Origin of the sequence: Streptomyces sp. NBC_00009, assembly GCF_045040855.1 — a bacterium.
Taxonomy (GTDB): Bacteria; Actinomycetota; Actinomycetes; order Streptomycetales; family Streptomycetaceae; genus Streptomyces; species Streptomyces aureus.
In genome coordinates this window covers 4,915,899-5,027,589 of record NZ_CP108312.1, presented here as the reverse complement: position 1 = coordinate 5,027,589, position 111,691 = coordinate 4,915,899, and the positions used below count along the sequence as shown (strand labels likewise).

Below are 111,691 nucleotides of genomic sequence, written 5' to 3'. Positions count from 1 at the left end.
CGCCGCGATCGCGACGCTGCGCGCGCCGACCTCGCCCACGGCGTGGGCGAACGCGAACGACGTACTGGAGGCGGGCAGGCCCGCGGCCCTGGCCAGGTCCCGCACCTGTTCGTGCGCGCCCTCCCAGCCCCGGACGAAGCTGCCGCTGGTGCACGCCCAGACGACCGCCTCGGCGCCGGACAGGCGCAGCTCCTCGACACCGGCGGCGAGCCGCTGCGGGGAGCCCATCTCGATCAGCGCGTCGACGCGGTGCGCGTCCTCACCGATGTCGGTGTGGACGACCGACAGCCTCACATCGCTGTCGATCAGCACTTCGATACGCGGATAGTCGTCCTCGGCCGAGTGTCCCGGGTAGAGAAATCCGACTGCGGTCATGCCCACCCTTCCTGTTCTTCCGGCAGCTCATGGGCCGGTTCCTGCGGCAGCTGCGGCAGCTCGGGGGCCGGCCAGTGGCGCGCCGACTCGTCGAGCAGCGCCTGATACGGCCCCACGGCACGGGTACCCAGCCTGCGCAGCGCTGCCCACACCGTGACCTGATTGGCTGAGATCACCGGGATCCGCAGCTCGGCCTCCAGCTGCGGGATGACGTCGTACGTCGGCAGGTTCGTGCAGCTGATGAACAGCGCGTCGGCGTCCAGGCGGGCGGCGCCCCTGGCCATGTCGGCCACGTCCCGGTAAGGAACCTTCCAGATGTGCCGGGTCAGACCGAGGAAGGCACGGCCCGTGACCGTGATGCCGGCCTCGGCCAGATACTCCTCCAGCGACTCGGTCACCGACCGCGTGTACGGGGTGACCAGGGCGATACGGCGGGCGCCCAGCTCGGCGAGCGCCTCGAGGAGCGCGCCCGACGTGGTGACGGAGGGGCGTTCGCCCGACCGGAACATGGCCTCGCACATGGCGCGTTCGCCCGCGATGCCGCCGACGAAGCTGCCCGACGTACAGGCGTACGCGAGGACCTCGGGTTCGGCGGCGCTCAGCGCGCGCACCGCCTCGCCGAGCGTCTCGTGCTCACTGACCAGACGGGCCAGGTCGAGGCTGACCTCGACGGGCACGTAAGGGGTACGGGTGAGGTGCAGTGACACCTCGTCCGGAACCCAGCGCCACAGTTCGCGGTCGAGGGCGAAGTCGAAGGGGGCGACGACACCGACACCGCGTTGCGGGTGCGGTCCGCCGAGGAAGGAGACGTCCATGACAGGCCCCAAGTCTCTTGAGACGTTCGAGACGATGCAGCGGAGAGCCGGCCGGCGGGCCGGGACGTCGGGACAGGGCGTGGGCAACGTAAAAGTGCCTCTGTTGACGAAGGTAGGTTCGGGTGCCAGCGTGGTCAATCCGCACTTTTTCCTACCAATGAAGCGGACCATCGTTGCGAAACGGTTTCTGCCGATGACCGGCCCGGTGACCGGCTCGACGACCAGCCCGATTCCCGGCCCGATGACCCTCAGTGCGCGGCCCGACGACCGGAGCGAACGTGTCTGAAGTGACCCTGCTGGTGCTCGACGACGACCCCCCGCCGCGCCTGGGCCGGCTCATGGGACGGGTGCGCGTCGTGCACGCCGACGAGTCGACGCTCGCCGCTCAACTCCCCTCGGCCGACGTGCTGCTGGTCTGGGACTTCCTGTCCGACGCGGTGCGCCGCGCCTGGCCGGGCGAGGGCCCGCGGCCGCGCTGGGTGCACACCGCGAGCGCGGGTGTCGACCGGCTGATGTGCCCGGAACTCGCCGCGTCGGACACGGTCGTGACGAACGCGCGCGGCGTCTTCGACCAGCCGATCGCCGAGTACGTCGGCGCGCTCGTCCTCGCCATGGCGAAGGACCTGCCGCGCACGCTCGCCCTCCAGGGCGAGCGCGAATGGCGCCACCGCGAGACGCAGCGCGTCGCGGGTACCCGGGCGTGCGTGGTGGGTTCCGGGCCGATCGGCCGGGCGATCGTCGCGACGCTGAAGGCGCTCGGGATCACGACGGCGCTCGTCGGGCGCACCGCGCGGGCCGGCGTGCACGGGCCGGCGGATCTCGGCCGGCTGATGGCCCGCGCGGACTGGGTGGTGTGCGCGGCGCCGCTGACCGACGACACGCGTGGCATGTTCGACGCGCGGCTCTTCGGGATGATGCAGCCGTCCGCCCGCTTCATCAACGTGGGCCGAGGGCAGCTCGTCGTCGAGGACGATCTCGCGGACGCGCTGGCCAAGCGCTGGATCGCGGGCGCCGCGCTCGACGTGTTCGAGCACGAGCCGCTGCCGCCCGGCAGCGCCCTGTGGACCGCGCCCGGCCTGATCGTCTCCCCGCACATGAGCGGCGACACGGTCGGCTGGCGGGACGAACTGTCGCGCCAGTTCGTGGAGTTCTACGAGAAATGGGCGTCCGGGGAGCAGCTTCCGAACGTGGTCGACAAGAAACGTGGGTATGTCCCCGGACACTGACCGATCTGTTGGATCACGTCCTGGATCGGCACTCCCGGATCGATCTGAGGAGAGCGGATGACCGAGCTCACCGAGCTGACCGCGGAAGCGCTCGTCGACGGCTATCGCAAGGGCGGGTTCAGTCCCGTCGATGCCACGCGGGCCGTCCTGCGCCGCATCGAGGAGGTGGATCCCGCGGTCAACGCCTTCGTGCGGCTCGACGCGGAGACCGCCCTCGCGCAGGCGGAGGCGAGCGCGGAGCGCTGGCGCAGAGGTGAGCCACAGGGCCTGGTGGACGGGGTCCCGGTGTCGGTGAAGGACATCCTGCTGATGCGCGGCGGGCCGACGCTGCGCGGCTCGCGCACGGTGCGGGCCGAGGGCGCGTGGGAGGAGGACGCGCCGTCCGTGGCGCGGCTGCGCGAGCACGGCGCGGTGTTCGTGGGCCGCACGACGACGCCGGAGTTCGGCTGGAAGGGCGTCACGGACTCGCCGCTGTCGGGCGTGACCCGCAATCCGTACGACGTCTCGCGCACCTCGGGCGGATCGAGCGGCGGCAGCGCGGCGGCGGTGGCGCTCGGGGCGGGCCCGCTGTCGCTGGGCACCGACGGCGGCGGATCGGTGCGGATCCCGGCGGCGTTCTGCGGGATCTTCGGTCTGAAGCCGACGTACGGGCGGGTGCCGCTCTATCCCGCGTCCGCGTTCGGGACGCTCTCGCACGTGGGGCCGATGACGCGGGACGCGGCCGACGCGGCGCTGATGATGGACGTGATCACGGGCGCCGACTGGCGTGACTGGTCGCAGCTCGGCCCGGTCGGGGGCGGCTTCCGCGACGGGCTGCGGGGCGGGGTGCGGGGTCTGCGGGTCGCGTTCTCGCCGTCGTTCGGCGGGCAGGTCGCGGTGCGGCCCGCGGTCGCGGCGGCGGTCCGCAAGGCGGTGGAGGGGCTCGCGGGGCTCGGGGCGTACGTCGAGGAGGCCGATCCGGACGTCACGGACCCGGTCGAGGCGTTCCACACACTGTGGTTCAGCGGGGCGGCGCGGGTGACACAGAACCTGTCGCCCGCACAGCGCGCGCTGCTCGACCCGGGCCTGCGCGAGATCTGTGCGCAGGGGTCCGGGGTCAGCGCGCTCACGTACCTCGCTGCGGTCGACGTGCGGGCCGAACTCGGGCGGCGGATGGGCCGGTTCCACTCGTCGTACGACCTGCTGGTGACGCCGACGCTGCCGCTGACGGCGTTCGAGGCGGGCGCCGAGGTGCCCAAGGGGTCGGGGCTGCGGCGCTGGACGGGGTGGACACCGTTCACGTACCCGTTCAACCTGACACAGCAGCCGGCGGCGACCGTCCCGGTGGGGGTGGACGCGGACGGGCTGCCGGTGGGCCTTCAGATCGTCGGCGCGCGGCACGCGGACGCGCTGGTCCTGCGTGCCGCGCACACCTTGTACGAGGCGGGGATCGCCGGGATTCCGGCGCCTACGCTCGCCTGAACGCGAGCGTCTCGCCCAGCGCGCCGCCGCGCCACAGGTCCTGGCAGGCCTCGGCCATCCGGTCGAGGCCTTCCACGACCTGGCCCCAGACGATGCCGGGGACCCAGCCGACGTCGCCGTTGATCAGCAGGTTGTTGCGCTCGTAGAAGAGGGCGAGGTCGACGACGGCCGCGCCGGGCCTCAGCTCGGCACCGGATTCGTAGCCGTATGCCTGGGTCCCCAGTTCCGTACCGGAAAAGGAGAAATAGCAGAGGTCCCCCGGAATGGGGGTGATGGTCGGATTCTCCAGGGGTGGCTCCCGGTCCGCGAATGCCGGGAAAAGGGCGTAGATCTCGTTGCGCGCGTATTTCGCGTGGTAGACGTCGGAGCCCAGTGGAAGCGCGTCCCACACCGCCGCGCAGGTCAGCGGAGCGCGGTCGTCGAGCAGCTTTGCCGTGCACTGAACTCCCCGCTTGGCGAGGGAGACTTCGATGTATCGGTCGGCCATGCCCTCCATGTTCAGCCCCATGCTCCCCCCTGGGTCAAGGGCGCCCCGCTCGCATCCGGGGCTTGAATTGATACGCATAGGTCGTGTCGAGTCGGGTAGCCGCGCGCCCATGGCTCCACCTATTTGGAATGTCACAGAAGGAACACGAAGCCTAGAAGGCAACAGAAAGGGCATACGCCGACGATCTCTGCTCATCGGCGCCACCGCTCTCGGCGCGGCCGGCGCCGTCGGGGCCGCGGGTTGCAGCCGCGTACCGGACGGCGACACCCTCGCGCGGCTCCAGGGCCAGGGCACGGTGCGTCTCGGGATCGCGGGCGAGGTGCCCTACGGCTACATCGACGACAGCGGAAAGTTCACGGGTGAGGCCGTCGAACTCGCCAAGGTCATCTTCAAACGGCTCGGTGTCGGCCATGTGCAGCCCGTCGCCACCGACTTCAGCTCCCTGATACCCGGCCTGCAGACCCAGCAGTTCGACGTGGTGTCGGCCGGGATGTACATCAACAAGGAGCGCTGCCAGCAGGTCATCTTCTCGGACCCCGAGTACCAGATGCTGGACTCCTTCATCGTCCGCAAGGGCAATCCGAAGGACCTGCACGACTACGCGGACTGCGTGAAGGCGAAGGCGAAGTTCGGCACGGGCACCGGCTACGCGGAGATCGCCTACGCGGTCGAGGCGGGCTACAAGGAGAGCGACATCGTCATCCTCCAGGACCAGGTCGCAGGCCTGAACGCCGTGGAGGCGGGACGCATCGACGTGTTCGCCGGCACCGCCCTCACCACGCGTGAGGTGACGAAGAAGAGCCGCAGGGCCGAGCACACCGAGCCGTTCGCTCCCCTGGTCGGAGGCAAGAAGCACGTCGACGGCGGCGGATTCACGTTCCGCTCGAACGACACCAAGATGCGCGACGCCTTCAACAAGGAGATCCACAAGATGAAGGCGAGCGGCGAACTCTTCCGCATCCTGCGGCCGTTCGGCTTCACCCAGGCCGAGATGACGAAGCTGACCGCAGAGGAGCTGTGCAAATGACAGCGGGACTGTGGGAACACTGGGTCCTTCCCGGCATCTGGATCACGATCCAGCTGACCGTGTACAGCGCGGCCCTCGCGACCGTCGTCGCCTTCGGTGTGGGCATGGCCCGCACCCACCGGCTGAAGATCGTGCGCTTCCTCGCCGGCTTCTACACCGAGGTCTTCCGCGGCACGTCGGCGCTGATCCTAATGTTCTGGATCTTCTTCGTGCTGCCGCAGCTCGCCGGCTGGTCGCTGGTCCCGATGTGGGCCGCGGTCCTGGCGCTCGGCCTGTCCTACGGCGCGTACGGCGCTGAGGTGGTGCGCGGCGCACTCAACGCCGTGGCGCCCGCCCAGCGCGAAGCGGGGGTCGCGCTGAGCTTCACCCCCTGGCAGCGGATGCGGCTGATCCTGCTGCCGCAGGCCGTGCCGGAGATGATCCCGCCGTTCTCGAACCTGCTGGTCGAGCTCCTCAAGGGCACCGCCCTGGTCTCGCTGCTCGGCATCGGTGACGTGTCGTTCGCCGCGTACCTGGTACGCCTCGCCACCCAGGAGAGCGCCCAGATCTACGCGATCACCCTGGTCATCTACTTCGTGATCGCCTTCCTGCTCACGCGCGGGATGCGCGCGCTCGAGCGCAAGACCAAGGCCGGCATAGGCCGGCGCCCCGACCCGGGAACCGGCATCATGCGCAAGCTCAACATCCGTCAGACGACGGAGACCGCTCCCGTTCCCACCAGCGCGGGAGGTGGCGGCGCGTGATCACCACCGCATCCGACACCTGGGACTGGTCGGCCGTCGCCGACTTCATGCCGCACTTCTGGGACGGCGTGCTCGTCACGCTCCAGGCCCTCGTCCTCGGCTCGCTGATCTCCTTCAGCCTCGGCCTGGTCTGGGCCATCGCCTTCCGCGCCCCGACGCGCTTCGTACGCTGGCCGGTGGGCATCGTCACCGAGTTCATCCGCAACACCCCGCTGCTCGTGCAGCTCTTCTTCCTCTACTTCGTGCTGCCGGAGTGGGGCATCCAGTTCTCCGCCCTGACCACCGGCATCGTCGCCATCGGCCTGCACTACTCGACGTACACCGCGCAGGTCTACCGCGCGGGCATCGAGGCCGTGCCCGCCGGCCAGTGGGAGGCGGCACGGGCGCTGAGCCTGCCGTACCGCAGGACGTGGACGGCGGTGATCCTGCCGCAGGCGATCCGCCGCGTGATCCCGGCGCTCGGCAACTACGTGATCGCGATGCTGAAGGACACCCCGCTGCTCGCCGGGATCGGCGTGCTCGAACTGCTTCAGCGGTCCCGCCTGGAAGCGGCCCAGACCTTCCAGTACACGGAGGCCCTGACCGTCGTGGGGGTCGCCTTCATCGCCATCGCCTACCCCTCCTCCCTCCTCCTCCGAGCCCTGGAGCGACGTCTTGTCCGCTGACGCGAACCTCCCCAAAGACCAGCCGAACCCCAAGGTGGACGGCAGCGAGCTGATCCGCTTCGACAAGGTCGTCAAGCGCTTCGGCGGCAACACCGTCCTCGACGAGCTCGACTTCTCCGTCGACTCCGGCAAGCACGTCACGCTGATCGGCCCGTCGGGCTCCGGCAAGACGACGATCCTTCGGCTCCTGATGACCCTGATCAAGCCCGACGAGGGCACGATCAAGGTCAACGGCGACTACCTCACGCACGAGGAGAGGGCCGGCAAGCTCGTCCCGGCCGGCGAGAAGCACATCCGCGAGGTCCGCAAGAACATCGGGATGGTCTTCCAGCAGTTCAACCTCTTCCCGAACATGAAGGTCCTGCGCAACATCATGGAGGCACCGGTCACCGTGCTCGGCCTCTCCAAGGACGAGGCGGAGCAGCGCGCCCGCGAGCTGCTCGACATGGTCGGTCTCGGCGACCGCTGCGACGCGTACCCGACGCAGCTCTCCGGCGGCCAGCAGCAGCGCGTCGCCATTGCCCGCGCCCTCGCGATGCGCCCGCAGGTGCTGCTCCTCGACGAGGTCACCTCCGCGCTCGACCCGGAGCTCGTCGCCGGCGTCCTGGACGTGCTGCGCGACATCGCGCACACCACGGACATCACGATGCTCTGTGTGACCCACGAGATGAATTTCGCCCGCGACATCTCGGACCAGGTCCTGATGTTCGACGCGGGCCGGGTCATCGAGTCCGGGGCGCCGGAGAAGATCTTCAGCGATCCGGAGCACGAGCGGACGCGGGAATTTCTCAGCGCAGTTCTGTGAGCACGATCGGTGAGGGCCGGTAAGTAGCGAGGTCCCGAACCTGGGGCATGACTTTGGCATATGCCAGGGTGGCGCGTTCCTGATGACAGGCCCGGAGCGCGCCACCAAAGTCGCCAACAGGCGCCCCACAAAGGCCTCTTGGCGGCTATCGTGGACCGAGGCCAGCTGTCCGGAACCGGTCCTTGCAGGGGGATGCCGTGGCGCTGAAGCACGAGCCGATCGCGCAGCACCACTCGGTGCAGCACGCCCTTCGTGTGCTCGAAACCGTCGCACGACGCGGCGTCGGCGTCACCGCTGCCGAGCTCGGCAGCGAGACAGAGCTGTCCCCCGCCCGGCTCGCCCCACTGCTGCGCATGCTGCGCCGCGAGGGGTACGTGGAGCAGACTTCCGACGGCGCGTATGTCACGGGCGAGACGCTGACCAGCCTCGGCTCGGCGCAGGGCCGCGAGGACGCGCTCACCACGAGCCTCCAGCGCACCCTCGACCGACTGCGCGAGACGGTGGGCGCGGCGGTCTATCTCAGCCGGTACGTCGACGGCGAGATCCGCATCACTCAGTTCGCCCAGGGCCCCACGACCCCCGCGGTCAACGAGTGGGTGGACTTCCGCTCCGCGGCGCACGCCAGCGCGATCGGCAAGAGCCTCCTCGGCCAGCTCGACCTCAACGGGCGGCGCGACCACCTCTCCCGCCACAAGATGGCCCGCCTCACCTCGCGCACGATCACGAACGAGCGCGTCCTGCTCTCCAAGCTCGACGCCCAGCCCGCGACGGTGCCGGTCCTCGACCTCCAGGAGTACGCGGTGGGCACGGTGTGCGCCGCCGTCCCGATCACGGCAGGCTCCTCGGTGGGCGCGCTGGCCCTGTCCCTCCCGATCGAGCACGCCCACCGCCTGCACCACGCGGCGGACACCCTGAACCGCGGGGCGGCCCCGGTACTGCTCTCCCTGGCGATCTAGGCACCCGTCCCCGGGGTGTGCAGAGCACCCCTCAGAACCAGGTATTATTTTCGAGTCAGCAGGCGCCGCTAGCTCAGTTGGTTAGAGCAGCTGACTCTTAATCAGCGGGTCCGGGGTTCGAGTCCCTGGCGGCGCACAGACAGGCAAAGGCCCTCCACACGCGTGGGGGGCCTTCGCTATTAGCAGACCCGCCCCGACCCAGCCAGGGCGGCTGGAGGTCCGGGGGTTACCCCCCGGGAAGACACAGCATCAGCGGGTCCGGGGTTCGAGTCCCTGGCGGCGCACAGACAGGCAAAGGCCCTCCACACGCGTGGGGGGCCTTCGCTATTAGCAGGCCCGCCCCGACCCAGCCAGGGCGGCTGGGGGTCCGGGGGTTATCCCCCGGGAAGACACAGCATCAGCGGGTCCGGGGTTCGAGTCCCTGGCGGCGCACAGACAAGAGAGGCCCTCCGCGGAAGCGGGGGGCCTTTTGCGTGTGGTCCTGCGTGCGTGGCCTCAGGCCCGTAGGTACGCCAGCACCGCCAGCACCCTTCGGTGGGTGTCCGAGTCGTCGGCCGGTGGCAGGTCCAGTTTTCCCAGGATGTTGCCGATGTGCTTGCCGACTGCGGCCTCGCTCACCACCAGGTCCCGGGCGATCGCGCCGTTCGACCTGCCCTCGGCGACCAGGGCGAGTACCTCGCGCTCGCGCGGGGTGAGGCGCTCCAGAGGGTCGCGGCGGCGGCGCAGCAGCTGGCGTACCACTTCGGGGTCGACGACCGTGCCGCCGGAGGCAACCCGTTCCACCGCCTCGACGAACTGCTCGACCTGCCCGACGCGGTCCTTGAGCAGATAGCCGACGCCGGTGCCGTCGCCCGTGTCGAGGAGCTCGGCCGCGTACGAGCGCTGCACGTACTGGCTGAGGACCAGGACCGGCAGGCCGGGGCGGTCCGCGCGCAGGGCGAGCGCGGCGCGCAGGCCCTCGTCGTGGAAGCCGGGCGGCATCCGTACGTCGGTGAGGACGAGGTCCGGCGTGTGCTCGGCGACGGCGGCGCGCAGCGCGTCCGCGTCGCCGACCGCGGCGACCACCTCGTGCCCGAACCGGGCGAGCAGGCCCACGAGGCCCTCGCGCAGCAGCACGGCGTCCTCGGCGAGGACCACTCTCAGAGCGCTGGGCACGGGATCTCCAGGGACAGTGCGGTCGGCCCGCCGGCCGGGCTGATGATCGTCAGTGTGCCATCGAGAACGGCGAGCCGGTCGGCGAGTCCGGTGAGCCCGCTGCCGCGCGCGGGGTCGGCGCCGCCGCCCCCGTCGTCGTGCACGTCGATGACGAGGCGGCCGCGCTCGTGGCGTGCGGTGAGCCGGGCGCGGGTGGCGCCGCTGTGCTTGGCGGTGTTGGCGAGGGCCTCGCACACGGCGAAGTAGGCGGCGGACTCGACGGGTCCGGGCAGCCGGGGCAGGTCGATACGGGTGTCTACGGGGACGGCCGAGCGGTCGGCGGCGTCGTCGAGGGCGGCCGCGAGCCCGTAGTCGGCGAGGACCTGGGGGTGGATTCCGTGGATCAACTCCCGTAGCTCCACGAGGACTTGGCAGGCCTCGTCGTGCGCGGTGGCGATGCGTTCGGCGAGCGGCCCCGTCGCGGGGGCGTCGAGGCGGGCGAGTCCGAGGCTCATCGTGAGGGCGACCAGGCGCTGTTGGGCGCCGTCGTGCAGGTCGCGCTCGATGCGGCGCCGCTCGGCCTCGAACGCGGCGACCAGGCGCGCCCGCGACCTGGTGACCTCCGCGAGCCGCACCTCCTCCTCCGTCTCGCGGGGCGCGAGCAGCAGCCGGGCGAGCGCGCCCCGGGCTGCGGCGTAGGCGCCGAGCGGGTAGAGGAGCACCGCGAGCAGGGCGAGCCCGGCGACGGTGCACAGGGCGGCCTGCCCGGACGAGTCGATGAGCCAGAGCTTCACGACCCGGGTGTCGTGCCCGGCGCTCGCGAGCTGGAGCGGCGCCGCCGCCACCGCCACCGCGAGGCCGATCGTGCAGGCCAGGACCAGCAGGTCGAGCGGCCACAGGACGAGCGCGAGGAGCGCGGCATAGGCGAGTTCGCGCCAGGTCGCCTGTTCACCGAGGCGCAGCCGTAGCCAGGCCGTGGCGCCGGGCTCGGCCGGTGTGCGGTGCGGGCTGGGCGCCGCCTGCCCGGTCACGGGCCGCAGCCGGCGTCGCTCCAGCGCCCCGACCGGGACCCCGGCGAGCGCGAGCAGGGCGAGCAGCGGCAGCCCCACGAGGACGAGGGAGAGCACGGCGCCCGCGACGCCGAGCGTCACGAAGGTGACCAGGAGCGGCGCTCCGACGAGCACCCCTCCCGCGAGATACCCGGCGGCGCGCCACGGGGCGCTGCCGCGCAGGTAGGAGGGGCTGAGCAGGGAGGCGGCGAGGGAGGTCATCGGGCGGGGCCGGCGGCTGGAGAGCGCCCGGCGGCAGCCGGGGACGGCCCCGTAACCGGAGTCGGCCCCGTAACCGGAGACGGCCCCGTAACCGGAGACGGCCCCGCCGACTCCCCCGCGTCGAACCTCTGCCGGGCCTCCTCGACCAGGGGCAGGTGCCCGGACGACCACTCGGCGAGCGTCGCGAACAGCGGGGCGAGGCTGCGGCCCAGGTCGCTGATCTCGTACTCGACCCGGGGCGGCACCTCCGGGTAGTACGTGCGCACGACGAGTCCGTCGCGCTCCATCTGCCGCAGGCGCTGTGTGAGCACCTTCGGCGTGATGGTGCCGATGGTGCGCTGGAGCTGCACGAAGCGCTGGGTGCCGTACTCGTTGAGCGCCCACAGGATCGGCGTGGTCCAGCGGCTGAAGACGATGTCGAGGACCGGCGAGATCGGGCAGGCCTGCTCGGGCCCGCCGCCCTGCCACCGCGTACTGCCGCTCATACAGCCCTCCCGGGAAGTCACTTTCCTCTAGGTACCTACTTTACTCAGGATGCTAGCTTTCGAGAACCGAGCGGGGCATCAAGGTCCCAGCAGGACAAGGGAGTTGAAGATGATCGTTGTCACGGGTGCCACCGGGAACGTCGGCCGTCCGCTCGTCACCGCCCTGACCGCCGCGGGCGAGCAGGTCACCGCCGTATCGCGCCGCCCCGCGCCCGACCTGCCCGTTCGCCACGTCCAGGCGGACGTCGGCGACGCGGAGAGTCTGCGGCCCGCGCTGGAGGGGGCCGACGCGCTGTTCCTGCTGATCGGCGCGGAGCTGCATCAGGCCGGGGAACCGCCGGCCGCCGTGCTCGACGCGGCAAAGGCGGCGGGCGTACGCCGGGTGGTCCTGCTCTCCTCGCAGGGGGCGGTGACGCGGCCCGACGCCGTCTCGCACGCCAGGCTGCACGCGTTCGAGGAGGCCGTACGCCAGTCGGGCCTGGACTGGACGCTGCTGCGCCCCGGCGGGTTCGCCTCGAACGCCTTCGCCTGGGCCGACTCCGTACGCGCCCACCGCACCGTCGCCGCCCCGTTCGCCGATGTGGCGCTGCCGGTGATCGACCCGGCGGACATCGCCGCGGCGGCAGCCGTCGCGCTGCGCGAGGACGGTCACGCGGGCCGGGCCTACGAGCTGACGGGACCGGTGGGCGTCTCACCGCGTGAGCAGGCCGCGGCGCTCGGCGAGGCGATCGGCGCCGAGGTGCGGTTCACCGAACTGAGCCGCGCAGAGGCCCGCGCCTTCATGACGCGGTTCATGCCGGAGCCGGTCGTGGACGGCACGCTCGACATCCTCGGTTCGCCGCACCCCGCCGAGCAGCGGGTGAGCCCGGACGTGCGGACCCTGCTCGGCCGCGAACCCGGCACGTTCGCCCAGTGGGCGGCCCGCAACGCGGCGGCCTTCGCCTGACCGGCCCCACGAGCGCGCCCGGCTCACCGGTCCAGCAGTTCCGACCGCCCGTGCGCCGCGTACTCCGCCGTGAGCGCCACGACGTCGGTATCGGTGAGGCGCCGGTACCCGCTCTCCCCCGGTGGCCGCCACCACACGGGGTCCGCACACCGGAACCCCTCGCGGCGCAGCCCCACCCGGTGCACCTTGTTCGTCGCAGTGACGGGCATCCGCTCCACGATCCGGACGAAGCGCGGCGCCATCTTCGTCCCCAGGTCGGCCTGGGACAGCAGGAATTCGGCGAAGGCGAGCGGGTCGAAGGGGCCGGCCGTGCCCGTCTCACGCAGGGCGAGCGTCGCCATCACCTGGTCGCCGGCCACCGGGTCCGGCACCCCGTACACGGCGACGGCGGCGGCGTGTTCGTACCGGGCGAGGATGTTCTCGATCATCGCGGGTGCCAGGTTCTCGCTGTCGACCCGCAGCCGGTCGTCGGTGCGGCCCGCGAAGTACAGGAACCCCTCGCGGTCGCGGTAGAAGAGATCCCCCGTCCAGTACCAGCCGTCCCGCACCCGCTGTCCGTATGCGTCCTCGTTGCGCCAGTACCCCTCGAAGGGTGTACGGCCGCGGTTGACCAACTCCCCTATCGCGACCGCCCCGTTGAGGAGCCGTCCGTCCGCGTCGAAGTCCGCGGGCGGGCACTCCCGCCGGGTGGCCGCGTCGACGACGGCCAGGTCGTCCCCCGGCGTCGCCCGGCCTATCGCCCCGGCCGGCGTCCCCGCCGAGCGCTGGATGGCGGCGCCGCCCTCGGAGGACCCGTACCCCTCGACGAGCCGCACCCCGAACCGCTCGGCGAACCGCGCCGCGTCCACCGCCCCCGCCTCCGTGCCGAAGCCGACCCGCAGCGGGTTGTCCCGGTCGTCGGGCCGCTCGTCGGTGGCCAGGATGTACTGCACGGCCCGCCCGACATACGTGAAGTACGTGGCTCCGTACGCCCGTACGTCGTCCAGGAAGCACGAGGCCGAGAACCGGCGTCGCAGCGCCACGCCCGCGCCCGCCGCGACGGCCGGCGCCCAGTCGGCGATCACCGCGTTGCCGTGGAAGAGCGGCATGCAGATGTAGTGGACGTCGTCGCGGCGCACCCCGAACTGGCCGACGAGGGACTGTCCGGCGGCCGCAAGGCGCCCCTGTGAGCAGATCGCGGCCTTGGGCGCACCCGTGGAGCCGGAGGTGAAGTACAGCAGCATGCGGGTTTCGGGGGTGGCGCGGGTGGGATCGGGCTTGGCGCCCTCGTACGGCGCGAGCAGTTCGGCGTACGCGTCGGAGTCCGTCACCAGGATGCGTACGCCCGGGAGTTGGAGCCCGTCGAGCAGCGGCAGATGAGACCGCTCAGTGACGAGGACGCGACAGTCGGTGTGGAGGATGTCGCGGGCGAGTTCGGGGCCGCGCCGGGTCGGGTTGACGCCGGCGACGGCGGCGCCCGCGAGGGCCGCGGCGCTCAGCCAGAGCGGGAACTCCGGGGTGTTGTCGAGGAGTACGCCGAGGTGCGGATCGGCTCCCCGGGGCAGCAGGTCGGCGAGGAGCGCGGCCCGGGCGGCGGCGCCCGCGGCGACCTCGTGATGGCTGAGGACCTGGTCCTCGCACCACAGTCCGGGGCGGTGGTCGCCCCATCGCTCCTGTACGAGTTCCGCGACGGTACGCCTCATGGGACCCATGACCGCGCACCATAATTGACGTACCGTCAGAAGTGGAGACCCCGGCGGGAGATGTTGTTGAACACCTGAAAGCCTCGGGTCAGAAGGGCATCTCGGCGGCGGCGACAACGAAGAATACGCAGAAGGCGACGACGAGGCCGAGGAAGCCCAGCAGGAACACCATGCCCGCCGCCGCCCGCACCGGGGCCGGGGCGTGCGCCGTGGCACGGTCGGGGCGGTCGGCGGTGTAGTACACCATCACGACATCGCCCTGCACGGTGGTCGCGGGCCCGTTGGCCTCCTCGAACCTGACGGGGCGTCCGTCACCGGCCGTGAACTCGTAGACGTGGTGCTGTGTGGTGCTCCGGTGGCCGTCGCTGTCACGCCTCGTCGAGGTGAACGCGCGCAGACAGCGGGCCTCTGCGGTCAGACCGCTCGCCCAGGCCCTTCTTACCTGCATCGAGCGGCGGGTCAGCGTCACCGCCATGAAGAGCGCCACCGACGCGATGAACACCGGCACGATCAAGAACAACACCTGCATGGCCATCCCCCGATACCACGTTCCGTGCACGCCGCACCGGTCGGAACGGCGTGCACGGAACGTACCCGCGCGAAGGCCCCGGGAGCCTCAAGCCATGCTCAGAACTGAACGTCCGAGCACGCGTAGAACGCGTTCGCCGTGTCCGCGATCGTCCACACCGCGAGGATCACGTGGTGGCCGCTCTTGCCGGAGGGCAGGGTGCCGGTGTGCGAGAGGGTGGCCGGGGGCTGGCCGCTGAACGGCACGGTGAGGAACGGCGCGGTGTCCAGGTCGGCCCTGGTCAGCGGCTTGCTGTCGTCCCAGCCGTTCTTGGTGATGTAGTAGCGGAAGTCCGTGGTGGAGTGCCGCGCGGTGAACTGCCAGCGGAAGGTCTGGCTCGCACCCGCGGTGACCTTGGTCGTCGGCCAGGCGGTGCCGTTGGGAGCCTTGGCGCCGTTGAGCGCGCCGAACTCGCCGTGGTTGGCGGAACAGATCGTCCCGTCGGCGGGACCGGCGGCCGGGAAGCCCTTGGGGCCCTCGACGCTCTGCGGTTCCCACTGGATGTTGCCGCATCCGGTGACGGTGCCATTGGCGCAGAGTTTCTGCCGGCTGATGGGGAGGTCGGTGTAGCCGTGGCTGCTCGCGCCGCCCGACGAGAGCACGAAGGCCCCCGCCGTGGTGAGGCCGAGCAGGGCCGCGTACATCTTCTTTCGCATGCTGCCGCTCCTGGAGAACGTGGGGGAGTTCCGGTGAGCCGTGCGCACAGCGTTGAATCAGGTCTAGACCAGGCCCAGATTATTGCCAGGAGTTGACTGTGTCCATATCAAAAGACATGTCCATACCAATAGTGGAGAGGATCCGGTCGCATCTCCCCCGGGAGGTCTCGACCAGCTCGCCGTTGGGCGCGTCATTTCCGGCCACCCAGACGCGGGCCCCCGCCGCGTCCCGACCGCCCGCCAACTGCCGTGCCACCAGCCGGACTTGACGCACCTCCACCGGAGCCTCGACATACCAGCACCGCGCCATCAGCTCCCGCGCCTCCCGCCAGCCCGGCAGGTCACACGCCAGGTAGTTCCCCTCGGTCACGACGAGCCGGGCCGCGGGCGGCACCAGATGCCGGGCGGCGACGGGCTCGTGCAACGTGCGGTCGTAATCGGGCACGTAGATGTCCGCGGCGGTGTCGTCGAGGACCCGGCGCAGCAGCGCCACGTACCCCCGCACGTCGAAGCTCGGCTCGGAGCCCTTGCGCGCGGTCAGCCCGAGGCGCTCCAACTGGGCGTTGGCCAGATGGAATCCGTCGAGCGGCAGATACGCGGCCTGCTCGCCGATCCGCTCGACCAGGGCCCGCGCGAGCGTGGACTTCCCGGCGCCGGGCGGGCCCGCGATACCCAGCAGGACACGCGGGCCCGACGCGGTGAGCTTCCAGGCTTCGGCCGTCAGTCTCGAGATCCCCATGGGCGGGGACTCTACGACGCGTCGCCGCCCCGGCCGGTGTAGAACGCCACCGTCAGATCCTTGACCAGCGCCTTGCGTTCGTAGTCGTCCAGCTCGACCAGGCCGCGCGTCGTCAGCCGCATCATCGTGTCCTCGACCGAGTCGACCACCGATGTCAGGACGCTGTCCCGGTGCTGCGCGTCGAGGGCCGCGATCCGGCGTCGCTGCATCGCGGCGGCGACCTCGGGCGCGTACTCGATCCTGGTCGGCTGCGCCGAGAACACCTCGATGCCGACGGGCGCCGCGTCGGCGGCGAGCTGCCGGGTGAGCGCGTCGCCGACGGCCTCCGCGTCGCGCAGGGTCGGGGCGTCCTGGTGGAAGGCGTCGGCGGGCAGCTGGGAGAGCACCCGAGCCATCGCCGCCTCCACACACTGGCGCAGATACTGCTGGTGGTCCTCCACGGCGAGCGCGGCGCGCGCGGTGTCCTTGATGCGCCACACGACGAGGATGACGACACGCAGGGCGACCCCGTTCGCGTCGACCGCGGGCATCGCCTCGCTGCGCCAGTGCCGCAGGCGTACGTCGGTACGGCGGCGCAGGAGCAGGGGGTTCACCCACATCAGGCCGGTACGGCGGACGGTTCCGCGGTAGCGGCCGAATTGCGTGAGCACCCACGCCTTGCCGGTCCGGCCGCGCGCGAGACCGCCGAACCCGAACAGGGCGAGCGTGCCCGAACCCGCGACGGCCGCCCACTGGACAAACCCGAGCTGCGCGCCCGCCGGGACGGGCAGCGCCGTGATGTGCGGCAGCACCCCGCCCCACCACAGCGACGCGGCGCCGCCCGCCGCGCCCGCGAGACCGCCGAGCACACCGACCGCGCCGGGCAGCGTGCGCCCGGGGCACTCGACGAGGTCCGGGTCGACGACCGGCGCCGGGCGCGAGGGCGGTCGCAGCGGCATACGGCGCGGGACGCGCGGCTGCTCCCCGCTGCTCCGCCGGCGCCCGACGACGGCCGGCCGCAGCCGCACCGAGACGGGGTCGGGCCCGTCCCGGGAAAGCAGATGGACCGGGATCTCCGTGGTGGCCCCACCGCGGATCAGCCGGGCGCCCCACCCGCCGGACGTCTCGGTTCCCGGCTCGGCGAAGCCCGCGGCGCGGACGCCCGCGGACACCCCGTGACCGCCACGCGCACCGCCACCGTCGGCCTCCGCGGGCAGCTCGGGCCCCTCCGGCCACTCCGTCGTCGTACTCATCCTTGCCTCCGTGCTGGATCCGTACATCCGCGATGGCCTCCGGCCCGGCAGAGCCGGAGGGGTCGGGGTGTGCGGCGAGGCGAGTCGCCACGCACCCCGGGGCCGCGTGCGGCCGGCGGGACCTCACGCCCCGCCGGCGGCCGGCCGGTGGGCGTTCACGAGAAGAGCCGTCGCCAGGTCTCGGGCCCCGGGTAGCCGTCGGCCGCGCCGCCGCGCCAGCCCTGGGACCGCTGGAACGCCTCGACGCCCCGCCGGTCGGCCTCGCCCCAGCGGGCGCCCGGGTCCTTGGTGTAGTTCTTGCCGAACCCCTTCTTCACCAGCTGCCTGCCGAGCTGGGTGACGTACGCGTTGTTCGCGCCCGGCCGGAACATGCCCCGCCCGGGATAGGGCGGCACCTTGGTAGCGGCGGAGCCGGGGCCGGACGCGCCGCCGGCGAGGGGCGGAATGTTCTTGCCCTTGCCGCCGACCAGATAGGCCCAGGTCGTGGGCCCGGGCAGGCCGTCGGCGTTCGTGCCCGTCCAGCCCTGCGCACGCTGGAACGCCTGTGTGGCGAGCCGGTCGGCCTCACCCCAGCGCGGCCCGGGTCCGGTCGTGTAGAACCGCCCGCCGCCCCGGTCGACGAGCAGCTTCCCGAGCCGTGTGACGTTCGCGTTGTCCGTCCCGGTACCGAACGACTTGGCGCCCGGGAACTGCGTCGACGCCGAACCGCCGACCGCCGCCTTCTCCTCCAGCTTCAGCCCCTTGTAGCGATAGGGCACATAGTGGGACGAGTTGCTCCAGTAGGCGTAGGGCGTGGACTGCTTGCGGGCGCTGGGCGGCGTCTGCTCGTACGCGATGTAGTAGGTGTGCGTGTAGTCGGTCCAGCCACCGAAGAGGACGACGTGCGAGCCCTTCTGAGGGTCCGACAGATTGTGGAAGAGCAGCATGTCGCCGGGCTGGAGCTGCTCGCGCGTGATGCGCGTCCCGTACTTGGCGAGACTCCCGGTCCATTCGTTGCTGCCGAGGTTCCACGCCATGGAGACGAAGCCGGAGCAGTCCTGCCGGTACCCGTCGCTCCAGAACTTCACCATGCTGTACGGCACCTTGGCGGCGAGCCAGAGCTTGGCCCGGTTGACGACCGCCGCGCGGGTCGTGGCCGGCAGTCCGGTCACGTGCCCCGAGGGCAAGGCCGGGCTGCCCGCCGGTCCGTGCAGCGGGCCCGACCCGCCCTGCGGGGTCGGCGGCTCGTCCGAGGACGGCAGCCCCGGCCTGGCCGGTCCGTGGTCGGACGCGACGGCGGGGACCGTGTGCGCGCCACCGATGACCGTGCCGGCCGCGGCCGCGAGGACGAGGGCGCGCCGGGCGCCGTGGGCGGCGGGGTGGCCGCCGAGACTGATCGTCAGCGACGACGGGGAGCTCCGGGCGGCACTCCGCCAGTGAAGACACCCCGGGCAGTCGCAGTCGCTCGCAGGATCGAATTCCTCGAACACCGGAGCCTTCATGCGATTCCCCTCACACTCCAGAATGAAATGTCCAACAATCTGCACAAACGGAAGCCTCTCAACTCTCCGGCGATATCGCATGTTGACGGTCCGAATGATGGATTTACCGGATAAATAGGGTGATACGGACAGGCGTGGTGGTCCGGAGCACTCCCGGGATTCGGGTAGAGTTCTCCAGGTCAGCAGGCGCCGCTAGCTCAGTTGGTTAGAGCAGCTGACTCTTAATCAGCGGGTCCGGGGTTCGAGTCCCTGGCGGCGCACAGACAGGCAAAGGCCCTCCACGCGAGTGGGGGGCCTTCGCTATTGACAGGCCCGCCCCGACGCAGCGAGGGCGGCTGGGGGTCCGGGGGTTACCCCCCGGGAAGACACAGCATCAGCGGGTCCGGGGTTCGAGTCCCTGGCGGCGCACAGACAGGCAAAGGCCCTCCACACGCGTGGGGGGCCTTCGCTATTGACAGGCCCACCCCGACCCAGCGAGGGCGGCTGGGGGTCCGGGGGTTACCCCCCGGGAAGACACAGCATCAGCGGGTCCGGGGTTCGAGTCCCTGGCGGCGCACAGACAGGCAAAGGCCCTCCACGCGAGTGGGGGGCCTTCGCTATTGACAGGCCCGCCCCGACGCAGCGAGGGCGGCTGGGGGTCCGGGGGTTATCCCCCGGGAAGACACAGCATCAGCGGGTCCGGGGTTCGAGTCCCTGGCGGCGCACAGACAGGCAAAGGCCCTCCACACGCGTGGGGGGCCTTCGCTATTGACAGGCCCACCCCGACCCAGCCAGGGCGGCTGGGGGTCCGGGGGTTACCCCCCGGGAAGACACAGCATCAGCGGGTCCGGGGTTCGAGTCCCTGGCGGCGCACAGACAAGAGAGGCCCTCCGCGTAAGCGGGGGGCCTTTCTGCTGCTCGGGGGGCTACGGCTGCTGCTCCTGCAGATAACGTGGGCCCATGGCGCGCGACCTCCAGGAGCGGATCAAAAAGCTCATCATCGACCGGCGGCTTCCCTCCGGTGCCTCCCTGCCCACCGAGCCCGAGTTGATGGAGCTCCTCGGCGTCAGCCGGAACTCCGTGCGCGAGGCGCTCAAGGCCCTCCAGGCCATGGGCATCGTGGAGATCCGGCACGGCTTCGGCACCTACGTCGGACCGATGTCCATGGCCCCCATGATCGAGGGGCTCACCTTCCGCACCGTCGCCGGGCACTACCGCGGCGAGGACAGCCTGCTCCAGCTCCTCGAACTGCGCGAGGCCGTCGAGACCGGCCTCATCGCGCGCCTCGCCGGCCGCGTCCCCGAGGCCGACCTGGCCGAACTGGACGCCCTCGTCGACCGCATGGACGCCGAGGCGGCCACCGACGGCGCCGTGAGCCCGGGCACCGACCGCGCCTTCCACGCGACGCTCTACCGCGGCCTCGGGAACCCGCTGCTCGGCGAGGTCATGGAGGCGTTCTGGGACGCCTTCCACCGGGTGCGCACCGACCTCGTCGCCATCCCGCACGACCCGAAGGTCACCGGACTCCAGCACCGCGAGATCGTCGACGCGGTGCGCTCCGGCGACCCACTGCGTGCGGAGCGCGCCATAAGGGAGCACTTCGGCGACATCCGCACCCGGCTGAGCAACCCGACGGGCACCCCGTGAGCAACGTCTGAGCACTCCGGCGCGCGCCCGATAAGCAACGTCTGCGCCCCCGGCGTGCGCCTCGTGAACGACGCCTGAGCACCCCGTCCGCCCCAACAGGCGCGTCAATTCACACGTATGACCGGTAAACAGCTTGTTTCGCTTCGTATCGCCCTTGCGATCATGATGAGGTGCGTAGAACCCTGTCCTGGAGCCATTGGCTCCGATGAGGCAGGCGGTACACGGCAGTTGGGGGCCGGCAGTCGGCCGGCGCCGGTTGCGCTCGACGTGCTTACGACTGGGGCGGGGGGCCCCGTTCATGAAGCGATGCCGAGGGGGGCATCATGCAACCGGAAGGCCGTCGTCTCAGTCTTAGACGGGGGACCGTGGCCTGCCACTGACACGTCCGGCCAGGTCAAGGGGGACCGAACCGGACGGATGACCGACGACCACGCAGTGACTTGCGTGCGGGGGGAATGACTCATGACGTCGACGCCGACAGGCGCCCGGCAGAACTTCGATCCGTCCCAGACCACCCAGCTACGCGTGCCGCCGCATCGGACCGGCGGCTTCCGGCGCATCAAGAAGGCCCTGCCGCGCTACGACTACGAGCACTACAGCCGGCTCGCGGGGCCGCTGACCCAGCCCGAACCCGGCAAGCCGTACAAGGTGCAGTACCGCTCGCTGCTCTCGCAGGAGCCGCACCGGCTGCGGGCCGCGCTGATGCTGGGCGCCGCGCCGCTCCTCTCTCTCGTACTGCTCTTCTGGCTGCTCCAGCCCGAGCACTGGACGGAGCGGGACTACCCGGCGTACGACTTCCTGCCCGCGCTCGACGTCGTGATGCTGGTGTCGATCGGCCTGATCGAGTTCTTCCGCTGCATGAACGTGCTGTCGAACGCGCACGCCACGCTCGTCGCCCGCGACCCGATCCCGGTGGTGCCCGAGACCGGCACGAGAGTCGCGTTCCTGACCTCGTTCGTGCCCGGCAAGGAGCCGATCGAGATGGTGACGAAGACCCTGGAGGCGGCCGTGAAGCTGCGCCACCGGGGGCTGTTGCACATCTGGCTCCTCGACGAGGGCGACGACCCCGAGGTGAAGGCGGTCTGCGAGCGCCTCGGCGTGCACCACTTCTCCCGCAAGGGCGTCGCGAGGTGGAACCAGGCCAAGGGCCCGCACCGCGCCAAGACCAAGCACGGCAACTACAACGCCTGGCTGGACGCGCACGGCGACGACTACGACTACTTCGCCTCCGTCGACACCGACCATGTGCCGCTGCCCAACTACCTGGAGCGGATGCTCGGCTTCTTCCGCGACGAGAACGTCGGCTTCGTCATCGGCCCGCAGGTCTACGGCAACTACGACTCCTTCGTCACGAAGGCCGCCGAATCCCAGCAGTTCCTCTTCCACGCGCTGATCCAGCGCGCGGGGAACGCCTACGGCGCCCCGATGTTCGTCGGCACCTCCAACGCCGTACGCATCAGGACCCTCAAGCAGATCGGCGGTCTGTACGACTCGATCACCGAGGACATGGCGACGGGCTTCGAGATCCACCGCGCCAAGAACCCGGCCACGGGCGAGAAGTGGAAGTCGGTCTACACGCCCGACGTGCTCGCCGTCGGTGAGGGCCCGAACGCCTGGACCGACTTCTTCACGCAGCAGCTGCGCTGGTCCCGAGGCACGTACGAGACGATCCTCAAGCAGTTCTGGAAGGCGCCGTTCTCGCTGCCGCCGGGCCGCTTCTTCAACTACACGATGATGGTCATCTTCTACCCGATGTCCGCCATGAACTGGATTCTGGCGGCGCTGAGTTGCGCCCTGTTCCTCGGTCTCGGCGCGTCCGGCGTGAACATCGACCCGACCATCTGGCTGATGCTGTACGGCAACGCGTCCGCGCTGCAGATCGGCCTCTACATCTGGAACCGCCGCCACAACGTGTCGCCGCACGAGCCCGAGGGCTCCGGCGGTATCGCGGGCATGGTGATGTCGGCACTGTCCGCGCCGATCTACGCACGCTCCCTGCTGGACGCCGTGCTGCGGCGCAAGAGCAAGTTCGTCGTGACCCCCAAGGGTGAGTCGGCCAGCCCCGACACGCTGTTTGGCACGTTCCGCATCCACCTGTTCTTCATCCTGGTCTTCGCGGCGTCCATGACCGCGTCCTTCGTGTACGGGCACGCGCACCCGGCGATGCTCACCTGGGCCTCGTTCGCGCTGCTCATCACGGCCTCGCCGATCTTCGTGTGGCGGTGGACGATGCGGCAGGACAGGAAGAAGCCGAAGCCGCCGGTGACCGCTCCCCCCGACCAGGCGGAGCACCCGGCGACCACGGCGCAGCACGCCCAGGAGAAGCCCACCTGGGCCGCGCCCGACCAGACCATGCAGATCGCCCTTGGGGGACGTAAGAAATGAAAGACGGTGCCAGCCGCCGCCGTGCCCGACGCATAGCCATCGGCTCGGTGGTGGTGCTAGCGCTTGCCGGGATGAACGGTCCGTGGCTCTACCGGTTCGGGTCGGCGAAGTACCACGAGTACAAGATCAACAGACCCGAGTACAAGGCCGAGAACGGCAGGTGGGACATCGTCGAGTTCCCCAAGGAGTACCGGCAGAACACGATCCACGCCGCCCTGCTGCACACGGGCAAGATCCTGCTCGTGGCCGGGTCCGGGAACAACCAGGACAACTTCGACGCGAAGAAGTTCGACACCCGGCTGTGGGACCCGGTGAAGGGGACGATCAAGAAGATCCCCACGCCCAGCGACCTGTTCTGCACGGGCCACACGCAGCTGGCCAACGGCAATCTGCTCATCGCCGGCGGCACCAAGAGCTACGAGAAGCTCAAGGGCGACGTCACCAAGGCCGGCGGCCTGATGATCGTCCACAACGAGGACCCGGACGAGCCGAAGACGATCCCCAAGGGGTCCAGGTTCACCGGCAAGGAGAACGGCAAGACCTTCGTCACCAGCGAGAACATCACCATCGAGCGGGCGAAGAAGGTCTTCGACCCCAAGACGGGCAAGTTCCTGCGCAACGACCCGGGCATCCGCCGGGTCTACGTCGAGGCGCAGAAGAGCGGCACGAAGTACGAGACGGGCACGCAGGACAACTACCGCGTGCAGGGCCTCAAGGGCGCCGACGCGCGCAACGTCTACGGCATCGCGCAGAAGCTCGCCCTGGACAAGAAGGACTTCCAGGGGATCAGGGACAGCTACGAGTTCGACCCGGTCGCCGAGAAGTACATCAAGGTCGACCCGATGAACGAGGCCCGCTGGTACCCGACGCTGACCACGCTCTCGGACGGCAGGGTCCTCTCGGTCTCCGGGCTCGACGACATCGGCCAGCTCGTCCCGGGCAAGAACGAGACGTACGACCCGAAAACCAAGAAGTGGACGTACACCAAGGGGATCCGCCAGTTCCCGACGTACCCGGCCCTCTTCCAGATGGAGGACGGGAAGATCTTCTACTCGGGTGCCAACGCGGGTTACGGGCCCGACAACGTCGGCCGCACGCCCGGCATCTGGGACCTCGCGACCAACAAGTTCCGGAAGATTCCCGGGCTGAGCGACCCGAAGCTGATGGAGACCGCCGGCACGGTGGAGCTGCCGCCCGCGCAGGACCAGCGCTACATGGTGGTCGGCGGCGGCGGGGTCGGCGAGTCCAAGGAGTCGAGCCGCAGGACGCGGATCGTCGACCTGAAGGCGAAGGACCCGAAGTTCGTCGACGGTCCCGAGCTGGAGAAGGGCACGCGCTACCCGCAGTCCTCCACGCTCCCCGACGACACGGTCCTGGTGTCCGGCGGCTCCGAGGACTACCGCGGCCGCGGCGACTCGAACATCCACCAGGCGCGGCTGTACGACGTGAAGACCAACACGTTCAAGCGCGTCGCCGACCCGCTCGTCGGCCGCAACTACCACTCGGGCTCGATCCTGCTGCCCGACGGCCGCGTGATGTTCTTCGGCTCGGACTCGCTCTACGCCGACAAGGCGAACACCAAGCCCGGCGTCTTCGAGCAGCGCATCGAGATCTACACGCCGCCGTATCTGTACCAGGACTCGCGGCCCACGCTCAGCGGCGGCACGAAGACCGTCGCGCGCGGCGGCACGGCGACGTACGAGTCGGACCACGCGACGGCGATCAGGACGGCCCGGCTGATCAGGCCGAGCGCGTCCACGCACGTCACGGACGTCGACCAGACGTCGATCGCCCTCGACCTGAAGAAGTCGAAGGACAGCGTCACGGTGACCATCCCGAACAACCGCAGCCTGGTCGAGTCGGGCTGGTACATGCTGTTCGTGACGGACGATCAGGGCACGCCCAGCAAGGCACAGTGGGTGCACGTGCCGTAAAAGCACCGGACGGGCTGGCATATCCAGCCCGTCCGGCGTTTGAGGACATCTTTTAGCCTGTCGCCCGCGCCAGCTTCAACGCATACTCCGGCCACCACTTCCCGGCCGGGGGACCCCCCTTGCAGTCGCCGTCCGACTCGCCGGGCCGCTTGACCCACAGGTACGCCTTGACCAGGGGGTCGCCCGTCTTGGTGCCGGGCTCCTCGCCCAGCGCCCGCCCGGGCGGGTTGCACCAGCGCTGGTCGGGGTCGCCGCCCGTGTAGGGCCCGTTCCCGTTGCGGCTGGTGTCGATGACGAACGGCTTGTTGCCGACCTTCGCCGAGAGCTCCTTGCCGTACTTCACGGAGTCCGCGGTGGTGTAGAAGTTCGACACGTTGACCGAGAAGCCGTCGGCCTGGTCGATGCCGGACCACTGGAGCGGCTGGAAGATCTGGTCGGGCTTGCCCCAGCCGGCGTTGCCCGCGTCGAGGTAAACGGTCGTGTTCTTCAGCGACTTGAGCTTGCCGACGGCGCCCTTGAGAAGGTCGTAACGCTCCTCGTGGAACTCCTCCGGCGTGCAGTTGTCCACCATGTGCTGCACGGCGTCCGGCTCCAGGATCACCGTCGCGTGCCGGTCGCCGATGCCCTGGGCGACGCTGTCGATGAACGCCCGGTACTGGTTCCCGTCGGCCGCGCCGCCCTTGGAGAACTGGCCGCAGTCGCGGTGCGGGATGTTGTAGAGCACGAGCAGGGCGTCCCGGTCGGCCTTGTCGGCCGCCTCGGTGTAGCCCCGGGCCTGGTCCTCCGCGTTCTCCGGGAGGATCCACTCGCCGCTCGGCTGCTCGGCTATCTTCCGGATCTGCTCGGCGTCGTCCTTCTTGCCGGCCTTCTCGTAGGCGGCGACCTGCTTGGCGGCGCTGCCGTCCGGGTTGACCCAGTACGGGTCGGACCCCTTCGGCTGCTGTTTCACGGGTGACGGTGAGCCGTTCTTGTCCTTGCCGTCCCCGGAGGAACATCCGGACACCAGCAGCGCCGCCCCCACGGCCGCCGCTCCCGCCCTCACCCCCCAGGCGCCGACACCGCGTACGCGGCCTGCGTCCTTGCGGTACATCCACTCCCCCTTGGGTGCCCTGTACGACTCTCAATCCTGGCATACGGGCCGCCGCGACCACGAGGGCGGACAGGGTTCGTCAAATACCTGTTACAGCACCCGCGTTCGGTGTTCACGGGGGCTGCGAGCACATCCGGACTTGGCGTCGAACAGCCTCTAGGCCGCGTCGCCCATCCGCTCTAGAGTCGTCGTGAGCGGCCCGAGCCCCGGCCTGCACCACCTCTCCGGGAGGGCAGGTCTCTGCCGACCTCCCGCGCCGACGCCGGGTTACTCCCGCAGCCCGAGCGCGCGCGGTCGAGGACCAGCCCGGCCGGCGTCTCCCCGGGGGGAGCGGCCGCCGGCCGGGCCGGGTTGTCAGCGCGCGGGCGCGTCGGTCACGCCGGTGAGGTACGCGGACACGACGACGTTGGCGGTGTAGGTGTGCGACGCCCGGTCGAAGGAGCCGCCGCAGGTGATCAGCCGCAGCTCGGCCCGGTCGGACTTCCGCTGGCCGTACGCCTTTTGCGCGTCGAACCGGTCGCGGCTGAAGACCTGCACGTCGTCGACGGTGAACTCGGCGACGGAGCCGTCGTCCCGCGCGACCCGCACCTTGTCGCCCGGCTTGGCCGAGCTGAGGCGGTAGAACACGGCGGGCCTGGTGTCCGTGTCGACGTGCCCGACGAGCAGGGCCGTGCCGCGCTCGCCCGGCTTCACGCCGCCGCCGTACCAGCCGACGACGCCTGCCTGCGAGAACGGCGGCGGGTCGATCGCGCCGCTCCCGTCGAGGCCGCGGGCCGTCACCGGCGCCTCGATCTTCAGTGCGGAGACATCCATGTGCTGCGGCTCCGCACCGGCCATCGGCTTGTGCGCGGGCGGCAGTTCGATGCCGAGCGGCCGTCCGACGGCGGCCGCGTCGCCCGTCGTGGGCGCGGACAGGCCGTGGATATCGGTGACTCCTCGGCCCCACAGCCACAGGCCGAGCAGCAGTACGGCCCAGGCCACTCCGGTCACGAGCCGCCCGTTGCCGTGCGGTCGTTCGCCGTCAGCCATGATCGGCCCCCGCTCAGTCGGAGCGGCGCCGGCGGACGCTGCGCAGGGCCACGGCGACGGCCGCGACCGCCGCGAGCACCAGGCCGAGCACCGCGTGCCGGGTGCCGGGGCCCTCCTCGCGCAGACCGTCGGTGATCTCGGTGGTGCGGGCCGCGGTGAGCTGCGCGGTACCGCCGCCGCCCGCGTGCACGGGTGCGGTGGGGACCGGCGCGGGCCGGCCCTGCTGGAGGACCTGGACGCTGCCCTTGACCCTGCTGCTGTCGCCGTCGCAGGTCACCCTGATCTCGTAGATCCCGGGTGTCGCGGACGAGCGGATGCGGGCCTGGCTGGTCAGCGTGGGCCGGTCCGCGGACGGGGCGAGATCGCCGGGCGTCTCGAAGGCGTCCGAGTAGACCTTGCCCCTGGATTCCTTGCAACCGGAGACCCTGAGGTCTACCTGGGTCCCGGGGGCGGGGGTGAACGGGGTGACGGTGACGGAACCGGTGGATCCGTCGGATTCCCCGCCCTCCGCGTGGGCGGCGGCTACGGGCAGTGTCACCAGAACGGCGGCCGCCCCTATGGCACGGAGAGCGAACATCTCTCTACGCATTGTGAACCTCCTGTATTGGAAGGGTCACGCGCGCAGGCCAGATCCGCATCCCGGGGGCGCCGGAAAAGGCCGCCCCCGGGAGCGGGATCAGACGAGTTCGACCAGGTCAGCGATGGAATTGACGACCTCGGAAGGCCGGAAGGGATAGCGGTCGACGTCGGCCCTGCCGGTGAGCCCCGTCAGGACGAGGAAGGTCTTCATCCCGGCTTCGAGGCCCGCGAGGACGTCGGTGTCCATGCGGTCGCCGATCATGGCGCTGCTCTCCGAGTGCGCCCCGATCGCGTTCAGGCCGGTGCGCATCATCAGCGGGTTCGGCTTGCCCGCGAAGTAGGGCTGCTTGCCGGTCGCCTTGGTGATCAGCGCGGCGACGGCGCCGGTGGCGGGCAGCGGGCCCTCGGTGGAGGGGCCGGTCTCGTCCGGGTTGGTGCAGATGCCGTGTCCCCCCGGGGGGACAACCCCCAGACCCCCGGCCGAGAAGACGGCACTAAGGGAATCGGTTACAGCAGCGTGCTGTACATCTTGCGGAATCCCCGCCTCTGTGGATACCGCTCCTACATTCCGCAGGAAGTCCGGGAACGATCGGGCCGAGTGGACCCCGTCGAGTATCTGGTGGAGCGCACGGACGGCAAGCCCGTCACCGGGGCTTGGGGCACCATCCTCAGCGCCGAGGAGTGGTGTGAACTCGTCGAAGAGCTGGACTCGCGCAAGCAGAGCGGCACCGGGCGGAAGAAGGGAACCACAGTCACCAAACGGCTGCTGACTGGCATCGCCCGCTGCGCCAAGTGCGGGGCCGCCCTTTCTTCCGGCGTCTACCAGAAGGGCACCGTAAGCCACGAGAAGTACGGCTACCACTACTACTGCCGTGCCGCCGACGGAGGTTGCGGGAGTCTGTCCCGTAGCGGGCCCCCTGTCGAGGACCATGTGGAGAATCAGCTCCTTGACCGGCTCCGACAGCAGCTGATCGAAGCGGGGTCGTCAGCCACGGAAGTCCCCGAGCTGACAGCGGCACGGCAGACTCTTCGGCAGATCGAAGCGGACAAGGCCGAGGCCCGGCAACTCCGAGCCGACGATCTGCTGTCCTTGGCCGAATTCGCGCGGGAGATCAGACGGCTTGAGGAGAAAGAGCAGGCTGTCAGGGAAGAGGCCGCCGTCCTGTCCACAGCGCCGAGGCCCTCGAAGTCCACTCTCGCCCGCGTCATCCGGGAATGGGAGTCCTGCACCACAGACATGAAACGACGGGAGATGGAGCGCGCGATCGACACGGTGATCAGCAAACCCGCAGGCAAGGGAGGGGCGCAACGAGGTGCGTTTCGCCCTGATCTGATCGAGATCGTGTGGAAGTGCTGACCGGGGCATCGTGAGCAGGGGAATCGGTTGACGGGCCGTCGCCCGGCTGCATGCATAACATGGCCATCCCGCAGGTCGACAGGGTAGGAGTCCGCACCCATGACAGAGCTCAAGCCCATCGAGTCGTGGCTGACCGACATGGACGGGGTCCTCATGCACGAGGGCGTCCCGATCCCCGGGGCGGACGCCTTCATCAAGAAGCTGCGTGACTCCGGCAAGCCCTTCCTCGTCCTCACCAACAACTCCATCTATACGGCCCGCGACCTGCATGCGCGACTCAATCGCATCGGCCTCGAAGTGCCGATAGAGAACATCTGGACCTCGGCCCTGGCAACCGCCAGATTCGTCGACAGTCAGCGGCCGAACGGCACGGCCTACGTGATCGGTGAGGCCGGCCTCACCACCGCTCTACACGAAGCGGGTTACATCCTCACTGACGCGGACCCCGATTTTGTGATCTTGGGGGAAACCCGCACTTACTCCTTCGAGGCTCTCACCAAGGCGATTCGCCTCATCAATAACGGTGCCCGTTTCATTGCCACCAACCCGGACAACACCGGCCCGTCCACGGAGGGTGTGCTCCCCGCCACGGGGTCGGTGGCCGCACTGATCACCAAGGCGACCGGCAAGGAGCCGTATTTCGTCGGCAAGCCCAATCCGCTGATGATGCGCACGGGGCTCAACGCCATCGGTGCGCACTCGGAGTCCAGCGCGATGATCGGCGACCGTATGGACACCGACGTGCTGGCCGGACTCGAAGCCGGAATGACGACCTACCTCGTTCTGACCGGACTCACGAGCAAGGCCGATCTCGACCGCTTCCCCTTCCGGCCGACCAAGGTGGTCGAGTCGATCGCGGACCTCGTCGACCTCGTCTGACGAGTGCCCCGGCCACCCGGAGCGACCGGGTGGCCGGGCGCGACGGTGAAGGGTCAGCTGCCGGTCGCCGACTTCCAGTCCTCCACGTACGTCTGGAGGTTCTTGTCGATGTCGTTCCAGTCGGGCTCGAAGATCTCGACGCCGTCCATCACCTTGGTGAGGGCGATGGCGTTCTCGTCGGTCGCCTTGACGTCCTTGCGCGCGGAGAAGCCGCCGCCGACGGAGCTGACCTGCTGCTGCGCCTTGGTGGACAGCATGAAGTCGAGGAGCTTCTTGCCGTTCTCGCTGTGCGGGGCGTTCTTCACGAGGCCGCCGGCGTAGGGCAGGGCGAACGAGGTGGGCTTGCCGCCGGCCTTCTTCGGGAACCAGATGCCGAGGTTCGGCATGGTCTTGGACTGCGCGAAGCTCATCTGCACATCGCCGTTGGCGACGAGGAGTTCACCCTTGTCGACCTTGGGGGCGAGCTTGCCGGTGGAGGCGGACGGGCCGACGTTGTTGGCCTGGAGCTTCTTCAGGTAGTCCATGGCGGGCTTCTTGCCGCCGAAGTCGTGCATGGCCTTGACGACCACGGCGGTGCCGTCGCCGGCGACGCCGGGCGTGGAGTACTGGAGCTTGTTCTTGTACTTGCCGTCGAGCAGCTCGTCCCACGTGGTGGGCGCCGTCTTCAGGTCCTTCTTGTTGTAGACGAAGCCGAAGTAGTTGTTGACGACGGAGGTCCAGGTGCCGTCGGCGGCCTTGTCGGCCCCGTCGACCTGGTCGGCGCCCTGGGGCGTGTACTTCTGCAGGAGGCCCTTGCCGTCGGCCTGCTGGATGAACGGCGGGAGCGTCACGATGACGTCGGCCTGGGTGTTCGACTTCTCGCGGGCGGCGCGCTGCACCATCTCGCCGGAGCCGCCCTCGACGTACTCGACCTTGATGCCGGTCTTCTTCGTGAAGTCCTTGAAGACCTGGTCGTACCAGCCGTCGCCGTTCTCGCCCTTGAGGCCGTCCGCGCTGTACACGGTGACGGTCTTGTCGTCGGAGGCGGCGGAGTTGCCGCCGCAGGCGGAGAGGGTGGCGGCGAGGGCGATGCTTCCGGTGACGGCGGCGATCGGCTTGAGCATGTTTCTGCGCATGGCGAGGTGAACTCCTTGCAGCGATGTGGGAATCGAGAGTCAGCGGTACGAGGCTTTGGTGCGGATCCGCGAGACGAGCAGCAGGACGAGCAGCGTCGTCGCCATGAGGATCACGGAGATCGCCGAGCCGGTGAACAGGGAGCCGCGGTCGGTGACCGCGTAGATCTGCACGGGCAGCGGCATCCAGTCCGGCGGGTAGAGCATCATCGTGGCGCTCAGCTCGCCCATGGACAGGGCGAAGCAGAGTCCGGCGGCCGCGTTCAGGGACGGCAGCAGGAGGGGCAGCTTCACCTTCCACAGGACGTACGAGGGACGGGCGCCGAGCGACGCGGCGGCCTGTTCGTACGCGGGGTCGAGTCGTACGATCGCCGCCGAAACCGACTGATAGGCGAACGCGGTGACAAGAATCGTGTGCGCCAGGATGACGATCCACCGGGTGCCGTTGAGCAGCATCGGCGGCTTGGAGAACGCGACGAGTACGGCGAGGCCGACCACGACGGACGGCACGGCGACCGGCAGCATGAACAGGGCGTCGAGCACCCTGCGGCCGCCCTTCCTGAGCGCGGCGGCCGCGAGCGCGGCCCAGGTGCCGACGAGGAGGGCGAGAAGGCTGGCGCTGACGGCGGTGACCAGGCTGGTGGTGAGCGCCTGGAGGGACGCGCCGCTGGTGGCGGCCTCGTAGTGGCCGCCGGTGAATCCGGTCGGGAAGGCGCTCGACCAGCTCGTGGCGAACGACGCGGCGACGATGACGAGCAGCGGCAGCGCGAACAGAGGCAGGAAGAGGGCGAAGAACAGGACCCAGGTGGCCCACTTGCCCTTACGGCTATGCACCAGCACGGCGGCTCACCACCCGGTAGAGGCCGTAGAGGCCCACGGAGATCAGGACGTTGACGACGGCGACCACGCACGCGCCCGGGTAGTCGGACTCAAGGATCGCCTTGCTGTACACGAGCATCGGGAGCGTGGTGACGCCCTTGGCGCCGGTGAAGAGCACGATCCCGAACTCGTTGAGGCACATGACGAGGACGAGGCTGCCGCCGGCGGCGAGCGCGGGCAGCGCCTCGGGCAGGATGACCTGCCGCACGATGCGGGCGGGCCTCGCGCCCAGGGAGGACGCCACCTCCAGCTGCGCGGTCTCGATCTGCGAGAACGCGGCGAGCAGGGGCCGCATCACGAACGGTGTGAAGTACGTGATCTCGGCGAGGAGCACGCCCCACGGGGTGGTCAGGAACTGGAAGGGCCCGGAGGCGGCGCCCGTGACGTCCGTCCACAGTCCGTTGGCCATGCCCACGGATCCGTAGACGAAGAGCAGCGCGAGGGTGATCAGGAAGGACGGGAAGGAGAGGAACACGTCGATGAACTTGGCGACGGCCTTCCCGCCGGGGAACGGGACGAACGCGATGACGAGCGCGAGCGCGAACCCGAGCACGAGGCATCCGGCGGTCGCTCCCAGCGCCAGCCACACCGTCGTCCCGAGCGCCTCCCGGAACGCGGACGAGGCGAAGACGTCGGCGTACGGCTTGAGCGAGGTGCCGCCGGTGTCGGGCTGCACGGACTGCTGCACCACGAGGGCGAGCGGGTAGAGGAAGACGAGGGCGAGCACGGCGACGGGCGGCAGCGCCCACACCCACTTCGGTATCCCCTTACGGGGCTTCGCCGCCTTGCTCACCGGCGTGCTCAGCGTGGCGCTAGCCATCCTTGCTCACCCCGGCCGACAGCAGCACCGCGTCCTCGGGTGCGAAGTGCACGGTGACCTCGTCGCCGAGCGCGGGCGGGGTGCGCAGTTCGCGCAGGTCGGCCTTGAGCCGGTGCCCGTCCACGTCGACGTACAGGCGGTGGGTGGAGCCGCGCCACTGGACCTCGGACACGGAGCCGGTGAGGGCGTTGGGCCCGTCGCCGAGTCCGACGAGGTGGGGGCGCACGCACAGGGTGGCGGACACCCCGGAGGCGACGTCGCCGGTGGGCACCTTCAGCCGGGCGCCGGCGAAGGACACCGACCCCGAACCCACCTGTACGGGAAGGAGATTGGCGTTGCCGACGAAGGAGGCGGTGAACTCGGTGCGGGGCCTGCGGTACAGCTCCTGCGGGGTCCCGCAGTCCTGGAGCCGCGCCTTGTCCATGACCGCGATCCGGTCGGCGAGGGTGAGCGCCTCGACCTGGTCGTGGGTGACGTAGAGAATCGACACGTCGGGCAACTCGCGGTGCAGACGGGCGAGTTCGGCCAGCATGCCGGAGCGCAGCTGCGCGTCGAGCGCGGACAGCGGCTCGTCGAGGAGCAGGACGCCCGGGCGGATGGCGAGGGCGCGCGCGATGGCGACGCGCTGCTGCTGTCCGCCGGACAGCTCGCGCGGGTAGCGCTTCGCGTAGGACGCCATGCCGGTCATTTCCAGGGCCTCGGTGACCCGGGCGGGGATCTCGGCCTTGGCGACCTTCTGCGCCTTCAGGCCGAAGGCGACGTTGTCCTCCACGCGCAGGTGCGGGAACAGGGCGTACTGCTGGACGACCATGCCGATGCCGCGCCGGTGGGGCGGCAGGTCCGTGACGTCGCGGTCGCCGATCAGGACACGGCCCGACGCGGGCCGCACGAATCCGGCGACGGCGCGCAGGGCCGTCGTCTTGCCGGACCCGGACGGGCCGAGCAGCGCCATGACCTCTCCGGGCTCGACCGTCAGGTCGAGGGACTGGAGGACGGTGTTCGCGCCGTAGGCGACGGACACCTTGTCGAAGCGGATGCCGCTCGCCATCAGCTCTCAGCTCCCGAGCGCACGCGGGGTATGGGGTCGGTCTTCTCTCTCACGGCGGCCACGCTCCTCGGGATGGATGACCCGTACCGGTCCGCACGGCAACGGGACGGTGAACGGCCACCCAAGGTTGGCCTAGACCCGTTACATTTTCGTTATCATCGTGAGTCAACTGCCGCCCCCCGGCGGTCAGTTGCCCAAACGCGTGGTGAACGAGAACCGGTCCCCGCGGTAAAGCGTGCGCACCCGTTCCGTGGGCCGGCCGCCGGTGTCGTACGAGACACGGTGAATGAGGAGCATCGGCAGGGCGGGCGGCGTGCCGATCAGAAGGGCCTCGCGCGGGGTGGCCAGCACGGTCTCGATGCGCTCGTCGGCGGACCCGAACTCGATCCCGAGCCGCTCGTGCACATACGAGTAGAAGGACGAGTCCGGGTCGAAGTCGACGTCCAGGCGCGGCATCCGCGCCACGGCGACATAGGTGCTCTCCAGGCCGACGCGCTCGTCGTCGGCGAGCAGCACGCGCTCCATGTGCCACACCGGCTCGCCCCGCTCGACCGCGATCTCGCCGGCGAGGGCGGGCGGGCACGGGAAGCGGTCGAGGCCGATGAGCGTACGTCCCGGGCGGCGGCCCTGGCGGCGCACGCCCTCGGTGTAACTGGCCATCGACAGCGGCTGCTCCAGCTTGGGCCCGGCCACGACCGTCGCCCGGCCCCGGCGGCGCAGGCGCCCTTCGAGCAGCAGCTCGCGCAGCGCCTGGCGCACGGTCTCGCGCGCCACTTCGAAGCGCAGCGCCAGATCCCGTTCGGTGGGCAGCGGCTCGCCCTCGCCCAGCTCGTCGAGGAGCGCGGAGACATGGGCCTTGACCGCGTAGTACTTCGGGATGCGGCCGTGCTCGGGGATGCCGGCGCGCACGGGTGCGCCAGGTGCCTGGTCGTTCGGGTAATCCACCCAGGGATGTTCCCAGACGTTTGTTAACGGGGTGTCGGGGGCGGGCCGGGAGTGCGGTGCGCGCGGCGGGCGGGGTGGCCGGAATCCGCCCCTCGCCCACGGTCGCCCCTCACCCGCGGTCGCTCCTCACCCGCGGTCGCTCTTCACCCGCGGTCGGTGCGCAGCCGCCGGGAGCCCGCCACGAGGGCCGCGCCGACGACGAGCAGGGCGCCGGACGCGAGGCCGAGTCCGCGCAAGGAGCGCGGTCCGGTCCGTGCGAGTTCGCCGGGCATGAGGAGACCACCGCTGTGGTCGCCCTCGGTGCCGGTGCCTGTACCGGGGTCTGCACCGGGGTCCGCACCGGGGTCTGTGCCGGTGCCGGTGCCCGTGCCGGTATCGGTGGTGGGGGTGGGGGTGGGAATGGGGGCGGTAGTGGTGCGGCCGGGCCCGTCGGTGGGCCGGCCGCTCGCGGTGCCGCTGTCGCGGCCGGGCTCCAGGAGGCCGTCATCCGCTGCGCCGGGTTCGTCGCGCTGCTCGCCGGGGGGCCGTCCGGACTGCTCGCCGCCCCTGTCCTTCTCCTCGTCGGTCAGCGTGAACCGGTAGTCGCGGGACTGCCCCACCCAGTCGCCGTCGTCGTCCCGGCGCTGCACGACGGCCGCGTTGGCGACGACGCTGTTCGGCACGGCGTCGGAGGTGAAGGTGAGCCGGGCCTGGACGGTGACGGTCTTGCCCGGGCCCACCCGGAAGCCGGGGAAGCCGTCGTCGAAGACGCCGATGTTCTCGTCCTGGTCGGTCCGCTCGAACCGGACGGGGTGGCGTCGCTTGCCGTCGGAGAACTCCAGCTGGATCTGCCGCGTCGCCAGCGTCCGCTTCTTGTCGATGAGGACGAGGACGGGGTGGATGTCGGCGCACTCCGCGTCGGTCCTGTTGGTGAGGTCGATGAACCAGGTCCGGAAGCCGCCGCCGGGGTGGTACGTCGTGGGGCCGCCGTGGATCCGGGTGCTGATCGGGAAGTCGGCGGGGTGCGGGGTGGCGCAGGTGGGCTCGCGCGCGGCGGACCCGGCCCTGCCCGCGTCGTCGGCCGCGAGGGCGGGGCCGCCGGTCACCACGGAGGTCAGGGCCACGGCAGTGACGGCGAGCGGGATACGCGGTCGCATGGGGAGCCTTTGTGATCGCGGGGCGGGAAGGGTACTGCCGCCGCGACCATGTCACGCGCGCCGCGCCCCGTACCGGACCGGCAGAGCCCCGTACGGCCCGATGCACGAGCGATTCCGCTCGATCAGCTCAGATTTCTGTCATTCCGGTTGGCCGGGAAGCGACCGTGCGCCCGGCCGAACAGGGGTGCGAGGACCAGTTGCGCCGCACCCTCGACCACCACACTCTCCGCCCCTGGCGCGCGCAGCACCGGGACCTCCACCGTGCCGCCGCGCCGCGCCCGCTCCCCGAGGACCGCCCGCACCCCTTCGACGAAGCGCTCCTCGGCGGCCGCGACCGTGCGTCCGCCGAGCAGGACGAGGTCGATGTCGAGGAGGCCGACCGTGTTCGCCGCGCCCTCGCCGAGCACGCGCGCGGCCTCGTCGAAGGAACCGGCGGCGACCGCCGCGAGGCACAGCGCCTCGATGCAGCCGCGGTTGCCGCAGCCGCAGAGCGGGCCGTCCAGCTGGATCACCTGGTGGCCGAATTCGCCCGCTCCGGTGTGCGGCCCGCGGTAGGGCGCGCCGCCCAGGACGAGTCCGGCGCCGAGCCCCGTACCGAGGTGGAGATACGCGAACGAGTCGCCGCACCCGGCGAGCGCGAGGCCGAGCGCGGCCGCGTTGGTGTCCTTGTCCACGACCACGGGGAGCCCGAGCCGCGCCGCGAGCGCGTCCCGCAGCGGGAACCCGTCCCACTCGGGAAACCCGGTGACGCGGTGCAGCACTCCGGAGGAGTGGTCGAGGGGACCGGGCAGGGCGACGCCCACACCGAGGACGCGGGGGCCAGGGAGTTCCGGATGTGCGGGGTCCTGCGCGTCGAGGTGGCCCGGGTCTCCGGCGTCCGTGTCCCCGGCATCCACATCCCCAGCAGCCGCCTCCCCGGCGCCCGCTCCCGCATCCGTGAGCAGCGCCTCCACCTCGCTCGCCGCCGCCTCCACCACCGCGTCGCCGCCCGCGCCGAAGGCCAGCGGGGAGCGGCGTTCGGCGACGACCGCGCCCGCGAGGTCGACCAGGACCGCCGTCAGTTCGTCGCGGTCCAGGTGCAGCCCGACCGCGTACCCCGCGTCCGGCACGAGGCGCAGGACGGTGCGCGGCTTGCCGCCCGTCGAGGCGCGCCGGCCGGTGTCCGTGACCAGGCCCTGCTCCCGGAGCCGCGCCGTGATCTTGCTGACGCCCTGCGGGGTGAGCCCGGTGCGCTCGGCCAGTTCGAGCCTGCTGATGCCCTCGTCACCCGCCGTGCGCAGCAGATCGAGTACGAGTGCGGCGTTATGGCCTCGCAGCACCGCCAGATTGACCCCGGAGTAAGCCCTGTTCACTCCCCCATTGTCCCCTCCGCTTGCACTTTGGCAACACCGTTGCTTAAGTGGATGCATGACTGAAGGCATGACATCAGGTACGGCTGGGACCACCGGCTCCCCCCTCCGCGTCGGTCTCGTCGGCTACGGCCTGGCGGGCTCCGTCTTCCACGCCCCGCTGGTCGCCGCGACCGACGGCCTCGTGCTCGACACGGTCGTCACCTCGAACCCGGAGCGCCAGGCGCAGGCCCGCGCCTCCTTCGGTGACGGCATCCGCTGCGCGGCCACCCCCGACGAGCTGTGGGCGCGGGCCGACGAGCTCGACCTGATCGTCATCGCCTCCCCGAACAAGACGCACGTACCGATCGCGACGGCCGCCCTCAAGGCGGGCCTCCCGGTCGTCGTCGACAAGCCGATCGCCGGCACCGCGGCCGAGGCGCGCGAGCTGGCGGCGCTTGCCGAGGAGCGCGGCCTGCTGCTCTCGGTCTTCCAGAACCGCCGCTGGGACAACGACTTCCTCACGCTGCGGAGCCTGATCGCGGACGGCGAGCTCGGCGACGTCTGGCGCTTCGAGTCGCGCTTCGAGCGCTGGCGGCCGCAGCCCAAGGGCGGCTGGCGCGAGTCCGGCGATCCGGAAGAGATCGGAGGTCTCCTCTACGACCTCGGCAGCCACGTCGTCGACCAGGCCCTCGTGCTGTTCGGCCCGGCCGTCTCGGTCTACGCGGAGTCCGACGTGCGGCGCGCGGGCGCGGCCGCCGACGACGACACGTTCATCGCGATCACGCACGCGAACGGCGTCCGCTCCCACCTGTACGTCTCCGCGACCGCGGCCCAGCTCGGCCCGCGCTTCCGCGTCCTCGGCTCGCAGGCCGGCTATGTGAAGCACGGCCTCGACCCGCAGGAGGCGGTGCTGCGCGAGGGCACGATCCCGGCGGCCGGCGAACCCTGGGGCGTGGAGCCCGAGTCGATGTGGGGCCGGATCGGCTCCGGCGAGTCCCCGCTGACCGGCGGCGGACGCCCCGTCGAGACGCTCCCCGGCGCCTACCCCGCGTACTACGCGGCCATCGCCGCCGCCCTGCGCGGCACCGGCGAGAACCCTGTCACCGCCGAGCAGGCCGCGGCCGCGCTCGACGTCCTGGAGGCGGCCCGCCGCTCGGCCCGTGACGGTGTGACGGTGACCCTGTGAGCGCGCCGACGGTCGAGGAGATCGAGGAGCAGGAACGCCGCCTGATCCTGCCGAAGTTCACTTACGAGGACGCCTGGGAGCTGGGCTCGCTGCTCGTCGAGCTGGCCAGGGAGCGCAAGGCGCCGGTGGCGATCGACATCACACGCGGCGGCCAGCAGCTGTTCCACGCGGCGCTCCCGGGCTCGACCCCGGACAACGACGCGTGGATCGCCCGCAAGCGCCGCGTCGTGGAGCGCTACGCCTGCTCGTCGCTGCTGGTCGGATCCCGTTTCCGGGCGAAGGGCACGACGTTCGAGGACTCGTCCAGGCTCGACCCGGACACGTACGCGGCACACGGCGGAGCGTTCCCGCTGGCCGTCGAGGGCGCGGGAGTCATCGGAGCGGTGGTGGTCTCCGGCCTCCCCCAGCTGGAGGACCACGCACTGGTGGTAAAGGCCCTGGACCTCTTCATCACGGGCTAGGCACGCGCCCCCATAAGGGGCGCGGGGAACTGCGCGACCAGCCCCAACGGACCGTCAGCCGACAACCGGCAACCGGCAACCGGCAACCGGCAACCGGCAACCGGCAACCGGCAACCGGCAACCGACGGCCAACGACCCCCGCAGTTCCCCCGCCCCCACGCGGAGCGCTACGCGTCCTTGAGTTCCTGGCGCTGGCGCCCCAGACCCTCGATCTCCAGCTCCACCACGTCCCCGGCCCGCAGATACGGCTTCGGCTCGGGCTGCCCCATCGCCACACCCGCCGGCGTCCCCGTGTTGATCACGTCGCCCGGGTACAGGGTCATGAACTGGCTGACGTACCGGACCACCTCGGCGACCGGGAAGATCTGGTCTGCCGTCGAGCCGTTCTGCTTCAGCTCGCCGTTCACCCACAGTTTCAGGCCGAGCGCCTGCGGGTCCGCGACCTCGTCCGCCGTCACGAGCCAGGGGCCGAGCGGGTTGAACGTCTCGCAGTTCTTGCCCTTGTCCCAGGTGCCGCCGCGCTCGATCTGGAACTCGCGCTCGGACACGTCGTGCGCCACCGCGTATCCGGCGACGTGCGCGAGGGCCTCCTCGTGCGACTCCAGGTAGCGCGCCGTACGCCCGATGACGATCGCCAGCTCGACCTCCCAGTCCGTCTTCACGGACTTGCGCGGTACGAGCACGGTGTCGTCGGGGCCGACGACCGTGTCCGCCGCCTTGAAGAAGACGACGGGCTCCGACGGCGGCTCGGCGCCGGTCTCGGCGGCGTGGTCGTGGTAGTTCAGGCCGATGCACACGACCTTCCCGATCCGCGCGACCGGCGGGCCGACCCGCAGGCCGTCCGCGTCGAGCACGGGCAGCTCGCCGGACTCGGCGGCAGCCCGTACGCGCCCCAGCGCCGCGTCGTCGGCGAGCAGCTCCCCGTCGATGTCGGGGACGACTCCGCCCAGGTCACGCAGGACACCTTCGGCATCGAGCAGGGCCGGGCGCTCCGCCCCAGCGGTACCGACTCGCAGCAGCTTCATGGTTGAGACTCCCTTGATCGAGGAGGGACCTCGCGACGGGTGCAGCCATCGGAGGACTGGTCGATCGTCCAAGGTCCTCGTCCAGTCCGCAATACCTCGTTCACGGACTGGACCTTTACACGGCAGTAGCAAGCGCCGCGGCGGAGGGCATGTCGCGGTAGAGGACGGCCCGCTCGACGGCGCTCCACGTCGTGCTCGTCACCACGTACAGGGCGGCCGCGAGCGGCACGAAGCCCACCGTGAACAGCGTCATGAACGACATCAGCGGCATGATCTTCGTCATCGAGGCCATCGCGCCCGCGCCCGGCGCCTGCGGCCCGTCCGCGGCGGCCGGCAGCATCGGCTGGGCGGCCATCTGACGCTTCGTACGGGCGTAGTTGAAGCTCGCCACCGCCGCGACGATCGCGAACAGGACCAGATAGACGACGCCCTGCGCGCCGAAGAGCCCGCCGTCCGCGAGCGCGTCCTTGAAGCGCCCGCCCAGCGGCGCCGCGCCGAGGGTGTGGCCGAGCAGGGCGTTGGGCTCGCCGCCGATGCTGCCGTTCGAGAACAGGTGGTAGAGCAGGAAGAAGGCGGGCAGCTGGAGGAGGCTCGGCAGGCAGCCGGACAGCGGCGAGACCTTCTCCTCCTTGTGCAGCTCCATGATCGCCTTCTGGAGCTTCTCGGGGCTCTTCTTGTGCTTCTTGCGCAGCTCGGCGATGCGCGGCTGGAGCTTGGCGCGCTGGCGCTGCCCGCGGGCCGAGGCACGGGACAGGGGGTGCACGAGAAGGCGTACGAACGCGGTGAACAGGACGATCGCCGCCGCGGTCGCCGAGGCGTGGAAGACCGGGTCGAGCAGGTCGGCGATGTGCTCGACCAGGCTGGCGAAGACAGACATGAACGTCGACATGGGTGAGCCCTCCGGGGGTCCCGTCGTGCCGGAATCGGAAGACCGCCGGGAAGGGCGGCCGATCGGCGTGACGGCCCGTAGGGGGACTGCGGTCCTTGTCGGGACTGCGGGTGGAGCGGGTTCCCTACGCGGCCGTCAGGAGGAAACGGCCGGGTGCTCGGGGGCGGCTGCGCCCGCGGGCGTCGGGATCGCGCTGCGGCAGGAACGCGGTGCGTTGCTCACGGTCGCGCATCGCGGTGCGGACCCGGGTGCGGGGCACGGCGGGGGCGCAGCGCGCGGCGAGGAGGGAGCAGACGGCGAGTGCGGAGCCCGCGGCGGCGGTCGCGGCGAACGCGACGGCGGCGGTGAGGCTGCCGGTGTCGACGAGGACGGTCTCGACGAGGAGGAACAGGAGCAGGGCGGCGGGCCGCAGGGCCGTGGCCCAGGTGCGGGTCATGTCCGGCGTCCCTCCTTCCCGCTGTTCGGTCCGTGCCCACGTGTTGTGGCGTTCTGCCCGTTATACAGGATCGGCCACGATCGGCTGAAGCAGCCGTCGGGGCGAGAGAAGCGCGCGGCTGACCGGATCGACGGGTTCCGGGTCGAGCCCGGGGCCCGGAAGCATCTCGACCTCGTCGACGGGGACGAGGATCCGGCAGGTGGGGCAGTCCCCCACGGGGCCAAGGCCCGTGCCGCACGTGACGTGCCGGAAGACACGCAGGGGCGCCCCGTCGGAGAGGTGCTCGAGCCCCCAGGCGCCGAGCGAGCGCACCGTGGGCCACAGTTGCTTGCCTCGCTCGGTGACGACGTACTCCTCGCGCGGCGGGGACTCCTGATAGCGGCGCTTCTCGAGGATCCCGGCGGCGGTCAGTGCCTGGAGGCGCGAGGCCAGGACGGCGCGCGGGATGCCGAGGTGGACGAGGAAGTCGTTGTAGCGCCGCACGCCGAAGAGCGCGTCGCGGACGACGAGGAGCGTCCAGCGCTCCCCGACCACCTCGAGCGCGCGGGCGATGGAGCACTCCTGCGTCGCGTAGTCCTTGCCGAGAGCCATGGCTCCACTGTAGCCACATTTCCCCCTCTAGGTTCAATGACCGAACCAACGATGCTACGGTCGATGCATCGAGTGAGTTCGTTGAATGAACTTGAGCTGCCCGAGCTGATCCTGCGCTGATGCGAGCTGAACCGCGCTGAACCGCGCTGAATCCGAGCCTGAAGGGGCACTCCCATGCCACGGCCCGTACGACCTCCGTCCCCCGCCGCCACCCTCGCCGTCACCAGTGCCGCCACCGCCGTCGCTTTGATGACGTACACCGCCCCGATGGTCACGCTCCCCGCCACGGCCGCCGACCTGCACACCCCGCTCTCCGGCCAGGCCTGGCTGCTCAACGGCACCCCGCTCGGCCTCGCCGCGCTCCTCCTGGTCGCGGGCAGCCTCGCGGACGACTACGGGCGCCGCCGCGCCTTCCTGGCCGGCACGGCCGCGCTCGGCGTCACCACGGCGCTGGGCGCACTCGCCACCGACACCTGGCTGTTCACGCTGGCCCGCGTCGCGCAGGGCGCGGCGAGCGCGGCGATCCTCGCGAGCAGCCTCGGCCTCCTGGTCCACGCGTTCCCACCGGGCGCGGGGCGGGTGCGGGCCACCGGGGTCTGGGGCGCGTTCGTCAGCGGCGGCATCGCGGTGGGCCCGCTGCTCACGGGCGGCATCGCGACGATGAGCTGGCGCTGGTCCTACGCGGCGCTCGCGCTCGCCGCCCTGCTGGTCGCCGCGTTCGCGCCACGCGCACTCACGGAGTCCCGGGCCGAGGCGCGCGGCCGCCCCGACCTGGCGGGCGCCCTGACGCTCGGTCTCGCCCTGGTAGCGCTGCTCGCCGGGCTCACCCTGGGCCGCGACGGCTGGCTGCGCGCGCCGGTCTGGGCACTCCTCGCGGCGGCGGTCGTCCTCATCGCGTCGTTCGTGTGGGTCGAGCGGCGCGACGGGGCGGCCGACGGCCACCGCGTGACGCCCATGCTCGACCTCGGCCTCCTTCGCCGCCCTCTCTTCCTCGCATCCTCCGCCGGCGCCCTGTTCACGGGCCTGTCCGTGATCGCGCTCTTCAGCTACCTGCCGACGCTGCTCCAGCACACAATGGGCCTGTCCCCGATAGGCACGGCCTGGCTGTTCCTGGCCTGGTCGGGGACGTCGTTCCTCGTGGCGCTCCAGGCCAGGCGCCTGGCCGGACGGGTTTCACCGCGCCACCAGCTCGCCGTGGGCTTCGCCCTGCACGCCGCCGCGGTCCTCACGATGCTGGGCGCCTTCGGATCCGGCTCGTGGACCCGCCTCCTGCCGGGCCTGCTCATCTCCGGCATCGGCGGCGGGCTCCTGAACGCGGCGCTCCCGCTCCTCGCTGTGGAGTCGGTGCCCGCGCAGCGCGCCGCGATGGGCTCCGGGGCCAACAACACGGCGCGCTACATCGGTTCGGCAGCAGGCGTCTCCCTGATGATCGCCCTCTCCACGGCGACCGGCACGACGCCCGGCGCGCTCACGCACGGCGCCGACGTAGCGCTGGCCGTGTCCGCGGGCCTCGCTGTCGTCGCGGCGCTAACGCTGCTCACCCTGCGGGAGCGGCGGCCCGCCCAGGACCAGGCCCAGGCCCAGGCCCCAGCCCCCGCCCCCCAGGTACCGGCCCGGGCGGATCGCTGATCGGTCCCGGGCCGGCACCGCGCTCCGCCGTCCGGCCGCCCGTCGTCGGGTCGGCAGATCCCGTAACCGGTCCGCCAGATCCTGCCGCCGAGGCCACCGACATCCGTCACCGAGGCCGCATCGACCGCAGCTTCCCCCACACCGCGAGCCGGTACTTGGACGTGTACTCGGGCGTGCAGGTGGTGAGCGTGATGTAGTACCCCGGCTCGCTGTACCCGGCGCCCCGCACAACCGCGCTGCGCGGCACCCCCGCGATGACGCCGCCGTCGCGCGCGGAGGTCTGCGCGAGGGTCTTGTCGACGACGTACGTGTACACGGCGCCGCGGGTACGGACCTGGACCTCGTCGCCCTTGCGCAGCCGGTTGATGTACCGGAAGGGCTCCCCATGGGTGTTGCGGTGCCCGGCGAGCGCGAAGTTCCCGGGCCGGCCGGGCTGGGCGGTGGCGGGGTAGTGGCCGACGTAGCCCTTGTTGAGGACGTTCTGCTTCCCGACGCCCTCGGCGACGGGGACGGTGAGGCCGAGGCGGGGGATGGTGAGGACGGCGTAGGCCTGGTCCCAGCGGGGCGTTTCCCGGGAGGCGGAGGTGGAGTCGGCGGATGTCCGGCCCCCGGACCCGCTCCCGGCCCCCTCGCCGCCCGACGAGCCGCCCGGGGGGTCGTCACCGGCCGGATCCGAGGCGCTGTCCTCGCCCCCGTCACCCCGCCCGTCCGAGGGGGTGGCCGCCCACTCGTGCTCCAGCGCCCGCACCTTGCGCTCGGCACCGGCTCTGGCCTCGCGATTCGTCCACCACAACTGATGGACGACGAGAAGGAGAAGGACGACCCCGAGGGTGACGGTGACCTCGGCGCCGGTCCACAGGGTGCGGCGCAGGGCCGAGGGACGGGGCCCCTGCGGGGGGCCCGGGGTCGAGGGGCGGCGCCTCTGCGGGCGGCCCAGGATCGAGAGCCGTCGCCCGGGCGCACGGCGTCCAGCGTGCGGCCCCTGCCGCACGACGACCGGGCGACGCTCCGGATCCCGTTCCCGATGCAGGTCCCGATCCCGGTCGCGATCCCGTCGCCACTCCCGCTGCTTCCGCTCGCGCACGGCCGCAAGATAGGCCCTGCCTCCGTAACTCACCAGGGAAGTCACCGGTGAAAGGACCGGCGCCCTAAGCTCGCCCCTCATGGGTCCCCTCTGGCTACTGGCACTGATCCCCTTCATCGCCGGCCTCGTCCTGGCCACCTCGCAGGTGCTGCAACTCGTCACCGAGACGCTCCGCCGCAGCACCGGCACGGTGGTCGACGCGACGGTGACGGGCCATGTCGCGTCGAACGAGGCGTCGTACGCGGTGCTGCACCCGGTGGTCAGCTGGACGGCGGCCGACGGCACGGCGCACGAACAGGCGCTGCCCGACGAGGTGGGCGCCCACGCACTCCAGGAGGGCGCCCGCGTGCGCGTGCGCTTCGACCCGGCGCACCCCGGTCTCGCGGCCCTGGACACCGACGGCCGCTACCGCTCGTGCGTGGCCTGGCTGTGGGCGGGGACGGTCCTGTGGGCGGGCACGCTGGCCGTGGTGGTCGGGCGCATGGCGTACGTATTGAACGAGAGCAACGGCTACGCGAGCCTGTGGTGACCTGGCGCCGGTGACGGTGGTCGGCAGTACGGTGTCACTCATGCGCCCCGACACGCCTGCTACGCCCGCCGAGCCTGTAGACCCTGTCAACCACATCGCCGAAGCCGAGCGCCTGGAGCGCATCGCCGGCCTGTACCCGGAGGACGCGGAGCAGCTGCTCCTCCAGGCCGCGGCGCACTACGAACTGGCGGACGTCCGCCAACGCGCGGCCTCGCTGTACGACGGCCTCATCGCCGGACCGCCGTCCGAGCTGGACCACCCGCATCTGGTGAAGGCCCTGATGGCCGCGAACCTGTGGGAGTACGGCCACGAGGCCGAGGCCCGCGCGATCATCACGGGCATCCGGACCGCGGCCCCCAAGGACCCGGCCGCGTACGTGATCGTGGCGGAGGCCCTGGAGTCGCACGACGAGCTGGAAGCGGCGCACGAGTCCTTCACGGAGGCCCTGACGCTGCTCCTGCCTACGGCGGAGCGCACGAACCCGCCGTACGAGACGCACCCGCTGCTCCTGGGCCGCCACCGCGTACGCCGCCTGATCGGCGCGGAGCACGACGAGTGGGACGCGCTCGCGGACCTCGTCCACAAGGCGGCGGTGTCCCTGGACGAACTCCACGACCCGAACCGGACGTGGGCGCTCGGCTCGAACAACCCGGCGGAGCTGAAGGCCGAAATCCTGCGCCTGCGCGCGGAGTTGGGCTCGTACAGGCAGGCACTGTCCCGCCCGTTCCCCGTGGCGGTACTGCACTGGACGGCGTCGGAACTCTCGGAACTGGTAGCGGCCTACCCGTCCCTGACCGCCGAATACCCCTCCCACGAGGAGCACTTGGCGACCATAGAGTCCTCCCTCCGCGAACTCGCGGCCTCGGGCACCCCGAACCTGGGCATCGTCACGGGCACGGTCCCGTCGTACGAGGCCTTCGCGGCGTCGGAGTCCTCGTCCCCGACAGACGCGTCGCTGCTGCCGCAGTACGCCACGACGCTGGCGGCCCGAGGCCGCGCGATCCCGTGGCCGCCGGAGCGGGGGGCTGAGTGCTGGTGCGGGTCGGGGCGGGTTTATGGGGAGTGTCATGGGGCGGAGGAGAGCTGACCTGACCGCGGGCTGGGGGAAGTTGGGCGGTCCGGGCATGCGCGAAGGCAGGCGGAAGGGCGGGAACTGGACCTCCGCCGGGGGGATTCCGCCAGCCTTCGGACTCTCGCCACGCTATGTCCGACCTTTGCAGTACCGTCACACTTACCGATTCAACTGTCGGGCCGCTCCGTCCCCCCACGCAGGCCCCGACCTGTGTGCGCGAGGATGAACATGCCCTACGAATCCGGTGCTGCGTGGCAGTACGACGTACCCACGACGGGCAGCACACACCTGCCGCCGGACTCCGGTTACGGCAAGGCCCTGTCCAATCAGGGTTACGGCTTCGAGGTCGCCGTCGCCGACCTGATCGACAACTCAATCGACGCGAAGGCCGACCAGATCGTCGTGCACTTCCTGCGCGACGCCGACCGCATCCTGACGCTCCTCATCATCGACAACGGCCGGGGCATGGACGACGACGCCCTCGACGGAGCGATGACCGTGGGCCGTCGGCGCGAGTACGGCGAGGACGCCCTCGGCATGTACGGCACGGGGCTGAAGGCGGCGTCCCTGTCCCACGCGTCCTCGCTCACCGTGGTCAGCCGCACCCGGCGCAGCCGCGCCGCCGGCCGCCGGCTCACCGCCGAGGGGGTCGAGGACGGCTTCCGCTGCGACACCGTCGACCCGCGTTACGCACAGGACCTCGTCGACCGCTACGACGGAATCATCGAGTGGCAGGGCACGGTGGTGCGCTGGGACCAGGTGCGCGCGTTCGAGACGGTCGCGCGCGGCCAGAGCGACCAGTTCCTCTCGAAGGCGATATCCCGTCTGGAGACCCATCTCGGCCTGTACCTGCACCGGTTCCTCCAGCGCGGCCTGAAGCTGGACATCGCGGTGTGGGACGTGGGCAGCGCAGGGAACGGCCTCGGCGAGGAGGTCGACCACATCGCGGTGGAGGCCCTGGATCCGTTCGGCTACAAGGTGCCGGGGCGCAAAGGCTATCCGCGGAAGTTCTCGGCCCCGGTGGAGGGGGTCGGCGAGGTCGGACTCACCACGCACATCTGGCCGGCGAAGTCGAAGCAGGCGGGGTTCCGCCAGATCGGGGCGCTCGCCGAGCGGCAGGGCTTCTACTTCTACCGCAACGACCGCCTCGTACAGGCGGGCGGCTGGAACGGCCTGCGCAACCCGGAGAGTCACCTCGTTCTGGCGCGGGTGGCGGTCGACCTGCCCGCCGGTACCAACAACGTGTTCAGCCTCGATGTGAAGAAGGAAGGCGTCACCGTGACGCCCGCGTTCACGCTGGGTGTGGAGAAGGCGCTCGACCCGGCCGGGACCACGTTCCCCACGTACCAGGCCGACGCGGAGGCCGCCTACCGGGACGGCGCCAAGCGGTCCGAGATCGTACGCAAGCCCGTGACGCCGCCGGGCAAGGGTCTCGACCCCAGGGTCAAGCGGGTCGTGAGGGAGGAACTCCCGGAGAAGCCGGGCGAGGACCCCATCGAGTTCACCTGGCGCCCGCTCCCCGACGACCGCTTCTTCGAGCTGGACCGGGAGACGAACGTCATCGTCCTGAACCAGACGTTCCGCGACGACTTCAACGACGGCCGCCGCGGCGGCTCGAATGACGCCCCGGTCACCAAGACCCTTCTGTACCTGCTCCTGGAGGACTGCTTCGGCCTCGGCCGCTGGGAGAAGACGCGGCAGGACCGGATCGACTACTGGAACACGATCCTGCTGGCGTCGGTGGGCGCGCAGCGGGAGAGGCGGGTGCGGGGCACGTCCTGAGCCCTGCACCCCACCTCCTTGCCCGACACCGCCCTCCGCAGACAGACAGAAGGACCGGCCCTCAATGAGCGACGACGACGCGAACATCCTCCTGGAGATCCACACCTCCGCCCTGGCCGGAATGGTCAACAGCCCCCGCCACTTCGCCCGTTGGGCCGCGCTCGCCGCCGACGAGGACCATCCCGACGCGGACTTGACCGAGGAGACGTTCCGCGCGCGTCTCGTCGGCGGGGACGAGGCGCTGCTCGCGCTGTGGAGCCGCCACCTCAACGACTGGGACTTCGCCGAGTCCCCGCTCTGGTCCCCGGAGACCGCGCCGCGCACACCCGCGCGCCGTGCGGCGGTGTACGAGCGGCTGCGCCTCGGCGAGGACCTGCGCAAGGTCCTGGACGAGGCCGTGCGCGTCTCGGTGATCGCCGGACCCACTGTGATCACGCGGGAGTTCACGCCCTGGTACACGCAGGAGCGCGCGGCGGCCCGCACCTTCTACTGGCGGGCGTACGAGCACAAACTGCGCGACAAGGGCTGGTCGGACGCGGCGATCGCGAGCCTGGACGGGGCGAGCCGCGCGGTCGTCGAGCGCCTGTCGAACCCGGAGCAGCCGGCCGCCCGCCAGGCGAAGGGCCTGGTCGTCGGCTACGTACAGTCCGGGAAGACCGCGAACTTCACGGGTGTGGCGGCGAAGGCGATCGACGCGGGCTACCGCCTGGTCATCGTCCTCGGCGGCACGCTCAACATGCTGCGCGCCCAGACGCAGCGCCGCATCGACATGGAGCTGATCGGCCAGGAGAACATCCTGGGCGGCGCGGACCCGTCGGACGTCGACTCGTTGGTCGGCATCGACTACGTGGGCGACGACGCCGAGTGGGACGACTTCGTGAGCCACGGGGGCCGCCCGTCGACGCGCGGCTCCTTCGACATCGACCGGCTCACCACGCGCGACAAGGACTACAAGAGCCTCGCGACGGGGATCCGCGCTCTCGAGTACGACAAGCGCGAGCGGACGCTCCCGCTCCACGACCCGTCGAACCTGCACCACGCGGCGGCCCGCGTGATGGTCGTGAAGAAGAACAAGGCGGTCCTGACCAAGCTGGTCAAGGACCTCAAGCAGATCCACGGCATCCTCGGCGAACTCCCCGCGCTGATCATCGACGACGAGTCGGACCAGGCGTCGGTGAACACGTCCAACCCCAAGAAGTGGGAACAGGGCCGCACCGAACGTACGGCGATCAACAGCCTCATATCCCAGCTGCTCACGCTCCTCCCGCGCGCCCAGTACGTCGGCTACACGGCCACGCCCTTCGCCAACGTCTTCGTGGACCCCAGCGACGGCGAGGACATCTTCCCCAGCGACTTCCTGATCTCGCTCCCGCGCCCCACCGGCTACATGGGCGTACAGGACTTCCACGACCTGGACTCACCCGTGGAGGACGGAGAGCGCACGGTCGCCAACTCCCAGGAGAAGGCGCATGTCCGGGGCATCTACGACTCCACGGGCGACCGCTTGCAGGAGGCGATGGACGCGTTCGTGCTGTCCGGAGCGCTGAAGCTGTACCGCCTGGCCGCGGGCGTCCCGGAGAAGAACTTCCGTCACCACACGATGCTCGTCCACGAGTCGGTGAAGATGGACGACCACGCGAAGCTGGCGCTGCGCATCAACACCATGTGGCACGAGGCCCCGCAGACGTCCGCGCCCGGCCACGCCCGCCTCGCGGCACTGTGGGAGTCGGACTTCGCCCCGGTGAGCGAGGCCCGCGCCGACGGACTCCCCTGCCCGGCCTCGTACGACGAGCTGCGCCAACACGTGAGCCGCGCCCGCCAGTTGATCGGCTCCACCGGCACCCCGGTGATCGTGGTCAACGGCGACTCGGACCGCTACTTCGACCAGCTGGACCTGGACTTCGACAGCTCGAACGTCTGGAAGATCCTCGTCGGCGGCACGAAGCTGTCCCGCGGCTTCACGGTCGAGGGCCTGACGATCACGTACTACCGCCGCACGACGCAGCAGGCGGACACCCTGATGCAGATGGGCCGCTGGTTCGGCTTCCGCCCGGGCTACCGCGACCTGGTGCGGCTGTACATCGGCCGGGAGGAAACATACGGACGGGACCGGACGGCGGACCTGTACGAGGCATTCGAGGCGGTGTGCCGCGACGAGGAACTCTTCCGCGAACAGCTCGCCCGCTACGCGGAACTGGTGGACGGCCGCCCGCAGTTGACCCCGTCCCAGGTCCCACCCCTGGTCTCCCAACACCTCCCGTGGCTGAAGCCGGCTGCCGCCAACAAGATGTTCAACGCGGAGCTGGTGGAGGTGCGGTCGCCGGGGGTGTGGGTGGAGCCGACGGCGTATCCGACAGAATCGGCAGATCTGGGCCACAACGCGAATCAGTGGATGTCGGTGCTGAACGGACTCACCGAGCCGCCCGTCACACTCGGCTCCCACCTGGGGGAGCAGTACGAGGCTCTCGTCTCCACGATCGGGCACAGCGACCTGCTCAAGTTGCTGTGCGAACTGCGCTGGTCGGAGCCCTCACAGTTCTCGCCGCACCTGGAGTCGCTCGTCGAGGCCGGTGGCCTCAATCCGCCAATCGACGACTGGGTCGTGATCGCGCCCCAGCAGACCTCGGGCCGGCGCACCGAGGCCAGGATCCTCGGCTCACGGCCCCTCTCCCTCGCCCGACGCGTTCGGCGGCGCGGGCGCCTGTTCGGCGCGATCAGTGAACCGAAGCACCGCAACGCAGCCCTGCGCATCGCCGGAGCGCCCACGGCCCTGGCGGGCAACGAGCTGGTCGAGTCGCTGGTGCGTCCGCGACGCGGAGCAGTCATGCTGTACCCGGTCGTCGAGGAGGTGCCCACGCTCGGTACGGACGGATCGATCGACCCGCGCCACCTGGTCATGGCCTTTAACCTGGTTCCACCGGCGGGTTCGGGACAGCCGGGCCAGAGCCGGCTGCGTTTCCGTGCCAGGGACTCGGGCAAGAGCGAATTCGCGATCATCGATCGCCAGGACATCCGGCCGTAAGAGGCGACGCGCATCATGATTACCGCCAAACCTTCCTCGCCCGGCGTCTCCGCGAGAATGAGCCGCCAGGCGAGCAAGGACACCGCCCCCGAGGTCGCGGTCCGCCGCCTCCTCCACGCCTCGGGCCTGCGGTACCGCCTCAACGTGCGCGTTCCGGACATGCCCAGACGGACGATCGACATCGCCTTCCCGGGGGCAAAGGTCGCGGTCTTCATGGACGGCTGCTTCTGGCACGGCTGCCCTGAACACGCAACGCAGCCGAAGGCGAACGCGGAGTGGTGGCGCACGAAGCTCGACCGGAATATGGGCCGGGACATCGAGACGACCAGTCATCTGACGGCGGCGGGGTGGACCGTCCTGCGGTTCTGGGAGCACGAGAGTCCAGATGTCGTGGCCGGCGAGGTGAGAAACGTCGTCGATCGGAAACGATCCGGGGTACAGAAACAACAGCGAGAAAGTGGGGGCGAATGAGCGGGTTACGGTCCGTCGATGTATGCGCGGGCGCGGGCGGGCTCGCGGTGGGGCTGGAGCAAGCGGGCTTCGAACCGGTGCTACTCCTGGACGACAACCCGGTGGCATGCGAAACCCTGCGGATGAACCGGCCGAGATGGAAGGTTCTCCAGGAGAACCTTCTGGACTTCGATCCGGCCGAGCACCAGGAGACGTACGACGTCGACCTGCTGTCGGCGGGACCGCCCCGGGTGAAGTCCAACGCCACCGTCGCCCGGACGGAGACCCACGAGGAACAGCGGCTCCTTGAAGCGGCCGTATTGCTGACCCACGCGATCCAGCCGCGGGCTCTGCTGATCGAGAACGTACCCGGCCTGGTGGACGCACCCGAGTTCGTGACGGTTCGCGATTTCATCCACAAGGAACTCGAACACCTCGGATACCGGTTTGAGTGGTTCGTCCTGAATGCAGCCGACTTCGGCGTGCCACAGGATCGCAAGCAGGGGGTTCTCGTCGCCCTCAAGAAGAGGTATTTCGACGCCTTCCGTAAGCCGACGCCGACCGTTCAGGAACATGTTCCCGTAGGCAGGGCGCTGCGCAGATCCATGGCCGCCAGGGGCTGGCGGGACGCCGACCGATGGGCGGCCCAGGCGCTCTGCGTGGCGCCGACCCTCGTGGGCGGCTCCGACAATCGGGGAGGCGCAGACCTCGGGCCGACAGGGACGAAGAAGGCGTGGGCCCGTATCGGCGTCAACGGCGGCACCGTGGCCGACGAGGTCCCGGAGGCGGACTTCGTGTGGGACCCGGGCCTCGGAACCCCCGGCCTGGTCAAGATCACGGACGCGCAGGCGGCCCTCCTCCAGGCCTTCCCCGAGGATTGGCGGTTCGCCGGCCGGAAGACGGCCCGCTACCGGCAGATCGGCCACGCGTCTCCACCACCTGTCGGGGAGGCGCTCGGGCACGCCGTCAGACGCGCCCTCGGTGCCTGACCCGACGGGCTGATCATGGAGCGTTGGCGCCTCGGATGCACGGGACAGAAGATCTTCAACGCCGGCTACACTCAAACCCCATGACCCTCGCACCTCAACCAGCACTCCTACCTGCGGATGTTCACATCGTGGACCTCTTCGCGGGACCCGGTGGTCTCGATATCGCGGCCACGATCATGGGAGTGGAGGACTGCATCGGGGTCGAGTGGGACGACGCGACACGTGAAACGCGAGCGGCGGCCGGTCTGCTGACCACCGAGGAGAAGGACGTCGCCAAGCTGAGCGCGTGTGATCCCGCGGTCGTGGAGGCGAACGTGCTCACCGGCGGCCCGCCGTGCCAGACGTTCTCGGTCGCGGGGAACCGTGAGGGACACAAGGCGCTGGAGGACGTACAGCGCCTTGCAACACTCCTGGTGAGCCCCACGGACGCGGCGGGATTCGAGGCCGTCTGGAAAAGGGTCAAGGCCGAGACCGATGCCATGTCGGACGAACGAACCGGTCTCGTGCTCCAACCGCTGCGCTGGATCATGGAAGCCAAGCTCAAGCGCGGAAGGCCGTACGACGTCGTCGTCCTCGAGCAGGTGCCGACCGTCCTGCCGGTGTGGAAGCACTACGCCAAGATCCTCAAGACCGTCGGTTACGCCGCTGATGCCCACGTCCTGCACGCCGAGGAATTCGGTGTGCCGCAGACCCGTCGGCGTGCGGTGCTGATCGCCCGGTACGCCCCGGGGAACGAGCAGATGAAGGTCCCCTTCCCCGGTCGCACTCATCAGCGGTACCGCCCGGGAGCCGAACGGCTCCCGGAGGGGACCGAGTCGGGGCCGGAGCAGCAGCAGGAGTTGTTCACCGACTCCGACAGCGACGAGAAGGTCGAACCCGGGGTCGAGCCGTGGACGTCGATGCGTGACGTCCTCGACAAGCGGCCCGAGAACTTCGTGGTGGTCTCCAATTACGGCTCGGGCGGCGACCCCAAGAAGCGTGGCCGTCGTACGTCCGCGGACCCGTCCGCCACGGTGACCGGCAAGATCAGACGCAACCGTGTCTTTCTCCTGAAGGAGACGGAGTCCGGCGAGATGGAGGTCGGCGAGGAACTGGAGCGACTGACCTTCGAGGAGGCCGGCCTCCTTCAGTCCTTCCCCGCCGCGTACCCCTGGCGCTCGACCGACGTCGCCCAGCAGATCGGCAACGCGATTCCGCCGCGTCTGTCCCTTCACATCCTCAGTACGGCATTGGGGCTTGGACAGCCGGACGACGCTCTGTTCCCCGCCTTGCGGGGGTGGCGGCCGCCGGCGTCGTCGGCCACGGAGATCACCGCCGAGGACTCCTGAGACGTACGACAGTCGCTCAAGCCGCGCTGTCGTCCGCCGTCGCCTCTTCCTTCCCGCGTACGGGCGCGTCCGCGAAGAGCCCCTCGAAGTAGGTGACGAGGGCCTCCACGGAAGGCTCCGGGGCAACCTCCTCCTCCGGCCCCTCAGGGAGCACGTGCCGGGACACCGCCCGCGCTGATTCCGCGGCCGCGACCCAGTCACGAAGAGGCTCGCCGTCCCGTTCCGCGTCCGGCGCGACGACGTCGTACATGAGCGTGGCCGCCGACGCGTTGATCGCGGCGGCCAGGCCATTCACCTCACGGCCGGTCCGCACGGTCCCTTTCTCCATGAGGCGCACGACGGCCTGAGCCGTGGGCCTGTGGTCGATGACATCGAGTCGCAGCGCGGTGTTGAGCATGTCCTGGTTCGCACAGGCGACCTCGGCGGGTCGGTAGTCGGGGCCGTTGCGGAAGAGTTCGGCCGCCCACCAAAGGCGGGCGAAGGCCTGCTTGTGGTGCGGGCCCTGGAACCTGCTCCTGGCCACGCTCGGCGCGCTGCCGTCCTTCTTCGGACCCGAGATGTGCCGCCAGACGACATAGTCCGGCCCCACCCCCAGGGCCAGGTAGGTCCACAGCCGGGCATCAGCCGCTTCCCTCCTGGTCAGCCGCAGCGTGGCGTGCAGTCGCGGAGCCAGCCAGGCGTCCGCCGCGGTGGGCTTGTCGTCCCCGAACTTGTACATCGCGTCGACGAGCAGGTCCCGTACGGGGTGGAGCCGGCTGCGCGCCTCGTCGCCCGGAATCGGTTCCGTCACCTTGTTCAGCGCGACGGCAGGCACGTCCTCACGACCCGCGAGCAGCCCCTCGCTGATGTACTCGGCGGCCTGCATGTCGGAGATCAGGGCGAGCCGCTCCGGGAAGTGCTCAGGCTTGGCGGTCACGCGTCGGTCTCCTGGTCGAGTCGTGCGATGGCCCGGACGACATCGTCCAGTGTCTTGGACACCTCGGCGCGGCGGGCGGCCGCATAGTGGATACGGGGCTGGAGCCCGGCCCACCCACCACTGCCGGTACGGCGGCGGTGGACGTCGCGCAACGCGTCCTCGGCGGAACGGCCGGGCACGATGTCCGGGAGCATCTCCCGAAGCACCTCGCCCCGCCAGTCCGGCGGGAGGAGCGGGGTACCGTCGTCCTCCATCTCCAGGTCCCCGATGGCTGTGTGGAAGACGGCCGTCCACACGTCGGTGCACAACTGGGCGAGCAGCATGTCCCCGACGAGGCTCTCGACCCTCGACCCCGTGCCTTCCACGAGCGCGGTGAGGCCTTCGAAGTCGGAGTTGAGACGGACAGTGGGCATCCGGCCCGAGGTGTCCACGATCCAGGGCGTGTCCCGGAAGGAGCGCAACCACTCCGCCCCTCGGGCGAAACTAACTGTGGTGACATCGAGTTGACGGTCCCTCAATGGCACGTCGGCCGTGACATCGACCAGCCAGTCCCGTTCGGTGGAAGTGATGATCCGGCCGGCTTCCCCACCGACGGTGGCCACGACGTGCACGGCCAGCGTGGCCCGGTCCAAGTGGTCGGCCCTGAGGAGAGTGATCGCCCCTGACCAGTCACGGCTTTCCCTCGCACCTCGTTCCAGGACGGCGACGGTCCGTGCGTTCGTGGCCTTCTCCGTCAGTACGGCGACGACCGAGACGTCGGACCAGTGGCCCTTCGTCTCCAACTCCCGGGCCGGAACGGTCGCCGACACCGCCAGTCGGGCCGTCTCCCAGTCGTCGCGCTCGGCCCGCCCAAGGGCCACGACCTGCTCGACGACGGAATATCCCTTGGTGTCCAGGTCCTCGCGCGTGTCGCCGGGGCCGCGCAACCGGACGGCGGTGACTCGCGCGGTGACCGCACCAGAGAGTCTGGGGTACGGGAAGGCCTTCACGCGGTGTCTCCTTTACCGGTGTGGAGTTCGACCACAAGCCCGGTCAGTGCGGCCCTCACCGGATGTGTGGACACGTCGGTGACCCCCCGGAAGGAGGCGCGACGGGCTCCTGGGGTGAAGTGCAGGACTCCGTCCACCAGTTCGCAGTTGCTCAGGGCGACAAGCTCCGCCCAACGCACGACGGGGCGGGGGCCCGACCGCACCTCCAGCTTCGCAACGGGGCTCATGCGCCAGCTCTCATCCCCGGTCGGCACCTTCACCTCGGCGGTGACCTGCCACGCACCCGCAGCGTCGATCACGGCGTCCAGATCGTCGAGCTTCGGGGGTTCCGTCGTCGCCTTCCCCTTGGCCGCAGCCTTGCCGGTGACCGTGAGGCGCTTCCCCACCCGACCAGCCCCGCCGCCCTTCTTCTCCTTGGGGATCGCCACCAGTTCCTTGACGGCTTTGTTCGTCTCGGTGGTCAGGGCGCCGATGCGCCGATGCGCCGAAGGCGAGTACCGCATGCGCAGTTCCTCGTTCTGGCCCCACTTGTTGTGCTCCGGCGGCTCGGCGGTCCGCAGGAACTCCTCGGCCTCGCCCGCGAACGGAGCCTCCTCGCCTGCCGCACGACCGGCAAGAAGCACCGCCTGGAACGGGTTGGTCCCCACCGGGAGTTCAGGCACCCGGCTGGTCTTGACGGTCATGCGATTGCCACGCATCGCCGTTACCTGGTTCAACTTGCCGTCGGCATCCGTCGCGTCCGTCACGAGCAGCACCGCCCGGTGCTCACCGGCCGAGCCGGGTCGGCCGTCCCGCTCCGGCACCTTCAGGGGGACCGTGGTCATGGCCACCTGCCCGGCCTCGGTGAGCCGGTCCACCGTGTTCCCGCTGAGGAACGCCTGCAGGGCACGCGCACGGGCGGGTTGGTGCACGAGCGGGTCCACGCGCTCCTCCCGGAGGTACTCGTCCCCATTGCGCAGGGTCCGCACCGACGCCTCAAGGAGGGGCTGGCGCTCTCCACCCGCTGTCATCGCGGCCCAGAAGTTTCGGCCGAGCGCGCGGACCAGTCTGTGGTGCATGCGCTCGAGGCTGTCCTCGTCATCACCTGTGTCGCCGTCATAGGCCTGCCCCGCTCCGACGAGGCTTGCCACATCGTGCGCCCCGACGATGAGGAACGACGTGCCGGGGTCGTCGCTCTCCCGAGTGAGGTGCAGGCTCTCCACCGTCTCCTCCTCGGCCCACCAGGAGCGGACGACATGCACGTTGTCCGCCTCCGCATCGGGGCGACCGAGCCAGGCCGGGCCGGCGTACGGCTTGTTGTCGACCTCGCGCCACGGCAGGTCGAGTCGTCCGATCAACCGCCGTTCCGTGCGCCCTTCATGGGGCTCGGAGAGCGTGGAATTCATGAGGACCAGGCCGAGTCGGCTGGTCGCCCAGAGCGTGGCCTTGCCCAGGCCGTACGAGCCTCCGGCGGCAGAGTCGGACTTGCGACTGTCGAGTTGGCGACGGACCACGGCGGCGAAGCGACCGTCGTCGTAGTCGTCGCCCGTCAGCCCGTTGGCGTTGTAGTCGTCGACGCGGAGCAGTACCAACCGGTCCCGCTCGTACATCTCCTTGATCCCGGCGTTGATGACACGGCCGACCTTCTGATCCTGCGCGGCAGCGGCCTCGTAGTGCGGGAAGAGATCGTCCCAGCGAAGTGCCGTGCGGAATCGGGCCAGCGTCTCCCCGGTCAACTCGTGCAGGGTGTAACGGACTCGTACCGGCCGGTCGTTCTCCTTGCGGCGCTCGTCGAGGCTGTTCTGGGTCGCCTCACGGGCCAGAACCTCCAGGTCGGCCTCGAACGCGAAGGCCGCGGCGTTGCCGAACTCCCGTCCACCGTCGGCGTGTCCGGGGCGGTGGTACCAGGTGACCGGAAGGCCGGCCAAGGTGTCCGTGGTGCGCGTGTGCACCGTGCCGGCATCCATCCCGAGCACTTCGGCGATCTTGTTCACCGTCTCGGTCCGGGGCTCCGCCCTGCCGGTGATCCACGCGGAGACGGCGGCGCGGGTCACTCCCACCGCGTCGGCGAGCTCCGTCTGCTTCATTCTCGCCAGTTGGAGTTGGCGGGACAGCCAGGGCCCGAAGTCCTCTCCGACCTCCACGCTTCACACCCTCCTGGGTCGACGCACACGTTGAGGTGTTCACGCTACAGCACTGGATTGACACGGATGCGGAGTGTCAAATTTTGCTTGACACGCCAGGCGGGCAGCCGGGATCACCAGCTCCTGAAGTCAGGAAAATGCATCCCAGAAGTTCCCCTTATGTCCCCAATTGGGCCTCACGCCCTCGAAAGTGGGAGGCAGCGTTCCGCTTTTTCTCCTTGCGCCCTTCGGGTGGGGCGCGCTAACGTCCTCCGCCAGAAGCGGTGACCGCTCTGAATAAACGCTTCTTCTCTTTTGTTTCAGTGCCGTTCGAGGGATTCCCACGGATCCTTCGTTGCTGCATTCAGAAAACACTTCCCCCGCCTTCGCGTGTCTTCTGCCGTCCTTGTACGAGCAATTCTCCTCACCGCGAAAGGCGTTCCGTGCCCACGACTTTCGGGCTCACCTCCACCTGACGTAACGCACCGGGATTTCCCTGAGAAATCCGGAACCGGGCTCGACGACGCCGCGTCCGTCTGATCGACAGTCACCTCCGAACGGCATCCCGTCAGATCTCCCAACTCCCCACCCTGCCAACCTCCTTACAGGTCACGTGACACCGTTCACGCGGCTTGCACCCGCCACTCCCCCTCTCCCGTGCCCGCCGCTCCAGGAACGGAACTCTGCTCATGGCCAACACCGAATCAGATGTCATCAGAACCGTTGTCGAGCAGTCCGCTCGCGTCCTGGAGACGTATCGGGTCGACCCCGGCCTCATTCCGGAGCACGCGAACGGAGAAAGGCGGATCACTCAGGGCGGTTACGGTGATCGCCAGCTCTTCGAACTGGTCCAGAATGCGGCCGACGAAATTGCGAACGACCCCGGCGGGAAGATCCATGTCGTCCTCACCGAGAAGTATCTCTACTGCGCGAATCAGGGAGACCCGGTCACCCCCGAAGGCGCCGAGACCATCCTTCGGATGAGCATGTCGCGAAAGCGCGGCGGGCAGATCGGCCGGTTCGGTGTCGGCGTGAAGTCCGTGCTCGTCGTGTCCGACGCCCCGGAATTCTTCAGCCGTACTGGCTGCTTCGGTTTCGACCGGGAGTGGGCGTACGAGCAGATCAGCCAGGTGCCCGGGGTCGAGCGTCTCGGCGAGGGGTTCGAGGCACCGGTCCTGCGCATGGCGAGGCAGCTCGACGAAGCAACGGAACGCCGAAACGACGACGTGCTCCACGAGTTGATGGGGTGGGCGACCACGGTCGTCCGGCTCCCGCTGCTCGTCGGAGCGGCCGAGAAGCTGGCACGCGACATGCACGCGGTGTCGGCGGGACGCAAGGAAGGGGCAACTCCCGCACGGGACAGCTTCCCGGCCGGATTCCAGCTGTTCTCCCCGCATGTCGGCGAGGTGACTCTGGAGGACCGCCGTACCCGTCCGGTGGTGCGTCGTGTACTCAGCACCGAACAGGACGGCCACACCCGCACGGTCCACGAGGCGCGGACCGGCAGCACGGCCGCGACCCACCGGTGGAACGTGTTCACGCACGTGCACCACCCCACGGAGCGGGCGCGTCTCAGCGCCGGCGAGATGCACGACCGGATCGCGATCGACGTCTCGTGGGCGGTCCCCGCGTTCACCAAGGACGAGACCACCGGCCTGCTGACCGCCCCTCGCGGACGCGGACGCGGCACGTTCTGGTCCTTCTTCCCCACCAAGTACGACATCACGTTGAGCGGATACCTCAACGGCGCCTGGAAGACGAACGAAGACAGGCAGAACCTCCTGGACTCCTCGCCGTTCAACGAGGAGTTGATCCAGGTCGGGGCGCGCCTGGTGGTCGACTCGCTGCCGAAGCTGGCTCCGGCCGAGGACCCGGCCGCCTACCTCCCCCTGCTGCCCGGCCGAGCCCGTGAGTCGGAGACCGTGAGCTGGGCCGACCGATACCTGACCCGGCACATCTGGGCGGCGACGGCGCAGCGGCCGTCCCTGCCGGACCAGGACGGCGTGTTGCGGATCCCCCGGGACCTCCACTTCCCTCCGGACCTCGGCCGGGCCACCCCCACCGACCAGGTTCGCTGGTTGGGCATGTGGAACGACTACCCCGGACGCCCGGCGAATTGGCTGCACCCGTCGGCGGAGGCCGACAATCTCCGCGCGGGCAAGGTCAAGCACATCCTGGAGGCTTCCGAGCAGGGGCGGTCCACGGTCAAGGAGTGGCTGGAGGCCCTCGTCTCGGACGGGACGGCTGCGGCTTCGGCAGCGGCGATCCGCATTCTTGCCGACATGATCGGCAAGGGGTCCTCGTACGCGATGGAGGCCCGCCACGCGCGCGTCGTGCTCACCGAGGAGCACGGCATGGTCGCCCCCGTCGCGGGCAGGGTGTTCCGTCGGTCGGTCCAGGACGGCCTGAAGGACGACCTTGTGTACGTCGACCCCGAACTGTCCGACGACGACTCGCTGTTGATGGCGCTCAACGCTGTCGGAATCCAGGAGGCGGACGCCCGCGGTCGCTTCGTCGGCGTCCTCGACCAGGGATTCGAGAACTACTCGCCCGAGGACTGGACCCGGTTCTGGGAACTGTTCCACAGTGCCGGCGGCAGCCATGTGTCCGGCGAGGTGAGTGCCCGGGTCGCCACCCCGTTGACCACGCTCCAGGTGCGTGTGGCCGGCGGGACCTTCCGCCCCATGCGGGACTGCATGCTGCCGGGCCCTGTGGTGAACGCCGACTCAGATCCCGCCCTCGCGGTGGACATGGTGTTCCACTCGGACGACGCCGGCTTCTTCCGCGAAGTGGGCCTGCGCGACCGACCGACGGGCGGATACCGCCCGGAGGGCGAGGACTGGTACGAGCGGGCGTACCGCGAGTGGATCTTCGACCAGGCTCTGCGGCAGTGGGACAAGCAGGGCAGCCGGCCGCTGGCCAATCGGATGAAGCTCGAAGGGGCCGCCATGGGCGGGCCCCTTCACCTCCTTCCCCGCATGTCAGAAGTGGCGAAGGCCGCCTTCGTGAAGGCCCTCTCCGACGACGCGGTGATCGACCAGTGGACGCGCCAGTTCGGCGCGCAGGTCAGCACACGGCGGGCCATCCCCTCGCCGCTGCGCTGGATGGTCCGCCACCACGGGCGGGTCATGACCTCCCAGGGCGTCAAGCCGCTCACGGACGCCGTGGGACCGCAGCTCGATGCCTATCGGGACCTGCTGCCGGTCGCGGCCGTCAGCTCCGAGAAGGCCCGCAAGCTAGGGCTTCCCACCACGCTGGAAAAGGTGCCGGACAGGCACTGGGAACAGCTCCTGGAGAAGCTGCGCGAGAGCGAGGACGACGCCTTCGTCGGCAACATGTACGTGATGCTGACCCGCCTGGAGGTCGCCTTTCCCGAGGACTCCCTCACCCGTTGCCGGGTCGGCACGGAGTGGAGCACCCGCGAGGACGGCGAGATCGCCGTGGCCGCGTCGGCGGAGGAGTACAAGGCTCTGCGCGCCGAACAGGTCCCCGCCCTGCTCACCGCCTCTCCAGCGGACGCCGATCTTCTGGTCAAGCAGTGGGGAATGCTCCCGTTCGCCGACGTCATCAGCAAGGAGACCCGGCACGTCGCGGCCGGTGAACCGATCCCTCTCCGGGACGCCTATCCCACGCTCCGGCAGCGGGTCGGCAGGGCGGCCAACGATCATTCCATGTTGCGCTGCTCCGAGCTGGAGGAGGTCGTCCGAACCCCCAACGGCATGCGACCCACCCCGCTGAAGAGCGCCCTGCACGGCACCGTGGTGCTGGTCCTCGAACCGGCCTCGGATCTGGAGGCCCTGATCGCCGTGGACCGTGAACTGCGTCTGAATCTGCGCGAGACGGGTTGCCGTCAGGTGCTTGAGGCGCAGGAGATGCAGGAGCAGAACCGGAAGGTGCAGGAGACCCTGCAGGCGGTGCGCGACGCCGAGAACGTGGTGACCAAGCTGGAGTTGCTCATCGGTGCCGACGCTCTGCGCGCCGGTCTGCCCACCGGCCTGCTGGATAGTGAGCGGGCGGGCCTGGGTGGGGCCGAGCCGTCCGGGACCCGCATCGCACAGCTGGCGTTCAACGCTCACGGGGACGGAATTCTCCAGGTGCACGTCAGGGACCTTCAGGCGAACTACCCGACCGGCGCTCCGTCCTCGTTCACCGGCAGCTCCCGGGCACTCGCGTTCGTCTCCGACCTTGACTTCCCGGACTCGTTCGCCGGGGTCAAGGCGCCCACCCTGGAGCCCCGGATCGAGGTGTCCGGGCCCACCCAGTTCCCCCGACTCCACGACTATCAGGAGCGGTTGGCGGCCAACGTGTTCAGCATGCTGGACCGGCTCGCCCCGCAACGCGGGATGCTCTCCCTTCCCACCGGCGCGGGCAAGACGCGCGTCACGGCCGAAGCGGTGATCCGCTGGGCCAAGCAGGTGGATGGGCTGTCCGGTCCGATCCTGTGGATCGCGCAGAGCGAGGAGCTGTGCGAACAGGCCGTGCAGAGCTGGAAGTTCGTCTGGGAGAAGGTCGGCGCGGAGACGCCGCTCGTGATCAGCCGGCTGTGGTCCACCAACGAGGCCGGGCCGATCGCGGACAGGCCGCATCTAGTGGTGGCCACCGACGCCAAGCTGAGGGTCTGCCTCGGCTCTGACGCCTACGCCTGGCTGCACCGGGCCGCACTCGTGATCGTCGACGAGGCCCACACTGCCATCTCCCCCCAGTACACGGAGATCCTCTCCCACCTGGGTCTGACCCCGTCCCGAACGGACCGGCACTTGCTCGGCCTGACCGCGACGCCGTTCCGCAACACCAATGTCGAGGAGACTCAGCGCCTCGTCCGCCGATTCGGCAGTACGCGGCTGGACGACGGCGTCTTCGATACGGGAGACCCGTACGCCGAACTTCAGGAACTCGGCATGCTGGCCCGCGTGGAAACCCGCGAACTCGCGGGCGGAACGATCCGGTTGAAGCCGGAGGAGCAGAAGTACGCCGAGCAGTTGAGCATGCTGTCCAAGGCTGTCGAGCAGGAGCTCGCGGAGGACCACGACCGCAACGACCGGATCATCACCGAGATCGAGACCATGCCGGCCGACTGGCCCGTACTGGTCTTCGCCACCTCGGTCAGCCATGCCAAGTTCCTGGCGGCCAAGCTCAACGACCGGGGCATCACCGCCGCGGCCGTCGACTCGGCGACATCGACGTCCGACCGCCGTCGCCGGATCGACGCGTTCCGCAGCGGTCGCACTCGGGTCCTCACCAACTACGGCGTCCTGACCCAGGGGTTCGACGCGCCCGCCACAAGGGCGGTCGTCGTTGCCCGCCCCACCTACAGCCCCAACGTGTACCAGCAGATGATCGGTCGCGGGTTGCGCGGTCCGCGCAACGGCGGCAAGGAAACGTGTCTGATCCTCAACGTCCGCGACAACATTACCAACTACGGAAAGGCCTTGGCCTTCACGCAGTTCGAGCACCTGTGGAGCAAGAAGTGATAGACGCGTACGCCGGCAGCCCGCAGCTCACCGATGCGCAGCGGGCCGTCGTCGAACAGCCCTGGGACGCGCGCGTCCTGGTCACGGCCGGGGCCGGATCGGGTAAGACGCACACGTTGGTGCGCAGGCTCGACGCGTTGGTCGGTCACCAGGAGGATGCCTTGGAGGCGGGCGAGATCCTTGTGCTCAGCTTCTCCCGGGCCGCCGTGCGTGAGCTGCGCCACCGCATCGCTACCCATGGGGAACGCGCGAGGCGTGTGCGGGTCCAGACGTTCGACTCGTGGGCGTACTCCCTCCTGGTCCACTCCTACCCGGACGAGGATTGGAGTCGCATCGGCTTCGACGAGCGGATCAGGGCGGCGACCGAGGCCATCGGCAAGGGAGCGGTCGAGGTCGGGGAGGCCGGTCCGCCCGCCCATGTGGTGATCGACGAGGTCCAGGACCTCGTCGGCGACCGCCGGGACATGGTCGAGACGTTGCTGGACCAGTTCCAGGACTCTTGCGGGTTCACCGTGGTCGGTGACTCCGCACAGTCGATCTACGGCTTCCAGATCGAGGACCCGGACGCCCGGGCCGCCGAGGTCGACTACTTCTTGACCTGGTTGCGCACTTCGTACTCCGACGATCTGGTCGAGCTCCACCTGACCGAGAACTTCCGTGCGGAGACCGAGGAGGCGCGGACCGCTCTGTCGCTCGGTCCGGAGATCCAGCGGCTCGGCCCCGACCCGGCAGGGAAGGACGGCGAACGCCTCTACCGTCGGCTGTGCGGACAGCTGTCGGTCCTCCCCGACCTGGGCACGCTGGAGGATCCGTCCACCGTGGCGTCGCTTCGCGACTTCCCCGACAGTTGCGCGATACTCACCCGGAACAACAGCCAGGCGCTGGTGGTTTCCGAACTGCTCACCGCCCAGGGCATCGATCACTGTCTCAAGCGATCCCTCCGAGATCGCCCCGTGCCGTACTGGATCGCCGAACTGTTGCGACGCGCCGGCGCGCCCACCCTGGCCGAGGCACGCTTCCTGGAGATCCTCGCCGCGATTCCGCTGCCGGATAACACCGACCCGGCGCAGCTGTGGCGCTCCCTGCGTGGTGTGGCGCGGGGGCCCCGCGGGTTTCTGGACCTGGGCAAGGTCCGCCGCGCGGTCGCGGAGGGGCGCTTCCCCGATGAACTCGTGGTCCCGGAGTCGGCGCGGCTGGTCGTATCGACGGTGCACCGGGCCAAGGGGCTGGAGTACGACCGGGTCATCCTGCTCGCGCCGCCCACGCCGGCGGAGCTGCGCAAGCGGCACACCACGGTGGACCCGGCAGCGGAGGCACGTGCCCTGTATGTCGCGATGACCAGGCCTCGCGTGGACCTGTGCCACGTGAAGGCCCCGAACACGTCTCATCTCCGTCGAGAATGCCGGACCGGCCGTCATTACATCGGCGGTTGGCAGTCGTACCGGAGATTCGGAATCGCGGCGGCCGATCGTGACGTCTGCCATGAGGTGCCGCCGGGCACGGACGTGCCCGACACCACGGCCCTCGCGGTGCAGGAGTACCTACTCACGCACGTGCACCCCGGCGACCCGGTCACCTTGCGGCTGCGGCACGAACTGCCCATGGGCGTGGACCAGAGCCCGCCGTACGCGCTGCACCACGCCGGTCGCGAGATCGGGGAGGTCTCGGAGCAGTTCCGCAGGGATCTGTTCACGGTCGAGAAGGTCTCCGCGAACTGGGAGATCACGTGGCCCTTCGAGATCACCGGGCTCCGGGTAGACACCCTCGAAACGGTGGCGGGCAGTGCCGCCGTCGGCGCCCGCGCCGGACTGGGCGACCACGGCGCATGGGTGGTTCCAAGGATCACGGGACTCGGCCGTTATCGGCGTACATCGGGCTCACAGCAGGAGGTTCAGGCATGACACATGAGGCGAACGGACCGCACGACGCCCACTATCGGGCCCGCGAGGACCTGGTCGAGCGACTGCGCAGGGACCTGCTCGGGCCGGCCGACGACGCCACCGGCGAGGACCGCGAGGAGATCCTGACCCAGGACGCGCCGATCACCGTCTATCCCATGGGGGTGCTGTTCCCGCGGCCCGCCGACGCCGAAGCGCGGGCCGCCCGCCAGGAGGACGTGAAGGAACAGGACGGTTCCGACGCGGCGCCGGTCCTGAGCCGTGACAGCGTCGAGGAGTCGTCGCCTGCCGCGGAGCCCCCGTCGGGCGACGACCGCAGGCCCTCCAGTATGGGATTGACCTTCGCCGTCGATCCGACGGCGGCCGAGACGATCGTGGTCGCTGTACGAGCCGCCGCGTACGACCCGATCGGCGCCGACGGGCGCAGGGTCGCGCCTAAGCGGGCCGAAGCCCGTACCACCGCGGACCAGCGCGAGCACTGGCGTCGCCGGGTGCTCGACCTGCCGGACTTCTCGGTGGACATCACCCGGCCCGGGCGCTTCCATCCGCAGAAACCACTCGGCGGCGGTGTAGATCTGGAGGTCTTCGTCCGCAGGCCGAGCGCCGCCAACGGAACGGTCACCGTCACCGCGACGCTGATCAACGAGAACAAAGTGGGCGAGCGGGAACTCCAGGACGCCTTCGCCCTGTTCCAGCCCCGTCTGACCGTCACCGCGGCCAACGGTACGTCCGCGTTCGTCGAGCGTCCGGCCGCTCTCACCGCTGTCGACCAGGAGCTCGGCACCAGTCGACTGCTTCACCGGCACGCCCCGACGTTCGCGGTCGGCCACGGCTGCTCGGCCGACTGGGACTGGGCTCCGCCCCCGGTCGGTGTCACCGACATAGAGCGGGCCGCGATCACCGAAGTGCGCACCGAGTTCCTCCCCACGCACGAGGTGCTCCTCACCGACTCCAATCCGGAGATCGACGCCTCGGCACTCACCATGCACGGCCTGGCCACCCTCCCGGACTCCGAAGTCCTCGCCGCGCTGGAGGGGTTGGCGAACGGCTACGAGGAGTGGATCGCGCGGAAGGACGCCGAGGCCGCGCAACTCGCCGGCTCGCCGTACGAGGACGCCGCTCGTGAACAGATCCGCGCCTGCCGCCAGGCGCTGTGCCGAATCCGCCAGGGTGTCCGGCTCCTTCGGGACAAGCCCGACGTGATGGAGGCATTTCGGCTGGCCAACCGCGCCATGGCCGACCAGCGGGCACGCAGCGCCTGGGTGAAGGACGGCCGCGTCGGCGAACCCGAGGTCGCATCCGGCCGTTGGCGCCCGTTCCAGATTGCCTTCATCCTCCTGTGCCTCACCGGGATCGACGATCCAGACCACGACGACCGTCGCATCTCCGACCTCCTCTGGTTCCCCACAGGCGGTGGCAAGACCGAGGCCTATCTGGGGCTGATCGCCTTCACGACCTTCCTGCGTCGCATCCGCGGGCAGGAGCGCGGCGGTGGCGTGACCGTGCTCATGCGTTACACCCTGCGCCTGCTCACGCTCCAGCAGTTCGAGCGCGCCACGATCCTCATCTGCGCGATGGAGCTGATGCGCCGCCGCGATCCCGACCTCCTGGGACGCGAGGAGATCTCGATCGGGATGTGGGTGGGCCGCTCCGCGACGCCCAACAAGCTGAAGGTAGCCGCGGAAAAGCTGAAGGATCTGCGCGGGGGTGCGAGCCTCCAGAAGGAGAATCCGGCCCAGCTCCACTACTGCCCGTGGTGCGGCACGGCCATGGACGCGAACGACTACGAGGTGGACGAGGACGCCAGACGCCTCTACGTCCGCTGCCCCGGCGACCACTGCGACTTCACCGCCGGGCTTCCGGTGCACCTCGTGGACGAGGCGGTGTACGACGCCCGGCCGACGCTGGTCATCGCCACCGTCGACAAGTTCGCCTCGATGCCGTGGCGGGAGAGCACCGCGGCGCTGTTCAACCGTGACCGCTCCGACGGCACACCGCCGCCCGAACTGATCGTCCAGGACGAGCTGCACCTCATCTCCGGTCCCTTGGGCACGCTCACGGGCCTGTACGAGACGGCCGTGGACGCACTCGCCGACCAGCCCAAGGTGATCGCCTCGACCGCGACCATCCGACGCGCCGCCGACCAGGGCAAGGCCCTCTTCGACCGTGAGGTTCAGCAGTTCCCGCCGGCCGGGCTCGACTCGCGGGACTCCTGGTTCGCGGTGGAGACGCCGCGAGCGGTCAAGGCCAGCCGGCGTTACGTCGGGTTGCTCACGCCCGGCACCAGCCAGTCGACTCTGCTGATCCGCACTTACGCGACCCTTCTGCACCAGGCGATGCGTACCGACACCTCCGAGAAGGTGCGAGACGCCTACTGGACCCTGGTCGGTTACTTCAACAGCCTGCGTCTGTTGGCAGCCGCCGAACTCCAGGTGCACGACGATGTGGTGTCGTACCTGGAGCTTCTGGCCGAGCGGGACGGCACCTCGCCGCGTTCGACGGACGGCTACTCGGAGCTGACGAGCCGTATCGATGCGAGCGCCATCCCTGCACGTCTCAAGCAGATCGAGAAGCGGCTTCCGGACAAGGACACCGTGGACGTCCTGCTCGCGACGAACATGATCTCGGTCGGGGTCGACGTGGACCGGCTCGGTCTCATGGCCGTCATGGGCCAGCCGCAGACGACCGCCGAGTACATCCAGGCAACCAGCCGGGTGGGCCGTGCCCACCCGGGTCTGGTGACCGTCATGCTCAACTCGGCGCGATCCCGGGACCGTTCGCACTACGAGAACTTCCTGCACTTCCACTCGGCGTTGTACCGCGAGGTCGAGTCGACGTCGGTCACCCCGTTCTCGTCCCGCGCCCGCGAACGCGGACTGCACGCCGTCGTGGTAGCGCTCACCCGGATCCTGATCCCGGTCGCGCGGCCGAACGACGCGGCCGGTCGTATCCACGACTACCTCGACCAGATCCAGGACGTGATCAAGCCTGTCCTGATGGCCCGCGTCCACGGCATCGACAAGGACGAGTACCAGGCCACCTCGGACGCCTTCGACGAGTTCGTGAAGTGGTGGGTGGACGAGGCCGGATACCACGGCGGCCTGCTGTACGAACCCGTGCGCGGCAAGAAGAGCCCGTCCCTGCTGAAGGCGTACGACGACGAGTCGGAGGACGCCGAGGCCTGGTCGACCTTGTGGAGTCTGCGCGACGTCGACGCCGAGTCCGCCCTGTTCATGGAGGCTTCCCGATGACCCCGCCCCCCGCACGCCATCGCCGCGGCGCCGACGCCACTCCGCGACACAACCTCCCGCGACGCGGGGCCGTGCGCCGCGCGCAGATGATCACTACGTACGGTGTCGGCTCCCTGATCGCCGTCGACAACGAGTCGTTCATCGTCTCCGGGATCGACGGCGCGGACGCCTCCTGGAGCCGGGACGAGGCGCCGACCATCCACGAACACCGACTGGCGCGGGTCCTCTCCAACGAGCTCGGCTTTCGGGTCGCCCACTTCCGGCTACCTCCGGCCTCGACCGACGACAGCCGGGACGGGATCCGCGTGCGGCGCTTCCCGCTGTGGCACTCGTGCCCGGGCTGTGGCTCGCTCCAGCATGTGAAGGGCTTCAACCCTCCGCCGGGCAGGAACATCTGCACCGACTGCGAGGAGGATCTCGTCCCGTCCCGCTTCGTCGTGGCCTGCGAGCACGGGCACATCGACGACTTCCCGTACTGGCAGTGGACTCACCGGGGCAACCGCGCCGAGGGAGAGTCCGGCCTCTGCGGAGGCGAGCTGCGCCTGCGCACCTCCGGCCGCTCCGCCTCGCTCCGGTCCATCCTGATCTCCTGCACCTGTGGTGTGCCCGAGGTCTCGATGGAAGGAGCGTTCCGTCGCTTCGCGCTCATCGATCTCAAGGTCAGCTGCTCCGGCAGGCGGCCCTGGCTCAAGGACGCGCCCGCCGAGTCCTGCTCGCAGCCGCCGCGCACCCTGCAGCGTGGTTCGTCCGTGGTGTGGCAGCCGGTGCTCAAGTCGGCCCTGTCCATCCCTCCGTGGAGCGACGGCCTCGCGGACCGACTCGCCGACCGTTGGGACGACCTGCGTAAGTTCGCCGGCGAGCCGATCTCCCTGGAGGCGTATCTCAAGGGCGCGTTCCCGAACGAGACGATTCCCGTCGAAGCGGTCCTCGCGCTCCTCGATGCCGAGGCCCAGGAGGACCCGGAGCCGGACGCGCCCGCGCCCACCGGGCGGGACCACCGCTACCTCGCCCTGCGGAAGCAGGAGTACCAGCACCTGTGCGCGGGGAACGCGGAACTCGATCAGGATCGCCGTCAGCAGTTCATGTGCGAGCCCCCGGTATCCGATGCCGCCCCGCTCGCGCCTACCGGCATAGTCGCCCCCATGCTCGTCAAGCGCCTCCGTGAGGTGCGTGCGCTGAAGGCCTTCTCCCGGGTCACGGCCCCCGACTCCAATGTCGAGGTCCACGAGGCGCCCCTCTCGCTCAAGCCCACCAACTGGCTCCCCGCCATGGAGGTCCGGGGCGAGGGGGTCTTCCTCCGCCTGGACGAGCAGCGCCTCGACGACTGGACCGAATCCGTCGCCGTGGCCGCCCGCGTCGAGCGCATGCGCACCAGCCACGAACGGCTCCTGAGGGAGAGGGCCTCGGATCCGTTGAAGGTCCCTGATTCTCCCGCCGCCCCACGCATGGTCCTGCTCCACACCCTGGCCCACGCGCTGATCAACGAGTGGAGCCTGGACGCCGGGTATCCGGCCGCTTCCCTCCGGGAGCGCCTGTACGCCGACGACACGATGGCCGGAGTACTGATCTACACCGCCACGAGCGACTCGGCGGGAAGCCTCGGCGGCGTGGTCGCCCAGGGCGAACCCGACCGCCTGGCTCAGGCCCTGCGCTCGGCGGTACGCCGCGCCGAGTGGTGCTCAGCCGATCCGTTGTGCGTCGAATCGGAAGGCTCCGGCGCGGGCAGCACCAACCTGGCCGCATGTCACGCCTGCGTGATGCTTCCGGAGACCAGCTGCGAGCACAACAACTGCTTGCTCGACCGCGCGCTCCTGGTGGGCACCCCGGACGACCCCTCCATAGGGTTCTTCTCGGGTCTCCTCCAGAGCTGAGGCAACCACGGGCACCCCCACACATCAGGCAGAGTTCAAGGCAGCCGCCTGAGGCACCGCCTCGGGCGGCCGGCCGCGTCAGCCACCCGACCCACCGAGCAGCTTTGAACTACCCGCCACAGACCTCGCACCACACGGTCTTACCAACACTCCGCCCCTCAACTCCCCGGTCCGACGCGACCTCCTGCACGATGAGCAGCCCCCGGCCGAACCGCTCGCTCTCGCTCGCCGACCGTGGCTCCGACGACAGCTCTCCCCTGGGGTCGGAGATCGAAATCTTCAACGCGCTGTTAGCAACAGTCAGTTCCACTTGAAAGAGGGGCCCCGGAGACAGCCGCGCAGCAGTGAATTCATCGCCGACTCCGACACCAGAAGCGCAACCGCACCTGCCTGCTGTGCCGTCACTCCTCGACCAGTCCAGCCATCACGTCCGAGCTGGCGCGAGAGGTCAGGAGTGGAGGGTTCCGGCCTTGACCGCTGTGATGAACGAGGACCAGCCAGCCAAAGGGAAGACCAGTGCGGGCCCATTGGGGGTCTTGGAGTCGCGGACGGGGATGCCTGCGGGGTGGTTGTCCAGGACTTCCAGGCAGCTGCCGCCCTGGTCGTTGCTGTAGGACGACTTCCGCCAGCCCTTCAGTGACGCCGCGTGCGGGATGCTTCGGTCAGTCATGGCGTTCGTAGTCCCTTGCTGTTGCCCTGAGTAGAGCCAATGATTCCTTGAGTGGCAGCGCGTTGCCCAGGGCGAAATCGTAGCGATGTTGCAGCTCCTGAACCACGGATGGGCTGTCGTGGATCTTCCCCATGTGCAGCCCCTCGCCGTACGCCGTGGGTGGCTGGTCCTCGAACCACATCAGCGTGAGCATGTTGTTCAGCAGGGGATGGATGCCCAACGTGAAAGGCAGTACGTGCAGTTGGATCCGGCCGACCTCGATGAGGCTCGTGAGGTGGCCGATCTGCTCCGCCATGACATGCGGGCCGCCGATCTGGCGGCGCAGTACGGCTTCATCCAGTAATGCCCACACTACGGGCGCCACTGGATCCGCAAGGATCTTTGCGCGCTCGAGGCGTGTGACAAGGCGCCTGTCACGCTCCTCTTGCCCCACAGGAGGGAACGACGTGCCCAGAACCGCACGTGCGTACCTTTCCGTTTGGAGGATGCCCGGAATGAAGGACAACGCGAACTCGCGGATTATGGTGGCCTGCTGTTCGAGCTGGAGGGCCGTCTCGAAGTACTCTGCGACCGCCGCGTCTTCCGCCGGCAGGAAGCTGCTGAGCACATCCCCAGTGCCCAACGCTTTGTCCAGCCGCCGCGCGTCCTCCTTTGACGGAAGACGACGCCCTGCCTCGATGTGCGCGATGTGCGAACGCGTCATGATCGCCCGGTCAGCCAGCTCCTGTTGCGTCAGGCCTGCCGCCTCGCGCTGAGCCCTGAACCAATCCCCATAGGTGCTACTCATCGTCAACTCCCGTGTGACAGAGGTCCAGTCACCACAAACCCCCTGGTGAGCGTAACCCTCGCCGTACCACTCTGTAAGTGGATCGCTACACAGCGACGTCCATGCAGGTCGTCCTGCCCTCAGGCACGGAAGACCCCCGCGACCGTCCTCGAAACGGCCCGGGGGCATGGCCACCAACTTCAGAGGAATTGATGACGTGTTGAACCCTATCGCCCGCCTCATCGAGCCGCTGCTGCGGCTTGCATGGCCCGCCTCCGGGCGGCATCGGCAGCACACGGGGGCGCCGCTAGACCCCGTACCCGCAGTCCCCGACCCGCCTCGCCGCCCCTCCCCGCACACGGCGCCCCTCCGTGGTGAAGACTCCCGGCTCGTCCGGCCATATCTCCTCGCCCATGAGCAACGCGAGCAGGCGAAGCGGCAGCGCGCCCGTCGCCGCGCCCTCTGGCTCGCCGTGCATGGCGTGGACATCGGCCCGCGCCTCATCCACGGCGTCGAGGTGGTCGCGTGATCCCCCAGAGCCACGACGCCACATCCGTCGGCCGGCCCAGGCTCCTACCCTGGCCCAACCTCGACGGGAATCCCTGCTACCTCCTCAGCGACGGCACCGGCAGCAGCCATCTCTCCCGCGTGGCCGACAACGTCGAGTCCGTTCAGCTCGACATGGCCGAAGAACTCCTCGACCACGCCGCCGACCTCCTTGGCGACAGCGAAGACGAAGGCGAAGGCGAAGGTGACGACAGGACCACCGCGCACCAACTCCGCTTCCTGGCCGCTCGATTGGCCGAGGCGCTGCACGACGTGCACCGCATCGCCCGTAGCAGAGGCGCCCGCCTCCCCGTGCCTGATGGCGATGACGACGAGCCGGCCGACGCCGAGTTACAGACGAGCGCGGGTCAGTAAAAGATCGCCGATAACGCCCGGTTCCCGCGCACCGGCCGTCAGGGCTGGTCGTACCAAGTGAACGAGGCGATGCGCCAGCCCTCCGGCATGCGGACGAACTGGATGGACTTCGTGCCGCCGCCCTCGAACGGTTCGCCGTTCATGACGCCTGACTTGCGGTACTCGCCGAAGCGCGCTGCGATGTCGCCCGCGATCTCCGTCCGTTCGGTCGTCTCCCACTCGGAGAACTCGACCAGCCGGCCGTCCGACAGAAGCTTCCGGCGCGGCTCGATGAACTCGTCCACCGTGTAGGCCATGGTCGCCGGGCCGGTGCTCACGATCAGCGCGCCCGGGATCGTGAGGCGGCGGATGCGGTCGACGTCCGCCTCACTGCCGCCCCTGTTGTCGAACGCGCCGAAGAATTCCGCCGTGATCGCGTCTATCTCGGTCTTGGTGGTGTTGGTGGTGTTGGTGGTGTTGGTGGTGTTGGGCATGGCCGGGAACGTAGCACCCCAGCCTTCGGCCGCGAATCGTCTTATTGGGCGGCTTTCAATTCCCTTACGCCGAGCAGGTCTTGGGCGCCTGTACCCGCGTCCCGTGACCCACTGTTTGCCGACCTCCTACTCGCCGCCCTGCCCCCGCCCCTCCCCGTAATCCGCCACGAAGCCTCCCCCGCCCACCTGCTCCGCCACCCGTGCCAGCCAGCCCGACGGGGAGTACGGGGTCTCAGGGTCGACCTCCATGCCCAGTTCCGTCAGCGCCAGCGCGTAGTCCGACTCGTCCAGGGGCAGGGCCAGCAGTTCGTGGAGTTCGCCCGCCAGGCGGGCCTTGAGGTGGGGGTCTGTGGTGGTGATGTAGTCCGTGGTCGCCGCGTCATGGTCTGCGAACTCGTCCGGCATGTCCTGGGAGAACCAGCCACCCAGGAACTGCGCCGCCTCCGGGAAGCGGGCGCGCCACTCCCAGTGGGTCAAGGGGGCTGAAGGGGGTGGGACTTCGCCTTCTTCGATGCTCTGCTTGATGTGGTCGGCGAGGATGGCCAGCCAGCCCTGGATGTCGCCCTCGGGCAGGCCGACGTCCGAGACCGAGTAGAACTCGCCCAGGCGCAGGCGCACTCGGCCCGGAGGGTTGCGGGAGTACTCGCGCAGCTGCGTTTCGGCGGTCGCCAGCGCCCAGGGGCGCGTGTGCCAGGTGTGGCGCAGGTAGGCGGTGAGGGCGGTGCTCGGCTTGTCCTCGGTGTCATCGGCGGGCTGGCCGTCGTAGGCGCGCATCACCTGATCCAACTCGCCGTAACGTCGGTCGTGTTCGAGGGGTTTCATGGGCACGGCTGCGGCGTCCTCTACGGGGTGATACGGATACGGCTGGCTACAGGTAGACCGGGAACGTGGCGTGCACGACGAAGCCGTGCGGGCTCGCGTCGTCCCGCTTGAGGATGACGCGCGCGGCCCGTACGTCGACGGGGTCGCGGCCCGCCAGCATCATCGCCTGGAGCAGGACCCGGCCGACCGGGTCCGGGCGGGACGGCCACGCGGCCTCGATGGCGAGGCGGGAGCGGGTCGACTGCGCGAGCCAGCGGTGGATGAGCTGCTCGTTGGCGGTGACCACCTGCTGGGTGGCCCACTGCGCGGTCTCGCGGTCGGGGTAGGTGGCGGAGCGGGTCGGGTGTGCGGTCATGAGTGCTCTCGCTGCATGTGCTCGTTGACGGTGGCGATGAGTTCCCGGAGCCGGTCGCGGGTGGCCCAGTACAGGCGCGACTTGAGCCCGTCCGGGCCCGGGAAGAGGACCAGCGCCCGCTGCGCCTCGGTGGTGTAGGACGCGGCACGCTCAGCGCAATAGGGGTGTTCGTTCGTCACCGCTGACCGGACCGTGTCCGCGAATTCCTGATCCCCTTCGTCCATGAGGATCGCGTCGAATCCGAAGAGGTAGGGGAAGGTCAGCTGGAATTCCCAGCCCGCCATCGGGAGTTCGCCGTACTCGGGTGAGGGCTCGCGGTCGAGGATTCGTACGATCTCGGCGAGCATGCGCAGATACTCCGCCGGGTCCACGTCGCCGGCCGCTCGCTCCGCCTTTTCCCGGAACTCCGGCGGGAAGGGGGCGAGCCCTTCACCACGTTCCACGAAATCCGCGGTGAATTCAAGAACTCCGGAAGCCGTGTAGACGGAACAGTTCCAGTTCGCGATCCAGTTGCCGCGGACGGTGCGGATGTAGCGCCGGATCTCGTCGTCCAGCGACAGCTCGCCCTTGGACTCCTGCGCCTTGACGGCGAGGTCGAGGAGTCGCTGCGCCGGGCCGTCCGAGAACAGTGAGGCAGGGAAGGACTGCACGTTGACCACCTCTCCTTAGGGTCCCTTGTGCGGCATGGCAGTGAGCACGATGAACGGCGGGTGAAGGCCTTCCTTGTAGATCAGGCGGACCTGTACCCAGCTCTTGTCGTCGGCTTTGGCACTCATGCCGTCAGTATCATAGTCGTCACGCGAGACGCTGCGGCCCGTGGACTGACCCGCGAATTCCTTGTAGATCGGAGGCTGGATCTCCGATTTGTTCGGGTCGTAGTTCGGGTTGTTCTGGATCTTTTTCTCGACGCTCTCGATCCATTTGTCGATGCGGTCGGCGTTGTTGATGTCCTCGATGGCCGCGGTGGTGAATTTCTGGGCGGACGCGAGGTCCTTGAACGTCGAAGCGGCGGGTGCACCGGCCTGATCGCGGAGCCGCATTCTCAGCTGATCGTCGGTGAGGCCGACGTGCTTGTCGATGGGATGGCTTCCGTAGAGGCCTTCCTGATTCGCCAGGTCCAGCGGATAGAACATGTTGTCCGGGTCCTGCCCCGGAACGGTGAAGTGGTGCTCTTTTTTGTAGTCGTTCAGCGAGCGCGCGCCGAAGGCCTCCGCGCGGGCCTCCTCCGCCGCGTACGTCGGAGCGGCCCGGTGCGCCTCGTCCAACGCCTCCATGAGCGCGTCGAGTCGGGGCCAGAGCGCGTTCACGCGGCGGTTGTACTCCTCCACGACACGGTTGAGCGCGGCCGTGTCGATGTTGAGGGTGATCTCGACGCTCAGTTCCGCGCCGCCCTTGGCGAGGCCCTTGAGGAAACGGCCTACGCCCTTCGCGCCCTCTTTGAGGTCCTTGAGGTCGACGCCGTCACTGAGGTCGATGTCGCCGACGGCCTTCTTGACCGCGTCCAGGTAGATGTCCCAGACCTCGCCGTTCACGTACACCGCCGCCTCGGCGAACTCGCGCAGCAAGTCGCTGATCTTCATCGCGGTGTCGAAGAGGACAGTCATGACCGGGTGGCTCGGCTTCTGGTTGGCCGCCGAGTCGTGCTTCCACTCGTAGTTCGCCGTCTGCTTGCCCCAGGCCGTACTGCCCCACAGGGAGCTGCAGAACTGGCGCATGGCGTCGTGCCATTCGCTGTTGCTCTGCTGGGTGATGCCGTACATCTGGCCCGTCAGATTGCCCTCGGCCCAGGACAGCGCCTTCGTCATGTCCGCCCAGGACTGCGACAGCGAGTTGAGGTAGTGCTGCTGCGGATACGGGTAGACCTCGGCGACCTTGCCCCAGCGGAAGGCGTGTTCGAGCAGCGGGCGGATGAGGTGCCAGACGACGTCGGGAATGCACTCCAGGAGCGAGCGGATGAAGTCGTCTCCGCCGTCGTCGTCGCCCCACTTCAGGTCGGGGACCGAGCCGTAGTCCGGGGCCTTGTCGATGACGACGGGCGGGGGCTGCGTCTGGGGCTTCGTCTTGCCCGAGGCGTCGTTGGCGGCCTCCGCCTTGGAGTAGTTGTTCGCGGTGGTGGCGAAGCCGACGGCGGCGCCTCCGATACTGACGACGGCCTTGGCCCACACCTCGAGGTAGCGGTTGCCGGCCTTGAGGTAGGAGGCAGCAAAGGCCTGCGGGGCCGTGCCGTAACCGCCCGCGTCGGGGTACTCCTTGAGCTCCTTGATCAGGTTCTTGGCGGCCTTGTCGAACGGCGTCTGCTCGCCCGCGAACCCGCCCGCGACCTGATGCAGGGTGGAGGGCTTGACGTCGATGGTGCCGCTGCTCGGCGCCGGCGTCCCCATCAGGCCGCGCCCCAGCCGCGCAGGACCGCCCGGTGCGCCGCCGCGTAGTTGATGTGGCCCGTCGTCACGATCTCGTGCAGCCACTTCTGGGCCGCCTGGAGGTCCTGCGCCGAGTGGTCCCACTCGTCGAGCTTGTCGACGAACATCTCCCGGGCCTCGCCCTGCCAGGACAGGACGACCGGCTCGACGCGGTCGTAGAGGTCGTCGATCCGGCCGTTGAGCTGCTTGAGGATGTCCTCGAGCTCCACCGCGAGATGGTGGAGGGTGGTGAAGGTGACCGATATGTGGTCGTCGGCGTCGCTGGGCGGCACGGATCCCCCTTGTCGCTGTGCGCGTCTGCGGCTACGAGTCATGGCTACGGCTACATCTGCGTACGGGCCTGCGGTCGACGGCTGCGTACGGATGCGGCGGCGAATGGTGAAGGTGAGCCGGTGAGGTGAGCGGGTGGACCGGCCGGATCAGAAGCTGTCCAGGCCGCTGCGCGGCCGTGACGGCGGCGCGGGCGCCTCGACGTTCGGCGTGGACAGCTTGTCCGCCTCGCCCGCCACGTCGACGTTGACCTGGATCCGGCGGAACTGGTCGAGCTTGTCCAGTTCGAGCTGCGTGAAGCCGTCGCGGCTCATGCGGACCGCCTGCTCCAGGACCTTCATCACCTCGCGGATCCGTACGGCGTCCTCGGCCGCCGCCCGGTGAAAGCCCCGGTACGCCGTCGACGCCGAGCCGCTCCAGCCCGCCTCGATGCTGTCGACGATCGTGTCCATGCGCTTCACCTGCTTGTCCAGGTGGTCCTGCATGCCGTCCAGGTCGTCCGCGAGCTTGGTCAGCTTCTCGGGTGGAACCCGTAGATCTTTTGGATCGCCCATCACACCGCTCCCCCGGTCACATGTGGCGCTCAACCCCCGTTGATCGCACAGGAATTCTAGAGCACCGCGGGCCATATACGACGGCACCCTGGATCCCCGTACGCAGGGAACCGCACCTGCCCGCAGGTGCCGCAATCCCGCGCGTTAGCCTCGAATCGGTCCACGTCCACCCCGGGCCGCACATGACGGAGAAGCGAGGCAGTGATGGCGAAGGTACCGGCGGCCGCAGTGGCCGCGAGCGGGATTGTCGGCGGGTACGCCGTGGCGCGGTTCACCAAGAAGCGGCAGCTCGGCGGCGTGGTGCTGGCCGCCGCCGGCGTCGCGGCCGGGGCTCAGTGGCGGCAGGCCGCCGGGGGCAGGGTCGCCGCCGTGCTCGGTGGTGCCTACGTCGCCGCGTTCGCCGGGTCGCACCCGCTCGCCAAGAAGCTCGGCGCCTGGCCCGCCGTGTTCACGGTCGCCGGGGGCGTCGCCGCCGCGTCCTGGGCGCTCGCCGACCGCCGCGCCGCGTAAGCCGTAGCCGTACCGGAGCTACTTACGGGGGCTACGCGCCCCGGTGCCCCAGTACGTTCACCACTCGCCCCTCCGGGTCCCGTACGAAGAAGCGGCGTACGCCCCACTCCTCCTCGCGGAGGTCGTGGACGATCTCGGCGCCGGATGCGCGTACCTGCGCGTAGACCGCGTCCACGTCCTCGACCTCCACGCTGAGGTCCGGGACCACGGGCGCGGTCGCTTCGTGGGTGAGGAAGCTGACCTGGGCGGTCGGGTTGGAGGGGGACGCGAGGGTCATCACCCACCCTTGGTTCATGACCTCCTCGAAGCCGAGCAGGCCGTAGAAGTCGCGGTTCTCGGCCATCGACTCCTGTGACGGCGTCGTGAGGTTCGGGACGATCCTGCGGATGGTCATCGGGGCTCCCGTGCGGTGGAGTGGGGTCCGGGCGGCGCGCAGGAGTCACCTCCCCCTGAACGTCGACCTGTACGCCCCCGGCGGCACCCCGAGGCCCGCCTGGAAGTGCGCTCTGAGCGACGCACCCGTGCCGAAGCCCGCCTCCGTCGCGATGCGGTCGACCGTGTGGTCCGTCTGTTCCAGGAGTTCGCGCGCGCGGTCCACACGGCGCTGGGTCAGCCACTGGATGGGGGTGAGGCCCGTCTCCTCCCGGAAGCGGCGGCTGTACGTGCGCACGGACATGGCGTCGTGCGCGGCCAGTTCGGCGAGGGTGAGGGGCTCGGCGAGGCGGGTAAGGGCCCACGCGCGCGACGCGGACGTGGACGTCAACCCCTCTGATTCCACGGGGCGTTGGATGTACTGCGCCTGGCCGCCCTCCCGGTGCGGGGGCACCACCGTGCGGCGCGCCACCTCCGCCGCGACGGCCGCGCCGTGGTCGCGGCGGATCATGTGGAGGCACAGGTCGATTCCCGCCGCCTCGCCCGCGGACGTGAGGATCCGGCCCTCGTCGACGTACAGGACGCCGGGGTCCACCGTCACGGACGGGAACGTGCGCGCGAAGAGATCGGCCGACATCCAGTGCGTCGTCGCGCGCCGGCCGTCCAGGAGCCCCGCCGCCGCGAGCACGAACGAGCCCGTGCAGATGGAGGCGATCCGGCGCGGGGCTGATGCGTCCTCCGGCCCGCGCAGGGCCGCCGCCGCGCGCAGGGCCGCCGCCAGCTCCTCGGGCAGGCCGCCCGGCCGCAGGCCCTCGTCCGTCTCGTGCGACGCCGGTACGAGGACCGTGTCCGCGGCCGCCACCGTCGCCAGGCCGTGCTCCGCGTAGATCGGGAAGTCCGCGTCCGTACGGATCCTGCCGGGGCGCGGGGCGCAGGTGAGGACGTCGTAGAGCGGCTCGCCCGCCGCGGACCTCGCCGTGCCGAACAACTGGTGGACCAGGCCGAGTTCCATGGGCAGGACGCCGTCGCGGACGAGGACGGCGACGGTCCGGCGACCGCCGTCCGCCGGGGTCGCGGGCCTTACGGGAGTCATGGCCAGATTCTTTCACCTCGTGGCCATCTGGCCAGTCGTGGCGGCGGGTGCCTCCGTCACAGGGTGAAGTCATGAAGAACTCCCGCCCCCGGCCGCACCCCCGGAAACCCGGGTCCCCCTGGACCGTCGCCGCCGGAGCCGCGCTCGCCATCGTCACGGCCGGAGCGTTCAGCACGCTCGCCGGTCTGCTCGTCGGGCCGCTCCACGAGGATCTCGGCTGGTCACGGGCGTCCGTCGGGCTCGGCTCGCTCGTGAACATGGTCGTTTACGGGGCGACCGCCCCCTTCGCCGCGGCGCTCATGGACCGGTTCGGGATGCGGCGCGTCGCCGTCGGCGCCCTGTGTCTCGTCGGGGCCGGGGCCGGGCTCGCGACGACCATGACCACGCCCTGGCAGTTCGTCCTGTACTGGGGCGTGCTGGTGGGCCTGGGGACGGGGGCGACGGCCACGACGTTCGCCGCGACCGTCACCGAGCGGTGGTTCGTCGCGCGGCGCGGGCTCGTCACCGGGCTGCTCACGGCGGCGAGCGTGGTGGGGCAGTTCGTGTTCCTGCCCGTGCTGTCGTGGGTGATCGACGCGTACTCGTGGCGGGCCGCCGCCGCGGCTCTCGCGCTCGCCGCGGCCGGCGCGCTGCCCGTGGTGTGGGCCGCGGTGCGCGATCCGCGGAAGGCCCCGGGCCGAACCGAAGACACCGCTCGCCCCGCCGGCCGTACCGAGGACGCCGCGCGGCGCGCCCTGCGCACCCTCGCCCGAGCCGCCCGCACCGGCCCGTTCTGGCTGCTTGCCGGGACCTTCGCCGTCTGCGGCGCCTCGACGAACGGGGTGATGTGGACGCACTTCGCGCCCGCCGCCCACGACCACGGGATGCCCGTGACCGTCGCCGCGTCGCTGCTCTCCCTCATCGGGATCTTCAATGTCGCGGGGACGGTGGCGTCCGGATGGCTGACGGACCGCGCCGATCCGCGCCGCCTGCTCGCCGTGTACTACGCCCTGCGCGGCCTCACCCTCCTCGCGCTGCCGCTACTCCTGACGTCGGCCGTGGACGCGCCGCTCGTCGCGTTCACCGTCGTCTTCGGGCTGCTCGACGTGGCGACCGTGCCGCCGACGATCGCGCTGTGCCGCGCCCACTACGGGGCAGACGCGCCGGTCGTGTTCGGCTGGGTGAGCGCCGCGCACCAGGTCGGGGCCGGGGCCGTGGCGTTCGCGGGCGGGATGGCGCGGGACGCCTTCGGCTCGTACGACCCGGTGTGGGTGGGCGCGGGCGCGCTGTGCGCGGGGGCGGCGCTGCTCGCGCTGACCGTACGGCGGGCGCAGGGGCCGCGCGTCATGCCCCCAGCACCCGCGACACCGCGTAGATCGCGAGCCCTGCCAGCGAGCCCACCACCGTGCCGTTGATCCGGATGAACTGCAGGTCACGGCCGATGTGCGCCTCGATCTTCTTCGAGGTGTGCTCGGCGTCCCAGCCCGCCACGGTGTCCGTGATCAGGGAGGTGATCTCCGTGCGGTACGTCGTCACGACGTACGTGGCCGCGCCCTCGACCCAGCCGTCGACCTTGTCCTGGAGGCGCGCGTCGGTCGCCATCCGGGCGCCGAGGGAGAGCAGCGAGGCCCGTACGCGCAGCCGCAGCTCGCTGCGCTCGTCCTCCGCCGCCGCGACGATCATGGCGCGGACCGCGGACCAGGCGGAGGCGATCAGGTCCTGGACCTCGGGACGGGCGATGACCTCGGACTTCAGGCGCTCGACGCGCGCCCGCGTGTCCGTGTCGGACTGGAGGTCGGAGGCGAAGTCGCCGAGGAAGCGGTCGAGGGCGCCGCGGGCCGGGTGCTCGGGCATGTCGCGCATCTCGGTGACGAAGCGCAGGAGCTCCTTGTAGACGCGGTCGCCGATCTTCTTGTCGACGAACCGCGGGGTCCAACCGGGGGCGCCGCCCTGCACCGCGTCCATCACGGAGTCCCCGTGCCGCACCAGCCAGTCGTGGGCCCGTGCGCAGACGAGGTCCACGGCCCGCTTGTGGCCGCCGTCGGCGACGACCCTCTCCAGCAACTTGCCTATGCCGGGCGCTACCTCCTGGGCGTCGGCGCGGCGCGTGATGGCCTCGCCGACGACGGCCTGGACGTCCGAGTCGCGCAGCACGGTGAGGGCTCCGCGCAGGGCGGTGGCGAGCTCGGCCGTCACCCGGTCGGCGTGCTCCGGTTGGGCCAGCCAGGTGCCGAGCCGGCCGCCGATGCCGACGGCGCGCAGCCGCTGCCGTACGACGTCGGAGGAGAGGAAGTTCTCCCCGACGAACTCGCCGAGCGAGACGCCCAGCTGGTCCTTCTTGGTCGGGATGATCGCCGTGTGCGGGATGGGCAGGCCGAGGGGGCGGCGGAAGAGCGCGGTGACCGCGAACCAGTCGGCGAGGGCGCCGACCATGCCCGCTTCGGCGGCGGCTGCCACGTAGCCCGCCCAGGCGCCGGCGCCGGAGTTCTGCCCCCACTTGGCGAGTACGTAGATGACGGCGACGAGCAGGAGCAGGCCGGTGGCGGTGGTCTTCATCCGCCGTACGCCGCGCTGCTTCTCCACGTCGGCGGGGCTGAAGGAGCCGGGGCCCGCGCCGAACGGGGCCGGTCGCGTCCTGAATGAGGAGCCGCCCGCACGGGCATGCTCACCCATGCCCGCTTCGCCCGTTTCCTCCGTGTCGCGCGCGGCCGCCGCGCGCTTCGCGTCCTCCACTTCGTCCACTCAGCTCACTCCGCCCGTCGCAGTCCGCTCACCCGGCAGTCCCCCGTGTCATCCCTCTCACACATTGTCCCTACCTGACCGACTCCCGGAACGGACGACAAGTTCCCGGCGTCTCAAAAGGCGGAGGGGGGCAGTGTCGGCTTCCTCCCGGCCCATGACGCATCATGGGAACATCACATCGGAGCCTCGGGGCTCCCGCTGCCCGAGGAGACACCCCCGCATGACCAAGCGACACGGTTATGCCCTGCTGGCCGCGGTCGCGGCCCTGATCGTCGTGATTTCGGCCGCCATATACCTGGGCGTCTCCGGTGCCTACGACGGCTCGAACAGCACGGTCAGCGCCGGCCCCCGGCACCCGCAGAACTCGGCGGCCCCCGCCTCCACCGGCACCTGGTCGGGCAGTTGGTCGGCCTCCCCCGCGGGCGGCGAGCCCGGCACCGAGACCGACGGCCTCGCGGGCCGCTCCGTGCGCAACGTCGTGCACACCAGCATCGGCGGCACCAGCGCCCGCATCACGTTCTCCAACCTCTACGGGCAGCAGCCGCTCAGCATCACGCACGCCTCGGTCGCCGTCGCCGCCGCGCCCAACAGCCCGGCCGCCGCGGCCGGCACGCTGCGCCGCCTCACCTTCGCCGGCAACACCTCGGTCGTCATCCCGGCCGGCTCCCAGGCCATGAGCGACGCCGTGCGGCTGCACGTCCCGCACGACGCGGACATGCTCGTCACGAGCTACTCGCCCACCCCGTCGGGCCCGGTCACCTACCACCCACAGGCCCGTCAGATGTCGTACGTCGCCCAGGGCGACCGCGCGGAGGACGCGACCGGCGCCGCGTACACGGAGCAGACCCCGTACTGGCGCTACGTCACCGCGCTCGACGTGCTCAGCAACGAGTCGGACGGCACCGTCGTCGTGATCGGCGACTCCCTGACCGACGGCGTCACCTCGACGGTGGGCGCCAACCACCGCTGGACGGACATCCTCGCCGCCCGGCTGCGCGACGAGAACGGCGCGGCCCGCTACGGCGTCGTCAACCAGGGCATCAGCGGCAACCGCATCCTGTCCGACGGCCTCGGCCGCCCCGCGAACAACCCGAGCGGCCTCTCGCGCTTCGACCGGGACGTCCTCGACCGGTCCGGCGTCAAGGCCGTCGTCATCGCGCTCGGCGTCAACGACATCCTCCGCAACCCGCACCAGAACGACCCCGACAAGATCGTCGAGGGGCTGCGGGAGCTGACCCGGCAGGCGCACACGCGCGGCCTGCGCGTGGTCGGCGCGACGCTCATGCCGTTCCAGGGCCACCGCGGCTACGAGCCCCGCCTCGACGGCGTGCGCCAGGCCGTGAACACCCAGATCCGCTCCGGCAAGGTCTTCGACGAGTTCGTCGACTTCGACAAGGCGCTGCGCGACCCGTACAACCCGCGCAAGCTCCTGCCCGCGTACGACTCCGGTGACCACCTGCACCCGAGCGACTCCGGCTTCCGCAGGATGGCGGACACGTTCAACCTGACGACGCTGAAGGGGTCGACGCCGGCCGAGCTGTAGCGCCCGGCACGGCTGCACCACCGCTCACGGCGCGGGTGCGCTACCGCTCGCGCCTCTCGCGGCGCTCCTCCGCCCGCTCCCACTGGCGCTGGCGCCGCTCCTCGTGGCGCTCGTGCCGCAGCTGATGGCGTTCGGCGTGCCGCTCGCGGTGCCCCTCCAGCGCCTCAAGGTGCGCGGCCATGCGGTCCAGCTTGTCCTTGCGGCGCTCCTCCTTGAAGCGAAGACGGTCCTCGCGCCTCGCCTTGCGGTCCACGCCGACGCCGCCCATCAGGGCGAACCCCCGTACGACGACCCGCGGGGAGCCCGGCGTGCCCTCGCCCGACGCCCGGTCGTCGACGCCGCCCATGATGCCGAAGCCCTTGACGGTGACATCCAGCTCCGGCGGCACCTTGATCTGGACCCCGCCCATGATCGTGAAGCAGTTGATGACCACGTCACGGGACGCGAACCGCGCCTCCCGCAGGTCGATCTCGCCGCCGCCGAACATCGTGAACGCGGTGAACCTCTCGCCCACCGTCCAGCGCCCCTTGCGGCCGAACCCGCCGAAGAGCGCGAGCGCCCACGTGGACGTGGCCTCCCCGCCGATCCGTGCCCGCCAGTCGACCGCGCCCTCGGGCTGCGGCTCCTTCACGAAGCTCACCGGGGTCCCCGGCACCGCCGCGCCCGCCCCCGGCAGATCACGCGTGATCGGCGCCAACTCACCGTACGTACGCGCCGCGTACACGGCCTCGAGCCGCTCGTCGAACTCCTCCATGTCCAGGCGTCCCTCGGCGAGGGCGTCCCGCAGGACCTCCGCGACCCGGTCCCGGTCGGCGTCGGAGGCCCGCAGCTCGGGCAGGTCGTTCGGCTCGGGGCGCTCAGGGCGTTCGTCCGTCATGGGGTCAGCCTACGAGGGCGCGGCCGTTCCTCCCAGGGATGGTTCCTCCCTGGCGTACATCCGGGCGATCACGGACTCGATGTCCGGCTCCCGCACCGACAGATCCGCCAGCGGATACTCCGCCGCGATCTGCGCGACCAGCGGCGCCGCCGACTGCGCGGCCGGGAACGCCAGCCACTGGCGCGGCCCGTCCACCTTCACCACCCGGGCGAACTGCACGTCCAGCGGCGGAAGTTCACGCTCCAGGTCGACGACGAGGGTCCGCTCACTCTCCCCCACCTGGTGCAGGCCGTCGAGCTGACCGTCGTACATGAGGCGACCGTGGTCGATGACCATGACGCGCTTGCAGAGCTGTTCGATGTCGGTCAGGTCGTGCGTGGTCAGCAGCACCGTTGTGCCCCGTTCCTCGTTCAACTCCCGCAGGAATCCCCGCACTTTGACCTTGGAGACGACGTCGAGCCCGATGGTCGGCTCGTCGAGGTAGAGCACCTCGGGGTCGTGCAGCAGGGCCGCCGCGATGTCGCCGCGCATGCGCTGCCCGAGGGAGAGCTGCCGCACCGGCGTGTCCAACAGGCCGCCCAGTTCCAGGAGTTCGACACACCGGTCGAGGTTCTCCCGGTAGCGGGCGTCCGGGATGCGGTACATGCGGTGCATCAGCCGGTACGAGTCGATCAGCGGCAGGTCCCACCACAGCGTCGTGCGCTGCCCGAACACCACGCCGATCCGCCGCGCGAGCCGCGTCCGCTCCCGGGACGGCTCGATACCCGCGACGCGCAGCCTGCCCGCGCTGGGCGTGAGGATGCCGGTGAGCATCTTGATCGTGGTGGACTTGCCCGCGCCGTTCGGCCCGATGTAGCCGACCATCTCGCCGCGCGGCACGCTGAAGGTGAGCGAGTCGACGGCCCGCACCTGACGGCGCTCGCGCCGCAGCAGCCCCGTCTTCCTGCGCACGTCGAAGACCTTCTCCACGCCGTCGACCTCGATGAAGTCCTCAGCCATACGTCTTCAGCTCCCGGTGCTGCGGTACGAACGGACACCCGCGCGCCAGGCCAGACCCGCGAGCGCGCAGCTCCCGGCGGCCACCAGCGGCGGCGTGAAGGCGAGCCACCAGGGCAGGCCGACGGGGTAGGGGCGGCCGAGCACGTACAGCGCGGGCAGCCAGTTGACGAAGGCCAGCGGCACGACGAACGTCACGCCGATCACGAAGTCCCTGGCGAACACCGTCGGCGGGTACTGGAGCAGCGTCAGCCCGCCGAACGTGAACGCGCTCTGCGCCTCCGCCGCGTCCTGCGCCCAGAACTGGAACGCCGCCCCGGCCACGTACACCGCGCCGAAGATCGCCGCGCCGCTCAGCAGCATCACGGGCAGCAGAAGCAGCTTGGCGAGCGTCCAGTCGAGGTCCAGGCGCGTCAGCGACCAGCCGAGGACCAGGGCGCCCTGGAGGAAACGGCCGAGGCGGCGCAGGCCGAAGCGGTCCGCGGCGACCTGCACGAGCACCGGGGCGGGGCGCACCAGGAACGCGTCGAGGGAGCCGTCGCGCACCCGCAGCCCGAGATCGTCGACGCTGCCGAGCAGGAGAGCGGTGATCCCGAAGGAGACGGAAGCGGTCCCGTACAGGAAGGCGGTCTCCGCGAAGCTGTAGCCGCCGATCGAGGTCGCCTGCGAGAACATCATCCAGATCACGACGAAATCGAGGGCCGTGACAAGGAAGTTGGTGAGAACCGCGGCCGCGAACGACGTGCGGTAGACCAGGGTGGAGCGGATCCACATCGCGGCGATCAGGCCGTAGACCCGTACGCTCCCGCCGACGTCAGCCACCTTGGAGCACCGCCTTGCGCGTCGCGGAGGACTGGAGGAGGCGGCCCGCGGCGAGCAGGACGACCGCCCAGCCGGCCTGGAAGGCGTACGCCATGAGGACTTCGGCCGCGCCGGAGCGGGCGCCGAGGAGGATGTCCGCGGGCATCTGGAGGAGCGACGCCCACGGCAGCACCCGCGCGATGTCGCCGAGCGCGCCGGGCATCGCGTTCAGCGGCAGCAGCAGCCCCGTGAAGAACATCCCCACCAGACCCCCGAACTGCAGGACCCCCGACCCGTCGAGCAGCCAGAACGCGCTCAGCGCCAGCACATAGCGGATCGCGAAGCTCACCACCACCGCCAGCACCACCGCCACCAGGAACTCCAGCCACACCACCGGATCGCCCGGCAGCGCGAGCGGAAAGGCGAGCGCGCCCACCGTCAGCGGCACCAGACCCCGGCTGAACAACTGGAACCCGGCCCGCCCCAAGTCGCCGGCCAGATACCACAGTTGGAGGTCCACGGGCCGGTACAGATCCACAGCGATGTCGCCGTTACGGATCCGCGCCACCATGTCGACGGCGAAACCCGCGTTGAATATCGACAGGGCCTGCGCGAGCGCCTGCCCGATCCACACATACGTCAGCGCCTGCGTCTGGTCGTACCCGCCGAGCCCCGGCCGCTCGTCCCACAGCGCGATGTACGTGTACGCCACGATGAACCCGAAGACGGTGTTCGTGAACACGCCCGCAGCGGTGGCCGAACGGTACGTCGCGAAGCGCCGGAACCCCCCGGCGGCGACGGCCGCGTACAGACGGCAGGACCCCACGAACACTTCCCCGCGCTCCCGTCTTCCGTTCCGTCTTCCGTTCCGGACCAAAGCGCAGGAGCCTAGCGGGAGCAGGGTGTACCGTGCCACGCATTTTCGGCTCCCCCGGCGCGTGCCACGCCCCGGCCGCACCACCCATCGATGCCAGAGTGTCCGGCAGGAAGTAAAGAGCCGTACGAGGCGTACGTGACGTACGGAGGGAAACAGGAGTTCCACAGGGCATGAGCGACGAGCCGCAGCAGCCGAAGGCCGCAGAGTCCGGGAAGGCCGGGAAGCCGGCGAAACGCAAACGCCCCCGGCGCACGGGCTGGCGCCGCCTGATCCCCACCTGGCGCATGGTCCTCGGCACGATCTTCGGCTTCCTGCTTCTGTGCATCGGCCTGTTCACCCTCGGCTACGTCCTCGTCAAGATCCCGCCCGCCAACGCCACCGCCACCGCGCAGAGCAACGTCTACCTGTACGCCGACGGCAGCCAGCTCGCCCGCGACGGTGAGATCAACCGCGAGAACGTCTCCCTCTCCCAGATCCCCAGGAACGTCCAGCACGCCGTACTCGCCGCCGAGGACCGCGACTTCTACAACGAGTCCGCCATCGACCCCAAGGCGATGGTCCGCGCCGCCTGGAACACCGTCACCGGCAAGGGCAAACAGTCCGGCTCGACGATCACCCAGCAGTACGTGAAGAACTACTACCTGGGCCAGGAACAGACCATCACCCGCAAGGTGAAGGAGTTCTTCATCTCGATCAAGCTGGACCGCGAGGAGAGCAAGGACCACATCCTCGAGGGCTACCTCAACACCAGCTACTTCGGCCGCAACGCCTACGGCATCCAGGCCGCCGCCCAGGCCTACTACGGCGTGGACGTCGAGGACCTCACCACCGCGCAGGGCGCCTACCTCGCTGCCCTCCTCAACGCCCCCAGCGCGTACGACGTCATCGCCCACCCCGAGAACAAGGCGCAGGCCGTCGCCCGCTGGAACTACGTCCTCGACGGCATGGTCAAGGAACGCTGGCTCAGCGCCGCCGAACGCACGAAGACGACGTTCCCCATGCCCGACGACGCCAAGGGCCCCGCCGGGATGTCCGGCCAGCGCGGCTACCTCGTCCAGGCCGTCAAGGACTACCTCACGGACAACGACATCATCGACGAGGACACCCTGGCCGTCGGCGGCTACCGCATCACCACCACACTCCAGAAGAAGAAACAGGACGCCTTCGTCAAAGCCGTCGACGACCGGCTGATGTCCAAACTCGACAAGGAGAACCGCGCGGCCGACCGCAACGTCCGCGCCGGCGGCGCCGCCATCGACCCCGCGACCGGCAAGGTCCTCGCGATGTACGGCGGCATCGACTACACGAAGCAGTACGTCAACAACGCCACGCGCCGCGACTACCAAGTCGGCTCCACGTTCAAGCCGTTCGTCCTCACCTCGGCCGTGGAGAACGCCTCCACCACCCAGGACGGCCGCACCATCACCCCGAACACCGTCTACGACGGCACCAACGCACGCCCCGTACAGGGCTGGAGCGGCGGCTACTACGCCCCCGAGAACGAGGACAAGGTCGACTACGGCCCCATCACCGTCCGCACCGCCACCGACAAGTCCGTCAACGCGGTCTACGCGCAGATGGCCGTCGATGTCGGCTCCGACAAGGTCAAGCAGACCGCAATCGCCCTCGGCCTCCCCAAGAACACCCCCGACCTGACCGAGTCCCCCTCGATCGCGCTCGGCCCGGCCACGGCCAGCGTCCTCGACATGACCGAGGCGTACGCGACCCTCGCCAATCACGGCAGGCGCGCCACGTACACGATCGTCGCCGAAGTCACCAAGGACGGCGAGAGCGTCGACCTGCCCGAGCAGACCACCAGGCGCGCCGTCACCCGCGAGTCCGCCGACACGACCACGTCCGTCCTGCAGAGCGTCGTCGAGGGCGGCACCGGCACCGCCGCCCTCGCCGCGGACCGGCCCGCCGCCGGCAAGACCGGCACCGCAGAGGAGGACACGGCGGCCTGGTTCGCGGGCTACACCCCCGACCTCGCCACCGTCGTCGCCGTCATGGGCCAGAACCCCGACACCGGCGCCCACACCCCGCTCTACGGGGCGCTGGGTCTGCCGCGCGTCAACGGCGGCGGCTTCCCGGCGCAGATCTGGGCCCAGTTCACCAAGGCCGCGCTCATGGGCAGCTCCGCCAAGGACTTCGACCTGGACCTGGAGTCCGGCGCCGAACAGCCCGAGATCCCCTCGGCCGCACCCGACGAACCGTCCACCGAACCGACCACCGGCGAGCCCTCCAGCGAGCCCCCGTCCGAACCGGCGTCGTCCGGCCCCCCGACCGCACCGTCCACACCGGCGGAGCCCACCTTCGCGACTCCGTCGGAGGAACCGAACCCACCGTCAGGACCGGTGAACGAACTGTTCGGCGACTCGGACTCCACCCGCGACTCCGACTACCACTACGACTACGACGAGTGACAGTGCCCCTCAGCGGCCCGACGCCTAGTGACCCGATGTCGCCTTGAGACCCACGATCGCGACGATCAGCAGCACGATGAAGAAGATCCGCGCGGCCGTCGCCGGCTCCCCGAGCGCCAGCATGCCGACGACGGCCGCACCGGCCGCACCGATGCCCACCCATACGCCGTAAGCCGTACCGATCGGCAGGGTCTTGGCGGCGTAGGAGAGCATCACCATGCTGGCGACGATGCCCGCGCCGGTGAACACGCTCGGCCACAGCCGGGTGAACCCGTCCGTGAACTTCATGCCGATCGACCAGCCGACCTCGAGAAATCCGGCGATCACGATAAGAACCCAGGCCATGACAGGCACCTCCGTCAGTTGGATCAACAGGGGTGCGTCGTCTTTGCGATACCCGGTACGGCGCGTCTCGTCGGGGTCCCCCAAAGGTAGCAAAGAGCGTGCAAAAGGGCTGGTGACAACGGTCACCAGCCCTTGAGCGACGCAATGAGTACGAGCCGCGCGGGTCTAGAGGTACAGGCCCGTCGAATCCTGGGAACCCTCGAACCGGTCGGCGGCCACCGCGTGCAGATCGCGCTCACGCATCAGCACGTACGCGACACCCCGCACCTCGACCTCGGCCAGGTCCTCCGGGTCGTACAGCACCCGGTCGCCCGGCTCCACCGTCCGCACGTTCTGCCCGACGGCCACCACGACGGCCCAGGCCAGACGCCGCCCGACCGCCGCGGTCGCCGGAATCAGGATCCCGCCGCCGCTGCGCCGCTCGCCCTCGGCGGTGTCCTGCCGTACGAGCACACGGTCGTGCAGCATGCGGATGGGCAACTTGTCGTGCTGGGTGCTGTGCTTCTCGCTGTTGGCGCTCACGCCCCGAACCTACCTGCCGCGGCCGCGCCCGTACGCAGGAAGGGTCAGCGCTTGCGGCGCCGCGCGGTCACGGCGAGCAGCCCCACGAGACCGGCCACGGCGAGAGCCACGGGCACGATGCGCTCCACACGCGGCGCACCCTCCTCGGAGACGAACTGCGCCTTCACGTCCGACACCAGCCGGTTCGCGCCCACATAGGCCCGCCCGACGGAGTGGTCGACACTCGACACGAACTTGGCCTTCGCGTCACCGACGATCGTCTTCGGGTGCACCCGCACCCCGATCTCGTCGAGAGTCTCGGCCAGCGCCTCGCGACGGCGCTTTATGTCCGCCTCGATCTGCGCCGGGGTCCGCGCATCCGACGTTCTCGACGTGTCCGACACCGCGCTGCCTCCGTGGTCGCTGTTATGGCACTGGTCGTGGACAGTCTGTCAGCTCGGCGGCCACCGCACCCCACGGCACCCCCATTACGCTCGGGTCCCGTACCCGTATCCCGTACGAGGAGTCCCACCATGAGCGAGCGACTGACGACCGGCGACACCGCCCCCGCCTTCACGCTGCCCGACGCGGACGGCAACGAGGTCTCCCTCGCCGACCACAAGGGCCGCAAGACCATCGTCTACTTCTACCCGGCCGCCCTCACCCCCGGCTGCACCAAGCAGGCCTGCGACTTCACGGACAACCTCGACGTCCTCGCGGGCGCGGGCTACGACGTGATCGGCATTTCCCCGGACAAGCCGGAGAAGCTCGCGAAGTTCCGCGAGAAGGAAAACCTCAAGGTCACGCTCCTCGGCGACCCCTCGAAGGAGACCCTCGTGGCCTACGGCGCGTACGGCGAGAAGAAGCTCTACGGCAAAACGGTGACGGGCGTGATCCGCTCCACGATCGTCGTGGACGAGGACGGCAAGGTCGAGCGCGCCCTCTACAACGTGAAGGCCACCGGCCACGTAGCGAAGATCATCAAGGACCTCGGAATCTGACCCGCCGACCGCGGAACCGGTGGAGTCCCAGGCCCGCGCACCGAAGTTCTGACCCCCAGCTCCCCGAACGGCCCGCCCGCCGCCTTGCCGGCACGGAGCGGGCCGTTCCGCATTTCGTGCGTGCCGATCCGATTTCGGTTCGTTAGCCCGTACTAGAGCGCGAACTGATGACTCCGCAGGGAGCTGCTCCGCGCGGGCGGGACGATCTGCGCCCCCTGTGCCCGAACTGTCATGCATTGACTAGAACTTGATGCCGACGCAACACGCGCGCTCCCGCGCCGAGCAGCGCCGCCGTACACTGACGGGGCGGATCTCGCCGGGAAGGCGAGATGTCCGTTATGTTGCGGTCGTGGTGGAATCTGGCAGTCACGTCGGGTTTAGGTCCCGGTGGGAGAAATCCCGTGAGGGTTCGAATCCCTCCGACCGCACACAAAAGGGCGCTCCCCGGTGGGGAGCGCCCTTCGTTCGCTGTCAGCCGGGCTCAGCCCAGCAGCTCCTTCACCACCGGCACCAGTGCCCGAAACGCCTCCCCTCGATGCGAGATCGCGTTCTTCTCGTCCGGGGTCAGCTCGGCACAGGTCCGCGTCTCCCCCTCCGGCTGCAGGATCGGGTCGTAGCCGAAGCCGTTCGTGCCCGCGGGGGCGTGGCGCAGGGTGCCACGCAATTGGCCCTCGACCACGCGCTCCGTACCGTCCGGCAGGGCCAGTGCCGCGGCGCAGGCGAAGTGGGCCCCCCGGTGGACGTCGTCGTCGATGTCGCCGAGCTGGGCGAGGAGGAGGTCGAGGTTGGCCTTGTCCTCGCCGTGGCGGCCGGCCCAGCGGGCGGAGAAGATGCCGGGCGCTCCGCCGAGTACGTCGACGCACAGGCCCGAGTCGTCGGCGACGGCGGGCAGGCCGGTGGCCTTGGCGAGGGCGTGGGCCTTGAGGAGGGCGTTCTCGGCGAAGGTGACGCCGGTCTCCCTGACGTCGGGGATGTCGGGGTAGGCGTCCGCGCCGACGAGGTCGTGGGGCAGGCCTGCGTCGGCGAGGATCGCCCTGAGCTCGGTGATCTTGCCGGCGTTGCGGGTGGCGAGGATGAGGCGGGTCATGGAGACCAGTATCGCGGCCGGCGCTGGCGCACTACGGCGGGTGCTACGGCGTGCAGACCTTGGTCAGTTCGCCGGCGGCGTCGGTGACCGGGGTGATGTCCGGGGTCTCGTCGCCGTTCTTGATGGCCGTACGGACGTTGCCCACGGCCTTGTTGAGGTCGTCGACGGCCTTGGAGACGTCGGCGTTGTCCGTCTTGTCGCCGATCTTGTCGAGGTTCTTGTCGATGGAGTTCAGCGCTTCGTCGGCCTGGCCGGGGTCGTTCGCGGCGTTCTCGACGGCCTGCTGGAGGTCGGTGACGCTGTCGGCGATGGAGTCGGCGGTCTGGACGCAGTCGAGCGCCTTGTCGACCGCGCTGCAGCCGGTGGCGGCCGGTACGGCGATGAGTGCCGCGGTGGCGGCTATGACGGCGATGCGGCGACGGTTGCGTGGGCGCGCGGCCATGGAACGGTCCTCCCCTGTGTGCGGAACGGGCATACGGCGAGATGCCGTACACCCGTCCGTAGTGACGCGGTTGGCGTCTTTCGGGTTGCCACCCTACTTGGCGTGCTCTTTACCTTTCGAGGGTGGCCTCGAGTGCCGCGCGCTGGGCGGTGGCGAGGTCGGCGCAGCCCGAAACGGCAAGGTCGAGAAGGGAGTTGAGTTCGTCGCGGGCGAACGGCTCGGCCTCGGCGGTGCCCTGGACCTCGACGAAGCGGCCGTCGCCGGTGCAGACGACGTTCATGTCGGTGTCGGCGCGTACGTCTTCCTCGTAGCAGAGGTCGAGGAGGGGGATGCCGCCGACGATGCCGACGGAGACGGCGGAGACGGTGCCGGTGAGGGGCTGGCGGCCGGCCTTGATGAGCTTCTTGCCCTGGGCCCAGGTGATGGCGTCGGCGAGGGCGACGTAGGCGCCGGTGATGGCGGCGGTGCGGGTGCCGCCGTCGGCCTGGAGGACGTCGCAGTCGAGGACGATGGTGTTCTCGCCGAGGGCCTTGTAGTCGATGACGGCGCGCAGCGAGCGGCCGATGAGGCGGCTGATTTCGTGGGTGCGGCCGCCGATCTTGCCGCGGACGGATTCGCGGTCGCCGCGGGTGTTGGTGGCGCGCGGGAGCATCGAGTACTCGGCGGTGACCCAGCCTTCGCCGCTGCCCTTGCGCCAGCGGGGGACGCCCTCGGTGACGGAGGCGGTGCAGAAGACCTTGGTGTCGCCGAAGGAGATGAGGACGGAGCCTTCTGCGTGCTTGCTCCACCCTCGTTCGATGGTGATGGGGCGGAGCTGTTCGGGGGTGCGGCCGTCGATGCGAGACATGGGGGGAGCCTAGCGAAAACGTCGAAGGCCCCGTTCCGGGTGTCCGGTGAGGGGCCTTCTTCGTGCGTGCCCGATCCAGCCGGGAGACTCTAGGCGGGTTGCCGGGCGCTCACATCATGTCTTCGATCTCGCCGGCGATCGGGTCGGCGTCGGTGCCGATGACGACCTGGATGGCGGTGCCCATCTTGACGACGCCGTGGGCGCCGGCGGCCTTCAGGGCGGCCTCGTCGACCTTGCTGGGGTCGATGACCTCGGTGCGCAGGCGGGTGATGCAGCCCTCGACCTCTTCGATGTTGTCGAGCCCGCCGAGCCCGGCGACGATCTTCTCAGCCTTGGTGGCCATGTGGTTCTCCCTGACTTCTCTCTTGGCCCGCCATGGGCCCGCTTTGTCACGGTAACCCACGGTTGGCCCATCTTCACGAGCGGTCATGCAACCCGTGACGAATGATGACGATCACGGCGTCATGCCCTCACAGGACGGCGCCGACCGACCCGTCCCTCAACTGGTCTACACCAGTTTCCCACGACCGCCAAACGTACCGCCCCTGCGCCTTGTTCCGGGAGGACGCCCATGAGCGCCGACAGCGCGGCCGTCTACAAACCCAGCCCTTGGAACAACCTCTTCCAGGGTCTGCAGAAGATGGGTCGCAGTCTCCAACTCCCCATCGCCGTACTGCCGGCGGCCGGCATCCTCAACCGGCTCGGCCAGCCGGACGTCTTCGGTGACCAGGGTCTGGGGTGGACCGATGTCTCCAAGGTGATGGTCGGCGCCGGTTCCGCCCTGCTGGACGGCGCGCTCGGCCTCCCCCTTCTCTTCTGTGTCGGTGTGGCCATCGGCATGGCCAAGAAGGCGGACGGCTCGACGGCGCTCGCGGCGGTCGTCGGCTTCCTCGTCTACTACAACGTGCTGCACCAGTTCCCCGTGGACTGCGGGCCCGGCTCGAAGGCGGTCGTCACTGGTTGCGCGGGGCCGGACGGCACGGTCGTGGCGTTCGGCTACCAGAACCCGGGTGTCTTCGGCGGCATCGTCATGGGTCTGCTCGCCGCGTTCTTCTGGCAGCGCTTCCACCGCACGAAGCTGGTCGACTGGCTCGGCTTCTTCAACGGCCGCCGCCTCGTCCCGATCATCATGGCCTTCGTCGCCATCGCCGTCGCCGCGATCTGCCTGTGGATCTGGCCGCCGATCGGTGACGCCCTGGAGAGCTTCAGCGACTGGCTCGTGGGCCTGGACTGGATCGGCTCCGGCATCTTCGGCATGGCCAACCGCGCACTGCTGGTGGTCGGCCTGCACCAGTTCCTGAACGTGCCCATCTGGTTCCAGTTCGGCACGTACACGAAGCCGGACGGCACGCAGGTCCACGGCGACATCAACATGTTCCTGGCGGGTGACCCGAACGCGGGCCAGTTCACCTCGGGCTTCTTCCCGATCATGATGTTCGCGCTGCCGGCCGCGTGCCTGGCGATCACCCACTGCGCGCGCCCGGAGCGCCGTAAGGTGGTCGGCGGTCTGATGCTCTCGGTCGCCCTGACCTCGACCATCACCGGCATCACCGAGCCGATCGAGTACTCGTTCCTCTTCGTGGCTCCGGCGCTCTACGTGATCCACGTGTTCCTCACCGGCGTATCGATGGCGGTGACGTGGGCGCTCGGTGTGCACGACGGCTTCAGCTTCTCGGCGGGTCTGATCGACTACGTCATCAACTGGAGCCTGGCGACCAAGCCTTGGCTGATCGTCCCGATCGGACTGGCCTTCGCGGCGGTCTACTACGCGATCTTCAGATTCGCGATCACCAAGTTCGACCTGAAGACACCCGGGCGCGAGCCCGAGGACCAGGTCGAGGACGTCACGAAGGCCTGACCCCGCCCCCTCCGAGCCTCAAGCCCCAACAGCCCCCGGACCTCCTGGTCCGGGGGTTTTGTTCCGCGCTGTCGCATATGACTGAGCGCACAAGGATCCCGGGAAGGAGCGGGTTCCTTATACGACCTTCACCGTGCTACAACAGGTCTACACCACTGAGTGGTGTAGACCACGCGGCCGCAGAGCCGGGTTTCCGAGACGCCGCCGTCCCCACCTGTCCCCCGGGCGGCGCCTTGCCTACTGGAGGAAGTTGTGACCACGGCCAGTGCCGCCCCCGCGGCCGCCAAGAAGAAGGGCGCGGGCGCGATGGCTGTCATGCAGCGCATCGGCCGCAGCCTCATGCTGCCGGTCGCGGTGCTGCCCGCCGCCGCGCTCCTGGTCCGGTTCGGGCAGCCCGACATGCTCGGCAAGGACTCGTTCCCCACCTTCATCACCAAGCTGGCGTCGTACATGTCGGCGGGCGGCGGTGCGCTGCTCGACAACATGCCGCTGCTGTTCTGCGTCGGTATCGCCATCGGCTTCGCCAAGAAGTCCGACGGCTCCACCGCGCTCGCGGCCGTCACCGGCTACCTGGTCTTCCAGAAGGTGCTCGCCACCTTCACGGACAGCAACCTGCCGAAGGTCGCCGCCGTCGTCGACGGCAAGATCGTCATGAACGAGGCGCCGGTCAACGCCGGTGTGCTCGGCGGTGTCGTCATGGGCGTCGTCGTGGCGCTGCTCTACCAGAAGTTCTACCGGACCAAGCTGCCCGACTGGGCGGGCTTCTTCGGCGGCCGCCGCCTCGTCCCGATCCTCTCCGCCTTCGCGGGCCTGGTCATCGGCATCGTCTTCGGTCTCATCTGGCCCGTGCTCGGCACCGGCCTGCACAACTTCGGTGAGTGGCTGGTCGGCTCGGGCGCGGTCGGCGCCGGCATCTTCGGTGTCGCCAACCGTGCGCTGATCCCGATCGGCATGCACCACCTGCTCAACTCGTTCCCGTGGTTCCAGGCCGGTACGTACGAGGGCAAGAGCGGCGACATCGCGCGCTTCCTCCAGGGCGACCCGAGCGCCGGCCAGTTCATGACCGGCTTCTTCCCAATCATGATGTTCGCCCTCCCGGCGGCCTGCCTCGCGATCGTCCACTGCGCCCGTCCCGAGCGCCGCAAGGTCGTCGGCGGCATGATGTTCTCGCTCGCGGCCACCGCGTTCGTCACCGGCGTGACCGAGCCGATCGAATTCACGTTCATGTTCATCGCCCCGGCCCTGTACGCGATCCACGCGGTGCTCACCGGTGTCTCGATGGCGCTGACCTGGGCGCTCGGCATGAAGGACGGCTTCGGCTTCTCCGCCGGCGCGGTCGACTACTTCCTCAACCTCGGTATCGCGACCAACCCGTTGGGGCTCGCGCTGGTCGGCCTCTGCTTCGCGGTGGTCTACTACGTGATCTTCCGGTTCGCGATCACCAAGTTCAACATTCCTACGCCGGGCCGTGAGTCCGACGAGGAACTGGCTGAACTCCTCAAGGCCGAGAGCAAGTAGGCCCCGGCCCCCGCACGACGACGAAGGCCCCCGGAACCGATGCGGTTCCGGGGGCCTTCGTCATGCCGGGCTCAGATCTCGTACACCCGCCCGGGCACGGCCAGTTCGGCCGGTCCGGCGTACACGGCGCGGGCGTCCGCGAGGTTGGCCTGGGGGTCCGTCCACGGCGGGATGTGGGTGAGGACGAGGCGGCGGGCGCCGGCCCGGGCCGCGGACGCGCCCGCCTCGCGGCCGTTGAGGTGGAGGTCGGGGATGTTCTCCTTGCCGTGCGTGAACGCCGCCTCGCACAGGAACAGGTCGCTGTCCGCGGCGAGTTCGTCGAGCGCGGCGCACGCGCCCGTGTCCCCGGAGTACGTGAGTGACCTGCCGCCGTGCTCGACGCGGATGCCGTACGCCTCGACGGGGTGGCACACCCTCTCCGTGCGCACGGTGAACGGGCCGATCTCGTGCCGGCCCGGCTTCACGGTGTGGAAGTCGAAGACCTCGCTCATCGAGGAGGCGGAGGGCGTGTCCGCGTACGCCGTGGTGAGGCGCTGCTCCGTGCCCTCGGGGCCGTAGACCGGGATCGGGGCGCAGCGGCCGCCGTCGTGGCGGTAGTAGCGCGCCACGAAGTAGCCGCACATGTCGATGCAGTGGTCGGCGTGCAGATGGCTGAGGAAGATCGCGTCGAGGTCGTAGAGACCGCAGTGGCGCTGCAGCTCGCCCAGGGCGCCGTTGCCCATGTCGAGTAGCAGCCGGAAGCCGTCGGCCTCGACGAGGTAGCTCGAGCAGGCCGAATCCGCGGACGGGAACGACCCCGAGCAACCGACGACGGTGAGCTTCATAAGAGCCGGAACCTCCGCGCTGGCAGTCAGAGAGCGGGATGGGAGCAGAAGGAAGAGGGGGCGAGCGGTCCGTCGAGCGTAAGGCGCAAAAGGGCCGGTCGCTCCTCCGTCGTGGGCCGTTGTGGGAGAACTCACCTGTGCTGTCACCGGTTCGGGGGGCGTGCGTCCGGTGCGGCGTCGCGCCGGTGCCACCGGTACCGTCTTCCGTATGGACACGTCATGGTGGCTCGCGCTCGCCGCGGTGCTGCTGCTCGCGCTCGTCGCGACGCTCGTCGACGGGTGGGGGCGCGGGCACCGTCGTCGGCCCGGCGGCCGGACCCGCCCGCCGCGGGGGCCGCGCGGACCGGGTGCGCGGCCGCAGCCGGGCGAGATCTGGTGGGCGCAGGTGCCGTACGAGGACGGGCCGGGCGACAAAGACCGGCCGTGCCTCGTGCTGGCGGTGCGCCGGCGGCGGGCGCGCGTTGCGAAGATCACCAGCAAGTACCACGACGAACGGGCCGGAGTGATCGCGCTGCCGCCCGGGACGGTGGGGGACGCGCAGGGCAGGCCGAGCTTCCTGGAGACGGATGAGCTCCGCGAGGTTCCCGTGGGTGACTTCCGGCGCAGGGCCGGGGTGCTGGACCCGGCGGTGTGGGACCAGGTCCGGCATCTGGCGGGGTGACGTGGGAGCCGGCTGACGCGAGAGCGGGCTTACGTGACAGCCGGCTTACGTGACAGCGGCTTACGCAGGAGCGGGCCTACCGGAAAACGGGCTTACGCAGAAGCGGGCCTACGTGACAGCGGCTTACGCAGGAGCGGGCCTACCGGAAAACGGGCTTACGCAGGAGCGAGCTCACGTGAGAGCGGGGGCCGGGCCGTATTGCTGCCGGCCCGGCCCCCGCTTCTACGATTCGTGCTCACGCCCAGAGCTGGCCGTGCAGCGTCTCGATCGCTTCTTCCGTCGTGGCCGCCGTGTAGACGCCGGTCGACAGGTACTTCCAGCCGCCGTCGGCGACCACGAAGACGATGTCGGCGGACTCCCCGGCCGCGACCGCCTTGCGGCCGACGCCGATCGCCGCGTGCAGGGCCGCTCCGGTGGAGACGCCCGCGAAGATGCCCTCCTGCTGGAGGAGTTCACGTGTGCGGGTCACCGCGTCGGCGGAGCCGACCGAGAAACGGGTGGTCAGGACGGAGGCGTCGTACAGCTCGGGGACGAAGCCCTCGTCGAGGTTGCGCAGGCCGTAGACCAGGTCGTCGTAGCGCGGCTCCGCGGCGACGATCTTGACGTCCGGCTTCTGTTCGCGCAGGTAGCGGCCGACGCCCATGAGGGTGCCCGTCGTGCCGAGGCCCGCCACGAAGTGGGTGACGGACGGCAGGTCGGCGAGGATCTCGGGGCCGGTCGTCGCGTAGTGGGCGCCCGCGTTGTCCGGGTTGCCGTACTGGTAGAGCATCACCCAGGCCGGGTGCTGCGCGCTCAGTTCCTTGGCCATGCGGACGGCGGTGTTGGAGCCGCCCGCCGCGGGCGACGGGATGATCTCGGCGCCCCACATCGCGAGCAGGTCCCTGCGCTCCTGCGAGGTGTTCTCCGGCATGACGCACACCATGCGGTAGCCCTTGAGGCGGGCCGCCATGGCGAGCGAGATGCCGGTGTTGCCCGAGGTCGGCTCGAGGATGGTGCAGCCGGGGGTGAGCCGGCCGTCCTTCTCGGCCTGCTCGATCATGTGGAGCGCGGGGCGGTCCTTGACCGAGCCCGTCGGGTTGCGGTCCTCGAGCTTCGCCCAGATCCGTACGTCCTCGGACGGCGAGAGCCGCGGCAGCCGCACCAGGGGCGTGTTGCCGACCGCGGCGAGCGGGGAGTCGTACCGCATCCCGATCAGGCCATGCCGCCGGCCACGGCCGGCAGGATCGTGACGTTGTCGCCGTCGGCGAGCTTGGTGGTGATGCCGTCGAGGAAGCGGACGTCCTCGTCGTTCAGGTAGACGTTCACGAAGCGGCGCAGCTGCTCACCGTCCACGATGCGGGCCTGGATGCCCGTGTGGCGGGTCTCGAGGTCGGCGAAGAGCTCGGCGAGAGTGTCCCCGCTGCCCTCGACGGACTTCTGGCCGTCGGTGTAGGTGCGGAGGATGGTCGGGATGCGGACCTCGATGGCCATGGCTGAGGGCTCCTGTCGGAAGGAAGTCAGGTTGGTGTTCGCGCGGCGGCGCGGGGCAATGCCTGGGTGTACGGGGTCGTCGTACGCGGGTGCGGCGCCGCGGCTCACGGCCGTACGGCGAATCGGTTCAGCGCGTACAGATGGCGCTGGCGAGGCGGCACAGGTCGACGTGAAGGCGCGCCACGAGCAGCATGCCCGGCGTCTTGTCGCTCACGTCGTGAAGAACCATGGGGTCATCGTATCGATTCCCGGCCGGGACCCCGGAGTGTGATCTCACCATGTGGTCGATATCCGTCCGAAGGTTGGGACACATCCGCGATTGCGGGCCATTGCTACGGGGTGACCTCGACCTCTTCCTCGGTCACGACGCCCTCGACGATCCGGAAGGAGCGGAACTGGAAGGGGCCCGCGTCGTCGGTGTCCGCGGTGGAGACGAGGACGTAGTGGGCGCCCGGCTCGTTCGCGTAGGTGATGTCGGTGCGGGAGGGGTGGGCCTCGGTCGCGGTGTGCGAGTGGTAGATGATCACGGGCTCCTCGTCCCGGTCGTCCATCTCGCGGTACAGCTTCAGCAGGTCACCCGAGTCGAACTCGTAGAACGTGGGCGAGCGGGCGGCGTTGAGCATCGGGATGAAGCGCTCGGGCCTGCCGGTGCCCACCGGTCCCGCGACGACGCCGCACGCCTCGTCGGGGTGGTCGGCGCGCGCGTGGGCCACGATCTGGTCGTAGAGGGCCTGGGTCAGGGTCAGCATGGGGCTCAGGATAGACAGACGGGCCCTTCCGTACCGGAGTGCGGTACGGAAGGGCCCGGATGCTGAGACCGGGGGGGTCGCCCCGGAACTGCTTGGACTGCTTGGACTGCGTGGACTACTTGGACTGCTTGGACTGCGTGGACTGCTCGGACTGCTTGCGCTTCGCGAACGCCGCGCTCTGCGGGTTGCGGCTGCGCAGGACGACATACGCGATGCCGAGGATGACGGCCCACAGCGGCGCGCAGTAGAGCGAGACGCGGGCGTCCTTGTCGATGCCCATCATCACGATCACCATGCCGATGAAGGCGAGCGCGCCGATGCTGGGGATGATGCCGCCGGGGGCCTTGAAGGAGGACTGGGGCAGTTCGCCGCGGTCGGCCTTGATGCGGTAGCGGATCTGGCAGATCAGGATGACGATCCAGGCCCACATGCCGGAGATGGTGGCGAAGGAGACGACGTAGTTGAACGCCTCGCCGGGCCACTGGTAGTTGATCCAGACGCCCACCAGCATCATCGCGGCGGAGACCGTCGTGCCGATGAGGGGCGTGCCGGACTTGGTCAGCTTGGTGAAGAACTTCGGGCCCTGGCCGTTGAGTGCGAGGTCACGCAGCATGCGGCCGGTCGAGTACATGCCGGAGTTGCAGGACGACAGGGCCGCGGTCAGGACGACGAAGTTGACGATGGCAGCGCCGACGCCGAGGCCCATCTTCTCGAAGGCCTCGACGAACGGGGAGACGCCCGGCTGGAAGCTCGTCCACGGCACGACCGACAGGATCATGATCAGCGCGCCGACGTAGAAGACGGCGATGCGCCACGGCACGGTGTTGATGGCCTTGGGCAGGACGGTCTTCGGGTCCTTGGACTCGCCCGCGGTGACGCCGACCAGCTCGACGGCAAGGAACGCGAACATGACCATCTGGAGGGTCATGAGGGTGGAGCCGATGCCGTGCGGGAAGAAGCCGCCGTCGGACCACAGGTGCGTGACGGAGGCGGTGTCGCCCGCGTCGGAGAAGCCGATCGTGAGGATGCCGGCGCAGATGAGGATCATGCCGACGATCGCGGTGACCTTCACCATCGAGAACCAGAACTCCAGCTCACCGAAGAGCTTCACGGAGATCAGGTTCACGGCGTAGAGGATGAGGGTGAAGACGAGGGCGGTGAGCCACTGCGGAACGCTGTCGTGGGTCCAGTACTTCATGTACTGGGCGGCCGCGGTGACCTCGGTGATGCCGGTGACGACCCAGAAGAGCCAGTACGTCCAGCCGGTCACGAAGCCCGCGAAGGGGCCGATGAACTCACGTGCGTACTCCGAGAAGGAGCCCGAGACGGGGCGGTACATGAGGAGCTCGCCGAGCGCCCGCATGATGAAGAAGATGACGAGGCCCGCGATGGCGTACGCGAGGATCAGGCTGGGGCCCGCCTTCGAGATGCCCTTGCCCGCGCCGAGGAAGAGGCCGGTCCCGATGGCGCCGCCGATGGCGATCATCTGGATCTGCCGGGCACCGAGTCCGCGCTGGTAACCCTCGCCCTCACCGGACTCACCGGGGGCCTGCACGGCCTCATTGCCGTCGTGTTGCTTGCCGACCTGCACTGAGGTCATGGTGTTGCGCCTTTCTCCATGCCGATCCGTGCCGCTGCGGCTCGGATCGACTGTGACGATCCTCGGGGTCTGGGCCCCTGGATGGATGGAGCTGTGCCTACCGGCGGTCTGCCGGTCGGGGCGCACCCGACGGGACAGGGGTGGCGTCCGTCGGGCGGTCGTGAAGATTTATCACGGCGGCAACACTGATCGAGAAAGGCGCGTGTGGCACACACCACTGGAAAAACCGGACAAAAAACCCCTCGTGCGGCATACAAGACCGCTCGAGTAACAGGATCGTTATCCGGAATTGAGCAACCGCTGAGCGAACGCGCTTACATACGGACTCTTGGAGTCCGCTCGATATGTCCCGACAGGTCAGGGCATAAGGGTTTCGACCAGAGTCTCCTGGAGCCCGCCCAGCCACAGGTACGCCATCACCATCGGCTTGCGCGGGTCCTCGTCGGGGAGCCGGTAGAGGAGATCCGTGTCCTCCTCGTCGGTGATGTCGAGGCGGGTGCCGATCGCGAGGCGCAGATCGTTGAGCGCGCGCATCCAGCGCAGGGACTCCTCGGGCGAGAGCTTGAGGACCGCTCCCCCCTCACCGGCGGACGTCAGCGCGTCCAGCGAGCGGATCACCGCGAGCGCGTCCTCGCGCTTGCCGGCCCGCAGGTCGTTCTCGGTGAAGCGCCTGAACTCGGCGGAGTGCGCGCGCTGTTCGTCCGCCTTGTCCACCGTCGCCTCCTCTTTGCCCGGGCCGCCGTAGGCGTCGGGGAAGAGGCGCTGGAGCACCGGGTCGGACGGCGGCTCGCTCGGGCCCTCCGCGAAGAGCTCGGCGAGCGGGTCGTCGGACGCGTCCCCGCCGGGCCCGGGGCCGATCAGCTCCAGGAGCTGGACCGCGAGGGAGCGGATGATCGAGATCTCGACCTCGTCGAGCGCGACGGCAGCGCCGCCGCCGGGAATCGGTTCGAAGTGTCCTGGCATCAGGTGCGTCGCTACTCCGTCGCTGCTTGCGTGCGCTACTTGCGGTCCTGCTGAAGGGTGGCCCACAGACCGTAGCCGTGCATGGCCTGCACGTCGCGTTCCATCTCCTCGCGGGACCCGGTGGAGACGACCGCACGGCCCTTCTGGTGCACGTCGAGCATCAGTTTGGTGGCCTTGTCCTTCGAGTACCCGAAGTACGACTGGAAGACATACGTCACGTAACTCATGAGGTTGACCGGGTCGTTGTGTACGAGCGTGATCCAGGGAACGTCCGGCTCGGGCACGGCGAAGGTCTCCTCCGCCGACTCGGTGCGTTCGATCTCTAGGGGTGCAGGAGCCGTCACACAGCCCATGCTGCCACTAGGGGGCGGCGACCGCACAAATGGGCCACGGAAATCGTCACACTGACGCTAATTGGGGGTAGCATCCCGGATATGAACACAGCGGACCTTGGCCTGCCGGTGGATGTTCCGTCGACAGCGCTCTTCACCGATCACTACGAGCTCACGATGCTCCAGGCCGCGCTCAAGGCGGGCACGGCCGACCGGCGCTCGGTCTTCGAGGTCTTCACGCGCAGGCTGCCCGAGGGCCGCCGCTACGGCGTCGTGGCAGGCACCGGCCGGGTGCTGGACGCCGTCGAGAACTTCCGGTTCGACGCCGGCGAACTGCGCTTCCTGCGCGAGCGCGGCATCGTCGACGAACGGACCCTCGAATGGCTGGCCACCTACCGCTTCAGCGGTGACATCTGGGGCTACCCCGAGGGCGAGGTGTACTTCCCCGGCTCCCCCATCCTGCGGGTCGAGGGCTCCTTCGCGGAGTGCGTCCTCCTGGAGACGGTGATCCTCTCCATCCTCAACCACGACTCGGCGATCGCCGCCGCCGCCTCCCGCATGGCCTCCGCCGCGGGCGACCGGCCACTGATCGAGATGGGCGCGCGCCGCACGCACGAGCTGGCCGCCGTCGCCGCCTCCCGCGCCGCGTATGTGGGCGGCTTCGCCACCACGTCGGACCTCGCGGCCGGGTTCCGGTACGGGATCCCGACCGTCGGCACGTCCGCGCACGCCTTCACGCTGCTGCACGACACCGAGCGCGACGCGTTCCGCGCGCAGGTCGACTCCCTCGGCGAGGGCACGACCCTGCTCGTGGACACGTACGACGTCACGGAGGCCGTGCGCCTCGCCGTGGAGATCGCCGGGCCCGGGCTCGGCGCCGTGCGCATCGACTCCGGAGACCTGCTGCTCGTCGCGCACCGTGTGCGCGGGCAGCTCGACGAGCTCGGCGCCACCGAGACGAAGATCGTCGTCACCTCCGACCTCGACGAGTACGCCATCGCCTCGCTCGCGGCCGCGCCCGTGGACGCGTACGGAGTGGGAACACAGCTGGTCACCGGCTCGGGGCACCCGACGTGCTCGATGGTCTACAAGATCGTCGCGCGCGCCGAGTCCACCGATCCGAAGGCGCCGCTGCTGCCCGTGGCGAAGAAGTCCATGGGCGCGAAGACATCCGTGGGCGGCCGCAAGTGGGCCGCGCGGCGACGCGACGAACAGGGGGTCGCCGAGGCCGAGGTGCTCGGCACGGGTCCCGTCCCGGCCGACCTCGTCGACCGACAGCTCCTGGTCGAGCTGGTCAAGGGCGGCACGGTCGTCGCGCGCGAGCCGCTGGACGCGGTGCGCGAGCGGCACATCGAGGCGCTCGGCGGGCTGCCGCTCTCGGCGACGCAGCTGTCGCGCGGGGAAGCGGTGATCCCTACGGAGTATCTGGTGAACACGCCCGTTTAACGGTCAAATGCCCTCTCCCGCAACGCACTTCGAGTCTCTACGCTCGAAGTCTCCCAGCAGAAGGACACCTCCTATGCGCCGCGCCTTGATCGTCGTAGATGTGCAGAACGACTTCTGTGAGGGCGGCAGCCTCGCGGTGGCGGGCGGGGCCGATGTGGCCGCGGCCGTCACCGAGCTGATCGGGCAGGCGCCCGCCGGGTACCGGCACGTCGTGGCCACCCGCGATCACCACATCGCGCCCGGTGACCACTTCTCCGAGTCCCCGGACTACGTCCACTCCTGGCCCGCGCACTGCGTGGCAGGCACGGAGGGCGTCGGGTTCCACCCGAACTTCGCGCCCGTCGTCGCGTCCGGCGCGATCGACGCCGTCTTCGACAAGGGGGCGTACGCGGCCGCGTACAGCGGGTTCGAGGGGCTCGACGAGAACGGGGTGTCCTTGGCGGACTGGCTCCGGGCTCGGGGGATCACCGAGGTGGATGTGGTCGGGATCGCTACGGATCACTGCGTTCGCGCCACCGCGCTGGATGCGGTGCGGGAGGGGTTCCGTGCTCAGGTGTTGCTTGATCTGACGGCGGGGGTTGCTGCGGGGACCACTGCGGCGGCGCTGGATGAGATGCGGGGCGCCGGGGTCGAGCTCAGCGGTAAGCCTGTCGTCTGAGCCTTTTTCTCCCCCAGCCCGCCCCTTCCCGAAGTCCTGGGGCTCTGCCCCAGACCCCGCTCCTCAAACGCCGGAGGGGCTGGATGGTGGAGGCCGCTTCTCAAACGCCGGAGGGGCTGGGTGCCGGGGTGGAGGCTGCGCTGGAGTAGCCGGCCCGGCCGGGCTGTCTCGGTCTCAGGAGGGCTCTGATCGGGTGCCAGAGCTCGCCCGCCGTGCAATGGGGGGCGGCTCGCCAGAGCAGGCCGTCCGGGTGGTGCAGGACCGCCGTGATCTCGTCGGGCGTGGGGGGCTCCGCGTTGCCCCTCAGGTAGATCGCCCGCAGGCCCAGGTTGCGCAGCCGGGTCAGGGCGCGGGCGCGGTTCGCCGCGTGCACCAGGACCCGTACCGCGCCGTCGTCCGGCGACGGGCTGGGCACGGTCAGCGCCACCACCACGGTGCCGTTCGGCAGCTTGCAGAACCCTCCTGCGGACATGACTGTCACACCCCCGTGAGACGTAGTGTCAATAAGGAACTCACAGGACGCACCTAAACACGATCGGCCGTCGCCCGCTAGAGGGCGACGGCCGATCATGCTCTGACCTGCGGCGATGTGGACTACTTCACCGAGGGGCCCACCTTCACCGTGATCGACGAGCCGTCGAGCGGCTGCCCGACGATCGAGATCCGGGTGTTGGTGTCAGTTGTCTGGACACTGCCGGTCGGGTTCTCCTTGTACCAGTACGTGCCCTTGTGGTCGTCGAAGACCGGGACGCCCGACTGTGCCGGGATCTTGGTCTCGACGCCGAGCCTGTGCAGCGAGAAGCCCTGGTTCCGGAACCAGCTGAACGCGGCGTCGTACGGCTGGATCTTGTTGGTGATGTTCTTGCCGTCGGCCCACTTGAGCGGCTTGGCGTGGGCGTCGACCGGCAGGATCAGGCCCTTGCCGGGGTGCTGGCCGACGTTGTTGTTGCGCTGCGAGGTGTCCCACTGCCAGATCATCAGGCCGGGACGGTACGAGTAGTGCTCGACCCAGTCGTTCTTCGCACCGCCGTCGCGCCAACCGAAGTTGTACGGACCGACCTTGAGGGTCTTGTCGTAGGAGACGTACTGGCGGTTCTCCGCGAGGTAGAACTGCGGGAAGTCGCCCGTCACGGAGGCGCCGACGCGCGAGAAGCCGCGCGCGGTCCAGCCGTTGTCGTCACCCTCGGCGTTGTCGGTGAACAGCGCCTGGCCGTCCGCCTTGACGGTGAGGTTGTCGGCGGTGAAGCCCATGCCGCCGGCGCCGCCGTCCGTCTTGTAGCGGAAGCGGACGCTGATCTTCTTGCCCGCGTAGGCGTCCAGCGGGAACACCAGGTGCTGGAACTTGCCGGAGACGCCGGTCAGGGCCGGCTTGTCGCCGCCGTCGCGCGGGATGGTGACGCCGTCGGCGGTGCCGTCGATCGTCTTCCAGCTGGCGCCGTCGTCCGTGGACACCTGCGTGTACAGGTAGTCGTAGTCCTTCTCGATGTCGTACCAGCCGTCGAGTTCGAGGGCCGCCTTCGACTTGCCGGTCAGATCGACCGGGCGCGTCAGGGTGTTGGAGAGGTCGTCACCGTAGTCCGACCACCACTGCTTCGCGCCCTCGGTGGGCTTCACGATGTCGGTGGTGACGTTCTTCTTCTCGGGCAGCTCGACGACGAGCGCCTGCTTGCGCTTGGTGTTGTACGCCGAAACACCCAGCGTGTGCGTCGACTTGGTCGCCGCCTTGGCCTTGTCGTAGTTGAGCCAGCCCAGCTGCAGCTTGTCCCAGGCGGTCATGTCGCCCGGCATGTCGCCGATGGAGTCCTTGCCGGTGCCGAGCCAGGAGCCGGCCGACATCAGGGACCAGAAGCCGACCGAGTTCTCGCCGCTGTACGTGGTGTCGTACAGGTCGGGCAGGCCCAGGTCGTGGCCGTACTCGTGGGCGAAGACGCCGAGGCCGCCGTTCTCCGGCTGCATCGTGTAGTCGCCGACCCAGATGCCGGTGTCGCCGACCGGGGCGCCGCCCGCCTTGAAGCCGGCCGGGCCCGTGTCGCCGTCGTCGCGGCCGTAGGCGTAACCGCGGTGCGCCCACAGGGAGTCGCCGCCCTGCGCGCCGCCGCCGGCCGACCCGTCCTCGCCCGCGTGGACGATCTGGAAGTGGTCGATGTAGCCGTCGGGCTCGTTGAAGTTGCCGTCGTTGTCGTGGTCGGTACGGTCCCACTGGTCGTACTGGGACAGGTCCGCCTTGATGTCGGCGTCGGACTTGCCGGCCGCCTTCTGCTGCTCGACCCACGCGGTCACGCCGTCGCGGACCAGGTCCTCGACGTTCGGGCAGTTGTCGGCGCCGCAGTAGTTGGAGCCGTAACGGGCCTCGTTGTAGGGGACCTTGACCCAGTCCGAGACCTCGCCGTCGACCGAGTAGCGGCCCGACGACGTCGTCTCGTAGTAGGTCTTCAGCGAGTCGACTCCCTTGCCCGTACCGAAGTACAGATCCTGGAAGTGCTTGCTGCTGTAGTCCTTCTGCCAGGCCGTGCTGTTGTTCTTGGCACGGTCCGGCTCGGCTATCCGGTTGTGCAGCGGGCCGGGCGTACCGCCGTACTTGGGCTTCAGGTCAGGCGTGTCGTCGTCGGCGCGGTCGACCAGCGTCGTGTTGTCGACCTTGTCGCCGAACTCCGTCAGGATCGTGAAGATCTTGTCGGTCCGCTCCCGGCCCAGCTCGACGTACTTGTCCTTGCCGAGCTTCACGACCTGCGAGCCGTCACGCTTCTCGACCTTCGACTTCCCGGAAAGCACCTGCTCCAGCGCGGTCTTACGCTGCTGCTCCATCTGCTGGCTGAAGGGGCCGCCGATGACGTGCCCCTTGCCCCCGTACGTTTTGCCGTGCGACGTGGAGCTTCCTACGGCCGGGGTGTCGGCCTGGGCGCCCGTCGCGAGGACCGGTCCGGCAGCCGCGGTCGCGGCCAGCGTCACGAGCACGGCGGCGGATCTCAACGCCCGTCTCTTGGTGGTCACTTGGTGGTTCCCCTCCTCCGTGGCGTTTCAGCCACGCATCACAAGTGACGCTATTTGACCGGAGGTGAAGGAGAAATAACAGACCTTGACTGGGGCAACCGAAGTGCACTATGCAGTGGCGCGACACCGATATCCGGACGCGAACTTCCCCCCAACGGGCGCGCCGAACCGTCCACTTCGTGGACTCGGTGACTCCGTGCGCCCCCCGTGCACCGGCACCGTGGGTTAGGTCACGCTTACCGCCCGTTCCCCTCGGGCATGCGTCGGATTAGAGTCATTTGACGGCGCGCTACGGCCAAGTCGACCCGGCTCCGCATCCCTTACATATGCAGCTGCCAATGGCTCCTGCTATACGCCAGTGAAGCAAGCATCCGCTGTCCCGAGGACGGATAACGCCATGCCGCGTCCGACTGCCGCACAGCTCGCCTACGGTTCCGCGACCGTGATCTTCTCGACACTCGCCATGCTGCTGTTGTCGCAGACGAGTTCGGGCCTCGGCGTCGCGGTCATCGCCCTGGCCGCACTCGGCCTCGGTCTCCTCGTGGCACTGACGGTTCCCCTGCCGAAGTCGCGGCCCGCCGCCCCGCCGACGACTGCCGCTGCGACGGAGGAGCGGGTGCCGGTGCAGCGAGCGATCGTGCCCTCTGCGGCCGCCCCGCAGGCCGCCGCCGAGTCCGTGTACGAGGTCGCGCCGTCCGGCACACGCGGACCGGCGGGCCCGTGACCCACGGACCCGCCGGAAGCACCGCCCCGCTCCTGCTCAGCCGGTGCTGACCACCACTGTCTTCGCGGCCTTGTCGTGCAGGCCCTGCTTGTAGGGCTTGTCGAAGAAGCTCCAGCCGCCGCAGATCGCGGTCCAGATGCAGGCGCAGCAGAACACCGCCGGCAGCCACAGGACCGCGGCGCGCACCAGGTTGGTCTGGACGCTGGGCGTGGCACCGTCGTTGAGGTTCGCCACGCGCAGCTTGAGCAGCCGCTTGCCCAGGGTCTGGCCGGTCCGCGCGGTCATGAAGGTGTCGTACCCGATGTAGAGGACCGCGGCGAGGACGGACTGGCCGAACTGCCTGCCGTACTGGATCTTGTCGGGGTTCGTCTGGTACTCGGCGATCCCGAACGCCCAGGACAGCAGCCCCACGACGATGCTGACCAGGATGATGTCGATGATCCGCGCGAGCACGCGCTTGCCGCTGTCCGCCAGGGGCGGCATCCCGGCCAGCGGGTCACCCTCGTAGGGACCGCCGCCGTACGGGTCACCCCCGTAGGGGTGGTCTCCTCCACCGCCGCCGTACGGGGGCGGCGGGGTGCCGCCGGGCGGGGGTGGCGCGGAGTCGTACGGATTCCCCGAGCCCGGGGGGTTCTGGGGGCCCTGGGGGTTCTGGGGGTCCTGAGGGTTCTGGGGAGTCCCGTACGGGTCCTGCGGGCCGTCGTACGGTGAGCCACCGCCCTGGGACGGCGGCGGCTTTCTGAACGGGTCGTCTTCCGGGGGCTGGCCTGAGCCGGGGGGCGGCGGTTCGGTGCTCATGGCCCGAGTCGACCGCGAACCCCCGGATTCCGCATCCGGCGAGCCGCCGTCCGGAGTACGACGGCTCGCCCGTGCGACGGCCGAGCGGAACGGCTGGGGTCAGCCCGCGACGAACGTACGGGCCGCCTTGTCGTGCCAGCACTGGCGCCACGGCCGGTCGAACAGGCACCACAGCACGCCGAGGAGGCCGATGGCCAGCAGGCCGGTCACGCTGTACACCAGCCAGCGCCGCAGCGCCGCGCCGAACGTCGGCGCCTCGTGCTCCTCGATGTCCCGCACCTGGAGCCCGCACACCTTCTTGCCCAGGGTGCGGCCCCACTTGGCGGTCGGCAGGGCCTCGTAGAGGACGCCGGCGACGAGGAGGACGGCGAGGACGATGCCGAGGTAGGCGCCCGTCGTGCCGTCCAGCAGCCAGACCGTGGCCTCGCGGCCCGACGCCTTCGCCGCGTCGATCTTCCCGTCGATGTGGTCGACGGCCTTGGTGCCGAGCGGGACGGCCGCCACCGCGGTGACTGCGCCGAGCACCACCGAGTCGATGAGCCGCGCGGCAAGACGCTTGCCGAGCCCCGCGGGCCGCGCCGACGCCTGCGCCTGGGCTGCCGCCAGGAACGGGTCGTTGGCCACGGGCTTCCACGGCGTGACGGGGCCTTCCGGCTCCGCGGGTTCGCCTGTGGCGGGCTGCGCGGACTGAGGCTGGGCGAGCTGGTGCACCTGCTGCGCCCAGGAGGGCGAACCGCCACCGGGGCCGGAGGTCATGGGGGTGCCGGAGGCGGCACCGGCGGCCTGCGGCGGGACCGCGCCGGGGCGGCCGGCCTGGGGCTGCTGCGCCGGGGTGGGGGCCTGGGGTGCGTGGGGTGCGTGCGGGTGGAGGGGGGCGGCTTGTGCGGCGTGCGCCTGGTGGGCCTGCACCTGGTGGGCCTGCACCTGCTGGGCCTGGGGCTGTTGAGCCGGCCCCTGCGGGGCGAAGCCCGCTTGAGGCTGAGGCTGCGACTGGGAGCCGGACCAGGGCTGGGCGTCGGCCTGCTGGGGCGCGGGCTGCTGGGCCGCCTGCGGGTGCTGGGCGATGGGCTGTTGGGGCTGAGCTTGCTGGGCCTGCGCTTGCTGGGCCTGCGCTTGCTGGGCCTGCGCTTGCTGACCCAGCTGACCCTGTCCCTGTCCCTGCCCCTGCCCCTGCCCCTGCTGGCCCTGTACCGCAGGCCCTTGCTGACCCTGACCCTGCTGGCCCTGTACCGCAGGCCCTTGCTGGCCCGGCACCTGTCGAGCGGACAGCGCTCGCATCGTCATCGTGCCCTCGGGGCGGTCCGTGGGCGGGGTGGGGCGGCGGAACATGACGGTCCCGTCCGTGGGCGGCGTCGCGGGCTCCGGCTGTGCCGGGCGGTTCGTGACCGCACCGTCCGCGCGCTCCTCCTGCTGCTGCTGCTGCTGCGGAGCAGGCACGCGCGGGTCGGCGCCCCAGGACACGCGGCGGTCCTGCTCGCCGCCGAAGCCGGTCTGGCGGGACGCGTCCGCCTGCCAGGCCGTGGCGGGTTCGGGTGCG

The 111,691-nt window shown here is 69.8% G+C and carries 106 protein-coding genes, 3 tRNA genes, 1 pseudogene and 1 riboswitch (2 of these 111 only partly in view); of the genes and pseudogenes, 44 read left to right on the top strand and 66 right to left on the bottom strand.

From position 1 onward, the window contains the following. Together OHA58_RS22725 and OHA58_RS22720 are read right to left on the bottom strand one after the other, a co-directional pair. Window positions 1-375: the 5' portion of a decarboxylase gene (locus tag OHA58_RS22725; RefSeq protein ID WP_405480985.1), read on the bottom strand. 357 nt of this gene lie to the left of the window's left edge; 375 of the gene's 732 nt are visible here — the first part of the coding sequence; its start codon is at window positions 373-375; the stop codon falls past the left edge of the window. Beyond that, window positions 372-1,190 (bottom strand): aspartate/glutamate racemase family protein, encoded by an 819-nt coding sequence (locus tag OHA58_RS22720; RefSeq protein ID WP_405480984.1) that lies wholly within the window; start codon window positions 1,188-1,190, stop codon window positions 372-374. Before OHA58_RS22720 ends, OHA58_RS22725 begins: the two co-directional genes overlap by 4 nt. Here OHA58_RS22720 and OHA58_RS22715 point away from each other — a divergent pair. Genes OHA58_RS22715 through OHA58_RS22705 form a run of 3 tightly spaced genes read left to right on the top strand, consistent with a single transcriptional unit; the run spans window position 1,189 to window position 3,877 of the window. After that, on the top strand, window positions 1,189-1,476 hold the full coding sequence (locus OHA58_RS22715; protein ID WP_405480983.1) for a hypothetical protein: 288 nt from the start codon (window positions 1,189-1,191) through the stop codon (window positions 1,474-1,476). The two genes, OHA58_RS22720 and OHA58_RS22715, sit on opposite strands and share 2 nt — an antisense overlap. 52 nt (window positions 1,477-1,528) lie before the next feature. Beyond that, entirely contained in the window at window positions 1,529-2,416 is an 888-nt protein-coding gene (locus tag OHA58_RS22710; protein ID WP_405485107.1) for a D-2-hydroxyacid dehydrogenase, read from the top strand. 57 nt (window positions 2,417-2,473) lie between these two features. Next, on the top strand, window positions 2,474-3,877 hold the full coding sequence (locus OHA58_RS22705; protein ID WP_405480982.1) for an amidase: 1,404 nt from the start codon (window positions 2,474-2,476) through the stop codon (window positions 3,875-3,877). Here OHA58_RS22705 and OHA58_RS22700 read toward each other — a convergent pair. After that, window positions 3,864-4,364 carry a DUF3830 family protein gene (locus OHA58_RS22700; protein ID WP_329435065.1) on the bottom strand — a complete coding sequence of 167 codons (501 nt, stop codon included), beginning with the start codon at window positions 4,362-4,364 and terminating at the stop codon, window positions 3,864-3,866. The two genes, OHA58_RS22705 and OHA58_RS22700, sit on opposite strands and share 14 nt — an antisense overlap. 109 nt (window positions 4,365-4,473) lie before the next feature. Here OHA58_RS22700 and ehuB point away from each other — a divergent pair, with 109 nt between their 5' ends. From ehuB to OHA58_RS22670, 6 genes are all read left to right on the top strand, one after another. After that, complete coding sequence (gene ehuB / locus OHA58_RS22695) at window positions 4,474-5,391, top strand: ectoine/hydroxyectoine ABC transporter substrate-binding protein EhuB (protein WP_405480980.1); 918 nt, start codon at window positions 4,474-4,476, stop codon at window positions 5,389-5,391. Next, window positions 5,388-6,134: an ectoine/hydroxyectoine ABC transporter permease subunit EhuC gene (gene ehuC / locus OHA58_RS22690; protein ID WP_405480978.1), complete on the top strand. Its 747-nt coding sequence runs from the start codon at window positions 5,388-5,390 to the stop codon at window positions 6,132-6,134. Before ehuB ends, ehuC begins: the two co-directional genes overlap by 4 nt. Window positions 6,135-6,181: 47 nt before the next feature. After that, a complete protein-coding gene (gene ehuD / locus OHA58_RS22685) occupies window positions 6,182-6,799 on the top strand; it encodes an ectoine/hydroxyectoine ABC transporter permease subunit EhuD (protein WP_405485105.1) in 618 nt (205 codons plus the stop codon). Beyond that, entirely contained in the window at window positions 6,789-7,604 is an 816-nt protein-coding gene (gene ehuA / locus OHA58_RS22680; protein WP_405480976.1) for an ectoine/hydroxyectoine ABC transporter ATP-binding protein EhuA, read from the top strand. The genes ehuD and ehuA overlap by 11 nt, the downstream gene beginning before the upstream one ends. Before the next feature lie 197 nt (window positions 7,605-7,801). Then, window positions 7,802-8,560, top strand: coding sequence for an IclR family transcriptional regulator (locus OHA58_RS22675; RefSeq protein WP_405480974.1), 759 nt, complete (start codon window positions 7,802-7,804; stop codon window positions 8,558-8,560). Between the two features lie 62 nt (window positions 8,561-8,622). Continuing rightward, window positions 8,623-8,696: transfer RNA gene (locus OHA58_RS22670), tRNA-Lys, on the top strand. 359 nt (window positions 8,697-9,055) lie between these two features. Here the strand turns inward: OHA58_RS22670 and OHA58_RS22665 are convergent. The 3 genes and pseudogenes from OHA58_RS22665 to OHA58_RS22655 form a co-directional block, all read right to left on the bottom strand. After that, complete coding sequence (locus OHA58_RS22665; RefSeq protein ID WP_405480973.1) at window positions 9,056-9,715, bottom strand: response regulator; 660 nt, start codon at window positions 9,713-9,715, stop codon at window positions 9,056-9,058. Further along, window positions 9,700-10,965 carry a sensor domain-containing protein gene (locus OHA58_RS22660; protein WP_405480972.1) on the bottom strand — a complete coding sequence of 422 codons (1,266 nt, stop codon included), beginning with the start codon at window positions 10,963-10,965 and terminating at the stop codon, window positions 9,700-9,702. Before OHA58_RS22660 ends, OHA58_RS22665 begins: the two co-directional genes overlap by 16 nt. Before the next feature lie 104 nt (window positions 10,966-11,069). After that, a pseudogene (locus OHA58_RS22655) lies at window positions 11,070-11,450 on the bottom strand (winged helix-turn-helix transcriptional regulator); the annotation flags it as partial. 109 nt (window positions 11,451-11,559) lie between these two features. Here OHA58_RS22655 and OHA58_RS22650 point away from each other — a divergent pair. After that, complete coding sequence (locus tag OHA58_RS22650) at window positions 11,560-12,396, top strand: NAD(P)H-binding protein (RefSeq protein ID WP_405480970.1); 837 nt, start codon at window positions 11,560-11,562, stop codon at window positions 12,394-12,396. A gap of 23 nt (window positions 12,397-12,419) precedes the next feature. Here OHA58_RS22650 and OHA58_RS22645 read toward each other — a convergent pair whose 3' ends face one another. From OHA58_RS22645 to OHA58_RS22620, 6 genes are all read right to left on the bottom strand, one after another. Beyond that, window positions 12,420-14,087, bottom strand: a complete 1,668-nt coding sequence (locus OHA58_RS22645; RefSeq protein ID WP_405480968.1) for a long-chain-fatty-acid--CoA ligase — start codon at window positions 14,085-14,087, stop codon at window positions 12,420-12,422. 79 nt (window positions 14,088-14,166) lie between these two features. Beyond that, complete coding sequence (locus OHA58_RS22640) at window positions 14,167-14,607, bottom strand: DUF3592 domain-containing protein (RefSeq protein ID WP_399680654.1); 441 nt, start codon at window positions 14,605-14,607, stop codon at window positions 14,167-14,169. A 98-nt stretch (window positions 14,608-14,705) separates the two neighbouring features. Continuing rightward, on the bottom strand, window positions 14,706-15,302 hold the full coding sequence (locus OHA58_RS22635) for a lytic polysaccharide monooxygenase (RefSeq protein WP_405480966.1): 597 nt from the start codon (window positions 15,300-15,302) through the stop codon (window positions 14,706-14,708). A gap of 79 nt (window positions 15,303-15,381) precedes the next feature. Further along, window positions 15,382-16,041 carry a nucleoside/nucleotide kinase family protein gene (locus tag OHA58_RS22630; RefSeq protein ID WP_405480965.1) on the bottom strand — a complete coding sequence of 220 codons (660 nt, stop codon included), beginning with the start codon at window positions 16,039-16,041 and terminating at the stop codon, window positions 15,382-15,384. Window positions 16,042-16,052: 11 nt separating this feature from the next. After that, window positions 16,053-17,273 (bottom strand): SPFH domain-containing protein, encoded by a 1,221-nt coding sequence (locus tag OHA58_RS22625; RefSeq protein ID WP_405480964.1) that lies wholly within the window; start codon window positions 17,271-17,273, stop codon window positions 16,053-16,055. Window positions 17,274-17,428: 155 nt separating this feature from the next. After that, window positions 17,429-18,754, bottom strand: a complete 1,326-nt coding sequence (locus OHA58_RS22620; RefSeq protein ID WP_405480963.1) for a peptidoglycan-binding protein — start codon at window positions 18,752-18,754, stop codon at window positions 17,429-17,431. 186 nt (window positions 18,755-18,940) lie between these two features. On the opposite strand from OHA58_RS22620, the gene OHA58_RS22615 reads away from it, so the two are divergent. The 4 genes from OHA58_RS22615 to OHA58_RS22600 all read left to right on the top strand — a co-directional run bounded on the left by OHA58_RS22615 (window position 18,941) and on the right by OHA58_RS22600 (window position 24,699). Continuing rightward, window positions 18,941-19,014: transfer RNA gene (locus OHA58_RS22615), tRNA-Lys, on the top strand. Between the two features lie 679 nt (window positions 19,015-19,693). Next, window positions 19,694-20,380, top strand: coding sequence for a FadR/GntR family transcriptional regulator (locus OHA58_RS22610; RefSeq protein WP_405480962.1), 687 nt, complete (start codon window positions 19,694-19,696; stop codon window positions 20,378-20,380). Window positions 20,381-20,842: 462 nt separating this feature from the next. Further along, entirely contained in the window at window positions 20,843-22,765 is a 1,923-nt protein-coding gene (locus tag OHA58_RS22605; protein WP_405480960.1) for a glycosyltransferase family 2 protein, read from the top strand. Next, window positions 22,762-24,699, top strand: a complete 1,938-nt coding sequence (locus tag OHA58_RS22600) for a galactose oxidase-like domain-containing protein (RefSeq protein WP_405480959.1) — start codon at window positions 22,762-22,764, stop codon at window positions 24,697-24,699. Before OHA58_RS22605 ends, OHA58_RS22600 begins: the two co-directional genes overlap by 4 nt. A 52-nt stretch (window positions 24,700-24,751) precedes the next feature. Here OHA58_RS22600 and OHA58_RS22595 read toward each other — a convergent pair whose 3' ends face one another. The 4 genes from OHA58_RS22595 to OHA58_RS22580 form a co-directional block, all read right to left on the bottom strand. Continuing rightward, window positions 24,752-25,789 (bottom strand): glycoside hydrolase family 6 protein, encoded by a 1,038-nt coding sequence (locus OHA58_RS22595; RefSeq protein ID WP_405480957.1) that lies wholly within the window; start codon window positions 25,787-25,789, stop codon window positions 24,752-24,754. Window positions 25,790-26,143: 354 nt separating this feature from the next. Next, the gene (locus OHA58_RS22590) at window positions 26,144-26,818 is read right to left on the bottom strand and encodes a class F sortase (RefSeq protein WP_405480956.1); all 675 of its coding nucleotides are present in this window, start codon (window positions 26,816-26,818) and stop codon (window positions 26,144-26,146) included. Between the two features lie 13 nt (window positions 26,819-26,831). Beyond that, window positions 26,832-27,395, bottom strand: a complete 564-nt coding sequence (locus OHA58_RS22585; protein WP_405480954.1) for a hypothetical protein — start codon at window positions 27,393-27,395, stop codon at window positions 26,832-26,834. Between the two features lie 99 nt (window positions 27,396-27,494). Next, window positions 27,495-27,764: an HAD hydrolase-like protein gene (locus OHA58_RS22580; protein WP_405485103.1), complete on the bottom strand. Its 270-nt coding sequence runs from the start codon at window positions 27,762-27,764 to the stop codon at window positions 27,495-27,497. 252 nt (window positions 27,765-28,016) lie between these two features. On the opposite strand from OHA58_RS22580, the gene OHA58_RS22575 reads away from it, so the two are divergent. Beyond that, entirely contained in the window at window positions 28,017-28,754 is a 738-nt protein-coding gene (locus OHA58_RS22575; RefSeq protein WP_405480953.1) for a recombinase zinc beta ribbon domain-containing protein, read from the top strand. A 99-nt stretch (window positions 28,755-28,853) separates the two neighbouring features. After that, complete coding sequence (locus OHA58_RS22570) at window positions 28,854-29,633, top strand: HAD-IIA family hydrolase (protein ID WP_405480951.1); 780 nt, start codon at window positions 28,854-28,856, stop codon at window positions 29,631-29,633. Between the two features lie 53 nt (window positions 29,634-29,686). Here the strand turns inward: OHA58_RS22570 and OHA58_RS22565 are convergent, their stop codons facing one another. The 7 genes from OHA58_RS22565 to OHA58_RS22535 form a co-directional block, all read right to left on the bottom strand. After that, window positions 29,687-30,748: a 2-aminoethylphosphonate ABC transporter substrate-binding protein gene (locus OHA58_RS22565; RefSeq protein ID WP_405480950.1), complete on the bottom strand. Its 1,062-nt coding sequence runs from the start codon at window positions 30,746-30,748 to the stop codon at window positions 29,687-29,689. Between the two features lie 39 nt (window positions 30,749-30,787). Further along, window positions 30,788-31,585, bottom strand: coding sequence for an ABC transporter permease (locus OHA58_RS22560; protein ID WP_405480949.1), 798 nt, complete (start codon window positions 31,583-31,585; stop codon window positions 30,788-30,790). After that, window positions 31,572-32,444 (bottom strand): 2-aminoethylphosphonate ABC transporter permease subunit, encoded by an 873-nt coding sequence (locus OHA58_RS22555; RefSeq protein WP_405480947.1) that lies wholly within the window; start codon window positions 32,442-32,444, stop codon window positions 31,572-31,574. The genes OHA58_RS22560 and OHA58_RS22555 overlap by 14 nt, the downstream gene beginning before the upstream one ends. Further along, on the bottom strand, window positions 32,437-33,492 hold the full coding sequence (locus OHA58_RS22550) for an ABC transporter ATP-binding protein (RefSeq protein ID WP_405480946.1): 1,056 nt from the start codon (window positions 33,490-33,492) through the stop codon (window positions 32,437-32,439). Before OHA58_RS22550 ends, OHA58_RS22555 begins: the two co-directional genes overlap by 8 nt. 186 nt (window positions 33,493-33,678) lie before the next feature. Beyond that, the gene (locus tag OHA58_RS22545) at window positions 33,679-34,437 is read right to left on the bottom strand and encodes a GntR family transcriptional regulator (RefSeq protein ID WP_405480944.1); all 759 of its coding nucleotides are present in this window, start codon (window positions 34,435-34,437) and stop codon (window positions 33,679-33,681) included. 143 nt (window positions 34,438-34,580) lie between these two features. Next, window positions 34,581-35,573 (bottom strand): hypothetical protein, encoded by a 993-nt coding sequence (locus OHA58_RS22540; RefSeq protein WP_405480943.1) that lies wholly within the window; start codon window positions 35,571-35,573, stop codon window positions 34,581-34,583. Between the two features lie 122 nt (window positions 35,574-35,695). Then, window positions 35,696-36,994, bottom strand: coding sequence for an ROK family transcriptional regulator (locus OHA58_RS22535; RefSeq protein ID WP_405480941.1), 1,299 nt, complete (start codon window positions 36,992-36,994; stop codon window positions 35,696-35,698). Between OHA58_RS22535 and OHA58_RS22530 the strand changes: the two genes are divergently transcribed. Together OHA58_RS22530 and OHA58_RS22525 are read left to right on the top strand one after the other, a co-directional pair. Next, the gene (locus OHA58_RS22530; protein WP_405480940.1) at window positions 36,981-38,090 is read left to right on the top strand and encodes a Gfo/Idh/MocA family oxidoreductase; all 1,110 of its coding nucleotides are present in this window, start codon (window positions 36,981-36,983) and stop codon (window positions 38,088-38,090) included. The genes OHA58_RS22535 and OHA58_RS22530 overlap by 14 nt on opposite strands. Beyond that, window positions 38,087-38,551: a heme-degrading domain-containing protein gene (locus OHA58_RS22525; RefSeq protein WP_405480939.1), complete on the top strand. Its 465-nt coding sequence runs from the start codon at window positions 38,087-38,089 to the stop codon at window positions 38,549-38,551. Before OHA58_RS22530 ends, OHA58_RS22525 begins: the two co-directional genes overlap by 4 nt. Window positions 38,552-38,718: 167 nt before the next feature. Here OHA58_RS22525 and OHA58_RS22520 read toward each other — a convergent pair whose 3' ends face one another. The 4 genes from OHA58_RS22520 to OHA58_RS22505 all read right to left on the bottom strand — a co-directional run bounded on the left by OHA58_RS22520 (window position 38,719) and on the right by OHA58_RS22505 (window position 41,492). Next, window positions 38,719-39,576 carry a fumarylacetoacetate hydrolase family protein gene (locus OHA58_RS22520; RefSeq protein ID WP_329435043.1) on the bottom strand — a complete coding sequence of 286 codons (858 nt, stop codon included), beginning with the start codon at window positions 39,574-39,576 and terminating at the stop codon, window positions 38,719-38,721. A 115-nt stretch (window positions 39,577-39,691) separates the two neighbouring features. Further along, window positions 39,692-40,465, bottom strand: a complete 774-nt coding sequence (locus tag OHA58_RS22515; protein ID WP_405480937.1) for a YidC/Oxa1 family membrane protein insertase — start codon at window positions 40,463-40,465, stop codon at window positions 39,692-39,694. A gap of 124 nt (window positions 40,466-40,589) precedes the next feature. Beyond that, window positions 40,590-40,901 (bottom strand): DUF6412 domain-containing protein, encoded by a 312-nt coding sequence (locus OHA58_RS22510; RefSeq protein WP_405480935.1) that lies wholly within the window; start codon window positions 40,899-40,901, stop codon window positions 40,590-40,592. Window positions 40,902-40,961: 60 nt separating this feature from the next. Further along, complete coding sequence (locus tag OHA58_RS22505) at window positions 40,962-41,492, bottom strand: winged helix-turn-helix transcriptional regulator (protein ID WP_405480934.1); 531 nt, start codon at window positions 41,490-41,492, stop codon at window positions 40,962-40,964. Window positions 41,493-41,666: 174 nt separating this feature from the next. On the opposite strand from OHA58_RS22505, the gene OHA58_RS22500 reads away from it, so the two are divergent. Further along, window positions 41,667-43,121: an MFS transporter gene (locus OHA58_RS22500; protein ID WP_405480933.1), complete on the top strand. Its 1,455-nt coding sequence runs from the start codon at window positions 41,667-41,669 to the stop codon at window positions 43,119-43,121. A 106-nt stretch (window positions 43,122-43,227) separates the two neighbouring features. Here the strand turns inward: OHA58_RS22500 and OHA58_RS22495 are convergent, their stop codons facing one another. Continuing rightward, window positions 43,228-43,992 (bottom strand): class E sortase, encoded by a 765-nt coding sequence (locus OHA58_RS22495; protein WP_405485101.1) that lies wholly within the window; start codon window positions 43,990-43,992, stop codon window positions 43,228-43,230. Window positions 43,993-44,284: 292 nt separating this feature from the next. On the opposite strand from OHA58_RS22495, the gene OHA58_RS22490 reads away from it, so the two are divergent. The 7 genes from OHA58_RS22490 to OHA58_RS22460 all read left to right on the top strand — a co-directional run bounded on the left by OHA58_RS22490 (window position 44,285) and on the right by OHA58_RS22460 (window position 53,377). Further along, window positions 44,285-44,734: a DUF3592 domain-containing protein gene (locus OHA58_RS22490; protein ID WP_405480932.1), complete on the top strand. Its 450-nt coding sequence runs from the start codon at window positions 44,285-44,287 to the stop codon at window positions 44,732-44,734. 40 nt (window positions 44,735-44,774) lie between these two features. Next, a complete protein-coding gene (locus OHA58_RS22485) occupies window positions 44,775-45,821 on the top strand; it encodes an SEC-C metal-binding domain-containing protein (protein ID WP_405480930.1) in 1,047 nt (348 codons plus the stop codon). 213 nt (window positions 45,822-46,034) lie between these two features. Beyond that, complete coding sequence (locus OHA58_RS22480; RefSeq protein WP_405480929.1) at window positions 46,035-47,588, top strand: ATP-binding protein; 1,554 nt, start codon at window positions 46,035-46,037, stop codon at window positions 47,586-47,588. A gap of 64 nt (window positions 47,589-47,652) precedes the next feature. Continuing rightward, window positions 47,653-50,610, top strand: a complete 2,958-nt coding sequence (locus OHA58_RS22475) for a Z1 domain-containing protein (protein WP_405480928.1) — start codon at window positions 47,653-47,655, stop codon at window positions 50,608-50,610. Between the two features lie 15 nt (window positions 50,611-50,625). Next, window positions 50,626-51,081: a very short patch repair endonuclease gene (locus OHA58_RS22470; RefSeq protein WP_405480927.1), complete on the top strand. Its 456-nt coding sequence runs from the start codon at window positions 50,626-50,628 to the stop codon at window positions 51,079-51,081. After that, window positions 51,078-52,049, top strand: a complete 972-nt coding sequence (locus OHA58_RS22465; RefSeq protein ID WP_405480925.1) for a DNA cytosine methyltransferase — start codon at window positions 51,078-51,080, stop codon at window positions 52,047-52,049. Before OHA58_RS22470 ends, OHA58_RS22465 begins: the two co-directional genes overlap by 4 nt. An 80-nt stretch (window positions 52,050-52,129) precedes the next feature. Beyond that, window positions 52,130-53,377, top strand: coding sequence for a DNA cytosine methyltransferase (locus tag OHA58_RS22460; RefSeq protein ID WP_405480923.1), 1,248 nt, complete (start codon window positions 52,130-52,132; stop codon window positions 53,375-53,377). A 16-nt stretch (window positions 53,378-53,393) separates the two neighbouring features. Here OHA58_RS22460 and OHA58_RS22455 read toward each other — a convergent pair whose 3' ends face one another. The 3 genes from OHA58_RS22455 to OHA58_RS22445 are packed head-to-tail and all read right to left on the bottom strand — an operon-like array spanning window position 53,394 to window position 57,405. Next, on the bottom strand, window positions 53,394-54,293 hold the full coding sequence (locus OHA58_RS22455) for a DUF6339 family protein (protein WP_405480921.1): 900 nt from the start codon (window positions 54,291-54,293) through the stop codon (window positions 53,394-53,396). Further along, a complete protein-coding gene (locus tag OHA58_RS22450; RefSeq protein WP_405480920.1) occupies window positions 54,290-55,282 on the bottom strand; it encodes a hypothetical protein in 993 nt (330 codons plus the stop codon). Before OHA58_RS22450 ends, OHA58_RS22455 begins: the two co-directional genes overlap by 4 nt. After that, entirely contained in the window at window positions 55,279-57,405 is a 2,127-nt protein-coding gene (locus OHA58_RS22445) for a helix-turn-helix transcriptional regulator (RefSeq protein ID WP_405480919.1), read from the bottom strand. The genes OHA58_RS22450 and OHA58_RS22445 overlap by 4 nt, the downstream gene beginning before the upstream one ends. Window positions 57,406-58,073: 668 nt before the next feature. On the opposite strand from OHA58_RS22445, the gene OHA58_RS22440 reads away from it, so the two are divergent. The 4 genes from OHA58_RS22440 to drmB are packed head-to-tail and all read left to right on the top strand — an operon-like array spanning window position 58,074 to window position 69,875. Beyond that, a complete protein-coding gene (locus OHA58_RS22440; RefSeq protein ID WP_405480917.1) occupies window positions 58,074-62,855 on the top strand; it encodes a DEAD/DEAH box helicase in 4,782 nt (1,593 codons plus the stop codon). Further along, window positions 62,852-64,756 (top strand): UvrD-helicase domain-containing protein, encoded by a 1,905-nt coding sequence (locus tag OHA58_RS22435; protein WP_405480915.1) that lies wholly within the window; start codon window positions 62,852-62,854, stop codon window positions 64,754-64,756. The genes OHA58_RS22440 and OHA58_RS22435 overlap by 4 nt, the downstream gene beginning before the upstream one ends. Beyond that, the gene (locus tag OHA58_RS22430) at window positions 64,753-68,004 is read left to right on the top strand and encodes a helicase-related protein (RefSeq protein ID WP_405480914.1); all 3,252 of its coding nucleotides are present in this window, start codon (window positions 64,753-64,755) and stop codon (window positions 68,002-68,004) included. The genes OHA58_RS22435 and OHA58_RS22430 overlap by 4 nt, the downstream gene beginning before the upstream one ends. After that, on the top strand, window positions 68,001-69,875 hold the full coding sequence (gene drmB / locus OHA58_RS22425; protein ID WP_405480913.1) for a DrmB family protein: 1,875 nt from the start codon (window positions 68,001-68,003) through the stop codon (window positions 69,873-69,875). Before OHA58_RS22430 ends, drmB begins: the two co-directional genes overlap by 4 nt. Before the next feature lie 448 nt (window positions 69,876-70,323). On the opposite strand, the gene OHA58_RS22420 is transcribed toward drmB, so the two are convergent. Beyond that, window positions 70,324-70,545 carry a DUF397 domain-containing protein gene (locus OHA58_RS22420; RefSeq protein WP_405480911.1) on the bottom strand — a complete coding sequence of 74 codons (222 nt, stop codon included), beginning with the start codon at window positions 70,543-70,545 and terminating at the stop codon, window positions 70,324-70,326. Continuing rightward, window positions 70,538-71,332 (bottom strand): helix-turn-helix domain-containing protein, encoded by a 795-nt coding sequence (locus tag OHA58_RS22415; RefSeq protein ID WP_382603532.1) that lies wholly within the window; start codon window positions 71,330-71,332, stop codon window positions 70,538-70,540. Before OHA58_RS22415 ends, OHA58_RS22420 begins: the two co-directional genes overlap by 8 nt. Before the next feature lie 196 nt (window positions 71,333-71,528). On the opposite strand from OHA58_RS22415, the gene OHA58_RS22410 reads away from it, so the two are divergent. Beyond that, window positions 71,529-71,840, top strand: coding sequence for a hypothetical protein (locus OHA58_RS22410; RefSeq protein WP_405480910.1), 312 nt, complete (start codon window positions 71,529-71,531; stop codon window positions 71,838-71,840). Further along, the gene (locus OHA58_RS22405) at window positions 71,837-72,232 is read left to right on the top strand and encodes a hypothetical protein (RefSeq protein WP_405480909.1); all 396 of its coding nucleotides are present in this window, start codon (window positions 71,837-71,839) and stop codon (window positions 72,230-72,232) included. Before OHA58_RS22410 ends, OHA58_RS22405 begins: the two co-directional genes overlap by 4 nt. A gap of 38 nt (window positions 72,233-72,270) precedes the next feature. Here the strand turns inward: OHA58_RS22405 and OHA58_RS22400 are convergent, their stop codons facing one another. From OHA58_RS22400 to OHA58_RS22370, 7 genes are all read right to left on the bottom strand, one after another. Further along, entirely contained in the window at window positions 72,271-72,705 is a 435-nt protein-coding gene (locus OHA58_RS22400; protein ID WP_405480908.1) for a DUF4440 domain-containing protein, read from the bottom strand. Between the two features lie 126 nt (window positions 72,706-72,831). After that, the gene (locus OHA58_RS22395) at window positions 72,832-73,533 is read right to left on the bottom strand and encodes a contact-dependent growth inhibition system immunity protein (protein ID WP_405480906.1); all 702 of its coding nucleotides are present in this window, start codon (window positions 73,531-73,533) and stop codon (window positions 72,832-72,834) included. Between the two features lie 40 nt (window positions 73,534-73,573). Continuing rightward, a complete protein-coding gene (locus tag OHA58_RS22390; RefSeq protein ID WP_227294957.1) occupies window positions 73,574-73,882 on the bottom strand; it encodes an RNase A-like domain-containing protein in 309 nt (102 codons plus the stop codon). Continuing rightward, window positions 73,879-74,532, bottom strand: a complete 654-nt coding sequence (locus OHA58_RS22385) for a hypothetical protein (protein WP_405480905.1) — start codon at window positions 74,530-74,532, stop codon at window positions 73,879-73,881. The genes OHA58_RS22390 and OHA58_RS22385 overlap by 4 nt, the downstream gene beginning before the upstream one ends. A gap of 15 nt (window positions 74,533-74,547) precedes the next feature. Then, window positions 74,548-76,263: an RNase A-like domain-containing protein gene (locus tag OHA58_RS22380; RefSeq protein ID WP_405480903.1), complete on the bottom strand. Its 1,716-nt coding sequence runs from the start codon at window positions 76,261-76,263 to the stop codon at window positions 74,548-74,550. Beyond that, window positions 76,263-76,616, bottom strand: a complete 354-nt coding sequence (locus OHA58_RS22375) for a WXG100 family type VII secretion target (protein WP_405480901.1) — start codon at window positions 76,614-76,616, stop codon at window positions 76,263-76,265. Before OHA58_RS22375 ends, OHA58_RS22380 begins: the two co-directional genes overlap by 1 nt. A gap of 105 nt (window positions 76,617-76,721) precedes the next feature. Beyond that, the gene (locus OHA58_RS22370; protein WP_405480900.1) at window positions 76,722-77,126 is read right to left on the bottom strand and encodes a WXG100 family type VII secretion target; all 405 of its coding nucleotides are present in this window, start codon (window positions 77,124-77,126) and stop codon (window positions 76,722-76,724) included. Between the two features lie 204 nt (window positions 77,127-77,330). Between OHA58_RS22370 and OHA58_RS22365 the strand changes: the two genes are divergently transcribed. Continuing rightward, window positions 77,331-77,636, top strand: coding sequence for a hypothetical protein (locus tag OHA58_RS22365; protein WP_405480899.1), 306 nt, complete (start codon window positions 77,331-77,333; stop codon window positions 77,634-77,636). A 31-nt stretch (window positions 77,637-77,667) separates the two neighbouring features. On the opposite strand, the gene OHA58_RS22360 is transcribed toward OHA58_RS22365, so the two are convergent. Together OHA58_RS22360 and OHA58_RS22355 are read right to left on the bottom strand one after the other, a co-directional pair. Continuing rightward, window positions 77,668-78,030 (bottom strand): VOC family protein, encoded by a 363-nt coding sequence (locus OHA58_RS22360; RefSeq protein ID WP_405480898.1) that lies wholly within the window; start codon window positions 78,028-78,030, stop codon window positions 77,668-77,670. Window positions 78,031-78,075: 45 nt separating this feature from the next. Then, window positions 78,076-79,101 carry a GlxA family transcriptional regulator gene (locus OHA58_RS22355; protein ID WP_405480897.1) on the bottom strand — a complete coding sequence of 342 codons (1,026 nt, stop codon included), beginning with the start codon at window positions 79,099-79,101 and terminating at the stop codon, window positions 78,076-78,078. A 71-nt stretch (window positions 79,102-79,172) separates the two neighbouring features. On the opposite strand from OHA58_RS22355, the gene OHA58_RS22350 reads away from it, so the two are divergent. Next, window positions 79,173-80,495, top strand: a complete 1,323-nt coding sequence (locus tag OHA58_RS22350) for an MFS transporter (protein ID WP_405480895.1) — start codon at window positions 79,173-79,175, stop codon at window positions 80,493-80,495. Here OHA58_RS22350 and OHA58_RS22345 read toward each other — a convergent pair. Further along, the gene (locus OHA58_RS22345; RefSeq protein ID WP_405485099.1) at window positions 80,425-81,753 is read right to left on the bottom strand and encodes a DUF445 domain-containing protein; all 1,329 of its coding nucleotides are present in this window, start codon (window positions 81,751-81,753) and stop codon (window positions 80,425-80,427) included. The two genes, OHA58_RS22350 and OHA58_RS22345, sit on opposite strands and share 71 nt — an antisense overlap. Window positions 81,754-82,042: 289 nt before the next feature. On the opposite strand from OHA58_RS22345, the gene OHA58_RS22340 reads away from it, so the two are divergent. Continuing rightward, entirely contained in the window at window positions 82,043-83,365 is a 1,323-nt protein-coding gene (locus OHA58_RS22340; RefSeq protein WP_405480894.1) for an SGNH/GDSL hydrolase family protein, read from the top strand. Between the two features lie 40 nt (window positions 83,366-83,405). On the opposite strand, the gene OHA58_RS22335 is transcribed toward OHA58_RS22340, so the two are convergent. Genes OHA58_RS22335 through OHA58_RS22320 form a run of 4 tightly spaced genes read right to left on the bottom strand, consistent with a single transcriptional unit; the run spans window position 83,406 to window position 86,865 of the window. Then, complete coding sequence (locus tag OHA58_RS22335) at window positions 83,406-84,242, bottom strand: DUF1707 domain-containing protein (RefSeq protein ID WP_405480893.1); 837 nt, start codon at window positions 84,240-84,242, stop codon at window positions 83,406-83,408. A gap of 9 nt (window positions 84,243-84,251) precedes the next feature. Continuing rightward, window positions 84,252-85,241 carry an ATP-binding cassette domain-containing protein gene (locus OHA58_RS22330; protein WP_405480892.1) on the bottom strand — a complete coding sequence of 330 codons (990 nt, stop codon included), beginning with the start codon at window positions 85,239-85,241 and terminating at the stop codon, window positions 84,252-84,254. A 6-nt stretch (window positions 85,242-85,247) separates the two neighbouring features. Beyond that, window positions 85,248-86,012 carry an ABC transporter permease gene (locus OHA58_RS22325; protein ID WP_266569383.1) on the bottom strand — a complete coding sequence of 255 codons (765 nt, stop codon included), beginning with the start codon at window positions 86,010-86,012 and terminating at the stop codon, window positions 85,248-85,250. A gap of 40 nt (window positions 86,013-86,052) precedes the next feature. Further along, window positions 86,053-86,865 carry an ABC transporter permease gene (locus OHA58_RS22320; RefSeq protein ID WP_405480890.1) on the bottom strand — a complete coding sequence of 271 codons (813 nt, stop codon included), beginning with the start codon at window positions 86,863-86,865 and terminating at the stop codon, window positions 86,053-86,055. A 221-nt stretch (window positions 86,866-87,086) separates the two neighbouring features. Here OHA58_RS22320 and OHA58_RS22315 point away from each other — a divergent pair, with 221 nt between their 5' ends. Then, on the top strand, window positions 87,087-89,339 hold the full coding sequence (locus OHA58_RS22315) for a transglycosylase domain-containing protein (RefSeq protein ID WP_405480888.1): 2,253 nt from the start codon (window positions 87,087-87,089) through the stop codon (window positions 89,337-89,339). 24 nt (window positions 89,340-89,363) lie between these two features. Here the strand turns inward: OHA58_RS22315 and OHA58_RS22310 are convergent, their stop codons facing one another. The 3 genes from OHA58_RS22310 to OHA58_RS22300 form a co-directional block, all read right to left on the bottom strand. Next, the gene (locus OHA58_RS22310) at window positions 89,364-89,684 is read right to left on the bottom strand and encodes a multidrug efflux SMR transporter (protein WP_227294972.1); all 321 of its coding nucleotides are present in this window, start codon (window positions 89,682-89,684) and stop codon (window positions 89,364-89,366) included. A 31-nt stretch (window positions 89,685-89,715) separates the two neighbouring features. Then, a riboswitch (guanidine-III (ykkC-III) riboswitch) is annotated at window positions 89,716-89,786 on the bottom strand. A 63-nt stretch (window positions 89,787-89,849) separates the two neighbouring features. Continuing rightward, window positions 89,850-90,152, bottom strand: a complete 303-nt coding sequence (locus OHA58_RS22305) for a co-chaperone GroES (RefSeq protein WP_199841797.1) — start codon at window positions 90,150-90,152, stop codon at window positions 89,850-89,852. 98 nt (window positions 90,153-90,250) lie between these two features. Then, window positions 90,251-90,589 (bottom strand): DUF3618 domain-containing protein, encoded by a 339-nt coding sequence (locus OHA58_RS22300; RefSeq protein ID WP_405480886.1) that lies wholly within the window; start codon window positions 90,587-90,589, stop codon window positions 90,251-90,253. 129 nt (window positions 90,590-90,718) lie between these two features. On the opposite strand from OHA58_RS22300, the gene bcp reads away from it, so the two are divergent. Together bcp and OHA58_RS22290 are read left to right on the top strand one after the other, a co-directional pair. Beyond that, window positions 90,719-91,186: a thioredoxin-dependent thiol peroxidase gene (gene bcp, locus OHA58_RS22295; RefSeq protein ID WP_405480884.1), complete on the top strand. Its 468-nt coding sequence runs from the start codon at window positions 90,719-90,721 to the stop codon at window positions 91,184-91,186. Window positions 91,187-91,529: 343 nt separating this feature from the next. After that, window positions 91,530-91,614, top strand: a tRNA-Leu gene (locus tag OHA58_RS22290). Window positions 91,615-91,667: 53 nt separating this feature from the next. Here the strand turns inward: OHA58_RS22290 and rdgB are convergent. The 4 genes from rdgB to OHA58_RS22270 all read right to left on the bottom strand — a co-directional run bounded on the left by rdgB (window position 91,668) and on the right by OHA58_RS22270 (window position 93,992). Next, a complete protein-coding gene (gene rdgB / locus OHA58_RS22285; protein ID WP_405480882.1) occupies window positions 91,668-92,273 on the bottom strand; it encodes an RdgB/HAM1 family non-canonical purine NTP pyrophosphatase in 606 nt (201 codons plus the stop codon). Between the two features lie 43 nt (window positions 92,274-92,316). Beyond that, entirely contained in the window at window positions 92,317-92,715 is a 399-nt protein-coding gene (locus tag OHA58_RS22280; protein ID WP_405480880.1) for a hypothetical protein, read from the bottom strand. A gap of 109 nt (window positions 92,716-92,824) precedes the next feature. After that, a complete protein-coding gene (rph, locus tag OHA58_RS22275) occupies window positions 92,825-93,562 on the bottom strand; it encodes a ribonuclease PH (RefSeq protein ID WP_405480879.1) in 738 nt (245 codons plus the stop codon). Between the two features lie 109 nt (window positions 93,563-93,671). Continuing rightward, window positions 93,672-93,992, bottom strand: a complete 321-nt coding sequence (locus OHA58_RS22270; protein ID WP_405480878.1) for a glucose PTS transporter subunit EIIB — start codon at window positions 93,990-93,992, stop codon at window positions 93,672-93,674. Between the two features lie 141 nt (window positions 93,993-94,133). Between OHA58_RS22270 and OHA58_RS22265 the strand changes: the two genes are divergently transcribed. After that, entirely contained in the window at window positions 94,134-95,420 is a 1,287-nt protein-coding gene (locus tag OHA58_RS22265) for a PTS transporter subunit EIIC (protein ID WP_405480876.1), read from the top strand. Between the two features lie 252 nt (window positions 95,421-95,672). After that, window positions 95,673-96,938 carry a PTS transporter subunit EIIC gene (locus OHA58_RS22260; RefSeq protein WP_405480874.1) on the top strand — a complete coding sequence of 422 codons (1,266 nt, stop codon included), beginning with the start codon at window positions 95,673-95,675 and terminating at the stop codon, window positions 96,936-96,938. Between the two features lie 71 nt (window positions 96,939-97,009). Here the strand turns inward: OHA58_RS22260 and OHA58_RS22255 are convergent, their stop codons facing one another. Beyond that, window positions 97,010-97,762, bottom strand: coding sequence for an MBL fold metallo-hydrolase (locus OHA58_RS22255; protein WP_405480873.1), 753 nt, complete (start codon window positions 97,760-97,762; stop codon window positions 97,010-97,012). Between the two features lie 208 nt (window positions 97,763-97,970). Here OHA58_RS22255 and OHA58_RS22250 point away from each other — a divergent pair, with 208 nt between their 5' ends. Continuing rightward, window positions 97,971-98,423, top strand: a complete 453-nt coding sequence (locus OHA58_RS22250; protein ID WP_405480871.1) for a type II toxin-antitoxin system PemK/MazF family toxin — start codon at window positions 97,971-97,973, stop codon at window positions 98,421-98,423. A gap of 235 nt (window positions 98,424-98,658) precedes the next feature. Here OHA58_RS22250 and OHA58_RS22245 read toward each other — a convergent pair whose 3' ends face one another. From OHA58_RS22245 to clpS, 7 genes are all read right to left on the bottom strand, one after another. Then, window positions 98,659-99,609, bottom strand: a complete 951-nt coding sequence (locus OHA58_RS22245; protein ID WP_266670975.1) for a PLP-dependent cysteine synthase family protein — start codon at window positions 99,607-99,609, stop codon at window positions 98,659-98,661. Between the two features lie 5 nt (window positions 99,610-99,614). Then, entirely contained in the window at window positions 99,615-99,893 is a 279-nt protein-coding gene (locus OHA58_RS22240) for a MoaD/ThiS family protein (protein ID WP_116512756.1), read from the bottom strand. A gap of 127 nt (window positions 99,894-100,020) precedes the next feature. Then, a complete protein-coding gene (locus OHA58_RS22235) occupies window positions 100,021-100,122 on the bottom strand; it encodes a putative leader peptide (protein WP_405480869.1) in 102 nt (33 codons plus the stop codon). 103 nt (window positions 100,123-100,225) lie between these two features. Then, complete coding sequence (locus OHA58_RS22230) at window positions 100,226-100,642, bottom strand: Mov34/MPN/PAD-1 family protein (RefSeq protein WP_227294987.1); 417 nt, start codon at window positions 100,640-100,642, stop codon at window positions 100,226-100,228. A gap of 115 nt (window positions 100,643-100,757) precedes the next feature. Beyond that, complete coding sequence (locus OHA58_RS22225) at window positions 100,758-102,242, bottom strand: amino acid permease (RefSeq protein WP_405480867.1); 1,485 nt, start codon at window positions 102,240-102,242, stop codon at window positions 100,758-100,760. 357 nt (window positions 102,243-102,599) lie between these two features. Beyond that, window positions 102,600-103,205 carry a DUF2017 domain-containing protein gene (locus tag OHA58_RS22220; RefSeq protein WP_405480865.1) on the bottom strand — a complete coding sequence of 202 codons (606 nt, stop codon included), beginning with the start codon at window positions 103,203-103,205 and terminating at the stop codon, window positions 102,600-102,602. Window positions 103,206-103,240: 35 nt separating this feature from the next. Beyond that, window positions 103,241-103,558, bottom strand: a complete 318-nt coding sequence (clpS, locus tag OHA58_RS22215; protein WP_116512752.1) for an ATP-dependent Clp protease adapter ClpS — start codon at window positions 103,556-103,558, stop codon at window positions 103,241-103,243. An 81-nt stretch (window positions 103,559-103,639) separates the two neighbouring features. Between clpS and OHA58_RS22210 the strand changes: the two genes are divergently transcribed. Beyond that, window positions 103,640-104,983, top strand: coding sequence for a nicotinate phosphoribosyltransferase (locus OHA58_RS22210; RefSeq protein WP_405480863.1), 1,344 nt, complete (start codon window positions 103,640-103,642; stop codon window positions 104,981-104,983). Window positions 104,984-105,056: 73 nt separating this feature from the next. After that, on the top strand, window positions 105,057-105,641 hold the full coding sequence (locus tag OHA58_RS22205) for an isochorismatase family protein (protein WP_405480862.1): 585 nt from the start codon (window positions 105,057-105,059) through the stop codon (window positions 105,639-105,641). Window positions 105,642-105,741: 100 nt separating this feature from the next. On the opposite strand, the gene OHA58_RS22200 is transcribed toward OHA58_RS22205, so the two are convergent. Both OHA58_RS22200 and OHA58_RS22195 read right to left on the bottom strand, forming a co-directional pair. Further along, a complete protein-coding gene (locus tag OHA58_RS22200; RefSeq protein WP_405480860.1) occupies window positions 105,742-106,113 on the bottom strand; it encodes a hypothetical protein in 372 nt (123 codons plus the stop codon). A 122-nt stretch (window positions 106,114-106,235) separates the two neighbouring features. Continuing rightward, window positions 106,236-108,632: an immune inhibitor A domain-containing protein gene (locus OHA58_RS22195; RefSeq protein ID WP_405480858.1), complete on the bottom strand. Its 2,397-nt coding sequence runs from the start codon at window positions 108,630-108,632 to the stop codon at window positions 106,236-106,238. A 397-nt stretch (window positions 108,633-109,029) separates the two neighbouring features. Here OHA58_RS22195 and OHA58_RS22190 point away from each other — a divergent pair, with 397 nt between their 5' ends. Further along, a complete protein-coding gene (locus OHA58_RS22190; protein WP_405480856.1) occupies window positions 109,030-109,356 on the top strand; it encodes a hypothetical protein in 327 nt (108 codons plus the stop codon). 36 nt (window positions 109,357-109,392) lie between these two features. On the opposite strand, the gene OHA58_RS22185 is transcribed toward OHA58_RS22190, so the two are convergent. Both OHA58_RS22185 and OHA58_RS22180 read right to left on the bottom strand, forming a co-directional pair. Then, window positions 109,393-110,154: an RDD family protein gene (locus OHA58_RS22185; RefSeq protein ID WP_405480855.1), complete on the bottom strand. Its 762-nt coding sequence runs from the start codon at window positions 110,152-110,154 to the stop codon at window positions 109,393-109,395. Between the two features lie 99 nt (window positions 110,155-110,253). Beyond that, window positions 110,254-111,691, bottom strand: the 3' portion of a protein-coding gene (locus tag OHA58_RS22180; protein ID WP_405480854.1) for an RDD family protein. Its footprint extends 272 nt past the window's final position; 1,438 of the gene's 1,710 nt are visible here — the last part of the coding sequence; the start codon falls outside the window, past its right edge; its stop codon occupies window positions 110,254-110,256.

Excerpts from the sequence above, each read along its gene's own strand:
- OHA58_RS22715 (WP_405480983.1), top strand. The coding sequence starts at position 1,189 with ATGACAGGCCCCAAGTCTCTTGAGACGTTCGAGACGATGCAGCGGAGA.
- OHA58_RS22720 (WP_405480984.1), bottom strand. The coding sequence starts at position 1,190 with ATGGACGTCTCCTTCCTCGGCGGACCGCACCCGCAACGCGGTGTCGGT.
- OHA58_RS22710 (WP_405485107.1), top strand. The coding sequence starts at position 1,529 with ATGGGACGGGTGCGCGTCGTGCACGCCGACGAGTCGACGCTCGCCGCT.
- OHA58_RS22705 (WP_405480982.1), top strand. The coding sequence starts at position 2,474 with ATGACCGAGCTCACCGAGCTGACCGCGGAAGCGCTCGTCGACGGCTAT.
- OHA58_RS22700 (WP_329435065.1), bottom strand. The coding sequence starts at position 4,364 with ATGGCCGACCGATACATCGAAGTCTCCCTCGCCAAGCGGGGAGTTCAG.
- ehuB (WP_405480980.1), top strand. The coding sequence starts at position 4,474 with ATGGCTCCACCTATTTGGAATGTCACAGAAGGAACACGAAGCCTAGAA.
- ehuC (WP_405480978.1), top strand. The coding sequence starts at position 5,388 with ATGACAGCGGGACTGTGGGAACACTGGGTCCTTCCCGGCATCTGGATC.
- ehuD (WP_405485105.1), top strand. The coding sequence starts at position 6,182 with ATGCCGCACTTCTGGGACGGCGTGCTCGTCACGCTCCAGGCCCTCGTC.
- OHA58_RS22660 (WP_405480972.1), bottom strand. The coding sequence starts at position 10,965 with ATGACCTCCCTCGCCGCCTCCCTGCTCAGCCCCTCCTACCTGCGCGGC.
- OHA58_RS22650 (WP_405480970.1), top strand. The coding sequence starts at position 11,560 with ATGATCGTTGTCACGGGTGCCACCGGGAACGTCGGCCGTCCGCTCGTC.
- OHA58_RS22645 (WP_405480968.1), bottom strand. The coding sequence starts at position 14,087 with ATGGGTCCCATGAGGCGTACCGTCGCGGAACTCGTACAGGAGCGATGG.
- OHA58_RS22640 (WP_399680654.1), bottom strand. The coding sequence starts at position 14,607 with ATGCAGGTGTTGTTCTTGATCGTGCCGGTGTTCATCGCGTCGGTGGCG.
- OHA58_RS22635 (WP_405480966.1), bottom strand. The coding sequence starts at position 15,302 with ATGCGAAAGAAGATGTACGCGGCCCTGCTCGGCCTCACCACGGCGGGG.
- OHA58_RS22630 (WP_405480965.1), bottom strand. The coding sequence starts at position 16,041 with ATGGGGATCTCGAGACTGACGGCCGAAGCCTGGAAGCTCACCGCGTCG.
- OHA58_RS22625 (WP_405480964.1), bottom strand. The coding sequence starts at position 17,273 with ATGAGTACGACGACGGAGTGGCCGGAGGGGCCCGAGCTGCCCGCGGAG.
- OHA58_RS22620 (WP_405480963.1), bottom strand. The coding sequence starts at position 18,754 with ATGAAGGCTCCGGTGTTCGAGGAATTCGATCCTGCGAGCGACTGCGAC.
- OHA58_RS22610 (WP_405480962.1), top strand. The coding sequence starts at position 19,694 with ATGGCGCGCGACCTCCAGGAGCGGATCAAAAAGCTCATCATCGACCGG.
- OHA58_RS22605 (WP_405480960.1), top strand. The coding sequence starts at position 20,843 with ATGACGTCGACGCCGACAGGCGCCCGGCAGAACTTCGATCCGTCCCAG.
- OHA58_RS22600 (WP_405480959.1), top strand. The coding sequence starts at position 22,762 with ATGAAAGACGGTGCCAGCCGCCGCCGTGCCCGACGCATAGCCATCGGC.
- OHA58_RS22595 (WP_405480957.1), bottom strand. The coding sequence starts at position 25,789 with ATGTACCGCAAGGACGCAGGCCGCGTACGCGGTGTCGGCGCCTGGGGG.
- OHA58_RS22590 (WP_405480956.1), bottom strand. The coding sequence starts at position 26,818 with ATGGCTGACGGCGAACGACCGCACGGCAACGGGCGGCTCGTGACCGGA.
- OHA58_RS22585 (WP_405480954.1), bottom strand. The coding sequence starts at position 27,395 with ATGTTCGCTCTCCGTGCCATAGGGGCGGCCGCCGTTCTGGTGACACTG.
- OHA58_RS22570 (WP_405480951.1), top strand. The coding sequence starts at position 28,854 with ATGACAGAGCTCAAGCCCATCGAGTCGTGGCTGACCGACATGGACGGG.
- OHA58_RS22565 (WP_405480950.1), bottom strand. The coding sequence starts at position 30,748 with ATGCGCAGAAACATGCTCAAGCCGATCGCCGCCGTCACCGGAAGCATC.
- OHA58_RS22555 (WP_405480947.1), bottom strand. The coding sequence starts at position 32,444 with ATGGCTAGCGCCACGCTGAGCACGCCGGTGAGCAAGGCGGCGAAGCCC.
- OHA58_RS22550 (WP_405480946.1), bottom strand. The coding sequence starts at position 33,492 with ATGGCGAGCGGCATCCGCTTCGACAAGGTGTCCGTCGCCTACGGCGCG.
- OHA58_RS22540 (WP_405480943.1), bottom strand. The coding sequence starts at position 35,573 with ATGCGACCGCGTATCCCGCTCGCCGTCACTGCCGTGGCCCTGACCTCC.
- OHA58_RS22530 (WP_405480940.1), top strand. The coding sequence starts at position 36,981 with ATGACTGAAGGCATGACATCAGGTACGGCTGGGACCACCGGCTCCCCC.
- OHA58_RS22535 (WP_405480941.1), bottom strand. The coding sequence starts at position 36,994 with ATGCCTTCAGTCATGCATCCACTTAAGCAACGGTGTTGCCAAAGTGCA.
- OHA58_RS22520 (WP_329435043.1), bottom strand. The coding sequence starts at position 39,576 with ATGAAGCTGCTGCGAGTCGGTACCGCTGGGGCGGAGCGCCCGGCCCTG.
- OHA58_RS22515 (WP_405480937.1), bottom strand. The coding sequence starts at position 40,465 with ATGTCGACGTTCATGTCTGTCTTCGCCAGCCTGGTCGAGCACATCGCC.
- OHA58_RS22510 (WP_405480935.1), bottom strand. The coding sequence starts at position 40,901 with ATGACCCGCACCTGGGCCACGGCCCTGCGGCCCGCCGCCCTGCTCCTG.
- OHA58_RS22505 (WP_405480934.1), bottom strand. The coding sequence starts at position 41,492 with ATGGCTCTCGGCAAGGACTACGCGACGCAGGAGTGCTCCATCGCCCGC.
- OHA58_RS22500 (WP_405480933.1), top strand. The coding sequence starts at position 41,667 with ATGCCACGGCCCGTACGACCTCCGTCCCCCGCCGCCACCCTCGCCGTC.
- OHA58_RS22490 (WP_405480932.1), top strand. The coding sequence starts at position 44,285 with ATGGGTCCCCTCTGGCTACTGGCACTGATCCCCTTCATCGCCGGCCTC.
- OHA58_RS22485 (WP_405480930.1), top strand. The coding sequence starts at position 44,775 with ATGCGCCCCGACACGCCTGCTACGCCCGCCGAGCCTGTAGACCCTGTC.
- OHA58_RS22480 (WP_405480929.1), top strand. The coding sequence starts at position 46,035 with ATGCCCTACGAATCCGGTGCTGCGTGGCAGTACGACGTACCCACGACG.
- OHA58_RS22475 (WP_405480928.1), top strand. The coding sequence starts at position 47,653 with ATGAGCGACGACGACGCGAACATCCTCCTGGAGATCCACACCTCCGCC.
- OHA58_RS22470 (WP_405480927.1), top strand. The coding sequence starts at position 50,626 with ATGATTACCGCCAAACCTTCCTCGCCCGGCGTCTCCGCGAGAATGAGC.
- OHA58_RS22465 (WP_405480925.1), top strand. The coding sequence starts at position 51,078 with ATGAGCGGGTTACGGTCCGTCGATGTATGCGCGGGCGCGGGCGGGCTC.
- OHA58_RS22460 (WP_405480923.1), top strand. The coding sequence starts at position 52,130 with ATGACCCTCGCACCTCAACCAGCACTCCTACCTGCGGATGTTCACATC.
- OHA58_RS22440 (WP_405480917.1), top strand. The coding sequence starts at position 58,074 with ATGGCCAACACCGAATCAGATGTCATCAGAACCGTTGTCGAGCAGTCC.
- OHA58_RS22430 (WP_405480914.1), top strand. The coding sequence starts at position 64,753 with ATGACACATGAGGCGAACGGACCGCACGACGCCCACTATCGGGCCCGC.
- drmB (WP_405480913.1), top strand. The coding sequence starts at position 68,001 with ATGACCCCGCCCCCCGCACGCCATCGCCGCGGCGCCGACGCCACTCCG.
- OHA58_RS22420 (WP_405480911.1), bottom strand. The coding sequence starts at position 70,545 with ATGACTGACCGAAGCATCCCGCACGCGGCGTCACTGAAGGGCTGGCGG.
- OHA58_RS22415 (WP_382603532.1), bottom strand. The coding sequence starts at position 71,332 with ATGAGTAGCACCTATGGGGATTGGTTCAGGGCTCAGCGCGAGGCGGCA.
- OHA58_RS22400 (WP_405480908.1), bottom strand. The coding sequence starts at position 72,705 with ATGCCCAACACCACCAACACCACCAACACCACCAACACCACCAAGACC.
- OHA58_RS22390 (WP_227294957.1), bottom strand. The coding sequence starts at position 73,882 with ATGACCGCACACCCGACCCGCTCCGCCACCTACCCCGACCGCGAGACC.
- OHA58_RS22380 (WP_405480903.1), bottom strand. The coding sequence starts at position 76,263 with ATGGGGACGCCGGCGCCGAGCAGCGGCACCATCGACGTCAAGCCCTCC.
- OHA58_RS22375 (WP_405480901.1), bottom strand. The coding sequence starts at position 76,616 with ATGACTCGTAGCCGCAGACGCGCACAGCGACAAGGGGGATCCGTGCCG.
- OHA58_RS22370 (WP_405480900.1), bottom strand. The coding sequence starts at position 77,126 with ATGGGCGATCCAAAAGATCTACGGGTTCCACCCGAGAAGCTGACCAAG.
- OHA58_RS22365 (WP_405480899.1), top strand. The coding sequence starts at position 77,331 with ATGGCGAAGGTACCGGCGGCCGCAGTGGCCGCGAGCGGGATTGTCGGC.
- OHA58_RS22360 (WP_405480898.1), bottom strand. The coding sequence starts at position 78,030 with ATGACCATCCGCAGGATCGTCCCGAACCTCACGACGCCGTCACAGGAG.
- OHA58_RS22355 (WP_405480897.1), bottom strand. The coding sequence starts at position 79,101 with ATGACTCCCGTAAGGCCCGCGACCCCGGCGGACGGCGGTCGCCGGACC.
- OHA58_RS22350 (WP_405480895.1), top strand. The coding sequence starts at position 79,173 with ATGAAGAACTCCCGCCCCCGGCCGCACCCCCGGAAACCCGGGTCCCCC.
- OHA58_RS22345 (WP_405485099.1), bottom strand. The coding sequence starts at position 81,753 with ATGGGTGAGCATGCCCGTGCGGGCGGCTCCTCATTCAGGACGCGACCG.
- OHA58_RS22340 (WP_405480894.1), top strand. The coding sequence starts at position 82,043 with ATGACCAAGCGACACGGTTATGCCCTGCTGGCCGCGGTCGCGGCCCTG.
- OHA58_RS22335 (WP_405480893.1), bottom strand. The coding sequence starts at position 84,242 with ATGACGGACGAACGCCCTGAGCGCCCCGAGCCGAACGACCTGCCCGAG.
- OHA58_RS22330 (WP_405480892.1), bottom strand. The coding sequence starts at position 85,241 with ATGGCTGAGGACTTCATCGAGGTCGACGGCGTGGAGAAGGTCTTCGAC.
- OHA58_RS22325 (WP_266569383.1), bottom strand. The coding sequence starts at position 86,012 with ATGTGGATCCGCTCCACCCTGGTCTACCGCACGTCGTTCGCGGCCGCG.
- OHA58_RS22315 (WP_405480888.1), top strand. The coding sequence starts at position 87,087 with ATGAGCGACGAGCCGCAGCAGCCGAAGGCCGCAGAGTCCGGGAAGGCC.
- OHA58_RS22310 (WP_227294972.1), bottom strand. The coding sequence starts at position 89,684 with ATGGCCTGGGTTCTTATCGTGATCGCCGGATTTCTCGAGGTCGGCTGG.
- OHA58_RS22305 (WP_199841797.1), bottom strand. The coding sequence starts at position 90,152 with ATGCTGCACGACCGTGTGCTCGTACGGCAGGACACCGCCGAGGGCGAG.
- bcp (WP_405480884.1), top strand. The coding sequence starts at position 90,719 with ATGAGCGAGCGACTGACGACCGGCGACACCGCCCCCGCCTTCACGCTG.
- rdgB (WP_405480882.1), bottom strand. The coding sequence starts at position 92,273 with ATGACCCGCCTCATCCTCGCCACCCGCAACGCCGGCAAGATCACCGAG.
- OHA58_RS22280 (WP_405480880.1), bottom strand. The coding sequence starts at position 92,715 with ATGGCCGCGCGCCCACGCAACCGTCGCCGCATCGCCGTCATAGCCGCC.
- rph (WP_405480879.1), bottom strand. The coding sequence starts at position 93,562 with ATGTCTCGCATCGACGGCCGCACCCCCGAACAGCTCCGCCCCATCACC.
- OHA58_RS22270 (WP_405480878.1), bottom strand. The coding sequence starts at position 93,992 with ATGACCGCTCGTGAAGATGGGCCAACCGTGGGTTACCGTGACAAAGCG.
- OHA58_RS22265 (WP_405480876.1), top strand. The coding sequence starts at position 94,134 with ATGAGCGCCGACAGCGCGGCCGTCTACAAACCCAGCCCTTGGAACAAC.
- OHA58_RS22255 (WP_405480873.1), bottom strand. The coding sequence starts at position 97,762 with ATGAAGCTCACCGTCGTCGGTTGCTCGGGGTCGTTCCCGTCCGCGGAT.
- OHA58_RS22250 (WP_405480871.1), top strand. The coding sequence starts at position 97,971 with ATGGACACGTCATGGTGGCTCGCGCTCGCCGCGGTGCTGCTGCTCGCG.
- OHA58_RS22245 (WP_266670975.1), bottom strand. The coding sequence starts at position 99,609 with ATGCGGTACGACTCCCCGCTCGCCGCGGTCGGCAACACGCCCCTGGTG.
- OHA58_RS22240 (WP_116512756.1), bottom strand. The coding sequence starts at position 99,893 with ATGGCCATCGAGGTCCGCATCCCGACCATCCTCCGCACCTACACCGAC.
- OHA58_RS22235 (WP_405480869.1), bottom strand. The coding sequence starts at position 100,122 with ATGGTTCTTCACGACGTGAGCGACAAGACGCCGGGCATGCTGCTCGTG.
- OHA58_RS22230 (WP_227294987.1), bottom strand. The coding sequence starts at position 100,642 with ATGCTGACCCTGACCCAGGCCCTCTACGACCAGATCGTGGCCCACGCG.
- OHA58_RS22225 (WP_405480867.1), bottom strand. The coding sequence starts at position 102,242 with ATGACCTCAGTGCAGGTCGGCAAGCAACACGACGGCAATGAGGCCGTG.
- OHA58_RS22220 (WP_405480865.1), bottom strand. The coding sequence starts at position 103,205 with ATGCCAGGACACTTCGAACCGATTCCCGGCGGCGGCGCTGCCGTCGCG.
- clpS (WP_116512752.1), bottom strand. The coding sequence starts at position 103,558 with ATGGGCTGTGTGACGGCTCCTGCACCCCTAGAGATCGAACGCACCGAG.
- OHA58_RS22210 (WP_405480863.1), top strand. The coding sequence starts at position 103,640 with ATGAACACAGCGGACCTTGGCCTGCCGGTGGATGTTCCGTCGACAGCG.
- OHA58_RS22205 (WP_405480862.1), top strand. The coding sequence starts at position 105,057 with ATGCGCCGCGCCTTGATCGTCGTAGATGTGCAGAACGACTTCTGTGAG.
- OHA58_RS22200 (WP_405480860.1), bottom strand. The coding sequence starts at position 106,113 with ATGTCCGCAGGAGGGTTCTGCAAGCTGCCGAACGGCACCGTGGTGGTG.
- OHA58_RS22190 (WP_405480856.1), top strand. The coding sequence starts at position 109,030 with ATGCCGCGTCCGACTGCCGCACAGCTCGCCTACGGTTCCGCGACCGTG.
- OHA58_RS22185 (WP_405480855.1), bottom strand. The coding sequence starts at position 110,154 with ATGAGCACCGAACCGCCGCCCCCCGGCTCAGGCCAGCCCCCGGAAGAC.